The 113,133-nt window shown below is 62.3% G+C and carries 112 protein-coding genes, 3 tRNA genes and 1 pseudogene (2 of these 116 only partly in view); 52 read left to right on the plus strand and 64 right to left on the minus strand.

The genetic code is table 11. From position 1 onward, the window contains the following. Positions 1–263: the 3' end of an IclR family transcriptional regulator gene (locus AWB80_RS16295; RefSeq protein ID WP_061175706.1), read on the plus strand. It extends 556 nt beyond the left edge of the window; the window shows 263 of its 819 coding nt (coding positions 557–819); its start codon lies beyond the left edge, outside the window; its stop codon occupies positions 261–263. Between the two features lie 14 nt (positions 264–277). Further along, a complete protein-coding gene (locus AWB80_RS16300) occupies positions 278–1,201 on the plus strand; it encodes a LysR family transcriptional regulator (RefSeq protein WP_061175820.1) in 924 nt (307 codons plus the stop codon). A gap of 3 nt (positions 1,202–1,204) precedes the next feature. Here the strand turns inward: AWB80_RS16300 and AWB80_RS16305 are convergent, their stop codons facing one another. Then, positions 1,205–1,603, minus strand: coding sequence for a DoxX family protein (locus AWB80_RS16305; RefSeq protein WP_061175707.1), 399 nt, complete (start codon positions 1,601–1,603; stop codon positions 1,205–1,207). A gap of 103 nt (positions 1,604–1,706) precedes the next feature. Between AWB80_RS16305 and AWB80_RS16310 the strand changes: the two genes are divergently transcribed. The 4 genes from AWB80_RS16310 to AWB80_RS16325 all read left to right on the plus strand — a co-directional run bounded on the left by AWB80_RS16310 (position 1,707) and on the right by AWB80_RS16325 (position 3,843). Further along, positions 1,707–2,597 carry a LysR family transcriptional regulator gene (locus AWB80_RS16310; protein WP_061175708.1) on the plus strand — a complete coding sequence of 297 codons (891 nt, stop codon included), beginning with the start codon at positions 1,707–1,709 and terminating at the stop codon, positions 2,595–2,597. Positions 2,598–2,741: 144 nt separating this feature from the next. Beyond that, a complete protein-coding gene (locus AWB80_RS16315) occupies positions 2,742–3,152 on the plus strand; it encodes a hypothetical protein (RefSeq protein WP_061175821.1) in 411 nt (136 codons plus the stop codon). Between the two features lie 89 nt (positions 3,153–3,241). Beyond that, positions 3,242–3,318, plus strand: a tRNA-Pro gene (locus AWB80_RS16320). A gap of 339 nt (positions 3,319–3,657) precedes the next feature. Further along, positions 3,658–3,843 carry a hypothetical protein gene (locus tag AWB80_RS16325; protein ID WP_143328059.1) on the plus strand — a complete coding sequence of 62 codons (186 nt, stop codon included), beginning with the start codon at positions 3,658–3,660 and terminating at the stop codon, positions 3,841–3,843. On the opposite strand, the gene AWB80_RS16330 is transcribed toward AWB80_RS16325, so the two are convergent. The 15 genes from AWB80_RS16330 to AWB80_RS16400 form a co-directional block, all read right to left on the minus strand. Continuing rightward, positions 3,833–4,432, minus strand: coding sequence for a short chain dehydrogenase (locus AWB80_RS16330; RefSeq protein ID WP_061175710.1), 600 nt, complete (start codon positions 4,430–4,432; stop codon positions 3,833–3,835). The genes AWB80_RS16325 and AWB80_RS16330 overlap by 11 nt on opposite strands. 159 nt (positions 4,433–4,591) lie before the next feature. Continuing rightward, a complete protein-coding gene (locus tag AWB80_RS16335; RefSeq protein ID WP_061175711.1) occupies positions 4,592–4,975 on the minus strand; it encodes a MerR family transcriptional regulator in 384 nt (127 codons plus the stop codon). 87 nt (positions 4,976–5,062) lie between these two features. Further along, a complete protein-coding gene (locus AWB80_RS16340) occupies positions 5,063–5,467 on the minus strand; it encodes an integration host factor subunit alpha (RefSeq protein ID WP_087131332.1) in 405 nt (134 codons plus the stop codon). 60 nt (positions 5,468–5,527) lie between these two features. Continuing rightward, on the minus strand, positions 5,528–7,960 hold the full coding sequence (gene pheT / locus AWB80_RS16345) for a phenylalanine--tRNA ligase subunit beta (protein ID WP_061175713.1): 2,433 nt from the start codon (positions 7,958–7,960) through the stop codon (positions 5,528–5,530). A gap of 68 nt (positions 7,961–8,028) precedes the next feature. Then, the gene (pheS, locus tag AWB80_RS16350) at positions 8,029–9,042 is read right to left on the minus strand and encodes a phenylalanine--tRNA ligase subunit alpha (RefSeq protein WP_061175714.1); all 1,014 of its coding nucleotides are present in this window, start codon (positions 9,040–9,042) and stop codon (positions 8,029–8,031) included. A gap of 193 nt (positions 9,043–9,235) precedes the next feature. Then, entirely contained in the window at positions 9,236–9,595 is a 360-nt protein-coding gene (rplT, locus tag AWB80_RS16355; protein ID WP_008350196.1) for a 50S ribosomal protein L20, read from the minus strand. Between the two features lie 28 nt (positions 9,596–9,623). Continuing rightward, a complete protein-coding gene (gene rpmI / locus AWB80_RS16360) occupies positions 9,624–9,821 on the minus strand; it encodes a 50S ribosomal protein L35 (protein WP_061175715.1) in 198 nt (65 codons plus the stop codon). 233 nt (positions 9,822–10,054) lie between these two features. Beyond that, the gene (infC, locus tag AWB80_RS16365; RefSeq protein ID WP_075644636.1) at positions 10,055–10,582 is read right to left on the minus strand and encodes a translation initiation factor IF-3; all 528 of its coding nucleotides are present in this window, start codon (positions 10,580–10,582) and stop codon (positions 10,055–10,057) included. 47 nt (positions 10,583–10,629) lie between these two features. Continuing rightward, positions 10,630–12,537 carry a threonine--tRNA ligase gene (gene thrS / locus AWB80_RS16370; protein ID WP_061175716.1) on the minus strand — a complete coding sequence of 636 codons (1,908 nt, stop codon included), beginning with the start codon at positions 12,535–12,537 and terminating at the stop codon, positions 10,630–10,632. A gap of 286 nt (positions 12,538–12,823) precedes the next feature. After that, a tRNA-Val gene (locus AWB80_RS16375) sits at positions 12,824–12,900 on the minus strand. 97 nt (positions 12,901–12,997) lie between these two features. Next, a complete protein-coding gene (locus tag AWB80_RS16380; RefSeq protein WP_061175717.1) occupies positions 12,998–15,220 on the minus strand; it encodes a RelA/SpoT family protein in 2,223 nt (740 codons plus the stop codon). A gap of 35 nt (positions 15,221–15,255) precedes the next feature. Continuing rightward, complete coding sequence (locus tag AWB80_RS16385) at positions 15,256–15,609, minus strand: RidA family protein (protein ID WP_061175718.1); 354 nt, start codon at positions 15,607–15,609, stop codon at positions 15,256–15,258. Positions 15,610–15,672: 63 nt separating this feature from the next. After that, positions 15,673–16,593: an alpha/beta fold hydrolase gene (locus AWB80_RS16390; protein ID WP_061175719.1), complete on the minus strand. Its 921-nt coding sequence runs from the start codon at positions 16,591–16,593 to the stop codon at positions 15,673–15,675. A 203-nt stretch (positions 16,594–16,796) separates the two neighbouring features. Next, on the minus strand, positions 16,797–17,438 hold the full coding sequence (locus tag AWB80_RS16395) for a CoA transferase subunit B (RefSeq protein ID WP_061175720.1): 642 nt from the start codon (positions 17,436–17,438) through the stop codon (positions 16,797–16,799). Between the two features lie 2 nt (positions 17,439–17,440). Continuing rightward, positions 17,441–18,145: a CoA transferase subunit A gene (locus AWB80_RS16400; RefSeq protein ID WP_061175721.1), complete on the minus strand. Its 705-nt coding sequence runs from the start codon at positions 18,143–18,145 to the stop codon at positions 17,441–17,443. A 221-nt stretch (positions 18,146–18,366) separates the two neighbouring features. Here AWB80_RS16400 and AWB80_RS16405 point away from each other — a divergent pair, with 221 nt between their 5' ends. After that, the gene (locus tag AWB80_RS16405; RefSeq protein WP_061175722.1) at positions 18,367–18,912 is read left to right on the plus strand and encodes a LuxR C-terminal-related transcriptional regulator; all 546 of its coding nucleotides are present in this window, start codon (positions 18,367–18,369) and stop codon (positions 18,910–18,912) included. Positions 18,913–18,921: 9 nt separating this feature from the next. Here the strand turns inward: AWB80_RS16405 and AWB80_RS16410 are convergent, their stop codons facing one another. Further along, on the minus strand, positions 18,922–19,359 hold the full coding sequence (locus tag AWB80_RS16410; protein ID WP_061175723.1) for an acyl-CoA thioesterase: 438 nt from the start codon (positions 19,357–19,359) through the stop codon (positions 18,922–18,924). Positions 19,360–19,386: 27 nt separating this feature from the next. Then, positions 19,387–20,160, minus strand: coding sequence for an SDR family oxidoreductase (locus AWB80_RS16415; RefSeq protein WP_061175724.1), 774 nt, complete (start codon positions 20,158–20,160; stop codon positions 19,387–19,389). A gap of 202 nt (positions 20,161–20,362) precedes the next feature. Here AWB80_RS16415 and AWB80_RS16420 point away from each other — a divergent pair, with 202 nt between their 5' ends. Next, the gene (locus tag AWB80_RS16420; RefSeq protein WP_061175725.1) at positions 20,363–22,036 is read left to right on the plus strand and encodes an electron transfer flavoprotein-ubiquinone oxidoreductase; all 1,674 of its coding nucleotides are present in this window, start codon (positions 20,363–20,365) and stop codon (positions 22,034–22,036) included. 43 nt (positions 22,037–22,079) lie between these two features. Here the strand turns inward: AWB80_RS16420 and aroC are convergent, their stop codons facing one another. The 3 genes from aroC to AWB80_RS16435 all read right to left on the minus strand — a co-directional run bounded on the left by aroC (position 22,080) and on the right by AWB80_RS16435 (position 25,848). Further along, a complete protein-coding gene (gene aroC, locus AWB80_RS16425; RefSeq protein WP_061175726.1) occupies positions 22,080–23,186 on the minus strand; it encodes a chorismate synthase in 1,107 nt (368 codons plus the stop codon). A 58-nt stretch (positions 23,187–23,244) separates the two neighbouring features. Continuing rightward, positions 23,245–25,185 (minus strand): MFS transporter, encoded by a 1,941-nt coding sequence (locus tag AWB80_RS16430; protein ID WP_061175727.1) that lies wholly within the window; start codon positions 25,183–25,185, stop codon positions 23,245–23,247. A gap of 210 nt (positions 25,186–25,395) precedes the next feature. Then, the gene (locus tag AWB80_RS16435; RefSeq protein WP_061175728.1) at positions 25,396–25,848 is read right to left on the minus strand and encodes a CBS domain-containing protein; all 453 of its coding nucleotides are present in this window, start codon (positions 25,846–25,848) and stop codon (positions 25,396–25,398) included. Positions 25,849–26,087: 239 nt separating this feature from the next. Here AWB80_RS16435 and AWB80_RS16440 point away from each other — a divergent pair, with 239 nt between their 5' ends. The 3 genes from AWB80_RS16440 (at position 26,088) to AWB80_RS16450 (ending at position 28,690) form a co-directional block, all read left to right on the plus strand. Next, the gene (locus AWB80_RS16440) at positions 26,088–27,425 is read left to right on the plus strand and encodes an O-acetylhomoserine aminocarboxypropyltransferase (protein ID WP_061175822.1); all 1,338 of its coding nucleotides are present in this window, start codon (positions 26,088–26,090) and stop codon (positions 27,423–27,425) included. Then, a complete protein-coding gene (locus tag AWB80_RS16445) occupies positions 27,422–28,252 on the plus strand; it encodes an alpha/beta fold hydrolase (RefSeq protein WP_061175729.1) in 831 nt (276 codons plus the stop codon). Before AWB80_RS16440 ends, AWB80_RS16445 begins: the two co-directional genes overlap by 4 nt. 117 nt (positions 28,253–28,369) lie before the next feature. Further along, positions 28,370–28,690, plus strand: a complete 321-nt coding sequence (locus AWB80_RS16450; protein WP_061175730.1) for an Mpo1-like protein — start codon at positions 28,370–28,372, stop codon at positions 28,688–28,690. 16 nt (positions 28,691–28,706) lie between these two features. Here AWB80_RS16450 and AWB80_RS16455 read toward each other — a convergent pair whose 3' ends face one another. After that, a complete protein-coding gene (locus AWB80_RS16455; protein WP_208635656.1) occupies positions 28,707–30,020 on the minus strand; it encodes a YihY family inner membrane protein in 1,314 nt (437 codons plus the stop codon). 91 nt (positions 30,021–30,111) lie between these two features. Here AWB80_RS16455 and wrbA point away from each other — a divergent pair, with 91 nt between their 5' ends. From wrbA to AWB80_RS16480, 5 genes are all read left to right on the plus strand, one after another. After that, complete coding sequence (gene wrbA, locus AWB80_RS16460; protein WP_061175731.1) at positions 30,112–30,732, plus strand: NAD(P)H:quinone oxidoreductase; 621 nt, start codon at positions 30,112–30,114, stop codon at positions 30,730–30,732. Beyond that, positions 30,729–31,124, plus strand: coding sequence for a DUF2069 domain-containing protein (locus AWB80_RS16465; protein ID WP_061175732.1), 396 nt, complete (start codon positions 30,729–30,731; stop codon positions 31,122–31,124). The genes wrbA and AWB80_RS16465 overlap by 4 nt, the downstream gene beginning before the upstream one ends. Positions 31,125–31,284: 160 nt before the next feature. Continuing rightward, positions 31,285–32,739, plus strand: a complete 1,455-nt coding sequence (locus AWB80_RS16470; RefSeq protein WP_061175733.1) for an FAD-binding oxidoreductase — start codon at positions 31,285–31,287, stop codon at positions 32,737–32,739. Beyond that, positions 32,736–33,539 carry a metallophosphoesterase gene (locus AWB80_RS16475; protein ID WP_061175734.1) on the plus strand — a complete coding sequence of 268 codons (804 nt, stop codon included), beginning with the start codon at positions 32,736–32,738 and terminating at the stop codon, positions 33,537–33,539. The genes AWB80_RS16470 and AWB80_RS16475 overlap by 4 nt, the downstream gene beginning before the upstream one ends. Positions 33,540–33,572: 33 nt before the next feature. Beyond that, positions 33,573–34,283, plus strand: coding sequence for an SOS response-associated peptidase (locus tag AWB80_RS16480; RefSeq protein ID WP_061175735.1), 711 nt, complete (start codon positions 33,573–33,575; stop codon positions 34,281–34,283). Positions 34,284–34,286: 3 nt separating this feature from the next. Here the strand turns inward: AWB80_RS16480 and AWB80_RS16485 are convergent, their stop codons facing one another. Together AWB80_RS16485 and AWB80_RS16490 are read right to left on the minus strand one after the other, a co-directional pair. After that, positions 34,287–34,475, minus strand: coding sequence for a hypothetical protein (locus AWB80_RS16485; RefSeq protein WP_061175736.1), 189 nt, complete (start codon positions 34,473–34,475; stop codon positions 34,287–34,289). Between the two features lie 123 nt (positions 34,476–34,598). Beyond that, a complete protein-coding gene (locus AWB80_RS16490; protein WP_061175737.1) occupies positions 34,599–35,537 on the minus strand; it encodes a LysR family transcriptional regulator in 939 nt (312 codons plus the stop codon). Positions 35,538–35,705: 168 nt separating this feature from the next. Between AWB80_RS16490 and AWB80_RS16495 the strand changes: the two genes are divergently transcribed. From AWB80_RS16495 to AWB80_RS16515, 6 genes are all read left to right on the plus strand, one after another. Continuing rightward, a complete protein-coding gene (locus tag AWB80_RS16495) occupies positions 35,706–37,217 on the plus strand; it encodes an efflux transporter outer membrane subunit (protein ID WP_061175738.1) in 1,512 nt (503 codons plus the stop codon). A 2-nt stretch (positions 37,218–37,219) separates the two neighbouring features. After that, positions 37,220–39,406: an FUSC family protein gene (locus AWB80_RS16500; RefSeq protein WP_061175739.1), complete on the plus strand. Its 2,187-nt coding sequence runs from the start codon at positions 37,220–37,222 to the stop codon at positions 39,404–39,406. Then, positions 39,393–39,596 carry a DUF1656 domain-containing protein gene (locus AWB80_RS16505; RefSeq protein ID WP_061175740.1) on the plus strand — a complete coding sequence of 68 codons (204 nt, stop codon included), beginning with the start codon at positions 39,393–39,395 and terminating at the stop codon, positions 39,594–39,596. Before AWB80_RS16500 ends, AWB80_RS16505 begins: the two co-directional genes overlap by 14 nt. Before the next feature lie 38 nt (positions 39,597–39,634). Beyond that, positions 39,635–40,498 carry an efflux RND transporter periplasmic adaptor subunit gene (locus tag AWB80_RS16510; RefSeq protein WP_061175824.1) on the plus strand — a complete coding sequence of 288 codons (864 nt, stop codon included), beginning with the start codon at positions 39,635–39,637 and terminating at the stop codon, positions 40,496–40,498. 64 nt (positions 40,499–40,562) lie between these two features. Beyond that, on the plus strand, positions 40,563–40,745 hold the full coding sequence (locus AWB80_RS43300) for a hypothetical protein (RefSeq protein WP_143328060.1): 183 nt from the start codon (positions 40,563–40,565) through the stop codon (positions 40,743–40,745). Continuing rightward, positions 40,745–41,137 (plus strand): type II toxin-antitoxin system death-on-curing family toxin, encoded by a 393-nt coding sequence (locus AWB80_RS16515; RefSeq protein WP_061175741.1) that lies wholly within the window; start codon positions 40,745–40,747, stop codon positions 41,135–41,137. The genes AWB80_RS43300 and AWB80_RS16515 overlap by 1 nt, the downstream gene beginning before the upstream one ends. 71 nt (positions 41,138–41,208) lie before the next feature. Here the strand turns inward: AWB80_RS16515 and AWB80_RS16520 are convergent, their stop codons facing one another. The 13 genes from AWB80_RS16520 to AWB80_RS16580 form a co-directional block, all read right to left on the minus strand. Continuing rightward, positions 41,209–42,024, minus strand: coding sequence for an ABC transporter substrate-binding protein (locus AWB80_RS16520; RefSeq protein ID WP_061175742.1), 816 nt, complete (start codon positions 42,022–42,024; stop codon positions 41,209–41,211). A gap of 106 nt (positions 42,025–42,130) precedes the next feature. Further along, entirely contained in the window at positions 42,131–43,147 is a 1,017-nt protein-coding gene (gene astE / locus AWB80_RS16525) for a succinylglutamate desuccinylase (RefSeq protein ID WP_061175743.1), read from the minus strand. Beyond that, a complete protein-coding gene (gene astB, locus AWB80_RS16530; protein ID WP_061175744.1) occupies positions 43,131–44,471 on the minus strand; it encodes an N-succinylarginine dihydrolase in 1,341 nt (446 codons plus the stop codon). The genes astE and astB overlap by 17 nt, the downstream gene beginning before the upstream one ends. Before the next feature lie 29 nt (positions 44,472–44,500). Continuing rightward, positions 44,501–45,973 (minus strand): succinylglutamate-semialdehyde dehydrogenase, encoded by a 1,473-nt coding sequence (gene astD, locus AWB80_RS16535; RefSeq protein ID WP_061175745.1) that lies wholly within the window; start codon positions 45,971–45,973, stop codon positions 44,501–44,503. 12 nt (positions 45,974–45,985) lie between these two features. Further along, positions 45,986–47,014 carry an arginine N-succinyltransferase gene (astA, locus tag AWB80_RS16540; protein WP_061175746.1) on the minus strand — a complete coding sequence of 343 codons (1,029 nt, stop codon included), beginning with the start codon at positions 47,012–47,014 and terminating at the stop codon, positions 45,986–45,988. Beyond that, on the minus strand, positions 47,011–48,057 hold the full coding sequence (gene aruF, locus AWB80_RS16545) for an arginine/ornithine succinyltransferase subunit alpha (protein WP_061175825.1): 1,047 nt from the start codon (positions 48,055–48,057) through the stop codon (positions 47,011–47,013). Before aruF ends, astA begins: the two co-directional genes overlap by 4 nt. A gap of 16 nt (positions 48,058–48,073) precedes the next feature. Beyond that, on the minus strand, positions 48,074–49,300 hold the full coding sequence (locus tag AWB80_RS16550; protein ID WP_061175747.1) for an aspartate aminotransferase family protein: 1,227 nt from the start codon (positions 49,298–49,300) through the stop codon (positions 48,074–48,076). A gap of 105 nt (positions 49,301–49,405) precedes the next feature. Beyond that, positions 49,406–50,374, minus strand: a complete 969-nt coding sequence (locus tag AWB80_RS16555) for a GlxA family transcriptional regulator (RefSeq protein ID WP_244206543.1) — start codon at positions 50,372–50,374, stop codon at positions 49,406–49,408. A gap of 43 nt (positions 50,375–50,417) precedes the next feature. Then, positions 50,418–51,245: an ABC transporter ATP-binding protein gene (locus tag AWB80_RS16560; protein ID WP_061175749.1), complete on the minus strand. Its 828-nt coding sequence runs from the start codon at positions 51,243–51,245 to the stop codon at positions 50,418–50,420. Between the two features lie 18 nt (positions 51,246–51,263). Beyond that, positions 51,264–51,998, minus strand: a complete 735-nt coding sequence (locus AWB80_RS16565) for an ABC transporter permease (RefSeq protein ID WP_061175750.1) — start codon at positions 51,996–51,998, stop codon at positions 51,264–51,266. A gap of 21 nt (positions 51,999–52,019) precedes the next feature. After that, complete coding sequence (locus AWB80_RS16570) at positions 52,020–52,709, minus strand: ABC transporter permease (protein ID WP_061175751.1); 690 nt, start codon at positions 52,707–52,709, stop codon at positions 52,020–52,022. A gap of 282 nt (positions 52,710–52,991) precedes the next feature. Further along, on the minus strand, positions 52,992–53,390 hold the full coding sequence (locus AWB80_RS16575; protein ID WP_061175752.1) for a hypothetical protein: 399 nt from the start codon (positions 53,388–53,390) through the stop codon (positions 52,992–52,994). A gap of 49 nt (positions 53,391–53,439) precedes the next feature. Next, positions 53,440–55,029 (minus strand): EAL domain-containing protein, encoded by a 1,590-nt coding sequence (locus AWB80_RS16580; RefSeq protein WP_061175753.1) that lies wholly within the window; start codon positions 55,027–55,029, stop codon positions 53,440–53,442. 264 nt (positions 55,030–55,293) lie between these two features. Here AWB80_RS16580 and AWB80_RS16585 point away from each other — a divergent pair, with 264 nt between their 5' ends. The 4 genes from AWB80_RS16585 (at position 55,294) to rpsU (ending at position 57,188) form a co-directional block, all read left to right on the plus strand. Then, positions 55,294–55,842: a GNAT family N-acetyltransferase gene (locus AWB80_RS16585; protein WP_087131335.1), complete on the plus strand. Its 549-nt coding sequence runs from the start codon at positions 55,294–55,296 to the stop codon at positions 55,840–55,842. Positions 55,843–55,895: 53 nt separating this feature from the next. Then, positions 55,896–56,489: an IMPACT family protein gene (locus AWB80_RS16590; protein ID WP_061175755.1), complete on the plus strand. Its 594-nt coding sequence runs from the start codon at positions 55,896–55,898 to the stop codon at positions 56,487–56,489. Next, positions 56,486–56,812, plus strand: a complete 327-nt coding sequence (locus AWB80_RS16595) for a 2Fe-2S iron-sulfur cluster-binding protein (protein WP_087131336.1) — start codon at positions 56,486–56,488, stop codon at positions 56,810–56,812. The genes AWB80_RS16590 and AWB80_RS16595 overlap by 4 nt, the downstream gene beginning before the upstream one ends. A gap of 163 nt (positions 56,813–56,975) precedes the next feature. After that, on the plus strand, positions 56,976–57,188 hold the full coding sequence (gene rpsU / locus AWB80_RS16600) for a 30S ribosomal protein S21 (protein ID WP_006999077.1): 213 nt from the start codon (positions 56,976–56,978) through the stop codon (positions 57,186–57,188). Positions 57,189–57,489: 301 nt separating this feature from the next. On the opposite strand, the gene AWB80_RS16605 is transcribed toward rpsU, so the two are convergent. From AWB80_RS16605 to AWB80_RS16620, 4 genes are all read right to left on the minus strand, one after another. After that, positions 57,490–57,566: transfer RNA gene (locus AWB80_RS16605), tRNA-Met, on the minus strand. A gap of 39 nt (positions 57,567–57,605) precedes the next feature. Then, complete coding sequence (locus tag AWB80_RS16610) at positions 57,606–59,159, minus strand: peptide MFS transporter (RefSeq protein WP_061175827.1); 1,554 nt, start codon at positions 59,157–59,159, stop codon at positions 57,606–57,608. Positions 59,160–59,299: 140 nt separating this feature from the next. Then, positions 59,300–59,932 carry a LysE family translocator gene (locus tag AWB80_RS16615; protein WP_061175756.1) on the minus strand — a complete coding sequence of 211 codons (633 nt, stop codon included), beginning with the start codon at positions 59,930–59,932 and terminating at the stop codon, positions 59,300–59,302. A 66-nt stretch (positions 59,933–59,998) separates the two neighbouring features. Continuing rightward, on the minus strand, positions 59,999–61,165 hold the full coding sequence (locus tag AWB80_RS16620) for a porin (RefSeq protein ID WP_425266855.1): 1,167 nt from the start codon (positions 61,163–61,165) through the stop codon (positions 59,999–60,001). Positions 61,166–61,383: 218 nt separating this feature from the next. On the opposite strand from AWB80_RS16620, the gene AWB80_RS16625 reads away from it, so the two are divergent. Beyond that, the gene (locus tag AWB80_RS16625) at positions 61,384–62,127 is read left to right on the plus strand and encodes an SDR family oxidoreductase (protein ID WP_061175757.1); all 744 of its coding nucleotides are present in this window, start codon (positions 61,384–61,386) and stop codon (positions 62,125–62,127) included. 51 nt (positions 62,128–62,178) lie between these two features. On the opposite strand, the gene AWB80_RS16630 is transcribed toward AWB80_RS16625, so the two are convergent. Continuing rightward, a complete protein-coding gene (locus AWB80_RS16630; protein WP_341866815.1) occupies positions 62,179–62,811 on the minus strand; it encodes a ribonuclease HI family protein in 633 nt (210 codons plus the stop codon). A 161-nt stretch (positions 62,812–62,972) separates the two neighbouring features. On the opposite strand from AWB80_RS16630, the gene AWB80_RS16635 reads away from it, so the two are divergent. Continuing rightward, positions 62,973–63,479, plus strand: a complete 507-nt coding sequence (locus AWB80_RS16635) for a PRC-barrel domain-containing protein (RefSeq protein WP_061175829.1) — start codon at positions 62,973–62,975, stop codon at positions 63,477–63,479. Positions 63,480–63,501: 22 nt separating this feature from the next. Here the strand turns inward: AWB80_RS16635 and AWB80_RS16640 are convergent, their stop codons facing one another. Then, the gene (locus AWB80_RS16640; RefSeq protein WP_061175759.1) at positions 63,502–63,744 is read right to left on the minus strand and encodes a hypothetical protein; all 243 of its coding nucleotides are present in this window, start codon (positions 63,742–63,744) and stop codon (positions 63,502–63,504) included. Between the two features lie 84 nt (positions 63,745–63,828). Here AWB80_RS16640 and AWB80_RS16645 point away from each other — a divergent pair, with 84 nt between their 5' ends. Further along, on the plus strand, positions 63,829–64,053 hold the full coding sequence (locus AWB80_RS16645) for a response regulator (protein ID WP_061175760.1): 225 nt from the start codon (positions 63,829–63,831) through the stop codon (positions 64,051–64,053). Positions 64,054–64,116: 63 nt separating this feature from the next. Here the strand turns inward: AWB80_RS16645 and AWB80_RS16650 are convergent, their stop codons facing one another. Next, positions 64,117–64,827 (minus strand): DUF2968 domain-containing protein, encoded by a 711-nt coding sequence (locus tag AWB80_RS16650; RefSeq protein WP_087131338.1) that lies wholly within the window; start codon positions 64,825–64,827, stop codon positions 64,117–64,119. A 312-nt stretch (positions 64,828–65,139) separates the two neighbouring features. Beyond that, positions 65,140–65,580, minus strand: coding sequence for a hypothetical protein (locus AWB80_RS16655; protein ID WP_244206534.1), 441 nt, complete (start codon positions 65,578–65,580; stop codon positions 65,140–65,142). Between the two features lie 365 nt (positions 65,581–65,945). Between AWB80_RS16655 and AWB80_RS16660 the strand changes: the two genes are divergently transcribed. The 3 genes from AWB80_RS16660 to AWB80_RS16670 all read left to right on the plus strand — a co-directional run bounded on the left by AWB80_RS16660 (position 65,946) and on the right by AWB80_RS16670 (position 68,899). Continuing rightward, positions 65,946–66,221, plus strand: coding sequence for a hypothetical protein (locus AWB80_RS16660; RefSeq protein WP_061175763.1), 276 nt, complete (start codon positions 65,946–65,948; stop codon positions 66,219–66,221). Between the two features lie 129 nt (positions 66,222–66,350). Continuing rightward, complete coding sequence (locus AWB80_RS44005) at positions 66,351–66,491, plus strand: hypothetical protein (RefSeq protein ID WP_160147449.1); 141 nt, start codon at positions 66,351–66,353, stop codon at positions 66,489–66,491. Positions 66,492–67,750: 1,259 nt separating this feature from the next. Beyond that, entirely contained in the window at positions 67,751–68,899 is a 1,149-nt protein-coding gene (locus tag AWB80_RS16670; RefSeq protein ID WP_061175830.1) for an alkene reductase, read from the plus strand. 45 nt (positions 68,900–68,944) lie between these two features. Here AWB80_RS16670 and AWB80_RS16675 read toward each other — a convergent pair whose 3' ends face one another. Continuing rightward, positions 68,945–69,880 carry a LysR family transcriptional regulator gene (locus AWB80_RS16675; RefSeq protein ID WP_061175765.1) on the minus strand — a complete coding sequence of 312 codons (936 nt, stop codon included), beginning with the start codon at positions 69,878–69,880 and terminating at the stop codon, positions 68,945–68,947. Between the two features lie 16 nt (positions 69,881–69,896). Next, on the minus strand, positions 69,897–70,781 hold the full coding sequence (locus AWB80_RS16680; RefSeq protein WP_061175766.1) for a LysR family transcriptional regulator: 885 nt from the start codon (positions 70,779–70,781) through the stop codon (positions 69,897–69,899). A 217-nt stretch (positions 70,782–70,998) separates the two neighbouring features. Between AWB80_RS16680 and AWB80_RS16685 the strand changes: the two genes are divergently transcribed. From AWB80_RS16685 to AWB80_RS16720, 8 genes are all read left to right on the plus strand, one after another. Further along, positions 70,999–71,745: an SDR family NAD(P)-dependent oxidoreductase gene (locus tag AWB80_RS16685; RefSeq protein WP_061175767.1), complete on the plus strand. Its 747-nt coding sequence runs from the start codon at positions 70,999–71,001 to the stop codon at positions 71,743–71,745. Positions 71,746–71,785: 40 nt separating this feature from the next. Beyond that, a complete protein-coding gene (locus AWB80_RS16690; protein WP_061175768.1) occupies positions 71,786–72,907 on the plus strand; it encodes an alkene reductase in 1,122 nt (373 codons plus the stop codon). Between the two features lie 15 nt (positions 72,908–72,922). Then, on the plus strand, positions 72,923–73,318 hold the full coding sequence (locus tag AWB80_RS16695) for a DUF427 domain-containing protein (protein WP_061175769.1): 396 nt from the start codon (positions 72,923–72,925) through the stop codon (positions 73,316–73,318). Positions 73,319–73,327: 9 nt separating this feature from the next. Then, entirely contained in the window at positions 73,328–74,071 is a 744-nt protein-coding gene (locus AWB80_RS16700) for an SDR family NAD(P)-dependent oxidoreductase (RefSeq protein ID WP_061175770.1), read from the plus strand. Positions 74,072–74,253: 182 nt separating this feature from the next. After that, positions 74,254–75,120, plus strand: coding sequence for an alpha/beta fold hydrolase (locus AWB80_RS16705; RefSeq protein WP_061175771.1), 867 nt, complete (start codon positions 74,254–74,256; stop codon positions 75,118–75,120). A 34-nt stretch (positions 75,121–75,154) separates the two neighbouring features. After that, positions 75,155–75,901, plus strand: a complete 747-nt coding sequence (locus AWB80_RS16710; RefSeq protein WP_061175772.1) for an SDR family NAD(P)-dependent oxidoreductase — start codon at positions 75,155–75,157, stop codon at positions 75,899–75,901. A 402-nt stretch (positions 75,902–76,303) separates the two neighbouring features. Then, a complete protein-coding gene (locus AWB80_RS16715) occupies positions 76,304–77,050 on the plus strand; it encodes an SDR family NAD(P)-dependent oxidoreductase (protein ID WP_061175773.1) in 747 nt (248 codons plus the stop codon). Between the two features lie 76 nt (positions 77,051–77,126). Beyond that, positions 77,127–77,774: a glutathione S-transferase family protein gene (locus AWB80_RS16720; RefSeq protein ID WP_061175831.1), complete on the plus strand. Its 648-nt coding sequence runs from the start codon at positions 77,127–77,129 to the stop codon at positions 77,772–77,774. An 881-nt stretch (positions 77,775–78,655) separates the two neighbouring features. On the opposite strand, the gene AWB80_RS16730 is transcribed toward AWB80_RS16720, so the two are convergent. After that, a complete protein-coding gene (locus AWB80_RS16730) occupies positions 78,656–79,729 on the minus strand; it encodes a MerR family transcriptional regulator (protein ID WP_425266856.1) in 1,074 nt (357 codons plus the stop codon). Positions 79,730–80,601: 872 nt separating this feature from the next. Next, positions 80,602–82,032, minus strand: coding sequence for an aminotransferase-like domain-containing protein (locus AWB80_RS16735; RefSeq protein ID WP_061175776.1), 1,431 nt, complete (start codon positions 82,030–82,032; stop codon positions 80,602–80,604). 294 nt (positions 82,033–82,326) lie between these two features. On the opposite strand from AWB80_RS16735, the gene AWB80_RS16740 reads away from it, so the two are divergent. The 6 genes from AWB80_RS16740 to AWB80_RS16765 all read left to right on the plus strand — a co-directional run bounded on the left by AWB80_RS16740 (position 82,327) and on the right by AWB80_RS16765 (position 89,871). Next, on the plus strand, positions 82,327–83,226 hold the full coding sequence (locus AWB80_RS16740; protein WP_061175832.1) for a LysR family transcriptional regulator: 900 nt from the start codon (positions 82,327–82,329) through the stop codon (positions 83,224–83,226). A gap of 327 nt (positions 83,227–83,553) precedes the next feature. Next, positions 83,554–85,833, plus strand: coding sequence for an FdhF/YdeP family oxidoreductase (locus AWB80_RS16745; RefSeq protein WP_061175777.1), 2,280 nt, complete (start codon positions 83,554–83,556; stop codon positions 85,831–85,833). A gap of 157 nt (positions 85,834–85,990) precedes the next feature. Beyond that, a complete protein-coding gene (locus AWB80_RS16750) occupies positions 85,991–87,382 on the plus strand; it encodes a cytochrome ubiquinol oxidase subunit I (protein WP_061175778.1) in 1,392 nt (463 codons plus the stop codon). Beyond that, positions 87,383–88,390, plus strand: coding sequence for a cytochrome d ubiquinol oxidase subunit II (gene cydB, locus AWB80_RS16755; protein WP_061175779.1), 1,008 nt, complete (start codon positions 87,383–87,385; stop codon positions 88,388–88,390). Positions 88,391–88,488: 98 nt separating this feature from the next. Continuing rightward, positions 88,489–89,400, plus strand: a complete 912-nt coding sequence (locus AWB80_RS16760) for a bestrophin family protein (protein ID WP_061175780.1) — start codon at positions 88,489–88,491, stop codon at positions 89,398–89,400. A 21-nt stretch (positions 89,401–89,421) separates the two neighbouring features. Then, positions 89,422–89,871, plus strand: coding sequence for a DUF1269 domain-containing protein (locus tag AWB80_RS16765; protein ID WP_061175781.1), 450 nt, complete (start codon positions 89,422–89,424; stop codon positions 89,869–89,871). Between the two features lie 70 nt (positions 89,872–89,941). On the opposite strand, the gene AWB80_RS16770 is transcribed toward AWB80_RS16765, so the two are convergent. The 3 genes from AWB80_RS16770 to AWB80_RS16775 all read right to left on the minus strand — a co-directional run bounded on the left by AWB80_RS16770 (position 89,942) and on the right by AWB80_RS16775 (position 91,336). Further along, on the minus strand, positions 89,942–90,598 hold the full coding sequence (locus AWB80_RS16770; protein WP_061175782.1) for a DUF1345 domain-containing protein: 657 nt from the start codon (positions 90,596–90,598) through the stop codon (positions 89,942–89,944). Positions 90,599–90,751: 153 nt separating this feature from the next. Beyond that, complete coding sequence (locus AWB80_RS44010) at positions 90,752–90,898, minus strand: hypothetical protein (protein WP_160147450.1); 147 nt, start codon at positions 90,896–90,898, stop codon at positions 90,752–90,754. A 120-nt stretch (positions 90,899–91,018) separates the two neighbouring features. Beyond that, the gene (locus AWB80_RS16775) at positions 91,019–91,336 is read right to left on the minus strand and encodes a DUF6566 family protein (RefSeq protein WP_087131339.1); all 318 of its coding nucleotides are present in this window, start codon (positions 91,334–91,336) and stop codon (positions 91,019–91,021) included. A 271-nt stretch (positions 91,337–91,607) separates the two neighbouring features. On the opposite strand from AWB80_RS16775, the gene AWB80_RS16780 reads away from it, so the two are divergent. Beyond that, positions 91,608–91,823 (plus strand): hypothetical protein, encoded by a 216-nt coding sequence (locus AWB80_RS16780; RefSeq protein WP_061175783.1) that lies wholly within the window; start codon positions 91,608–91,610, stop codon positions 91,821–91,823. Between the two features lie 39 nt (positions 91,824–91,862). Here AWB80_RS16780 and AWB80_RS16785 read toward each other — a convergent pair whose 3' ends face one another. From AWB80_RS16785 to AWB80_RS16815, 7 genes are all read right to left on the minus strand, one after another. After that, positions 91,863–94,640 carry an ATP-dependent Clp protease ATP-binding subunit gene (locus tag AWB80_RS16785; protein ID WP_061175784.1) on the minus strand — a complete coding sequence of 926 codons (2,778 nt, stop codon included), beginning with the start codon at positions 94,638–94,640 and terminating at the stop codon, positions 91,863–91,865. 146 nt (positions 94,641–94,786) lie between these two features. Continuing rightward, on the minus strand, positions 94,787–95,590 hold the full coding sequence (locus tag AWB80_RS16790; protein WP_061175785.1) for a family 1 encapsulin nanocompartment shell protein: 804 nt from the start codon (positions 95,588–95,590) through the stop codon (positions 94,787–94,789). After that, the gene (locus AWB80_RS16795) at positions 95,583–96,635 is read right to left on the minus strand and encodes a Dyp-type peroxidase (protein ID WP_061175786.1); all 1,053 of its coding nucleotides are present in this window, start codon (positions 96,633–96,635) and stop codon (positions 95,583–95,585) included. Before AWB80_RS16795 ends, AWB80_RS16790 begins: the two co-directional genes overlap by 8 nt. Positions 96,636–97,235: 600 nt before the next feature. Continuing rightward, positions 97,236–97,634 (minus strand): host attachment protein, encoded by a 399-nt coding sequence (locus AWB80_RS16800; protein ID WP_244206538.1) that lies wholly within the window; start codon positions 97,632–97,634, stop codon positions 97,236–97,238. A 1,197-nt stretch (positions 97,635–98,831) separates the two neighbouring features. Next, on the minus strand, positions 98,832–99,038 hold the full coding sequence (locus AWB80_RS16805) for a hypothetical protein (RefSeq protein WP_061175787.1): 207 nt from the start codon (positions 99,036–99,038) through the stop codon (positions 98,832–98,834). A gap of 3 nt (positions 99,039–99,041) precedes the next feature. After that, positions 99,042–99,428 (minus strand): hypothetical protein, encoded by a 387-nt coding sequence (locus AWB80_RS16810; RefSeq protein ID WP_061175788.1) that lies wholly within the window; start codon positions 99,426–99,428, stop codon positions 99,042–99,044. A 728-nt stretch (positions 99,429–100,156) separates the two neighbouring features. Continuing rightward, a complete protein-coding gene (locus tag AWB80_RS16815; RefSeq protein WP_244206540.1) occupies positions 100,157–100,618 on the minus strand; it encodes a cache domain-containing protein in 462 nt (153 codons plus the stop codon). A gap of 501 nt (positions 100,619–101,119) precedes the next feature. Between AWB80_RS16815 and AWB80_RS16820 the strand changes: the two genes are divergently transcribed. After that, a complete protein-coding gene (locus AWB80_RS16820) occupies positions 101,120–101,626 on the plus strand; it encodes a lipocalin-like domain-containing protein (protein WP_061175789.1) in 507 nt (168 codons plus the stop codon). 301 nt (positions 101,627–101,927) lie between these two features. Here the strand turns inward: AWB80_RS16820 and AWB80_RS16825 are convergent, their stop codons facing one another. Next, positions 101,928–102,479, minus strand: a complete 552-nt coding sequence (locus tag AWB80_RS16825; RefSeq protein WP_061175790.1) for a hypothetical protein — start codon at positions 102,477–102,479, stop codon at positions 101,928–101,930. Between the two features lie 306 nt (positions 102,480–102,785). After that, the gene (locus tag AWB80_RS16830) at positions 102,786–104,021 is read right to left on the minus strand and encodes a helix-turn-helix transcriptional regulator (protein ID WP_061175791.1); all 1,236 of its coding nucleotides are present in this window, start codon (positions 104,019–104,021) and stop codon (positions 102,786–102,788) included. Between the two features lie 205 nt (positions 104,022–104,226). Here AWB80_RS16830 and AWB80_RS16835 point away from each other — a divergent pair, with 205 nt between their 5' ends. Then, positions 104,227–106,434, plus strand: a complete 2,208-nt coding sequence (locus AWB80_RS16835; RefSeq protein WP_087131341.1) for a multicopper oxidase family protein — start codon at positions 104,227–104,229, stop codon at positions 106,432–106,434. A 1,256-nt stretch (positions 106,435–107,690) separates the two neighbouring features. On the opposite strand, the gene AWB80_RS16845 is transcribed toward AWB80_RS16835, so the two are convergent. Continuing rightward, positions 107,691–108,038: a hypothetical protein gene (locus AWB80_RS16845; RefSeq protein WP_061175794.1), complete on the minus strand. Its 348-nt coding sequence runs from the start codon at positions 108,036–108,038 to the stop codon at positions 107,691–107,693. A gap of 179 nt (positions 108,039–108,217) precedes the next feature. Between AWB80_RS16845 and AWB80_RS16850 the strand changes: the two genes are divergently transcribed. Genes AWB80_RS16850 through AWB80_RS16860 form a run of 3 tightly spaced genes read left to right on the plus strand, consistent with a single transcriptional unit; the run spans position 108,218 to position 111,520 of the window. After that, positions 108,218–109,714, plus strand: coding sequence for a recombinase family protein (locus tag AWB80_RS16850; protein WP_087131360.1), 1,497 nt, complete (start codon positions 108,218–108,220; stop codon positions 109,712–109,714). After that, entirely contained in the window at positions 109,707–110,624 is a 918-nt protein-coding gene (locus AWB80_RS16855) for a ParB/RepB/Spo0J family partition protein (protein ID WP_061175796.1), read from the plus strand. The genes AWB80_RS16850 and AWB80_RS16855 overlap by 8 nt, the downstream gene beginning before the upstream one ends. Beyond that, positions 110,621–111,520, plus strand: a complete 900-nt coding sequence (locus AWB80_RS16860) for a plasmid partitioning protein RepB C-terminal domain-containing protein (protein ID WP_061175797.1) — start codon at positions 110,621–110,623, stop codon at positions 111,518–111,520. Before AWB80_RS16855 ends, AWB80_RS16860 begins: the two co-directional genes overlap by 4 nt. A 49-nt stretch (positions 111,521–111,569) precedes the next feature. Here the strand turns inward: AWB80_RS16860 and AWB80_RS45565 are convergent. After that, positions 111,570–111,974 (minus strand): annotated as a pseudogene (locus AWB80_RS45565) (FCD domain-containing protein); the annotation flags it as partial. Between the two features lie 643 nt (positions 111,975–112,617). Further along, positions 112,618–113,133, minus strand: the end of a protein-coding gene (locus AWB80_RS16870) for a DUF927 domain-containing protein (RefSeq protein ID WP_061175798.1). The gene runs 2,271 nt beyond the window's last position; the window shows 516 of its 2,787 coding nt (coding positions 2,272–2,787); its start codon lies off the right edge, out of view — the gene reads right to left on this strand; its stop codon occupies positions 112,618–112,620.

Below are 113,133 nucleotides of genomic sequence, written 5' to 3' on the forward strand. Positions count from 1 at the left end.
GCACCATCGTCGACAAAGACGCGCTCAAGGACGCGATCGCCGCCGTGCGACGTCAGGGCTGGGCGATCGTCGATCAGGAACTGGAGGAAGGACTGATTTCGATGTCCGCGCCGATCCGCGACCGGCAAGGCCGCGTGATCGCGGCGCTGAACATCAGCGGCAACGCGCAGCGCAAGAACGCGAAGCAGATGGTGAAGGCGTTTCTGGAGCCGCTTCAGGACGCGGCGCAGCGCGTGTCCGACATGGTCGCGCGGCGCGGATGACGGCGCATCACGCCATGAACGACCTCGATCTGAATCTGATTCCGTACCTCGTCGCGATCGAGGAGACACGTAATGTCAGCCGCGCCGCCGAACGGCTCGGCGTGAGCCAGCCGCGCGTGTCGACCGCGCTTGCGCGCCTGCGCGAGTACTTCAACGATCCGCTGTTCGTGCGCACCTCGCGCGGCATGGAGCCGACGCCGCGCACCATCGCGCTCGTGCCCGCGGCGCGCGAGGCGTTGGCGCGCATCGAGCGCGGCCTGCTCGACCGGCAGCATTTCGATCCGTCGGTGAGCACGGAGACGTTCTCGATCGCGCTATCCGATGTCGGCGAAATCGTGTTCCTGCCGAGGCTTCTGCAAGCGTTCGCGAGAGAGGCGCCGAATGTGAACCTGCGCTCGGTGTCGGCGTCGCATGGAGATGTCGAGCGTGGGCTCGAAGCCGGCGAAATCGATCTCGCCGTCGGCTATTTTCCGGACTTGCGCGGCAACAATTTTTTTCAGCAGCGGCTTTTCTCGCATCGCTTCATCTGCCTGATGCGGCGCAATCATCCGTTTGCGAACGAGCCGCTGACGCTGGAACGCTTCATGGAATGCGGCCACGCGGTTGTGCGCGCCGAGGGGCGCAGCCAGGAAATCCTGGAGAACTTTCTCGACAAGGAGCGCGTGCGGCGTCGCGCAGTGCTGGAGACGCCGCACTTCATGAGCCTGCCGTTCATCCTCTCGCGCACCGACCTGATCGCGACCGTGCCGCATGCGATCGGCTTCGCGTATGTCGCCGAGCACGCGTCGATCACGCTGGCCGAACCGCCGCTCGCGTTGCCGCGCTTCGATCTGAAGCAGCATTGGCATCGCAAGTTTCACAACGACGCGCGTACGGTGTGGCTGCGCGGCATCGTCGCGTCGCTCTTCAACGACGAGCTCGACGAGTGGCCCAAGTGAAGGTCAACGTCGATTGTCGATGCTCCACGCGCCCGGCCCCGCCGCCGCGATGAACAGATAGATGAACGAGAGCAGCACGGCCGGCTCGCCCTGATTCAGGAGTGGCAGGAAGACATGCCCGTTCGGCGCGTGTCCGATGAAATACGCAAACGCCAGTTCGCCCGACAGCACGAACGCGGCCGCGCGCGTGAAGAAACCGATCAGCACGAGCACGCCGCCGACCAGTTCGATGATTCCCGCCGCGCCGAGCAGCGAGAACAGCGGCAGGCCGTCGAACATCGCGATGTGGGGAACGTGAAAGAGCTTCGCGCTCGCGTGCGTGAGCAGCAGATATGACGCGACGATGCGCAACAGCGCGTGGGCGTAGCCGGCGAGCGAAGCGAAGCGGTCTTGATCGGACATGGCAAGACTCCCGTATAGATGAATTGCGGCCAGTCTATGCAGACATCGCCCGTCGATAAATCCGGATAACATTGGCGTTTTGTTTCCAGCCAGGAAATGATCGATGGACGCACTGACCAGCTTGCGCGTATTTCGCGAAGTCGTCGAGGCAGGCAGCTTCGTGAAAGCCGCCGAGCGGCTCGACATCTCCACCGCGATGACAAGCAAGCATGTCGCCAATCTGGAACGCCAGCTGGGTGTGCGCCTGCTCAATCGCACGACGCGGCACCTCAGCCTCACGGAAGCCGGCAGCGTCTATTACGAGCAATGCAGCGAGGCACTCGACATCCTGCAGGCCGCGGAAGCCGCCGTCGGCGTGCAGACCGCGCAGCCGCAAGGCGTGCTCAAGGTGACCGCGCCGGGCTGGTTCGCCAATCGCACGTTCGCGGATCTGCTCGTCGCGTATCAGGCACGCTATCCCGGCGTGCTCGTCGATCTGCGGCTGGAGAACCGCTTCGTCGATCTCGTCGAGGAAGGCTACGACATGGCGATCCGCGCGACCTCCGAGCCCTCGCCCTCGCTGATCGTGCGGCCCCTGTGCAAGATGCCGTTCGTGCTCGCGGGCTCGCGAGCGTATCTGGAGCAGCACGGCAAGCTGCGCCATCCCGACGATGTCGCGCGGCATCGCTTCGTGTTGCCGACCTACACGAACATCGACTCGGTGACGCTGACTGGCCCGGACGGCGCGTTCATCGTGAAAAATCAGGCCGTGCTCAAGACCAACGATACGTCGATGGCGCTGCAGCTCGTGCGCGCCGGACTCGGGCTCGCGTACTTTCCCGCGTGGATCGTCGAGCCCGAACTGGCGTCGGGCGCGCTCGTGCGTGTGCTGCCGAACTACACGGCATTCGCGCCGTCCGTGTACGCCGTGTACACGAGCCGAAAATACATGACGACGAAGGTGCGGACCTTCATCGACTTCCTGTCCGAGTCGCTGGCAGACCGGCCGATGTGATTAGGATTACTCTTATTCTAGAGTCGTGTTCTGCGTGTGATGATCGCGTCCGTTTCCGGATCGGGCGCTCGATACGCGACAAAAAATTTCATCTTGCGCCCCGCCGGGATCTTCCCCGATACCCGCACGCGAGGCTCGCGCGATATGGATTTTCCCTGGCTTCCCCTGGCATTCAATCTGACTTTGCTGGGGCTGGCGCTGTTCATTTGCCGCGCGTTGAACGCGAGTCAAGGCGCCTTGACGTGGAACGGCGCGCTGCTGTTTCTGGCCCTGTGTCTCTCGGCGATGCTGCTCGACTTCACCTTGACGATGATCTTCGCGTCCGCGGGCTTCAATGCGCGCACGCCGTACGACAGCTTTGGATCGCGGACTGCGTGGAGCGAGCGCATCCTGACGTATCTGATTCCATGCGCGATATCGCTGCTGCTGGCGCTGCGGTTCCGCAGACGTCAGCGCTTCGCGCGCGCGCTCGCGGGTCGTGGGAACAAGACGGATCGCGAAGGTTCAGTGCAGATTCAGACGTCGCCTTACTCGCACTCGGAGCTGACGCTTTGACGCATCGCGAGTGAATTTGCCGTGGGCAACGGCAAAATTGTTCGAAGCAGTTCTACTATTCGTTTCGGTCTGGTATACTTTTGCTCTTTCGGGGCGTAGCGCAGCCTGGTAGCGTACCTGCATGGGGTGCAGGTGGTCGGAGGTTCAAATCCTCTCGCCCCGACCAGAATTGAAAGGCTCTCCGGCTTTTGGCCGGAGAGCCTTTTTCTTTTGTCGCTCGGCCGGAGCATCCAGCGCGATTCTTTGTTGAAGCCCTTTATTCAGACGTTAGAACACGAAAAAACACTTGTGCGTCAGTCAGTTAAGCTCTAATCTTAACGTGACATATAAGGAACGGCGTCCAATGCCTTCGTCTGTCTCAGCGCCCACGCAAGCGCGGCGCATCCGAACCGACCGAACTTCCTCCGCTTTGCGCAAGGAAGTCTCGAGATGGTTCGTTCCGGCGAGCCGCGCGCGCGTCACCCGCTTCGGTCGCATCTACCCGGGCGGAAGCCGCTATGTATGCGTGAGCGCGCCCAAATCCGGCGGCTTCTTCGCGCTGTACTTTTTCCATCACGGCGCCGGCGACTGGCGCATCTATCCACCTTGGGGCGTCGGGCCGAGCATCGTCTACTGGTCGGTCAAGGCGAAGCTGCCGGCATCGCAGGCAGCGGGTCCGAAGAAGCGCTTCCGCGTCGGGATCAAGTCTTAGCCGCGAGCAGCGTCTGACCGGTCATCGATTCATCGACGGCACGCTTGTACACCGTCGCCACATCGGCGGCCGCGATGCCTTGCGATGCATCCTTGCCCATCGAAGCCAGCGTCTCCGCGACCCAGCCCGGACTCACCACGTTCACGCGCAGCTTGCCCTGCAACTCGAGCGCGGCCGCGCGCACGAAACCTTCCACGCCCGCATTGACGATACTCACGGCCGCGCTGCCGACCATCGGTTGCTGCGCGAGCGTGCCGCTCGTCAGCGTGACAGACCCGCCTTCGTTCACGTGACCGATCGCGCAGCGCACGAGATTCACCTGTCCCATTAGCTTGTTCGTGATGCTGAACGCGTAGTCGTCGTCGCCGAGCGCGTCGAGCGGCGCGAACTTCGCCGCGCCGCCGACACTCACGACCGCGCCGACCTTCCCGACCTTGTCGTACATCGCGACGATGCTCGCCTTGTCCGACAGATCGACGGCGACGTCCGAGCCTTTGCGGCTCGCGGTGATGACATCATGCTCGGGATCGAGGATCCGTTTGATCTCCGTGCCCAACATGCCGGTTGCGCCAATGAGCAGCACTCGCATAAGCCCTCCTGAATCGACGTGAAAAGGCCGCGGCGAACGCGCCCGGCGCGGCAACGAGGAAATATGCTACTGCCGTCTCGGAACGCGTGCAGCGCGTCGCCTGGACGAAAAAAATGCCGCGACGAATCGCGGCATGACTTGTATGGGTCGACGAGACGCTCATCCACCGAGGAGGTCGATCACCTGAAGAATATCCTTGCGTAGCTGATCGACATCGACGCCCGGCTGCGCGTGTCCTGACGCTTGCGCTTCGGCATCGATCTCGGCTTCATCGCTGATGGCGCGCCCCTGTGAATCGAGCCGGTTGCGCGCGCCGTTGATGGTGAAGCCCTGCTCGTACAGCAACTCGCGGATCCGCCGGATCAGCAGGACTTCGTGATGCTGATAATAGCGGCGATTGCCGCGCCGCTTGACCGGCCTCAGTTGCGTGAACTCCTGTTCCCAATAGCGCAGCACGTGCGGCTTGACGCCGCACAACTCACTGACTTCCCCAATCGTGAAGTAACGCTTGGCGGGGATCGGAGGCAAGACGACTTTTTCCATCGTCGATCAACCATCTTATAAGTGATGTCGATTGAAGCGCGGTGGCAAGCGATGCGGCACACCGGTCTTTAGCGTGCCGCCGGGACTTCAGCGAGCGAGATCGGACTCCGCTCCCGTTTCGACCAGCGCCTTCAGCTTCTGACTTGCATGAAACGTGACGACCCGCCGCGCGGCGATAGGAATGGCCTCGCCCGTCTTCGGATTGCGGCCCGGACGTTGCGGCTTGTCGCGCAACTGGAAATTGCCGAAGCCGGACAGCTTGACGCTCTCCCCGCTCTCCAGCGCATCGCGGATGACTTCGAAGAAAGCTTCGACCATGTCCTTGGCTTCGCGCTTGTTCAGACCGACGTGGTCGAACAGCATCTCCGCGAGTTCGGCTTTGGTGAGCGTCGGCGTATCGCCGTTTGCGCTCGAGGTCTGGGTATCTCGGGTCATGGCGCTACGCTGCGCCGAAAGAAGGGCTTCGAAATCACTCGAGTTCATTTGGTTCATATCGGTAAAACGGCGCTTGCCATGTTGAGACCTGGCGGCTGAAACGGACGGGCCATCAGGCTATCCGCGCAACCGCGCGCCGTGTACTCGAGCCAGGCGATCCACCAGTGTTTTGATGGCCGTATCGACCGTTTCGTCCTGAAGCGTGCCGCCAGTATCTTGCAACGTTACACGGAAGGCAAGACTTTTCTCATGTGCTCCCAAGCCGCCGGAAGTATTTGATTTTGGACGAAATTCATCGAAAAGCGCAACCCTCGTGACGTGCCTGCAAGCGGTCTCCGAGCGGGCATTTTCGAGCTCGTCGAGAAGCGCCTGAACCGGCACGTGTTGATCCACGACAATCGCGATATCGCGCCGCACGGGCGGAAATTTCGACACTTCGGACGGCACCGGCAGCGCGCGATCCATCAGCGCGTCGGCCTCGATTTCGAACAGGATCGGCGCGTTCGGCAGATCGTACTTTTGCAGCCAGCGCGGATGCAGTTCGCCGATCCAGCCGACCGCGCGCCCCGCGACTTCGATGCGCGCGCTGCGTCCCGGATGCAGCGCCGGATGTTCGGCCTTCACGAAGCGCGGCGCGACGGGCGCGAAGAGCGCTTCGACATCGCCCTTCACGTCGAAGAAGTCGACGTTGCGCGAGGCCGCGCCCCACTGCTCCTCGATCACCGGACCATAGGCGAGGCCGCCGATCATCTTCGGTTGCGCGAAGCCTTCGACCGCCAGCTCGCCCGCCTTCACGGCTGCATCGCGATGGAACACGCGACCCGCCTCGAACACGCGAATGCGGTCCGCGCGACGGTTCAGGTTGTAGCGCAGCACTTCGATCAGGCTGCCGAAGGTCGTCGTGCGCATCACCGAGAGCTGGCTCGCGATAGGGTTCAGAAGCCTGATCGGGTTATCGTTGCCGGCGAAGTCGCTCTCCCACTCGGCGTCGACGAAACTGAAGTTCACCGTCTCCGAGTAATCGCGCGCGGCCACTTCATGGCGCAGCGTGTGGATCGAGCGCTTCGTTTCGTCCGTGATGCGCATCTCGCTGCGCGCGACCGGCGGATGCGCCGGAATCTTCTCGAAACCGTAGATGCGCGCGACTTCCTCGATCAGGTCTTCCTCGATCTCGATATCGAAGCGATACGGCGGCGGCGTGACCTTGAAGGTGTCGCCGTCGCGCTCGAACGCGAGGTTCAGGCGCGTGAAAATCTGCGCGATCTCTTCCGCGCCGATCTCGATGCCGATGATGCGATGCGCGCGCGACACGCGCATCGACACCGGATTGCGCTCCGGCACGTTGACGATCTGATCGTCGACGGGACCGGCCTCGCCGCCGCAGATATCGAGGATCAGGCGCGAGATGCGCTCGATATGCTCGACGGTCGTCGAGTAATCGACGCCACGCTCGAAGCGATGCGCCGCATCGGTCGAGAAGTTGTACTTGCGCGCGCGGCCGCGAATCGAGTCGGGCCACCAGAACGCGGCCTCGAGATAGATGTTGGTCGTGTCGAGCGTCACGGCGGTGCTGTCGCCGCCCATGATGCCGGCAAGGCTTTCGAGATGGTGATCGTCCGCGATCACGCCGACGGTTTCATCGACCTCGATGGTGTTGCCGTTCAGCAGCTTGAGCGACTCGCCCTTCTTGCCCCAGCGCACTTCCATCGCGCCGTGGATCTTGTCGAGATCGAACACGTGCGACGGGCGGCCGAGTTCGAGCATCACGTAATTCGAGATGTCGACGAGCGCGGAAATGCTGCGCTGGCCCGCGCGTTCGAGACGCTCGATCATCCATTGCGGCGACTTCGCGTGCGCGTTCACGCCGCGGATCACGCGGCCGGAAAAGCGGCCGCACAAGTCGGGCGCCATGATCTTCACGGGCAGCTTTTCGTCGAGCTTCGTTTCGACCGCGGGGATATCGAGCGCCTTGAGCGGCGCGCCGGTGATCGCAGCGGTCTCGCGCGCGACGCCGAACACCGACAGGCAATCCGCCTTGTTCGGCGTGAGCTTGATCTCGAATACGGTGTCGTCGAGATTGAGCGTCTCGCGGATGTCCTGACCGACCTTCGCATCGGCGGACAGAATCAGCAGACCGCTGTGATCTTCCGACAGCTTCAGTTCGCGCGCCGAGCACAGCATGCCCTCGCTATCGACGCCGCGCAGCTTCGTGGGCTTGATCGCGAACGGCTCGCCGCCTGCTTCGGCCGGCGGCAAGACCGCGCCGATCAGCGCGACCGGCACCTTGATGCCCGGCGACACATTCGGCGCGCCGCACACGATGTTCAGTTGCGTGCCCGTGCCGGCATCGACCTGACAGACATTGAGCTTGTCGGCGTTCGGATGCTTCGCCACTTCGAGCACCTGCCCGACGACGATCTTCGTGGTCGGCGGCGCGACCGGACGCAGGTCTTCGACTTCGAGACCGGCCATCGTCAGCGCGTGCGCGAGTTCGTCCGTGGAGAGCTTGGGATCGACGAAACTGCGGAGCCAGGATTCTGGGAATTGCATGTGTGTCTACGTTCGAAATGTTTGGAGTCTCTCGATCGCCGCTTCTTGAGCAGCGATCGCCGCGGGCGTCAAGCGAACTGGCGCAGGAAACGCAGATCGTTCTCGAAGAACAGACGCAGGTCCTGCACGCCGTAGCGCAGCATCGTCAGGCGCTCGAGGCCGCTGCCGAACGCGAAGCCGATGTAGCGCTCCGGGTCGAGGCCCATGTTGCGGATGACGGTCGGATGCACCTGACCCGAGCCGGAGATTTCCAGCCATTTACCCGCGTTCTTGCCATGCTCGAACATCATGTCGATCTCGGCGGACGGCTCCGTGAACGGGAAATACGACGGACGGAAGCGCACGAGAATGTCGTCGCGCTCGAAAAATTTCTTGAGGAAATCGGTGTACACGCCCTTCAGGTCCGCGAAGCTGATGTTCTCTTCGATCCACAGGCCTTCGACCTGGTTGAACATCGGCGAGTGCGTGGCGTCGCTGTCGACGCGGTACGTGCGGCCCGGCACGATCACCTTGATCGGCGGCTTGTTCATGCGCGCGTAGCGCACCTGCATCGGGCTCGTGTGCGTGCGAAGCAGGAGCGGCCGGCCATCGGCATCCTTGCCGTCGACGTAGAACGTGTCCTGCATCGAGCGCGCCGGGTGGTTCTCCGGGCTGTTCAGCGCGGTGAAGTTGTACCAGTCGGTTTCGATCTCGGGGCCGTCGGCCACGTCGAAGCCGATGGTGCGAAACACCTGTTCGACGCGCTCCCATGTGCGCATCACCGGATGCAGCGTGCCCGCGTCCGCGCCGCGTCCCGGCAGCGTGACGTCGATGGCTTCGGCCGCGAGACGCTGGTTCAGCAGCGCGTCGGCGAGCGCCTGGCGGCGCGTGTTCAGCGCGGCTTCGACCTGCTGCTTCGCCTGATTGATGCGCGCGCCTGCGGTCTTCTTCGCTTCCGGATCGAGCTTGCCCAGCCCCTTCAGCAATTCGGTCAGCGCGCCGGACTTGCCGAGAAACCGGGCCTTCTCGTTTTCGAGCGTGGTGGTATCGGTGGCGTGTTCAAAGGCGCTTTTCGCGTCGGCGACAATCTGGTCCAGATCCATTGATCCCATCTTTTAACGTCGAAATTCAAACTTAGGTTCGGTTTTGCTCATCCACGCTAGACGATACGCATGTGATGTGCAAAACCGTCCGACCAACAAAAACGGGGCTCGGTGAGAGCCCCGTTTTCTGCCTTTGCGCCGCCGTCAACAACCCGGCGACGAAGAGGCGAACCACGCAGTACTAATTTCGCAATTAGGCTGCAACGGCGGCTTTCACCTGCTTCACGATCGCAGCAAAAGCAGCCTTGTCGAACACAGCCATGTCAGCCAAAACCTTGCGGTCGAGTTCGATCGAAGCCTTCTTCAGGCCGTTGATGAACACGCTGTAGGTCATGTCGTGCTGACGCACCGCCGCGTTGATACGCGTGATCCACAGTGCGCGGAACACACGCTTCTTGTTGCGGCGATCGCGGTAGGCGTACTGCCCTGCGCGCATGACCGCCTGCTTGGCGATGCGATAGACGTTATTGCGACGGCCGCGGTAACCCTTGGCCAGACGGATGATCTTCTTGTGACGGGCCCGTGCGGTAACCCCACGTTTTACTCGAGGCATGTTGCTCTCCTATGAGTGTAAGTTGAGGTTACGCGAACGGCAGCATTGCGCGCACGGAGTTCATATCAGACTCATGAACTCCGGTGATGCCACGCAGATGGCGTTTGTTCTTGGTGGTTTTCTTGGTAAGAATGTGGCGCTTGAACGCTTGACCGCGCTTGACGGTACCGCCCGGACGCACCACGAAGCGCTTTGCAGCACTCTTCTTGGTCTTCATCTTCGGCATGAAACAACTCCAGTTTATTAGATGGTCATGGGTGTGCGGCTGATCCGCCGATGCTGCCAACGAACCCCTTCCCGCCCTTCGAAACCCACGCTCCACTTATGCGCGAACGGTTCGGTGAAGAACCGCCGCCTTTCATGAGCGCCGCCGCCGAAGCGGCCACGCCCTGAAACTTCCGACAATGCCGCGCCAGCCGCCTTGCGACGGCGCGCGATCCACTGTCTTGCTACCTGTGCTTACTTACCCTTTTTCTTCGGGGCAAGCACCATGATCATCTGACGCCCTTCCATCTTCGGCATCTGCTCGACCTGGCCGAATTCATCCAGATCCGTCTTCAGACGTTCGAGCATACGCATGCCAATTTCCTGGTGCGCCATTTCACGGCCGCGGAAACGCAACGTGATTTTCGTCTTGTCGCCGTCTTCGAGGAAGCGCGTGAGGTTGCGCAGCTTGACGTTGTAGTCACCGTCATCCGTGCCGGGGCGGAATTTGACTTCCTTCACCTGCACGATCTTCTGCTTCAACTTCGCTTCGTGCTGCTTCTTCGCTTCCGAATACTTGAACTTGCCGTAATCCATCAAACGGCAGACAGGCGGCGACGCCTGCGGCGCGATTTCGACGAGATCCACGTCGAGCTGTTCCGATTGACGGAACGCTTCGGCCAGCTTCACGATTCCGAGCGGCTCGTTGTCCACTCCGACCAAGCGCACTTCCGGCGCGGTAATTTCACCGTTGATGCGATGTGACGACTTATCAGTAGCGATGTTACGTTTCCTCTAAAAATGAAAAAACAAGCCGCGCTGCGAGTGACTTACTTGAACGCCCGCACTTCCTGCTGCAGACGTTCGAGGAATGCGTCGACCGGCATCACGCCCAGATCGACACCGCCACGAGCACGCACGGCCACGGTTTGCGCATCACGCTCCTTGTCCCCGACGACCAGCAAATACGGAACCTTTTGCAGCGTGTGCTCGCGTATTTTATAGCTAATCTTCTCGTTGCGCAAATCGGACTCCACTCTAAGCCCTTGTTTTTGCAACGATTGGGTCAGATTTCCGGCATATTCAGCCTGACTTTCAGCAATATTCAGCACAACAGCCTGGGTCGGCGCGAGCCACGGCGGCATTGCACCGGCATGGTGCTCGATCAGAATGCCGAGAAAACGCTCCATCGACCCGACGATTGCGCGGTGAAGCATCACCGGACGGCGGCGGCTGTTGTCTTCCCCGACATACTCCGCGCCGAGCCGCTCCGGCAGCACCATATCGAGCTGCAGCGTGCCGCATTGCCACGAACGGCCGAGCGCATCCTTGATGTGGTACTCAATCTTCGGACCGTAGAACGCGCCTTCGCCGGCGAGCTCCTCCCACTGCAGACCGCACGCGGTCAGCGCCTCGCGCAAGCCCTCTTCCGCGCGATCCCAGGTTTCATCGGTGCCGGCGCGCTGTTCCGGGCGCAGCGACAGCTTGATGTCGATGTGATCGAAGCCGAAATCCTTGTACACGCTCATCGCGAGGGTGTTGAAGGCGATCGATTCCGCGATGAACTGGTCCTCGGTACAGAAGATGTGCGCATCGTCCTGAACGAAGCCGCGCACGCGCATCAGGCCGTGCAGCGCGCCCGACGGCTCGTTGCGATGGCACGAACCGAATTCCGCGTAACGCAGCGGCAGATCGCGGTACGAACGCAGGCCGTGGTTGAACACCTGAACGTGACCGGGGCAGTTCATCGGCTTGATGGCGTAGTCGCGCTTTTCGGACTCGGTCGTGAACATGTTTTCACGATAGTTCTGCCAGTGGCCCGACGCTTCCCAGAGCGAGCGGTCCATCACCATCGGAGTCTTGATCTCGAGATAGCCGGCGTCGTTCACGCGACGGCGCATGTACTGCTCGACCTGCTGCCACAGCGACCAGCCCTTCGGATGCCAGAACACCATGCCCGGCGCTTCGTCCTGCAGATGGAACAGGTCGAGCTGCTTGCCGAGCTTGCGATGATCGCGCTTTTCGGCTTCTTCGAGCATGTGCAGGTACGCGTCCTGGTCTTCCTTCTTGGTCCAGGCGGTGCCGTAAATGCGCTGCAATTGCTCGTTCTTCGAATCGCCGCGCCAGTACGCGCCCGCGACCTTCATCAGCTTGAAGACCTTCAGCTTGCCGGTGGACGGCACATGCGGGCCGCGGCACAGATCGATGAAATTGCCGTGGCCATAAAGCCTGATCTCATCGCTTTCCGGGATCGATTCGATGATCTGCGCCTTGTACTGCTCGCCGATGCTCTTGAAGTACTCGACCGCCTCGTTGCGCGACACGACGCGGCGCGACACCGGCTCGTCTTTCTTCGCGAGTTCCTGCATGCGCTTTTCGATCTTCTCGAGATCTTCGGGCGTAAAGGGGCGGCTGTACGAGAAGTCGTAATAGAACCCGTTGTCGATGACCGGCCCGATGGTCACCTGCGCTTCGGGAAACAGATCCTTCACCGCATACGCCAGCAAGTGCGCGGTCGAGTGACGCACGACATCGACGCCTTCCGGGTCTTTGTCCGTGACGATGGCAAGCGACGAATCCTTGTCGATCAGAAACGAGGTGTCGACGAGTTCGCCATTGAGCTTGCCGGCGAGCGCCGCCTTGGCGAGGCCCGCGCCGATCGATGCCGCGACTTCCGCGACGGTCACCGGGTGGTCGTATTGTCGGACCGACCCATCAGGCAAACGTACCGAAACCATATCGTTCTCCAAGACGCTCCGCGCATGCCGAGCGATTCGATTAAGCATTGCCGCGCGACTTCATTTCAGAAATCGCAAGGCAAAAAAAATGCGGCCCCGCTATCGAGGGGCCGCATTCACTTTTCACACATACCGCGAAACAATTTGGCAGAAGGCGAAATAGGTCCTCGACTAGCGTCGCTCCGAATGTGTTTCGGTCAACGTTCGACGTGCCATTTCTTTTCGCCTTTTGCGCTGAGCGCTTCTTGCGGTTCGAAACTCCGGTGAACCGCAGTTTCTGTTTCGTTGGTAGGCTCGATTGGACTCGAACCAACGACCCCCACCATGTCAAGGTGGTGCTCTAACCAGCTGAGCTACGAGCCTGAAAGAAGTGAGATTATATGGAGCGTTTCGGATCTTGGCAAGTGCTTATCTTCAGAAAAATCGAAAATATTCGCCGATCCGTTCAACATCCCGCCGATCACGCACGCCGCGACGCGCGAATCACACCTTGTATCTCACCGAGCAGCGTGCACGCACGCTGAATCTGCGCTGCGTTCGATACTTCCACGGTGAACTGCATATACGCGATATTCCTGCGGCTCTGGCTTTTCACGCCGATCACGTTGATTTTCTCGCGCGCGAACACTTCGGAGATATCGCGCAGCAAGCCCTGCCGGTCCGCTGACTCGACCGACAGATCCACCGGATACACCGATGATCCGCGCCCGTTCATCACTTCGGCGGACCATGTCGTGTGCAGCACGCGCTCGGGCGAGCGCTGGGCCATGCGCTCGAAGGTCGCGCAATCGGTGCGGTGAATCGACATGCCCTTGCCACGCGTGACGAAGCCCGCGATCGGATCGGGCGGCGCCGGACGGCAGCAGCGCGCAAGCTGCGTAAGCAACGCATCGACGCCGACGACCAGCACGCCCGTCGACGCGCCATGCGCGACGCTCTGCCCGCTGCTGCGCTTTTCGAACTGCTCGGGCGCTTCGGGCTCGGGCTCGGGCGGCGGCGCATCGGAGAGCGCCTGTTCGATGTGGCGCAGACTGAACTCTTCCTTCGCGACGACCGCGTAGAGATCCTCGGGCGTCTTGAAGCCGAGCTTCGCCGCCAGTTGTTCGAGGCTGACCGAGGTCTTCCCTTCGCGCTGCAAGGTCTTTTCGACGATCGTCCGGCCCGCCGCGATGTTCTCCGCCGCGTCCGCCGCGAGGAACCACGAACGCACCTTCTGCCGCGCGCGCCCGCTTTGCAGATAGCCGAGTTGCGGATTGAGCCAGTCGCGCGACGGCCCGCCCTCCTTCACCGCGACGATCTCGACCGTCTGGCCGTTCTGCAGCGGTGTATTGAGTGGCACCATTGCGCCGTCGACGCGCGCGCCGCGGCAACGATGTCCCAGCTCACTGTGCAGGTGATACGCAAAATCGACGGCAGTCGCGCCCTGCGGCAACGCGATGACGCGCGCCTGCGGCGTCAGCACGTAGATATGGTCGTCGTCGAGCGTGGCGTCGCGCAGATGTTGCCAGCCCGGCGGCTCGCCTTCGACATCGTCCTTCCACGCGAGCAACTGGCGCAGCCACGCGATCTTCTCGTCGTATTTCTCGTTCGCCGTCACCTGGCCCGCATAGCCGCGCGTGCCGGCCTCCTTGTAGCGCCAGTGCGCAGCCACGCCGTATTCGGCGAACTGATGCATCTCCTGCGTGCGGATCTGCACTTCGAACGCGCGCCCGTCGTCGCCGATCACGACCGTGTGCAACGACATATATCCGTTCGGCTTGGGTCGCGAGATGTAGTCGTCGAACTCGCGCGGGACCGGCTGCCACAGGTTGTGCACGATGCCGAGCACGGTATAGCAGTCCTTGATATCGCCGACAATCACGCGGAACGCGCGCACGTCGTTCAGCTCGGCGAAGTCGAGATGCTTGCCGCGCATCTTCTTCCAGATGCTGTAGATGTGCTTCGGCCGCCCGCTCACGTCGGCCTTGATGTGCGCGGTGTCGAGTTCCTTCTGCAGACGCGCGATCGCCTCGGTCACATAAGTTTCGCGCTCGACGCGCTTTTCATCGAGCAGCTTGGCGATGCGCTTGTAGGTGACCGGATCCTGGAAGCGGAACGAGAGATCCTCGAGTTCCCACTTCAGTTGCCAGATGCCGAGCCGGTTGGCGAGCGGCGCGTAGATTTCTAGCGTCTCGCGCGGCACGTCCGGCGACGGCTCGGTCTTGTGCGCGGCGTGATAACGCAGCGTCTGCACGCGCGACGCAAGCCTGATGAGCACGACGCGGATGTCCTGCGCGAACGCGAGCAACATCTTGCGCAGCGCCTCGACTTGCGCGCGGCGCGCGGCCTGCGCATCGCGCGTGTTCTCGGGCAGTTCCGCGAGCGTCGCGCGCGAGCTCACGGAGCCCAGCCGCAGGAGCTTGCGCACATCGCCGACGAGCCGCTGCACTTCCGGACCGAAACGCTCGGCGATGACCTTGTCCGGATCGTCGAGATGCGGCGCGAGCACGAACAGCGCCGCGGCGGCGACGGCATGCGAATCGACGTTGAGCGTCTGCATGATGCGCGCGGTGCCGACCGCGTGATCGGCGAGCGACTCGCCCGTCGAGACGCGCGCGTCCCCGGCGCGCTCGCGCACGAACGCGAGCGCGTCGTCGATGGACGGCTCGGGCAGCATTTCGGCGCGGACGGCGGTCTCGGTCATGCGGGCAATGCGACGACTTCAGGCGAAGCAGTCGATCAGCTGCGTTGAGCTGCGATCACGACGATTTCGACGAGGCACGCGGGATTGGCCAGCTTCGACTCGACCGTGGCGCGCGGCGGCGTGTTGCCAGCAGCGACCCACGAATCCCACACCGCGTTCATGCCGGGGAAGTGAATCATGTCCGAGATGTAGATCTGCACCGACAGCAGATGCGACTTGTCGCTGTTCGCCTCTTCGAGCAAGCGGTCGATGTGGCCGAGCACTTCACGCGTCTGACCGGTGATGTCCTGCTCCGTGTCTTCCGCGATCTGGCCGGCGAGATACACCGTGCCGTTGTGGATCGCGATCTCGGAAAGGCGCGGGCCGACGTGATGACGAATGACTGCCATTGTGTGTTCCTGATCAATGAATGATGAAAAAACGGGCACCAGCGACGCACGCCCAGCCCAATATTATGCCCCGCTGCCGCCATGTTCGAGAAAGAACCCCCTGGCGACGGCGATTTGATCCTCGACAAGAAAGGCCGGCGCATGCCCCGCGCCCGGAATCTCGGCGCTCGTCACGGCCTGGCCTTTTTCGACCATCTGCGCGACCGTCTCACGCGACAGCAAATCCGAAGTCTCGCCGCGCACGACGAGCACCGGCGTCCTGATCGACGCGAGCGAGTGCCACAGGAACGCTTCGCCGGCGGCGTTCTGTTCGTCGGTCGCCGACGTGAAAGGCGTCGCGATGCCCGGGTCGTAGCGAAAGCCCCACGCGCCATCGCGTTCGTGCAGCAGCGGCGTGTTGATGCTGGCCCACTCCGCGTCCGTCAGCGGCCCGAACGACGACGCGAGCGCCGCCGCGTGACGCACGCCCTCATCGAGCGAAGCGAAGCGCGCCGGCTTGCCGAGATAATCGCCGATGCGCTGAAGCGCGATCGGCTCGATATGCGGCCCGACGTCGTTGAGCAGCATCCTCCTGATCGGCGTGTTCGGCAGCCCGCCGAGCGCCATGCCGATGAGCCCGCCCATCGACGTGCCGAACCAGTCCACCGTCTCCACGTTCAGGCGCGCGACCAGCGTGACCATATCGGCGACATATTGCGCCACGCCGTAGTAGCGCGGATCGGCCAGCCAGTCGGACAGGCCACGCCCGACCACATCCGGACACACCACGCGATAGTCGTGCGAGAACGCCTGCGCGAGCTTGTCGAAGTCGCGGCCCGAGCGCGTCAAACCATGCACGCAGAGCAGCACGCGCGGATTCGCCGGATCGCCCCATTCCGTATAGGCCATGCGATGCAGACCCGCCGGGCTCGCACATTGCACGAAGCGCTGGCGCGGCTCGCTCAGATCGGAATGCACTGCTTCGACGACGATGGATGCGGTCATGGAGAGATCCTCATGGGAAGTGTCCAAACGATTGTAAAGCCCATCAGCCCTGATCGAGCGGAGCCTGGCCGAATGGACGACCCCACTCGCGCGCAACGCAGATGCGGCCACGCGTGCAAAAACAAAGCGGGCGAAGCTTCAACAGCTTCGCCCGCCCCGGTCCGCGCTCACGCCGCACGAGCGGCGTTCAGGTCACATCGCGCTCACTTCACGCTCGTAACATCGAGCGGCGCGCCCGTCTTCTTCTGAATTTCCTCGACGCTCACGCCGTCGGCCAGTTCGACGAGCTTCAGGCCGTTGTCGGTGACGTCGATCACGCCGAGGTCGGTGATGATGCGATCCACGACGCCCACGCCCGTCAGCGGCAGCGTGCATTCGTCGAGAATCTTGTGCTGGTCGCCCTTCGCGACGTGTTCCATCAGCACGACGACCTTCTTGACGCCAGCGACGAGGTCCATCGCGCCGCCCATGCCCTTGATCATCTTGCCGGGAATCATCCAGTTCGCGAGATCGCCCTTCTTGCTGATCTGCATCGCGCCGAGGATCGCCAGGTTGATGTGGCCGCCGCGGATCATCGCGAACGAATCCGCCGACGAAAAGATCGACGAGCCCGGCAACGTGGTCACGGTCTGCTTGCCGGCGTTGATGAGGTCGGCGTCGACTTCGTCTTCATACGGCGACGGGCCGATGCCCAGCAGGCCGTTTTCCGATTGCAGCCACACTTCCATGCCGTCCGGCACGTGATTGGCGACGAGCGTCGGCAAGCCGATGCCGAGGTTCACGTAGAAGCCGTCCTGCAGTTCCTTCGCCGCGCGCGCGGCCATCTGGTCACGAGTCCAAGCCATGATTACGCTCCTTTCGCGCGGACGATACGTTGTTCGATGCGCTTTTCCGGATGCGCATTCAGGACGAGGCGCTGCACGAAGATGCCGGGCGTATGAATCATGTCCGGATCGAGTTCGCCCGTCTCGACGATCTCTTCCACTTCGGCGACGGTGATCTTGCCGGCCATCGCGCACATCGGGTTGAAGTTGCGCGCCGTGCGGCGGTAGATCAGATTGCCGGACTTGTCGGCTTTCCATGCCTTCACGATACCGACGTCCGCCGTCAGCGAATGTTCGAGCACGTAGTGGTTCTCGCCGAACTGGCGCGTTTCCTTGCCGTCGGCGATCACGGTGCCGAAGCCGGTGTTCGTGAAGAACGCCGGAATGCCCGAGCCGCCCGCGCGCAGTTTCTCGGCGAGCGTGCCTTGCGGCGTGAATTCGAGTTCGAGTTCGCCGGCGAGATATTGCCGCTCGAACTCCTTGTTTTCGCCGACGTACGACGAAATCATCTTCTTGATCTGGCGCGTTTCGAGCAGCAGACCGAGGCCGAAGCCATCGACGCCCGCGTTATTGCTGATGCAGGTGATGTCCTTCACGCCGGTGTCGCGCAGCGCGGCGATGAGCGCTTCGGGAATGCCGCACAGCCCGAAACCGCCGACGGCGAACGTCTGCCCGTCCTTGACGATGTCCTCGAGCGCGGCTTTCGCGCTGGGATAGACCTTGTTCATCTGAGTGTCCCTTCCATGTTGAAACCAACTGAAAATCGGCTTTTTGATGCCGCTGATTCGCTGTTACGCGCGCTTCACGCGGCCTTTTGGCGTGACAAGAGAGTACTTTGCCCACTCGATCCGGCACAATACGCAAAAATACATAAGTCATTGCCCGCGCATGTTTGGTTCCCGGCGTCTTTTGGCCGCGAAACGCCAGGCGAGCGCGCGCCCGATCTCTCATGCAAGCACTGGATTATCAAACCGCGTTCCATCTCGCGCCCGTCGGGCTCGTGCTTTCGCGCGAGCGCACCATCGAGGACTGCAACGAACAGCTATGCGCGATCTTCGGGAACGCGCGCGAGGCGCTCATCGGCAAATCGTTCGAGGTGCTGTATCCGTCGCCGGACGAGTTCGCGCGCATCGGCGAGCGCATTGCCGCGCACATCAGCAAGGAAGGCACGTACAGCGACGACCGCATCATGAAGCGCAAGAACGGTGAACTGTTCTGGTGCCACGTGACCGGACGCGCGCTCGATCAGGGCGCGCCGCATGCGGCGGGCGTGTGGACGTTCGAGGATCTGAGCGCGACGCGGCGGGTTGCGATCGAACTGACGCCGCGCGAGCGGGAAATCGCCGCGCAGCTCGTGATGGGCAAGACGAGCAAGCAGATCGGCCGCGTGCTCGAAATCAGCCCGCGCACGGTGGATATCTACCGCGCGCGGCTCATGAGGAAGTACGACACGGGCAACGCCACCGAACTGCTACAGCGGTTGCTCGGCAGCTGACATGCACGCTCAGAGCGCGACCGGCGATCTCGTTTCGATGACCTGCCGCAGATAATCCGGAATCGGCACGGACTTGCCGGCGGCGTAGTCGATCCACACGACTTTCGCCGCGCCGCGCGCGTAGAGCACGCCGGGTGCATCGGCGCGATAGAGCTCGAAGCGCGTGTCGAAACTGCTGCGTCCGGGCTTGCCCACCGCCATCCGCCCGATCACGTCGCCGGGATAATGAAGCTGCTTCAGAAACTCCATCGACGCGTTCACGATCACCGGACCCTGCCCCTCGCCATTGCCGCCCGCAATGCCGATCTCCTCGAACCACGAGATGCGCGCCTGCTCCATGTAGCGGAAATACACGGTGTTGTTGACGTGGCCGAACGCGTCCATGTCGCCCCAGCGGATCGGCATGGACAGGTTGAAGACGGTGTGAAAGTCGTTATGCGTGGTCATTGCTTGCGGTTGGAAGAAAAGCGATGTTCAAAGCGAAAAACCATCGTCCGCCGAGATCACCGAGCCATTCATGAACTGCGATTCGTCGGCGGCGAGCAGCAGAAGCAGGCCGTCGAGATCGTTCGGCGAGCCTACACGGCGGCGCGGCAGCATCGAAACGAGCTTCTGCCCCTGCTCGGTTTTCCAGTGATGGTGATTGATCTCGGTGTCGATGTAACCCGGGCAGATCGCGTTGACGTTGATGCCGTGGCGGCCCCATTCGAGCGCCATCGCCTTCGTCATCTGCACGACGGCGGCCTTGCTCATCGCATAGAGGCCGATTTGCGGAAACACGCGCAAGCCCGCCACGGACGCCACGTTGATGATGCGGTAAGCGGGCTTGGGCGCGCCGTTACCGCGCATGATCATGCGCTTGGCGACCTCCTGCGCGACGAAAAACGCGCCGCGCACGTTCGTGCCGAACACGAACTCGAAGTCCGCGGGCGTGACGTCCGTCAGCTTCTGCGTGGTCGACACGCCCGAGTTATTCACGAGGATGTCGATGGTACCCGCTTCCGTTTCCGCGTGCGCGACCGCCGCCTTGATGCTCTGATAGTCGGTCACGTCGAGCGACACGACATGCGCGGCGCCGCCCGACGACTCGATTTCGGCGCGCAACTCCTTGAGCCGCTCCGTGCGGCGGCTCGCGAGCACCACCTTGGCGCCCGCCTGCGACAGCACCTGCGCGAAACGCTTGCCCAAACCGCTGGACGCGCCGGTGATCAGCGCGACCTTGCCTTCCAGGTTGATCGAACGGCCCATTGTGCTTCCTTGTTCTGTGGTTAACTCAGCCCTGGCTGGCGCGGGGCGCGATGCGGGGCTGTAAGCGTCGACACCGATGGCGCGGGTGCCGTGAATATTAGTACGATCGTGCTAAATTGGCGAGCTTCGGTTGCAGCCTGCTTAACCTTCGCTGAAAATACGCGATCCCGAAAGGGCATTCTAACGGTACATAGGAGCATTGATGACCCCGGCGAGCCTCATCGAGCAATACGGTCCCCGCGAATCGATGGAATACGACGTCGTCATCGTCGGCGGCGGACCAGCCGGTTTGTCGGCGGCCATCCGGTTGAAGCAACTGGCGGAGGAAAAAGGCGTCGAGATCGGCGTATGCGTGCTGGAGAAAGGCTCCGAGATCGGCGCGCACATCCTGTCCGGCGCGGTGATGGACCCGCGCGGGCTGTCCGAACTCATTCCCGACTGGAAGGAAAAAGGCGCGCCGCTCGACGTCGAAGTGACCGAGGACCGGTTCCTGTTCCTCTCGCAGAACGACGCGAAGCAGGTGCCGAACTGGCTGCTGCCCGACAACTTCAAGAATCACGGCAATTACGTCATTTCGCTTGCGAATGTCACGCGCTGGCTCGGCCAGCAGGCGGAGGCGGCGGGCGTCGAAATCTTCCCGGGCTTTCCGGCCGCCGAAGTCCTCTACGCCGAGGACGGTTCCGTGCGCGGCGTCGTCACGGGCAACATGGGCGTTGGCAAGGACGGCGAGCCGACCGAGAATTTCCAGCTCGGCATGGAACTGCACGCGAAGTACACGCTCTTTTGCGAAGGCGCGCGCGGGCATCTGGGCCGCCAGCTCATCGACAAATTCAAGCTCAACCAGAATTCCGATCCGCAGGTGTACGGCATCGGCATCAAGGAGCTGTGGGAAATCGATCCGGTCAAGCACAAGCCCGGCCTCGTGATCCACACCGCCGGCTGGCCGCTCGAACCCGATACCTACGGCGGCTCGTTCCTCTACCACATGGACAACAATCAGGTGGTGGTGGGCTTCGTCGTCGGGCTGGGGTATTCGAATCCGTATCTGTCGCCGTTCGAGGAATTCCAGCGTTACAAGACGCATCCGTCGATCCGGCCGTTCCTCGAAGGCGGCAAGCGCATTTCGTACGGCGCGCGCGCGATCACGGCGGGCGGCCTGATGTCGCTGCCGAAGCTCGCATTCCCGGGCGGCGCGCTCGCCGGCGACGACGCGGGTTTCCTCAACGCATCGCGCATCAAGGGCAGTCACGCGGCGATCAAGTCCGGCAAGATGGCCGCCGAAGCCGCCTTCGAAGCCGTGCAGGCAGGCCGTCAGAACGACGAGTTGACGGCCTATCCGGAAGCCTTCGACACATCGTGGCTCAAGACCGAACTGCATCGCGCGCGCAACTTCAAGCAGTGGATGAGCAAGGGCCTCTACCTCGGCACCTTCATGGTCGGTCTCGAACAGAAGGTGATGGGCGGCAACGTGCCGTGGACGCTGCATCATCAGCATTGGGATCACGAGATGCTGAGGCCGGCGTCGCAGTGCAAGCCGATCGTCTATCCGAAGCCGGATGGCAGGCTCACGTTCGATCGACTCTCGTCGGTGTTCATCTCGAACACGAATCACGAAGAGAATCAGCCCGCGCATCTGACGCTGAAAGACCCGAGCGTGCCGGTCAACGTGAATCTGCGCACCTATGCCGGGCCGGAAAGCCGCTATTGCCCGGCGGCGGTGTACGAGTTCGTGAAGTCCGACGACGGCAACGAACGCCTGCAGATCAACGCCCAGAACTGCGTGCACTGCAAGACCTGCGACATCAAGGACCCGACGCAGAACATCGTGTGGGTCACGCCGGAGGGCGGCGGTGGGCCGAACTATCCGAACATGTAAGGTCTGAATACGCGAAGGGCGCCGAGATTGGCGCCCTTTTCGTTTATTTCGTCGGTGCTTGCGCCGCGATCCTCGGCGTGTCGACGACCACGTCGCCGCATTGCGCACGATGTCGCAGCGCGTGATCCATCAGCACGAGCGCGAGCAGCGCTTCGGCGATCGGCGTGGCGCGAATGCCGACACACGGATCATGACGCCCGAACGTCTCGACGGTCGCGCTCTCGCCGGACCGGTCGATCGACTGGCGCGGCGTGCGGATGCTCGACGTCGGCTTGATCGCGATCGACACCGTGATGTCCTGGCCGCTCGAAATGCCGCCGAGAATCCCGCCCGCGTTGTTGTTCAGGAAGCCTTCGGGCGTCATCTCGTCGCCGTGTTGCGAGCCGCGTTGCGCGACGCTCGCAAAGCCCGCGCCGATCTCGACGGCCTTCACCGCGTTGAGGCCCATCATCGCGTGGGCGATGTCGGCGTCGAGCCGGTCGTACAGCGGCTCGCCCAGCCCGACCGGCACGCCGCTCGCGACGATTTCGATACGCGCGCCGACCGAATCGCCGTCACGGCGCAGGTTGTCCATGTACTCCTCGAGCTGCGGCACGATCTGCGCATTCGGCGAGAAGAACGGGTTCTCGCGCACGTGCTGCCAGTCTTCGAACGGAATCTCGATCTCGCCGAGCGCGCTCATGCAACCGCGCGTTTCGAGACCGAATTTCTCGCGCAGCCACTTCTTCGCGACCGCGCCCGCCGCGACGGTCGGCGCAGTCAGCCGCGCCGACGACCGCCCGCCGCCGCGATAGTCGCGCACGCCATACTTCTGCCAGTACGTGTAGTCGGCATGACCGGGCCGAAAAGTCTGCGCGATGTTGCCGTAGTCCTTGCTGCGCTGATCGGTGTTGCGGATCAAGAGCGCGATGGGCGTGCCCGTCGTGACGCCTTCGAACACGCCGGAAAGGATCTCGACCTGATCCGCTTCCTGACGCTGCGTGACGTGACGCGACGTGCCGGGGCGGCGCCGATCGAGTTCGATCTGGATATCGGCTTCCGTGAGCGCCATGCCCGGCGGGCAACCGTCGATCACGCAGCCGATCGCCGGACCGTGCGACTCGCCGAAATTCGTGACGGTGAAGAGCGTGCCAAGGGTATTGCCGGACATGAGCGTCGACCTGAAAAAAAGTGTCGGGGAAACCGCTATTATGCCAGCGCCATCGCTTTCAGCGCCTTGCGCCCCGCAGCGCCGACACGACTTCCTGCAGATGCTGGGGCGTCGCATCGGCGGGCGCGATCGGCTCGCCGACCGCGAGCGTGAGGCGTGTCATCGCACCGCGCTGGATCGGGCGCGGCCACTGCGCGTCCTCGTGGCGCGAGAACACGCTACCCCACAGACCGCGCAGCGCCATCGGCACGACGGGCGCCGGATGACGTCGCAGAATCTCCGAGATGCCGCCGCGAAACGGATTGAGTTCGCCGGTGCGCGTGAGCTTGCCCTCGGGAAAGATGCAGACGAGATCGCCTTCGTCCAGCGCCCGCGCGCATGCCGCGTAGGCGCGTTCGAGCATGTCGGGGTCCTCGTGCGCGGGCGCGATCGGAATCGCCTTCACATGCCTGAACATCCAGCCGACGAACCGCGTGCGGAAGATGCGGTGATCCATCACGAAGCGAATCGGCCGCGGGCTTTCCGCCATGATGACGACCGCATCGACGAAACTCACGTGATTGCACACGAGCACCGCCGCGCCATGCGACGGAATGCGCTCCGCATCGACGAGACGAATGCGATAGAACGTGTGCACCAGAATCCACGCGATGAAACGCAGCAGAAACTCCGGCACGAGCGAATAGATATACACGGCGACCACGACATTGAGCAGCGCCGTCGTCAGAAAGAGCCCCGGAATGCCGACGCCGAACGACGTGAGCGCAAGCGCCATCAGCGCCGAGACGATCATGAAGAACGAGTTGAGAATGTTGTTCGCCGCGATGATGCGCGCGCGGTGCGTCGGCTGGCTGCGCGCCTGAATCAGCGCGTAGAGCGGCACACTGTAGAAACCGCCGAACATCGCGAGCAGGAACAGATCCGCGAGAATCCGCCAGTGCGGCAGCGCGAGCAGGAATTCGCCGACGTTGAGCAGATGCCCGGCGGGCGCGATGCGATGACTCGCGAAAAACAGATCGATCGCGAACACGCTGATGCCGATCGAGCCCAGCGGCACGAGCCCGATTTCGACGCGGCGCTTCGAGAGCCGCTCGCACAACAGCGAGCCGGTGCCGATGCCGATGGAAAACGTCGCGAGCAGAATCGTCACGACGTCGGGATCGGCGGACAGCACGTCTTTCGCGAAATTGAAGAACGAGGTGAGAAAGGTCGCGCCGACGAACCACAGCCACGAAATCCCGAGCAGACTCAGAAACACGGTGCGGTCGGACTTCGCAAGCCGGAGATTGCGCCAGGTCTCCGAAAACGGATTCCAGTTGATGCGCAGATCCGGCTGCGACGCGTCCGACTTCGGCACGAACGTCGATGCCACGCGCCCGATGATCGCGAACGCGATGCACGCGACGGCGAGCATCATCGCGCCATGCTCGGTCGCCCCCGCCGCCGCCCCGCCGATGATCGTGCCGATCAGGATCGCGACGAACGTGCCCATCTCGACGAGCCCGTTGCCGCCGACGAGTTCGTGCGAATCGAGATGCTGCGGCAGATAGGCGTATTTCACCGGCCCGAATACGGTGGAGTGCACGCCCATCAGGAACGTGCACGCGTACAGCAGCGGCGCGCTGTGCAGCACGAAACCCGCGCCGCCGATCAGCATCACGACGATCTCGAAGCTCTTCACGAGGCGCGCGAGCACCGCCTTGTCGTACTTGTCGGCGATCTGGCCGGAGGTCGCCGAGAACAGCACGAACGGCACGATGAAAATCGCGGAAATGAGAAACGCGGCGGTCTTCGGATCGACGCCGGAAAAGCGCGCAGCCTGAAACGTCACGAGCGACGTGAAGCCGACCTTGAAGACGTTGTCGTTCATCGCGCCGAGGAACTGGGTCCAGAAAAACGGCGCGAAGCGGCGCTCGCGCAACAGGCTGAACTGGCTTTCGCCTTCGGCGTGCGAACGTCCGGAAGTGCGCGACGAGGCGCGCAGCGGTTTGTCACTCATGTCTTGCGGAGTATTGAAGTTCGGCGTTGATCGCGCGTGAGCCGCGATCGAATCCGAATGAAACGGAAACCGGGCCGCAGGTTGCTTTCGCCCTTAGGCCGGATGAAAAAAAGCGCGCCATCGAGGCGCGCTGCGGATGATGAATTCGGCGCAAGGCTTCGGCTCGCCGGTCGCCGCGAAGGTCGACGCCTCGCGGCACGACGCGAGGGCTCAGCGTGCTTCTTCCTGCTGCTCGGGCCAGTCGCGGATATACGCCTTCAGCATGCGATTTTCGAAGCCCTGCTCTTCCACGACGGCCTTGGCCACGTCGTAGAACGAGATCACGCCCATCAACTGGCGTTTTTCCATGACCGGCAGATAGCGCACGTGATGCTCCAGCATCATGCGGCGCACTTCGTTGACGTCCGTTTCCGGCGTGCAGGTGAGCGGATGGTCGTCCATGACCTTGCGGATGGTGGTCGCGCCGACCGAGCCGCTGTTGTTGTGCAAGGTCAGGATGATCTCGCGAAAGGTCAGCATGCCGACCAGATCGCCGTATTCCATGATGACGAGCGAGCCGATGTCGTGCGCCGCCATGGTATCGATTGCGTCGGAGAGCGGCGTATCGGGTGTCACGGTGAACAGCGTGTTGCCCTTCACCTTAAGAATGTCGCTGACTCGCATGGCTGTCTCCTCGCGAAATGCCTGGTTCTGGTCATCAAAAGTGATGAAACGATGGATCGATGCTATCGGAAAGGCCCGCAAAAGGAAAGCGAGCGAAGCCCGCATCAGCCGAATGGACAAGGCTTTGCGCGATTCACGGCCGCGCGTTCGCCCTAGGTTTGGACGCCCGAATCCGATGTTAGGATGATTGACCCTCATTTTCGCCGCACGCCGCGCCGCTCGCGCGCCGGCCGCCCATGATGCCAGCCAACCGTTTCGACACGCTCGCACTGCACGCGGGCGCCGCGCCCGACCCCGCCACCGGCGCCCGCGCGACGCCGATTTATCAGACCACCTCGTTCACCTTCCGCGACAGCGATCACGCCGCCGCGCTTTTCAACATGGAGCGCTCGGGGCACGTATATTCGCGCATCTCGAACCCGACCGTCGCGGTGTTCGAGGAACGCGTCGCGGCGCTCGAAGGCGGCGTCGGCGCGATCGGCACGGCAAGCGGCCAGGCCGCGCTGCATCTCGCGATCGCCACGCTGATGGGCGCGGGCTCGCATGTCGTCGCATCGAGCGCGCTCTACGGCGGCTCGCATAATCTGCTGCATTACACGCTGCGGCGCTTCGGCATCGAGACGACCTTCGTGCCGCCCCATGATCTCGACGCGTGGCGCGCGGCCGCGCGGCCAGACACGCGGCTTTTCTTCGGCGAAACGCTCGGCAATCCCGGGCTCGACGTGCTCGATATCGCCGGCGTCGCGGAGATCGCGCACGAGCATGGCGCGCCGCTGCTCGTGGATTCCACCTTCACGACGCCCTATCTGCTGCGCCCGTTCGAGCATGGCGCCGACCTCGTCTATCACTCCGCGACCAAGTTTCTCGGCGGACATGGGACGACGATCGGCGGCGTGCTCGTCGACGGCGGCACGTTCGATTTCGCCGCGAGCGGGCGCTTCCCCGAATTCACCGAGCCTTACGACGGTTTTCACGGCATGGTCTTCGCCGAGGAAAGCACCGTCGCGCCGTTCCTGTTGCGCGCCCGGCGCGAAGGCTTGCGCGATTTCGGCGCGTGTCTGCATCCGCAAGCCGCGTGGCAGTTGCTACAAGGCATCGAAACCTTGCCGCTGCGCATGGATCGCCATGTCGCGAATACGCGCAAGGTGATCGAATTCCTGCTGAGCTCGCCCGCGGTCGAGGGCGTGGCCTATCCCGAACTGCCGACGCATCGCGATCGCGCGCTCGCCGAACGTCTGCTGCCGCGCGGCGCGGGCGCGGTGTTCAGCTTCGATCTGAAGGGCGGCGTGCCGGCGGCGCGCAAATTCATCGAAACGCTCACGCTGTTCTCGCATCTCGCGAACGTCGGCGATGCGCGCTCGCTCGTGATCCATCCCGCATCGACGACGCATTTCCGCATGGATGCCGCCGCGCTCGCGGCTGCTGGCATCGGGCCCGGGCGCATCCGTCTTTCGATCGGACTGGAAGATCCGGACGATCTCATCGACGATCTGAAGCGCGGACTGAAAGCCGCGCAGAAAGCCGGCGAAAGCGCACAGGACGCCAGCGCGGCCGCGCCGCTCGGGAGCCGCGCATGATCCTCGATCTCCAGGGGCGCGACACTTACGCCTACACCGGCGGCAAGCCTTTCGACGCCGCGCGGCCGGCCGTCGTGTTCATTCACGGCGCGGAACACGATCACAGCGTCTGGGCCCTGCAAACGCGTTACTTCGCGCATCACGGCTTCGGCGTGCTGGCGCTCGATCTTCCGGGTCATGGACGAAGCATCGGGCCCGCGCTCTCCACCATCGGCGCGCTCGCGGACTGGGTGATCGGCGTGCTCGATGCGGCGGGCGTACAGCGGGCGCTCTTCATCGGTCACAGCATGGGCTCGCTGATCGCGCTCGATACCGCCGGCCGCTATCCCGCGCGCACGATGGGCCTCGCGCTGCTCGCGAGCGCCGCGCCGATGACCGTCTCCGACACGCTGCTCGACGCCGCCCGCGAGCACGAGCCGGAAGCCATCGCGATGGTGAACCAGTGGTCGCATTCGACGATCGCCGCGAAACCGTCGAGCCCCGCGCCGGGCTTCTGGCTGCAAGGCGTGAATCAGCGGCTGATGGAGCGCGTGAGCCTGCGCGGCGAAGCGCAGCTTTTCCATACCGATTTCAGCGCCTGCAACACCTACGCGGACGCACTCGACCGCGCATCCGCCGTGCGCTGCCCGGTGTGCGTCGTGAGCGGCAAACGCGACATGATGACGCCGCCGCGCGCCGCCCGCCCGCTCGTCGACGCGCTGAAGAAAGCCGGCGCTCCGGTGCAGACGGTGGAACTCGATGCGGGCCACGCGCTGATGTCAGAGCAGCCGGACGCGACGCTCGACGCGCTGTTCGCGTTCGCGCTCGGTTGCGCCAAAGCAGGCTGAAACTTACCGTGCGGCACACCGCCGTTCCCGCTTGCACGGCGCGCATGACGGCCGCAGAATGAATCTTGCTGACGCGATCGATGTAATCGTCAGGCACGCATCATCAGGGAGGCCGTCATGTCGCACACCGCTCACGGAGAACATTTCGCGAACTTCGCCGAGTTCTATCCGTACTACCTCGATGAACACCGCAACGCGGTCTCGCGCAGGCTGCATTTCATCGGCTCACTGGGCGTGATCGGCTGCCTTGCAATGGCGATCGCGACCGGCGACTGGCTCTGGCTGCCCGCAGCCGTCGTCTGCGGCTACGGCTTCGCATGGATCGGCCACTTCTTCTTCGAAAAGAACCGCCCCGCGACCTTCCGTCATCCGCTCTACAGCCTGATGGGCGACTGGGTGATGTTCAAGGACATCTGCATCGGCAAGATTTCGCTTTGATGAGCGCGCCCGCGATTCAAGCGGGCTGTTGCGGCATCGACGGGCGCGGTGTTTCGCGCATCCGCGCGCTCGTCAGCGCCGATGCCCGCGCGGCGATCAGCGAGCCGAGCGTGATGTCCAGCTTCTCGTTGTCCAGCGCAGTCATGAGCGCGGCGCAATCCACCTGCGCCGCGTCCAGCTTCAACTGATACTCCAGCTCGCCGCGGTCGATCACGAACTGGTCGGAGAGCATCGTCACCGTGATCTGATTCGGATTGGCGATCAGCACGTAGCGCGGCGCGGCGGAATCCTCCAGCCGGCCGATCCAGCCGAGCGCATCGAGCCGCGCGATCAGCCGCGTCGAGGTATCCAGATCGCAGCGCGCCATGCTCGATAGTTGCAGCGCCGTGTAGCCGGGCTTGCCCTCGTCGCGCGCCTCGACGAGCCGGGCCAGGATTTCGAGCGCATCGAGCAGATCGCTGCCGGGAAAATCGCGCCGATGATACTGGCCGGTGCGAATCGCGGGCAGCGCGGACGTGACCATCGCGCCGACGAGCGCGATCATCCAGCACAGATAGACCCACAACAGGAACACCGGCAGCGCGGCGAACGCGCCGTACACGGCGGTGTAGGTGGGAATGCGCCGCACGTAAGATCCGAAGCCGCGCTTGCCCAGCTCGAACGCGACGGCCGCGATCAGCCCGCCGACGATCGCATCGCGCCACTCCACCTTGCAGTTCGGCATGTAGACGTAAATGAACGTGAACGCGAGCGCGGTGAGCGGCAGCGACACGCCCGTGAGCGCCCATTCGACGATCGGCGGCATCAGGTTGTGCGAGCCCGCGAACGCGATCGAATGCGCGAACACATACGAGGAGATTGAGAGACTGCAGCCGAACAGGATCGGCCCGAGCGTGATGATCGACCAGTAGACGAGCACGCGCTGCGCGATCGGGCGCGCCTTTCTCACGCGCCAGATCACGTTGAACGCGGACTCGACGGTCATCATCGTCATGACGGAGGTCACGAAGAGGATGATCATGCCGACGGTGGTGAGCCCCTTCGCCTTCGACGCGAACTGGTTCAGATACTTGAAAATCTGGTCGTTGATCTGCGGCGGCATCAGGTGCACCGCGAGAAAATCCTGCAGCGACGCCTGAAAGGAGCCGAAGATCGGGAACGCGGTGAAGAGCGCAAAGGCGACCGTTGCAAGCGGCACGAGCGACAGCACGCTCGTGAACGTGAGGCTGCCCGCCACTTGCGCGACGCGGTCCTCGCCGATGCGCCGCGCGACGAAGCCGGCGAGACGCTTGACCGCCGCAAAATCGATGGAAAGGTGCTGCAAACGCATTCTCCCGTCGTGGCGATGCGCTGCACGCGAAGGCGTGCCACGCCACGAATATCGCTCAATACCTATAATAGCCGTTCACTAAAAAAGCCTTATGAACGACATTCTCGTGCTCTACTACAGCCGCCATGGCGCGACCCGCGAGCTTGCGCTCGCGATCGCCCAGGGCGTCGACAGCGTGCCCGGCATGCAGGCGCGCGTGCGCACGGTGCCGCCGGTTTCGACCGTCTGCGAAGCCACCCAGCCCGACATTCCCGCCGACGGCCCGCCCTACGCCGAGCTGCGCGATCTCGAAGAATGCGCCGGTCTCGCGCTCGGCTCGCCCACGCGCTTCGGCAACATGGCGGCGCCGCTCAAATACTTTCTCGACGGCACCACGCCGCAGTGGCTCTCCGGCGCGCTGGCGGGCAAACCCGCCAGCGTCTTCACCTCGACCGGCAGCCTGCACGGCGGCCAGGAAAGCACCCTGCTTTCGATGATGCTGCCGCTGCTGCATCACGGCATGATGATCGTCGGCATCCCGTACACCGAATCGCGGCTCACCTCGACGCAAAGCGGCGGCACGCCCTACGGCGCGTCGCATCATGCGCGCGCGGGCGGCGACGAAAACGGCCGCCACGGCATTTCCGCGGACGAAAAAGCGCTCGCCATCGCCCTCGGCGCGCGGCTCGCGCGCACCGCGCTCAATCTCGTGCGCGGCGCGCGCTCCGCATGACCACGCCGATCTCGACTACGCGTCCCAACGCCGTGCTGGCAGTCGGCGCGCTGGCAAGCCTCGCCGCGCTCATCGTCCTTTCGCTCGCCTGGGAACTCTGGCTCGCGCCGCTGCGCCCCGGCGCGTGGGCGCTCGCGTTGAAGGCGCTGCCGCTCGCGTGCGCGCTGCCCGGCGTCGCACGCAAGAACCTCTATACGCTGCAATGGGCGTCGATGCTCGTGCTGCTCTATCTGGCCGAAGGCGTCGTGCGCGGCATGACCGACGCGGGGCTTTCCGCGTCGCTCGCCTGGCTGGAGGCGCTGCTCGCCCTCGCGTTCTTCGTCTGCGCGCTCGCTTACGTCGCGCCGTTCAAGCGTACGGCCCGGTTGAACGCCCGTGCGAAAAAAAGCTAATCCATTCGCTTTTCTGACGGCTGCGCCGCCAGGTCTTGATGCTTTGTAGCACGGATTGGCGCTCGCCGCGCGTGCCTATGCCATTCGGACGAGGGTCGCGCGCCCCACGCCTGCGCGATACTGTCGGCTACGCCCTACCGGAATCTCCGCTTTTCAGCCCATGACCGCATCCCAAGCCTTCATCGCCGCCTGCACCGAGGCCCTCGGCGCGCCGCACGTCCTGACCGACGCCCACGATACAGAGCCCTTTCTCGTCGACTGGCGCAAGCGCTATCGCGGCAACGCGTGCGCCGTGCTGCTGCCCGCCGATACGGCGCAGGTCGCGGCCGTCGTGCGTCTCGCGCGTGAATATCGCGTGGCGATCGTGCCGCAGGGCGGCAACACCGGACTCGCCGGCGGCGCGACGCCCGATTCGAGCGGCGCACAGGCTGTCATCAGCCTCAGACGGCTCAACCGGATTCGCGGCATCGATCCGCACAACAACACGATCACCGTCGAAGCCGGCGTCATCCTCGCCGAAATTCAGACGCGCGCCGAGAGCGCGCAGCGCCTCTTTCCGCTCAGTCTCGCGGCGGAAGGCAGTTGCACGATCGGCGGCAATCTGTCGACGAACGCGGGCGGCACCGGCGTGCTGCGCTACGGCAACACGCGTGAGCTCTGCCTCGGGCTCGAAGTGGTGACGCCGCAAGGTGAAATCTGGGACGGGCTGCGCGGTCTGCGTAAGGACAACACCGGCTACGATCTGCGCGATCTTTTCATCGGCGCGGAAGGCACGCTCGGCATCATCACGGCGGCCGTCATGAAGCTGCACCCCGCGCCGGTCGCGAAGGTCACGGCGCTCGCCGGGCTCGCGTCGCCGCACGCCGCGCTCGATTTCCTCTCGATGGCGCAGCATCACGCGGGCGCGCTCCTGACCGGCTTCGAACTGATGTCCGATTTCTCGATGCGCCTCGTCGGCCGGCACTTTCCGCAACTGCGCTATCCGTTCGGCGAGCCGCACGCGCAGACCGTGCTGCTCGAACTCTCGGACAGCGAAAGCGAAGCGCACGCCCGCACGCTGTTTGAGCGGCTGATGGAAGAAGCGCTCGAAAAAGGCGTCGTGGAAGACGCCGTCGTCGCGGAAAATCTCGCGCAATCGCAGGCATTCTGGGATTTGCGCGAACATATTCCGCTCGCCCAGGCGGAAGAAGGCCTGAACATCAAGCATGATATTGCCGTGCCCATTTCGAGCATCGGCCGCTTCATCGACGAAACCGATGCGATCATCGCGAAGGCCGTTCCCGGCGCGCGCATGGTGACGTTCGGCCATCTCGGCGACGGCAATCTGCACTACAACGTGCAGGCGCCCGAAGACGTCGATCAGAAACGGTTTCTGGACGAGCATCAGGCGCCGATCAATGCGCTCGTGTATGAGCAGGTGCACACGCATCGCGGCAGCATCAGCGCCGAGCACGGCCTCGGCCAACTCAAGGTGGATGAAGCCATGCACTACAAGTCGCCGGTCGAAGTGCGCCTCATGCAGACCATCAAGACCGCGCTCGATCCGGACAATCTGATGAATCCCGGCAAGGTCGTGCACTGGGGCGCGGCTTCGCCCACGGAGGGCATCGCATGAAGATTCGCGTGCTGTCGGACCTGCATCTCGAATGCGACGAACCGCTGGCGATTCCCTACGCCGAGGCCGATCTCGTCGTGCTGGCGGGTGACATCCACAATCACGCCGAGGGCCTGCGCTGGGCGGCGGAAAACTTCGGCTCCGAGGTGCCGGTCATCTACGTGCCCGGCAATCACGAGTATTACGACGCCGAGTTCGGCGCGATGGAAGCGGCGATGCAGGATGCCGCGCGCAGCGTCGACAACGTGCACTATCTGAACAACGCATCACTGGTCGATCGACGCGGCGCGTGGCGCGTGCTCGGCACGACACTGTGGACCGATTTCGCGCTGTTCGGCGCGGGCGACGACGAAATCGAGAACGCCAAAGAGGCGTGCACGAAAGTCATGCTCGACTACAAGGGCCTCATTCAACTGTCGTGGCCGGAACCGGACGGCGAGCACCGCGAATTCGCCCCCGACGATTCGCTCGCCTTGCACGAACAGGCGCGCGCGTGGCTCGAAGCCGAGCTCGCAAAGCCGTTCGCGGGCCAGACGATCGTCGTCACACATCATGCGCCGATGCGGCAGAGCCTCGCGCCGCGCTACGCGGAAGATCTCGTATCGGCAGGCTTCGTCAATCATCTGCCGACACTCGCGCGCGCGCCTGCGTCGCTATGGATACACGGACATACGCATACGTCGTTCGATTACGTCGTCGAGGGCACGCGCGTCGTGTGCAATCCGCGCGGTTATTTCGACCGGCGCAGGCAACAGTGGGAGAATCCCGATTTCGCGTGGGACAAGGTCGTCGAGATATGAAGCGAACCGTGTTGGACTTTGCGGAGGAACGCCATGTGTGGCCGAATCAGCCAGTACCGACTGCCGATGCATTACGCGCAACGCCTGCATCTGAAGAATCCGTTCGTGCTCGTGGATGCCGCCGACCGGCGTCCCGGCTATAACCTGTCGCCGGGCACGCATCCGCTCGCCGTCTATCCGGACGAGACCATCCGCGCGGTGCATTGGGGCTATTGCCCGCCGTGGGCCATCCAGAAGAAGCTGCCGCAGACGATCAACGCGCGCGTCGAGACCGCGGCGACCAGCGCGTATTTCAAGCATTTGTGGAAGAAGGCGCGCATTCTCGTGCCGGCCGACGGCTGGTTCGAATGGCGCATCGAGCCGCGCCCCGGCGCGCCGGCCGCGAAGCCCTTCAAGCAGCCGTACTTCATTCAGCGCGCGGACGGCGAGCCAATGTATCTCGCCGCGCTCACCAGCATTCTGCGCGATGAAGACGCCGCCGCGCCCGGCGCGGGCTTCGTCATCGTGACGGCCGCCGCCGACGAAGGCCTGGTCGACGTGCACGACCGCCGCCCGCTCGTCTTCTCACCCGCCGTCGCGCGGCGCTGGCTCGATCCGGACGCGTCGCCCGAAGACCTCGCGGCGCTCGTCAAAGCGGACGGCGTGCCGGCGTCTCACTTCGTCTGGCATCGCGTCTCGACCGATGTGAACCGCGCGACCAACGACGAGCCGCGCCTTATCGAACCGCTGGCGACGGCGCTCTAAAAATCAGCGATCGTACCGATCGCGCGGACGGCGCACGCGCGGGTCGCGCTCGTCGTCGATGCGTATCGGCACGAGACGCCGCTTCGCGTCGCGCTCCGGCTGGCCGCGCATCGCGTTGAAAAAATCGCGCGACGCCGGCACGGCGATCAGCACCAGAAGCGCGGCAAGGGCGATCAGAAGTGGCGTACTCATGTGACTTATCCCGGTAAAAGATGCATTCGAACCAGTCCAGACGGTATCAAGCTGCGGCCGAACCGTGAGTAAGCAAGTGTTGCACCGCGCTTTATTTCGTAACCGGACCCGCACCCGCCCGCTTCAGGCGACGACGAATTCCTTCAGCGATTCGGCATCCGCGGCGAGCGTGTCGGGCAGCGCCTCGCGCAGAAACTCGACCCACGTGCGGATTTTCGCATCGAGATACTGGCGCGACGGATAGAGCGCGTAGACGTGCAGCTCCTGCATGGTGTACTGCGGCAGCACGCGCACCAGCGTGCCCGCGCGCAGGCCCGGCAGCGCGGACGAAGTCGGCAGCACGCCGATACCCATGCTCTCGCGGATCGCGACCACCATCGCCTCCGCGACGTTCACCGTGAACGTCGACGGCCCGAGGCTCACCGTCTCCTGACCGTTCGGGCCGTCGAACACCCAGCGGTCGGGCGGAAACACCGGCGTCATCAGATGCAGGCAGGTGTGGCGCACGAGATCGGACAGCACGTGCGGCGCGCCGTGCTTCTCGATATACGCCGGCGACGCGCACGCGATGCTGAACACCGTGCCGAGACGCGCCGACACGAGCCCGGAATCGGGCAGCTCGGACGCGAGCACGACAGACACGTCGTAGCCTTCGTCGAGCAGATCCGGCACGCGCTGCGCGAGCGTCAGATCGACCTGCACCGACGAATGGCGCTGCTGATAGCGCGAGATCATCGGCACGATGTAGTGCTGGCCGAAGCTGGTCATCGAATGCACCTTGAGCTTGCCGGACGGGCGCGCGTGCGCGTCGCCGGCCTCGGCCTCCGCCTGATCGACATAGGCGAGGATCTGCTCGCAGCGTTGCAGATACCGCTCGCCCGCTTCGGTGAGCGCGATGCGCCGGGTCGTGCGATTGAGCAAGCGCGCGCGCAGATGCGCTTCGAGATCCGACACGGCCCGCGATGCATAAGCCGTCGTCGTATTGAGATGCTGCGCGGCCGCGGTGAAACTGCCCGCTTCGACGACCCGCACAAATACGCGCATGTTCTGGAGCGTGTCCATGGCGCTTTTCCGTCTTCAAGAGCTGTTCGTGGACCGAATTGTTGCACATTCGGCAACAACGATTATCACATCCTCCGTAAAAATGCTTTGCATCCTTACGGGTTATTCGACAATCCCTGCAAAAATATAATGACTTCCTGACATCTAATTCAATTTCGGGAGTGAATCGTGCGAGGGCGAGTGTCCAGAAGCGCTGCGTGTGCCGCGGTTCTTACAGCGATATTAACAATTGCCGGGTGCGCCAGCACGGGCAAGATCGCGCCGCAGGATTCGCTCAACGATGCATCGACGCTCGATGTCGGCAGCGCCATCCGCGCAGCCAACGCCGACGCCCAGTGGCCCGCGCAGGAATGGTGGCGCGACTATCGCGACCCGCAGCTCGACGCCTGGATCGCACGCGCGACCCACGGCAGCCCAACGCTGGCGATGGCGGCGGCGCGCGTGCGTGAAGCGCAGCAACAGGCGGGCGTCGCCCGTTCCGAACTCCTGCCGCACGTCGACGGCGCGATGAGCATCTCGCGCAAGAACTGGCCCAACAACGATTTCTACGGTCCCGGCCCCTACGCCGACACGACCACCTGGGACAACACCGCCGGCCTCACCCTGTCCTACAACCTCGACCTCTGGCATCGCGACGACAACACCGCCGAGCGCGCGCTCGATGTCGCCCACGTGCGCGCCGCCGATGCACGCGCCGCGCAGCTCGAACTCGAGACGAACATCGTGCGGGCGTACATCGGTTTCTCGCAGTCGTTCGCGCTGCTCGATATCGCGCAGGACACGCTCGCGCAGCAGGAACGCATCGCGGACCTCGCGCGGCGGCGTCTGCGCGGCGGCCTCGGCACGCAGCTCGAAGTCAGCCAGGCTGAAACGCCGCTGCCCGAGTACGAGCGTCAGGTCGATGTCTACAAGGAAGAAATCCAGCTCGCGCGCCATCGGCTCGCCGCGCTCGCGGGCGACGGTCCGGGCGCGGGCGAGGCGCTCACGCGCCCGGCGCTGTCGCTCGCGACGCCGCTGCCCCTGCCCTCCGCGCTGCCGGCCGAACTGGTCGGTCATCGGCCCGATATCGTCGCGGCGCGCTGGATGGTCGCGGCGCAGGCGCGCGGCATCGATGTGGCGAAAGCCGGTTTCTATCCGAACATCAATCTGGCGGCATCGCTCACGCAGGCGTTCGCGGGCGGCGCGCTGCTCAGTTTCCTCACGCGCGACGCATCCGGCTACAGCTTCGGCCCGGCGATCTCGCTGCCGATCTTCGAAGGCGGACGCCTGCGCGCGCAACTCGGCGCGGCATCGGCGCAATACGATCAGGCCGTCGATCACTACAACGCGACGCTCGTCGCGGCGCTCAAGGACATCGCCGATCAGGTCGTGCGCGTGCATTCGCTCGATACGCAGCTCGAAGCGTCCGGCCGCTCCGTCGCGGCGGCGCGCAAGAACTACGATCTCGCGAACCAAGGTTACAAGCGCGGTCTCACCGACTATCTGAATGTGCTCGTCGCGCAGACGCAGTTGCTGAAGGCGCAGGACGGACAGGCGCGCGTGCGCGCGCAACGGCTCGCGTCGTATGCGACGCTCACGTCGGCGCTCGGCGGCGGCATCGACGATCCGGCCAACGGCCCGGAACAGAACGCGCTCGCGCCGTCGCAGCACATCGGCCCGTTCAGCAAGACGCGGAACTGAGCATGTCGACGCCCGCCACGCTCATCGAACGTCCGTCGCTCAAGCTGGCCTTGCTCGACTGGGCGCGCACCGACGGCCTCGCCTGGATCTACATCTTCAAGGCCGTGCTGGCGGCGCTGCTGGCGCTGTGGATCGCAATGCGCCTCGATATGCAGCAGCCGCGCACCGCGATGACCACCGTATTCGTCGTGATGCAGCCGCAAAGCGGCATGGTGCTCGCGAAGAGCTTCTATCGCTTCTGCGGGACGATGGTCGGCCTCGTCGTGATGATGGTCTTCATCAGCCTGTTTTCGCAGCAGCCGGTGCTGTTTCTTTCGGCGACGGCGCTATGGGTCGGCGTCTGCACGGCGGGCGCGGCGCGCAACCGCAACTTCCGCTCGTACGGCTTCGTGCTCGCGGGTTACACGGCCGCGCTGATCGGCATTCCGGCGGCGCAGCATCCGGAGGCCGCGTATCTGTCGGCGCTCACGCGGGTCGGCGAAGTGACGCTCGGCATCGTGTGTTCCGGCGCGGTGAGCGCGCTCGTCTTTCCGCAGCATGCGGGCGAGCAGGTCAGGACGACAGTGCGCCGCCGCTTCACGCAGTTCGTCGACTATGTATGCCGCGCGCTGTCGGGCAAGATGGAGCGCGCGCAGATCGAGCGAACCAATCTCGCGTTCGTGTCGGATATCGTCGGCTTCGAGGCCGCGCGCAGCGTCGCCGTGTTCGAGAATCCGGAGTCGCGCATGCGCGGCGGGCGCCTCGCGCGTCTGAACAGCGAATTCATGAGCGCGTCGACGCGCTTTCACGCGCTGCATCAGTTGATGAACCGCCTGCGCGAAAACGCATCGGCGACGACCATCGCGGCGCTCGAACCGTTCTTTCGCGAAGTGCCGCCGCTCTTTTCCGTATCGGGCGAGCCGGTGCGCAACGCCGCCGACGCCGCGCACGCCGCCGCGCAATTGCACGACTACAAGGCCGCCTTGCCGAAGCGCGTGCGCGCGGCGCGTGCCGCACTCGAAGCGAATCCGGACTTCGCGCAACTGGAGTTCGATACCGCGGCGGAACTGCTCTACCGTTTCGTCGACGACATGCTCGCGTATGCGCAAACGTACGCGTCGCTGACATCGCCGTCGCATGAACGCGAGCACTGGATCGCGCGTTACGTGCCGAAGACCAACATGTTCGCGGCGGCCATCTCGGGCTTGCGCGGCGCGGTCGTGATGTTCATCCTCTCCGCGTTCTGGATCGAGACCGCGTGGCCGAGCGGCGGCACGATGGTGCTCAACGCGGCGGCCGTGTGCGCGCTCGCGTCGTCATCGCCGCGCCCGACCCTCATGTCCGCGCAAATGGCGCTCGGCACGATGCTCGCGAGCGTGGTCGGCATGATCGTCGTGTTCGGCGTGTTTCCGCACATCGACGGCTTCACGATGATGTGCGCCGCGCTCGCACCCGCGCTTTTGCTCGGCGCGTATCTCAGCACGCGGCGCGCGCTCGCGGGCGTGGGGATCGGCTATTGCATCTTCTTCTGCTTTCTCGCGGGCCCGGACAATCTCGTCCATTACGATCCGACCGGCTTCATGAACGATGCGCTCGCGCTCGTGCTGTCGATGATCGTCGCGGCGATCGCCTTCGCCGTGCTGCTGCCGACCGATGCGCCGTGGCTGCGCAATCTGCTGCTCGGCGACCTGCGGCGCGAAGTGGTGAGCGCGCGCCGCGGACGTCTGGCCACGCTCGCGACGCACTTCGAAAGCCGCACGCGCGATCTGCTCGCGCAGATCAACGCGCTTCCGGCCAGCCGTCCCGGTTCGCAACGCGATGCGCTGCAATGGCTTTTCGCGGTGCTCGAATTCGGCAACGCGGTGATCGATTTGCGGCGCGAGATCGCGGCGGCGTCGAACGCGTCGATGCCATGGCGCCGCTCGGTCGACGCGACGCTCGATGCGGTCGCGCGGCTCTTCGACCGGCCGAAACAAATGCGCTTCGACGCTGCCCTGGCCGCGACCGAACGCGCGATTGCCGATACGCAAGACGTGCTCGCCACGTTCGATGAGTCGCGCGAGGAAAGACATCGGCTGCAGCGCATCGCGAGTCATCTGCACTTCATCCGTACCGCGCTGCTCGATCCCGAATCGCCGTTTGCGCAGTTCGCTGCGTCGGCGTCTGCGCAACAACACCCGCCAGAAGGAGCGCCCCATGCTGCCGCGTAACGTCGCGATCCTCGAAGCCTATGTGCCGACGATTCTCCTGCTCTTCATCGCCGGCGCGATGATCACGTGGGTCGTCGACCGCGTGCTTTCGCTGACGGGGATCTATCGCGTGGTCTGGCATCCGGCGCTCTTTCGCGCGAGCCTGCTGGTGTGCATCTGCGGCACGCTCGGGCTCATCGCGTATCGATGAGCGCATCACATTCATACAAGCTGAAAAAGAGTTCCAACATGATTCTCAGGAAAATCATCGGCCTGGTTTTGACGATCGCCATCTTCGCCGCTGCCCTCGTCATCGGGCGCGTGCTGTGGGTCCATTACATGGACGAGCCGTGGACGCGCGATGGCCGCGTGCGCGCGGATGTCGTCAACGTCGCGCCGGACGTGTCGGGCGCGGTCGTGCAACTGCCGGTTCGCGACAACCAGTTCGTGAAGAAAGGCGATCTGCTGATGGAAATCGATCCGTCGCACTACCGGATCGCGGTCGAGCAGGCGCAGGCGAACGTCGCGGCGCGCGCGGCCGAGTTGCGCATGCGCCGCGCCGATGCCGTGCGTCGCGCCGACATGGACAGTCAGGTCGTCTCGAAGGAAGCGCGCGAGAACGCGATGCAGACCGCATCGACCGCCGAGGCGCAGTTGCAGCAGGCGCAGGCCGCGCTCGATGCCGCCAGGCTCAATCTCGAGCGCACCAAGGTGTTTTCGCCGGTGGATGGCTACGTGACGAACCTGAACGTGTTCCGCGGCGACTACGCGACGACGGGCGCGGCGAAGCTCGCGATCGTCGACAGTCATTCGTTCTGGGTGTATGGATACTTCGAGGAGACGAAGCTGCCGCATGTGCGTATCGGCGACAAGGCGTCGATTCGACTGATGAGCGGCGGCGACTTGAAGGGGCATGTGGAGAGCATTTCGCGCGGCATTTACGATCGCGACAATCCGCAAAGCCGTGAACTGCTCGCCGATGTGAACCCGACCTTCAACTGGGTGCGGCTCGCGCAGCGTGTGCCGGTGCGGGTGCAGATCGATCAGGTGCCGGAGGGGGTGCTGCTGAGTGCGGGGACGACGTGTACGGTGGTGATTGCGCCGTCGAGTTGAGTGATGTCCAGCGTCGGTCCCGATGCGGCTAAAATGCATCCAGACGCATTGGAAGGAGCTTCGAATGGAACCTAGAAAAATTGGCCGGTTGGCGGTATCGGATATCCCGCCGCGCGCGAAGATCGCCCCGAAACCCGATCGTGACATCGACATGTCCACGCCTGAATCGCGCGAGCGCGTCTCGGTTGCGGTACGCAAGGTCATTCAGACGCATAACATCGCAATCAAGGCACTCGCCAAGCGCTGATGCTACTCAACGCGCGATATGTCATTGCCGTACACGATGACATTCTGGACCTCGAAGGCGGGCTGCCCGGATTTGCGCAGGCGGGGCCCGGCGGCGTCGATGCCGTTCTGGCGCGCGTGGAGAATCATGCTCACTACGCTGGACTGGACGACGTGTTCGGCATCGCGGCGATGTATGCGGTTGCCATCGCTCGTGGTCATGTTTTCAATGACGGAAACAAACGCACGGCTCTGGTCTGCACTCTGACATATCTGAGCATGCAGGGCTACGATCTGACCTCTACGCTTGAAATCGAAGACGATCTCGTCGAAGTGATGGTCGAAGTCGCCGAGGGCAAGATCGAGCGCGAAGAACTGGCTGATTATCTGTCGCTGATCTGCATGTGCTCGTAAAGGCATAGCCGCAAAAAAAGCCCGCCCCGGATCACTCCCGAGCGGGCTTTCACATTCAGCGCAGACAACCGTTACTTCAACACCACCTTCACATCGAAATACTTCGCTGCGAAGCGATCGATAGTCCCATCGTCCTTCAGCTCCTTCAGCGCTCGATTGAGCGCCTCCTTCAGCGCCTTGTCGTTCTTGCGCACGCCGAACCCCACACCCGCGCCGAGCAGCTTGTCATCCGTCACCGCCGGACCGGCGAACGCAAAGCCCGCGCCCTGCGGCTGCTTCAGAAAACCCTTCGACGCTGCCTCGGCATCCTGGAACGCCGCATCCAGACGGCCCGCCGCCAGATCCGCATAGATCTGATCCTGTGCCTGATACGACGCCACATCGATACCCGCCGGCGCCCACTTCGCCTTCGCGTACGTCTCCTGAATCGAGCCCTGCAACACGCCGACGCGCTTGCCCTTAAGACCATCGACGGTCGGCTGGATGCTGCTGCCCTTCTTCGCGACCAGTTGATTGGGGATCGTGTAGATCGGATCGGTGAAATCGATCGCGAGCTTGCGCTTGTCGGTGATCGTCATGTCCGAGTTGATGCCGTCGAACTTGCGCGCCTGCAGCGCGGGAATCAGCCCGTCGAACGAATTCTCGACCCACACGCACTTCATCTTCAGCTTCGCGCACACCGCGTTGCCGATGTCGATATCGAAGCCCATCAGCTCGCCGCCCGGCGACTTCGACTCGAACGGCGCATACGACGCTTCGACGCCGAAGCGCAATGCCTTCATGTCATCGGCCGCCTGCGCGTTGAACGTGGCGACGCTCGTGGCGACGGCTACACCCAGCAACGCGAACGCGGCAAGCTTGCGGCTGATCAATTGCGATTTCTTCAACTTCCATCTCCTTCCATTGCAGTTCGAACCCGGTGTGATGATGCGGCCTGACGCGGCCGCCGAAACACCGGGGCGCGATTGTAGCGCGCGAGCGCGCAATACCGGTTCAATCGAGGGAGGCGAGCGTGGCGTCGGTGGTGTCGATGACCATCAGGCCGGCGCGCAAGCCCGGCTTCACCTTCGCGTTCGGAAACACGATCCGCTCTTCATCGTGCGACACGCGATAGCAATATTCGCCATCGCGCGCGAGCTCGGTTCCCGCAGCGAATGGCGTGAAGTTCGGCACATCGCTCGCGACGTTCAGCACGAAGCGATCGCTCTGCTTGTCGATCTGCGCGACGACGGTGAACACGCGCAACGGCGCGCGCTCCGCCGCCGCTTCGCCCGCGATCAGACGACGCAATGCCGCATCCGATGCGGCAAAACGCGTCAGGTCGTTCTGCCCGAACGGCTGCACCTTGCCGAGTTCCAGCGTGCACGCGAGCGCGCCCGCTTGCTGCGCCGTGAAATGCGTGAACGTGTTGGCCTTCTCGCGATGCAGCAGCACGGCCTGCAGCCGCGCGTCGCGCAGCCAGTCGAACATCGCGCGGGCGAGCGGTGCGCCCGTGTGCGGCAACAGCGCGAACTGCTCGAACACGGACGCGCGGATCGCCGTGTGCATGTCGATATGCCATCTGGGAAGCGGAGCGCGCTCGAAGAACTTCAGCGCGGCGTCCTCCAGCTCGGCCGCGCGCCGTGCCTCGCGGCTCTCGGGCAGGCTCGCATGACGGCCGCTGAACAGGCGATTGAGGTCGTCGTCGATATAACGGTCGCCCGCGCGCATCGCGCCGATGTTGCCGACTATCACGAGCATGTTCGCCGCCAGCGGCGCCTTTCCACTGGCGATATCCGCGATGAGCAGCGACAGCATTTCGATGGGCGCGGTTTCATCGCCATGAATACCCGCCGATACGAGCACGCTATGTGTCGGCGCTTTCGCGGGCTCGAGCAACAGCACGCCTTCACCTTGCCACGTCCAGCGCACGCCCGAAGGCGCGGTTCCGGCGCTTGCCTCGGGGCGCTGCCCTTGGAGCGTGAACGCGAGAAAGTCGTCGAGCACGGACGAATCAGCGCTGGAAGTCATAGACGGCACCGAGTCCGAGAATGGTCGTCAGTTCGTCGAGCGCGGCGCGCGACTCGGCGAGCAGCTTCGGGTCCGCGAGATCGGCGGGCGCGAGACGGTCGCGATAGTGCGTGTCGATCCACGCATCGAGTTGCGTGAAGAGCGCGTCGTTCATCCACACGCGCGCATTCACGGCGGCGCGCTCGGCGTCGTTCAGCACGACGCGCAGGCGCAGACAGGCGGGCCCGCCGCCGTTCTTCATGCTCTCGCGCAGATCGAAGACGAGTACTTCGTCGATGGGCGTGTCGCGGCCGCCAAGCGAATCGAGATACGCCGCGACGCGCGCGTTCTCGCGACATTCCTGCGGCACGACGAGCAGTTGCCGCCCGTCCGCGCTCGACAGCAACTGGCTGTTGAAGAGATACGACGAGACCGCGTCCTCCACGCTCACTTCGTTCGCCGGCACTTCGAGCGCGCTGAATGGCGTGCCTTGCGCGTCGAGCTTCGCGCGCAGTTCCTCGTAGACCTTGTGCTGATCGACGAAAGCGCGCTCGTGGCAGAACAGCGTCGTGCGATTGCCGACCGCGATCACATCGTTGTGGAACACGCCCGCATCGATCACGTCGGGCGACTGTTGCGCGAACACAGTGGCATCGTCGGAAAGACCATGCAGGCGTGCGACCGCGCGGCTCGCTTCGAGCGTCTGGCGCGCCGGATAACGCTGCGGCTGCGGACCCTGGCCGTACTCGCTCTTGCCATACACGAAGAACTCGACGCCCTTCTCGCCGTACTCGCGCGCGAAGCGCGTATGATTCGCCGCGCCTTCATCGCCGAGCGCGGGCGTGCCGGGCAGCGCGTGATGAATGCGAAAGCGCGCTTCGTCGGCGAAAATCGCGCCAAGCGAGCGGCGCGTCTCGCCATGCTCGATCGCGCGATGCAGCTTGGCCGCGAGATTCGCCGGCGTGAAATGCACGCGGCCGTCTTCCGTATCCGCCGATGGACTCACGGTCGCGGCATTCGCCGTCCACATCGCGGACGCGGAACTCGCCGCCGCGAGCAACTCCGGCGCTTCACGCGCGGCGCGGGCGATCACGGTGGCGTCGTCGCCGGAAAAGCCGACATCGCGCAACAGCCGGATCGACGGCCGTTCGAGCGGCGGCAGCACGCCCTGCTGAAAACCGAGGTCGGCGAGCCGCTTCATCTTGCGCAAGCCCTGCTTCGCGGCGGCCTTCGGATTCGCCACCGACTTCTCGTTGCTGCGCGACGCGACATTGCCGAACGACAGTCCCGCGTAGTTGTGCGTGGGGCCGACCAGCCCGTCGAAGTTCGCCTCGTATGCTTGCATGTTCGATTCCGGTGCTTAAAACGTGAGTCTTAAAACGTGAGCCCCGGCGATACGCTCGCGGGCATCTGCAATTGCTCGCTCTCCACCGACGCCATCGGGTACGAGCAGTAGTCCGCCGCGTAATACGCACTCGGCCGCTGATTGCCCGAGCGCCCGACGCCGCCGAACGGCGCCGCCGACGATGCGCCGTTGGTCGGCCGGTTCCAGTTGACGATGCCGGCGCGGATGGTGCGCTGGAAGTGCTTCCACACGGTTTCGTCGTCGGCGAGAAGACCGGCGGACAGGCCGTAGGCGGTGTCGTTCGCGCGCTCGATGGCTTCATCGAAAGTCTTGTAGCGCGTGACCTGCACCATCGGGCCGAAGTGCTCTTCGTCGGGGATGTCGCGGGCGCGCGTGACATCGAGAATCGCCGGCGAGACGAAGCCGAGGTTCGCCGCGCGCTGCTTCATTTCGAGCACGGGCGCCGCGCCCGCTTCGATGAGACGCGCCTGCGCATCGACGAGACGCGCCGCCGCGCGCGCGGAAATCACGGCGCCCATGTACGGCTGCGGTTCGTCGTCGAACTTGCCGACGCGGATGTTCGCGCTCACTTCGGCGAAGCGCTGCATGAAGCGCTCGCCGAAGGCATCATCGGGAACGAGCAGACGGCGCGCGCACGTGCAGCGCTGTCCCGCCGACAGAAATGCCGACTGGATCGTGTGATGCACGGCGGCGTCGATATCGTCGACCGGTGCGACGACGAGCGGATTGTTGCCGCCCATCTCCAGCGCGAGCACGATCTCCGGACGCCCGCCGAACTGTTTGTGCAGCAGCGTGCCCGTGTCCGAACTGCCGGTGAAGAACAGCCCGTCGATCTGCCGATGATTCGCGAGCGCGACGCCCGTGTCCTTTTCGCCCTGCACGAGATTGAGCACGCCCGCGGGCAAGCCGGCCTGAATCCACAGCGCGAGCGTCGCCGCCGCGACGCCCGGCGCGAGTTCGGATGGCTTGAACACGACCGTGTTGCCCGCGATCAGCGCCGGCACGATATGCCCGTTCGGCAGATGCCCCGGAAAGTTGTACGGCCCGAATACGGCCACGACGCCATGCGGCCGATGCCGCAGCACCGCGACGCCATCGGCCATCGGCGCGCGTTTCTCGCCGGTGCGCTCGTGATACGCCTGCACGGAGATATCGACCTTCGCGGCCATCGACGCCACTTCGGTGCGCGCTTCCCACAGCGGCTTGCCGGTTTCGCGGCCGATCGCGCTCGCGAGCGCTTCCTTGTTCTCGTTGAGCAGCGCGGCGAAGCGCTTCGCGATGGCGACCCGCTCATCGAACGCGAGCGCCGACCACGACGCGAACGCGCGCCGCGCCGACGACACCGCGCGGTCCACGTCTTGCGCCGATGCGCTGTTGCCTTGCCACACGGTTTCATCGGTGCCGGGATTGCGCGATGCGAACGCCGCGCCCGAGCCTGCCTGCCAGTCACCGCCGATATACAACTGGTTCGAGATATCCATGTCGTGTCTCAATTATTTGGCGCGCGGCCAGGAGGTCAGTACGCGCACGTTGTCGCCTTCCTTCACGCGCAATGCAGCGGCTTCTTCCGCCGTCAGCAGGAACATGCCGTTCTCGACCGCGCCGACCGTTGCGCCGCAGCGGAAGTCTTCGAGCAGCGTGTTCGAGACGAGACTTTTCGCTTCGCCCGGCGCGCGCTGTTCCGCGATCTTCACGCGCGCCAGCACGCTTTCGCGCACCGTGCGCAAATCCGCGACATGGCATTCGAGCACCGGACCGGCATCGAAGATATCGACGTGATTTTCGTAACGCAGACCTTCCGCTTCGAGCATCTTGCGCGCGGGCGCGGTGTCCTTGTGCGTGACGCCGACCGCGTGCTGCGCCGAATCGGGCAGCAGATCGAGATACACCGGATAACGCGGCATCAGCTCGGCGACGAACGACTTCTTGCCATGCGAGCTCAGATAATCGGCTTCGTTGAAATCGATCTGATAGAAATGCGAGCCGACCGCGTTCCAGAACGGCGATTCGCCGTTCTCATCGAAATGGCCGCGCAATTCCGCGCACAGGCGCTGCGGAAAGCGATCCGTGAACTGCGCGATGAACATGAAGCGCGAGCGCGACAGCAAGCCGCCCACGCCCGCCGTGCGATAACGCGGGCTCAGAAAGAGCGAACACACTTCGGCGTAGCCGGTCAGGTCGTGCGAGATATTGAGCAGCGACATGCGCGTCCACACGCCCATGTCCTTGCTCGCATGCACGACCGTCGACACGCGATAGTTGTAGAACGGCTGCTCCAGCCCGACTTGCGTTTCGATGCCGCACACGCCCGCGACATCGCCGGTCGCGGTGTCTTCCATCACGAAGAGATAGCCTGCTTCGAACGCTTGCGCATCGCCGGTGAGCGTGCGGCGCGCGCGTTCGACGCGGGCCGTCAGCGCGCCGTGATCCGGCTTGAAGGTGGTCAGACCCGGACCCGTTTCCTGGGCGAGCGCGACGAGCGCGTCGACGTCGCCCGGCTGCGTGCAACGCACGACGATCATTGCAATTCTCCCGATGCCTGATGCAACGGCACGCAACGCACCGTGTCCTTGTCCGATACGCCGAGCGCAGCGCGCGTGGCCGCGTTCAGCGCGGCGCCGTCGGCGCGCGTTCCCGCCAGTCCGGCCACCGCGCAGCGGAATTCATGCGCGCCGCCCGCCGCGACCAGATACGGCGCACCGCTCTCGGACGCGACCTCGCGCACCACGCGCAATTCGCTCGAACTCGCCGACGCGCTCTTGTCGACGGCGATCGTGAGCACGGGGCCCGCATCGAAGATATCGACGAAGCGGTCCGGCTCGAAACCTTCTTCGAGATGGATGTCGTAGGCGAGCAGCGTGGTTTCGTTCGGCTCGCCGAGCACGCGTTGCGCGTCGCCCGGAAGCAAGGGCACGTAGAGCGGATAACTCGGCATCACTTCCGCGATGAAGGTGCGGCTGCGTCCGCCCGACTCCGCTTCCACCTGCTCGAAGTCGCGGCCGAAGAACTTTCGCCCGACCGCATCCCAGAACGGCGAGGCGCCGGCATCGTCGGTGACACCGAGCATCAGCGAAAACACTTCACTGGAAAACCGCTTGCGGTTCGCGGCGATGTAGATCATGCGCGCACGCGACAGCAGATGCGCGGCCGCTTCGTTGGCTTCATCGCGCAGCGACGGGTCGATATAGAAACCCGTCAGACGGCTCTTGCCCGTCAGCTCGTGCGACATCGTGAGCGCGTGAATCTTGCGGTTCACCTTGAGCTCGCGCGACGCGTGGATCAGCGCATCGTTGCGAAATGCGTAGAACGGCTCGGAATAGCCCGCCGACGCGACGATGCTCGACGTGCCGAGCAGCCGGCCCGTCTGCGCATCTTCCAGCACGAAGAGATAGAACTCCTCGCCGGGAAATTCCACTTCGGCGCGAAACGAGTCTTCCGACAGCGCGACGCGCGTTTCGAGTGCGCGACGGTCGCGCGGCAGCGAGTGCAGCACGGGAAGCGCTGCGCGCGCCATCCGTTCGAGCTCGTCGAGATCGGAGAGTGCTGCGGGGCGGACGAATAGCATCATCGGGTCCTGTTCGTCACTTGACGGCCGCGGCGCCGACGACCTGCTCGATCGCCCGGCCGATGCGCGCGAAGCCTTCGTCGAGATCGGCCATCGGCATGATGAGCGACGGCGCGAAACGCAGCACGTTCGGCCCCGCGATCAGCATGATGACGCCGTTCGCCGCCGCCGCATTGAGCACGTCCTTCGCGCGGTCCTTGTAGGCGTCGTTCAGTTCCGCGCCGATCAGGAGGCCGCGTCCGCGAATTTCCTTGAACATGCCGAAGCGCTCGTTGATGCGTTCGAGATGCGCCTTGATCGCCTTGCTGCGTTCGTTCACGCCTTCGAGCAGTTTCGGATCGCTGATCAGTTCGACGACCTTCTCCGCAATCGACGCGCCCAGCGGATTGCCGCCGTAAGTCGTGCCGTGCACGCCGACGGTGAAGTGCGCGGCGATCTCGTTGGTCGTCAGCATCACGCCGATCGGGAAGCCGTTGCCCAGCGCCTTCGCGCTCGTGAGGATGTCGGGCGTCACGCCGTATTGCATGTACGCGTAGAACGTGCCCGTGCGGCCGACGCCGGTCTGCACTTCGTCGAAAATGAGCAGTGCGTCGTGCTGGTCGCACGCTTCACGCAGGCCCTTCAGGAACGCCGGATCGGCGGGCAGCACGCCGCCTTCGCCCTGCACCGGCTCGACGATCACCGCGCACGTCTTCGGGCCGATGGCTTCGAGCGCCTTCGGCAGATCGTTGTACGGCAGATGACGGATGCCCTGCGGCTGCGGGCCGAAGCCTTCGGCGTACTTCGGCTGGCCGCCGACGCTCACCGTGAAGAACGTGCGGCCATGGAACGACTGCGTGAACGAGATGATCTCGATCTTCTCGTTGCCGTGTTTGTCGATGGCATAGCGGCGCGCGAGCTTCAGCGCCGCTTCGTTCGCTTCCGCGCCCGAGTTCGCGAAGAACGCGCGGTCGGCGAAAGTGAGATCCGTCAGGCGTTTCGCGAGGCGCAGCACCGGCGCGTTCGTGTAGCCGTTGCCGATGTGCCAGAGCTTCTCGCCCTGCTCGTGCAGCACCTTCAGCAGTTCGGGATGGCCGTGGCCTAGCGCCGTCACTGCGATGCCGCCGGCGAAATCGACATAATCGCGGCCTTCGGTGTCCCATACGCGCGAGCCGCGGCCCCGGTCGGGCACGAAACTGGCCGGCGCGAATACCGGAACCATTACTTCGTCGAACGTACCGCGATTCACATTGATGTCGGTCATGAGCCACTCCTCGTAAGGTTCGTGCAGTCAGGTTCGATATTAGGCAATCCCGCGCGTTCCGTCTTGCGCGTTCGCGACATGCTTCGATGGGCTTTTTCGCAGTTTTCAGGCGGGCTCGGGCGGCTCGATCAGCGCCCCGCCGCGCGGCTCGTCGATCGCGCCGCGCTGCTTTTCGATCCAGTTGCGGCGTTCCTCGCGCGGCGTCACGCCGAAGCGGTCGCGATACGCATTGGAAAAATGCGCCGCCGATGAAAACCCGCACGCGAGGCTGATCTGCACCACCGATTTGCTCGTGCGCTGCAACTGCGTGCGCGCCTTCGTCAGACGCAGATTGAGGTAGTACTTCGACGGCATCGCGCCGAGATACTGGCGAAACAGCCGCTCCAGCTGCCGGCGCGAAATGCCGACGAGACCCGCGATTTCATCGGTCGCGAGCGGATCTTCGATATTCGCTTCCATCAGTTGCAGCGCATCGTTCAGGCGCGGATGACGCTCGCCCGGCGCGGTGACGAACGGAATGCGCTGGCGCTCCGTGCCTGCGCGCAGCACGCCCGCGCCGAGCGAATCCGCGATGCGTTCCGCGAGATCCTGGCCGTTGTCGCGTGCGATCATCGCGAGCATGAAGTCGATGCTGGCCTGTCCGCCAGAACAGGTGGCGCGGTCGCGGTCGATCTCGAAGATCTGCTGGCTGACGATCGCGCGCTCGAATTGCTCGGTGAACTGCTGATACGTTTCCCAGTTCACCGCGACGCGATATTGCGAGAGTTGTCCGGCCATCGCAAGCCACCACACGCCGTGATGGATGCCGCTGACGAGCGGCGTGCGCGGCGCCACGCGCGCGAGGCTCGCGAGAAAGAGCCGGTAGTCCGCGAACTGCTGATAGCGCTCGGAAACCACGATGAGCCAGTCGCAGCGCACGGCGTCGTTGAACGCGCAATCGGCAGGCAGTTGCGCGCCGCCCGAAAGGGGCACGGGCCGGCCGTCCCAGGAACAGATGCGCCATTCGTAGAGACGATGCCCGTCGATGTCGTTCGCGAGCGCGAGGCTGTCGATGATCGGCGCGATGCCGCTCATCGACACCGGCGGCAGCGCGACGATCGCAACTTGCAGCGTCACGTTATTTCAGACTTCCCGACAGGAACTGGCGCAGGCGCTCGCTCTTCGGCGCCGTGAGCACGTCGGCGGGCGCGCCCTCTTCTTCCGTGCGTCCCTGATGCAGGAACATCACATGATTCGACACGTTGCGCGCGAAGCCCATCTCGTGCGTGACGACGATCATCGTGCGGCCTTCCTCGGCGAGCTTCTGCATCACCTTCAGCACTTCGCCGACGAGTTCGGGGTCGAGCGCAGACGTGGGTTCGTCGAACAGCATGACATCGGGATGCATCGCGAGCGCGCGCGCGATCGCCACGCGCTGCTGCTGGCCGCCCGACAAATGCGACGGATACTGTTTCTCGACGCGCGGCGGCAAGCCCACTTTCTCCAGATACGTGCGCGCGCGATCTTCCGCTTCCTTTTTGGACACGCCGAGCACGTGCATCGGCGCTTCCATCACATTCTCGATGGCCGTCATGTGCGACCAGAGATTGAAATGCTGGAACACCATCGCGAGCTTGGTGCGCACGCGCTGTAACTGCTTGTGATCCGCGACTTCGAGATTGCCCGCACGGTCGGCCTTCGTGCGCACGGCTTCACCGTCGACGATGATCTGCCCCGCGTTCGGCCGCTCGAGAAAGTTGATGCAGCGCAGAAACGTGCTCTTGCCCGAGCCGCTCGCGCCGATGATGCTGATCACGTCGCCCGCTTTGGCCGAGAGCGACACGCCCTTCAGCACTTCGTTGTCGCCGTAGCGCTTGTGAATGTCCTCGGCGACGAGCTTGGTCGCGACGTCTTTGGCGGTTGGCTCCAACGCTTTCTCCTCGGGTGATGACAGGGACTGCTGCATGGGTTCGAATTCTACCGCTCAGGCGCGCCGCACCGCGCGCGCCGTGCCTGCCGGGCGCAGATAAGCGAGCCAGTGACGCTCCGCGCGCCGGAACGCGGCGACGAGCGCGAACGAGATGGCGACATACAGAAGCGCGGCGATGCCGAACGATTCGAACGACTGATAAGTCGCCGAATTCGCGTCGCGCGCGACCTTCAGGATGTCCGGCACCGTGGCCGTGAAGGCGACGGTCGTCGCGTGCAGCATCAGGATCACTTCGTTGCTGTACAAAGGCAAGGCGCGGCGCAACGCCGAAGGCAGGATCACGCGGCGATACATCGTGAAGGTGCTCATGCCGTAGGCGCGTGCGGCTTCCACTTCGCCGTGCGAAATCCCGCGAATCGCGCCGGCGAAGATTTCCGTCGTGTAGGCGCAGGTGTTCAGCGCGAAGGCGAGAATCGCGCAGTTGAAGCCGCTCTTGAAGAACGCTTCGAGCAAGGATTGCGTGCGCACGAATTCGAGGCTGTACATGCCGGTATAGAGCAGCAGCAACTGCACGTAGAGCGGCGTGCCGCGGAACACGTACGTGTAGAGGCGCACGGGCGTCGAGAGCCAGCGGTTTCGCGACACCCGCGCGCAGGCGAGCGGCACCGCCGCGCAGAAGCCGATCACAATCGAAGCCGCGAGCAGCCACAAGGTGACGACGAGACCCGACGCGCGCATGCCGTCGGAGTACAGAAACGGGCGCCAGTATTCGGCGAAGATCTGGATCATGGCTTGTCTCGCTGGCAGGGATCAAAGTTCGGCGTGCCGCACGCCGGTCGAATAGCGGCGCTCGAGCGCCATCAGCACGACGTTCGATGCGCTCGTGATCACGAGATAGATCAACGCCGCGATCAGGATGAAGAAGAACATGTTGAAGGTGCTCTTGCCCGCGTCCTGCGCGGCCTTCACGACATCGGCGAGACCGATGATCGACACGAGCGCCGTCGCCTTCACGAGCACCTGCCAGTTATTGCCGATGCCCGGCAGCGCGAAACGCATCATCTGCGGAAAGAGAATGCGCGCGAACACGCGCATGCCGCTCATGCCGTAGGCGCTGCCCGCCTCCAGCTGACCGCGCGGCACGGCGAGAAACGCGCCGCGAAACGTTTCGGTGAAATACGCGCCGTAGATGAAGCCGAGCGTCAGCACGCCGGCCGTGAACGGATCGATGTCGAACTGATCCCAGCCAAAGGCATCGGTGAGATTGTTCACGGCGATCTGGATGCTGTAGAACAGCAGCAGCATCAGCACGAGATCAGGCACCGAGCGGATCAGCGTCGTGTAGGCAGTCGCGATGCCGCGCAAGGCGGCGTGACGCGAGAGCTTCGCGGATGCGCCCATCAGACCGAGCAGCACCGATACCGCGAGAGACAGCACCGCGAGCGCGATGGTCGCTTTGGCGCCCGCCCAGAGGAGCGGGCCGTAGCCGTACAGGATCAAGAGGTGCCTCCATCGTCTTTCGAGTTGACCGGAAAGAGACGGAGCGCGTCGTCAGGCGCACTCCGGCGATTGGGGGCGATACTCGCAGGCGAAAATCAATCGCTCAAATGGGATGAAGGCGGTTTGCTGCGACGCAGCATAGGGATGAAGCGCGCGGCGGCGCCGTCATGCGCCCGCCGCGCAACGCTGCCCGCGTGCGACAGACAGGAAAACCCGCACACGCGCGGCCGACGAAATCTGCATTTTTCAGGTCGCATTTTCGATAGACCGCGCGCAGGCCTTTTACGCGCGCGCGACGCCGCGCACGAGTTGCGCGACCTGCCCGTTCGCCACGGCGACGTCCGGGCTGTCCTGCAGCAAGGGCAGAAACTGCTCCGCAAAGACGGGATCGCGCGTGCCGGCGCTGAACATGTCGACGACCGCCCTCGCGTGCGCGATGCGCGCGTCGGCGGTGGCTTCGTCGTCGTCGAGGACGTCGTCGAGGGCGGCGATCAGTGTCGAAAGCGGCGTCAGCCAGCGATACGCCGAGCCGTTGATCACGATCTGCAGGAATTCGCCCGGCGATACCGGCCCGAACTCGGCTTCGTGCCGCGTGCGCAGATGCGCGAGCACGCTGCGATGAAGCGCGAGCAGCGGATGCCGCACGTCGCGCAGAAAAGCGGTGGCTGTCTGGTCGTTCATGGTCGTGCCTCGTCTGGAAACTCACTAAGTGAGGACGATTCCTTGACGATCAAGCACCGCGCATCCTGCCCGCATAGCGGATGAACTCCGCAGCGGAAAGCGGCGCCGAAAACAGCCACCCCTGCCCGAAACGCGCGCCGCGCGCATGCAGATACGCGGCCTGCTCCTCGCGCTCGATGCCCTCGGCGATCACCTGCACATCGAGTGTCGCCGCCATGTCGATGATGTGCGACGCGACACTGCTCGACGCTGCGTCCTGCCCGATCGTATCGACGAAGGACTTGTCGATCTTCAGGCCGTCGATGCGGAAGGTCTGCAGATGCGAGAGGCTCGAATAGCCGGTGCCGAAATCGTCGAGATAGACGGCGTGGCCGGCTTCCCGAAACGCGCTGATGACTTCCTTGGCGGCATCGGCGTCGAGAAAGCTGCGCTCGGTCGCCTCGATGCGGATCTGCGCGGGCCGCACGCCCTGACGCGCGAGCGCCGGACCGAGCACTTCGAGAAAACGGTGCGTGGTTAGATCCGGCGCGGACAGGTTCACCGAGACGTAGTACTCCGGGTAGCGCTTAAGAAAATCGCCGAGTTCGAGCAGAATCGTGTCGAGCACCTGGTCGGTGATCGCCTGGATCAACCCGCGATGCTCCGCGAGCGGGATGAAATGATCGGGCCGCACGATGCGGTCGTGATACTTCCAGCGCACGAGCGCTTCGGCGCCGACGCAGCGTCGCGTGGCGAGATCGACGATCGGCTGATACGCAACGATGAACTGATGCCGACGCACGGCGTCACTCAACTGACCTCGCGGCGACAACCGGCGCACGATGAAGAACGCCGCCCATCCCGCGCACGCGAGCCCCGCCGCGACGCCGCCGAGCAGCCAGCCCCACGGCAGCGTGCGCACGCGCTGGCGCAGCGACTGATGCGGCGCGCTCACGACGACCGCGAGCGGCATCGACGCAGAGCGCCGCACGATGTAGGGCGAGTCGTCGTCGCGCGCGGGCGGTGGGGCGCGATACACGGCGAGGACCGCGGCGGCGTCGGTGGCGGGCGTGGTCGCGATCACGCGGCTCACATCGGTATTGATGATCCCGACGCCGCCGGCGGGATCGCCGTCCGGATCGAGACTGTCGACGTAGAGCGAAGGATCGGCGGCGATATAGAAACCGTCGCGGCCCATGACGAGCGAGACCTTGCCGCCCGGCAGACGCGCCAGCCCGTACCAGGCCATCACGCCATCGCGCGAGCGCCAGTCGGGCGGCGGCAGCGTGAGGCCGTCGAGCACGCCGGCCGACACCGCGCCCAGGAGCGACGAGCATTGCCAGCGGCCGTCGCGATCGTACGCGCCGGCGTCGCGCACCTGCTCGTGCGTGAGCGCGATGCGCCGCAGTTCCTTCAGATACGGCGGCGAGCACGGCGCCGCCGCTACCTTGCCGATCTCGCCGAGCGCGCCCGACAGACGCCGCGTCAGGTCTTCGGCGCGATAGAGCGCGGCATTGGCGACCGTGTTCAGGCGCTCGGACTGCTCCTGCTGCTGACTGCGCTGAGCGAACAAAAAGCCGATCCCCGCCGGCGCCAACGCCGCAATCACCACGATGACGATCAGAAGCGCCGCCAGCGCCCCACGTTGAATGTTGTTCATTGCATGTTATGGACCGCGGCGCGAAAGATTCGCGCGCGCGTTTTTTTGTTTTCTGCTCGACGACATCGGCTGGTCTTGCGCCGCTCTTGCGCGAGTCTCGGACAAACGACTTAGTGTAGGGGCCGCGCATCGCGCGATTCAACGTTTTCTTTGCCCAAACCTTGGCTGTTTGGTGGGCTTCCGCACGGCCTGTGGAAGCTTTTTTTGCCGGTCGCGCGCCGTGCGAAAATGGCCAGACCAGAAACAGTGCTTTCCTTGCGTGAAATGACAGTCATGCCTTCACACGACATCGCGCGTCCGCTCGTGCGCGCCGCCGCGCCCGGCGACTTCGACGCCATCGCGCGCATCTATGCGCATTACGTGGAGCACGCGCTCGCGACGTTCGAGGAGATCGCGCCTTCCGTCGACGAAATACGCGCGCGCCATGCGGCGATCACCTCGCTGAAGCTGCCCTATCTCGTCGCCGAACTCGATGGCCAGCTTGCCGGCTACGCGTATGCGTCGACATACCGGCCACGTTCGGCTTACCGCCATACGATCGAGGACTCGGTCTATGTCGCCGATGGTTTCAGCGGGCGCGGCATCGGCCTCGCGCTACTCACCGCGCTCATCGAGCGATGCGAACGCGGGCCGTGGCGGCAGATGATCGCGGTGATCGGCAACAGCGGCAACGCGGGATCGATCGCGTTGCATGCGCGGCTCGGCTTCGAGCACGTGGGCGTGCTGCGCGACGTCGGCCTCAAGCACGGACGATGGGTCGATACCGTGCTGATGCAGCGCGCGCTGAATACTGCTCTGAGCGTCACGGCATGACCGGTCGCGCCGAGCGGCTATGATTCGGCATTTGCCTCCCGCGCGTTTTAGCCTTGCCGACCTACACTCTCGCCGCGCCCGTCAGCGCCGAAATCGACATCCGCAAGAGCCGTTTCATCGCGCTCGCGATTCCCGTCGCGGATCGCAATGAAGCCATGCGCGAACTCGAACGCCTGCGCGCGGCGCATCCCGCCGCGACGCATGTCTGCTGGGCGCTGCTCGCGGGCGGGCAGTCGGGCATGTCGGATGACGGCGAGCCGTCCGGCACCGCCGGGCGGCCGATTCTCGAAGTGCTGCGGCATCACGAAGTCGATGGCGTGCTGGCCGCGGTCGTGCGTTACTACGGCGGCATCAAGCTGGGCGCGGGCGGCCTCGTGCGCGCCTACACCGATGCGATCGCCAGCGCGATGCAACTGGCCGAGCGCGTGGAGCGCATCGAGCGCGCTTCGATCACGATCGAAGTCGACTATGCCGACGAAGCGCGCGTGCGCCGCTGGATCGAGCAGAACGACGCCGAACTCGTGCAGAGCGAATACGGGATGACCGTGCGTCTCGTCGTGCGCATGGCCGCCGTCGCGCGTGAACCGGCGGCCGTCGAATTGCGCGATCTCACCAACGGCCGCGCGGTTGTCGAGGTAGAAGCGTGACGCACGCCCTGGCGCTGGTCATCGAGCCGGCGGGATATCTGGTCGCGGTGAGAGACGGCGAAACGCTGCTCGAAGCAGCGCTGCGCGCGGGGCTATCGCTGCCGCGCTCGTGTCGCAATGGAACCTGCCGCGCGTGCCTGTGCCGGATCGTCGGCGGCGAGATCGCGTATCGCGTCGAATGGCCGGGACTGACTGCCGAGGAAAAAGACGAGGGCTGGATTCTGCCGTGCGTCGCGTTGGCGCAAACCGACGTGACGATCGATCAACCCGACGCGCGCGAGGCCGCACCCGATCCCCGGCCGGTCCGCTCGCGCGGCTTCTGAGCGCGGGTATTTCGGGATTGTCGTCTCGATTCAACGACCTACGATGTGATTCCCGAGTCCGCATGTGCGCGTTTCGTACAAAGTGCGTGCAGGGTATAGCTCAAAAAGTGTACAATTGCGTTTTGCCCTAAATTCTGGCAGGGCCAGATCAACCGAGATTTCAATGACTAAAGTACTGTTGAAAGAGAACGAGCCTTTCGACGTCGCCATGCGTCGTTTTCGCCGTACCGTCGAACGCACGGGCCTGATTCAAGAGCTCAAGTCGCGCATGGCCTATGAAAAGCCGACCACCGAGCGCAAGCGCAAGAAAGCTGCTGCTGTTGCTCGTCTGCGCAAGCAGATCCGTCGCGCGCAACTGCCGAAGAAGTTCTATTGATCGATGCGGGGCGCACTGCCCTCGTCTGTCTGAACAGGATCGGCACTGCAACCTGAGATCGATCGGGTCGCGGATTCGCGCGCAGGTCGCGTGAAAGCTCGCGGAGTAGCGCACTTCTTGTTGCGCCCGTTTCGATAAGGTTGGCAAGATCGCACAGAAGCCTGCATGAGTGAATGCTCATGCAGGCTTTTCGTGCTTTTGGGGAGGTTCGATCAGGCAACCGATCTGGATTCGGCTTTGAATGAAAACGCGCGCGCGAAAGCAAAGAGCCCGGTAGAACCGGGCTCTTTGCTTGACGATTTGGTTGCGGGGGTAGGATTTGAACCTACGACCTTCGGGTTATGAGCCCGACGAGCTGCCAGACTGCTCCACCCCGCGTCTGAAGAATTAAATTATAGACGAGATCATTCTACGAAGTCAAATGTTCTTTGCGCCCAAAGGATTCGCCGCCGGTTGTGTGTGCGCCTTCCCGGCGGCATCGGCATTGACCGCCGCCGCCACCGCAAGCTGATGCGCCCGCGACAGCTTGCCGAGCAGCGGCAACAGCACGATGGCGACGACCGCCCCGCCCGTCGCCAGCCAGCCGAGCCCGAAGAACAGTTTGGTGTACAACGGCAGCGATTGAATCGCTTCGAGGTTGCCGGACGGCATGCGCGCAAAATTGGCCACGACGCTGCCGAGATACTGCGACACGCCCGTCGCGACGAAATACGCGCCCATCATGAAGCCGCTCATGCGGGCCGGGACATAACGCGCGATCATCGCGAGGCCGAGGCCCGATACGAGCAGTTCGCCCAACGAATAGAGCCCGTAGCCCGCCACCATGAACCACGACGACACACGCCCGTCCACCGCATAGCGTCCGCTCAGACCGAACACGAAGAAGCCGACCGCCACGACGACGAAACCCAGCGCGTATTTCACCGCCACCGGAATATCGCGGCCGCGCCGCGCCTGCCGCGTGTAGACGAACGCGAGAATCGGGCTCAGCAGCATGATCCAGATCGGATTGAGCGCCTGAAACTGCGCCGCGCTCCAAGTGAACAGCCCGGCGCCAGCGACCGAGAACATCGGATCGACGTTGCGCAGCGCAAACAGCGTCAGCGATGTCGACATCTGCTGATAGAACACGAAGAACAGAATGACCTGAAGCGTGAGGATCAGCGCGGCGACGAGACCCGCGCGCTCGTTGCGATCGCACTTCGTGAGCATGTAACCGAAAATCGCCAGGATCGCGACGCCTGCCGTATAGACACACGCGACGGCCACCTCTTTGTGCTCCAGGATGAACACCGTCGATGCCGCCAGCGCCACGCCGCCCGCCGCGACCACGAACGCGTGCTTCCAGCGGATCGGCTCGTCATCCGGCGCGGAGCCGACGCGCGCGAGCGTCTCGCGCATCATCGCGAAATTGAGCAGGCCGAGCACCATGCCGCCGCAACATACGGCGAACGCCGCGTGCCAGCCCCAGTGATCCTTGATCCACGGCGTCGCCAGCATCGAGAAGGTCGAGCCGATATTCACCGCCATGTAATAGATGGTGAACGCGCTGTCGATGCGCGAATCATCGCCCTCGTAGATGCGCCGCACGAGATTCGCCGCGTTGGACTTGAAAAGCCCGTTGCCGACGACGATCACGCCCAGCGACGCGTACATGAACCCGAGCGTGTCGATCGGCAGCGCGAGCATCAGGTAACCCAGCGCGAGCACGATCGCGCCCGCGGTCATGGTGCGGCGCGCGCCGAGCACCTTGTCGCCGATCCAGCCGCCGATCGACGGCGCGGAAAACACCAGCGCGGTGAAGGCGCCCCAGGTCAGATTGGCGTGCTCGTCGGTGAAGCCGATTTTGTCGACCATGAACAGCACGAGCAGCGCAGCCATGCCGTAATAACCGAAACGCTCCCACATTTCGATCAGAAAGACGGTCGTGAACGAGCGCGTCTGCGAGGGGCCGGACGGGTGAGTAAGCATCGAAGAAGATCCTTCAAACAGCGATAAGCGGACCGGCGCCATCGAAGCGCCGATCACCTGCGATAAAACCGGCGGGATTATCGCAAATTACGGCCAGTCGTCTGTTTTATGGCAGCAAATGATGCCAATAGTCATGTTCCCTAGGTCGCCGGCCGGCGTACGAAAGCCAGCATGACGCCGAAGCCGATCATGAGCGCACCACTCACGCGATTGAACCAGGTGAACCCGCGCGCACCGCGCGAGAGCGTGCCCAGACGCGCGCCCAGTGCCGCATAGATGACGATCGCCACGAGTTCGAGCAGCAGGAACGTCACGCCGAGAATCGCGAAGCTCGTCGCGTATGCGCCTCGATCGACGAATTGCGGGAAAAACGCCGTGAAGACGAGTATCGCCTTCGGATTGCCCGCGGCGACCCAGAATTCCTGCTTGGTGAGCCGCGCGAGACTCACCGGGCCGCGCGCCACGCCCTCTTCTCTCTCGACGAGCGACGGCCCCGAGCGGATCAGCTTCACGCCGATCCAGACGAGATAGGCGGCGCCAGCGAGCTTGATCGCCGTGAAGAGCGTCTGCGACGCGAGCAGCAACGCACCGAGCCCGAGGCCCGCGATGGCGATCATGATCGCGAACGCGACGATCCGTCCGGACGACGCCAGCACCGATGCGCGCACGCCATCACGCGCGCCGTTCGACAGCGACAGCACGTTGTTCGGCCCAAAGGCCATGTTGATGGCGAAACACGCGGGGAGAAAAAGCGCGAAGGTCTGAAGCGACATGGCACACCTGCGAACCAGCGGAAGCGAGACCGCTAAGTTAGCACGCGTGCCGCGTCCTCAAAAGCGTTAGAAGCGATGACGGATGCCCGTGCTCAGCATCAGCTGATTGCGGCCGCTCGACGGATCGTTGGTGTTGATTACCGCCGGCGCGCCCGACGACGCGCGTTGATAGATCGACTCCAGATAGACATCCGTGCGCTTGGAGAGCAGATAGTCCACTTGCAGCGCGCCTTCGTGCCAGTGCGCGCCGCCACCGTTGGTGTACACGTACATGCCCGCGAGCTGGATGGCCGGTGTCAGCTTGTAGATGCCGTTGATCTCGTAGTTGTTGAGCCCGAGCGAGGGCTGCAGGTCGCCGGTGTCGGCATCGGTGACGCCGGAGTTGATCGCGCGGGAGAACGCGCCGCTCAAGGTGAAGTCGCCGATCTCGTAGCTCATGCCGACGCCGAAGGTGTTCTGCTGCTGCACGTTCGCGTTGAAGACGGTGTTCGACGAGCCGGGCAGCGTGAGCGAGTCGTACGCGCCGCTCGTCGTGTTGCCGCGCCCGTTGTTGTGCAGGTACGCCGCACCCGCATTGAAGGAGCCCGCCGAGTAGTTCGCCCCGACGCTATATGCGCGGTTGTTCGAGAACGCGCCCGCCTGGTTGGAAAACGCGTATAGGCCGCCAAAGCTGAAGCCGCCATAGGTTGCGCTCGTGTACTTGATGGAGTTCGAGGCGAGGAACGAATTGTTGGCGTTGTCGTTGTCGAACACGTGCGCGAACGCGGTGCCGCCCGTGTTGCCGGTCAGCGTGAAGGTCTGGAAATAATCGTGGATCGAATCGTACTGGTGACCGAAGGTGACCGTGCCGAGCGTCTCGGTGCCGATGCCGACGTATGCCGGATGATCGTTGAAGCCTTCGCCTGTGGCGACTGAGAAGCCGCGCTCGAGCCGGAAGATCGCGCGCGCGCCGCCGCCCAGATCTTCGGTGCCTTGCAAGCCCCAGTAGCTGCCGTCGATCGTGCCCGACGTCAGCCGATATTGCGAATGGCCGCCCACGTTGTTGACATACGCGATGCCGGCGTCGAGTTCGCCGTAAAGCTGCACGGAACTCTGCGCCCAGGCCGCCGCCGGGATACCGCCGAGCGCCGCGCATACCATCGAAAGCGCCAGCCGGCGCGCGTCGGGCGCGGCGACTTGGCCGCTCGCGGAGCTCATCGACGCAGCGCGGCGCGTTTTCGGGCGAATCGGCATGGCAGTCTCCAGTGATTCAGGACTTAAAGGATTGTCAGTTTTGTGAAGGAGCTTGTCAGTCAAAAAAACGCGCCCGCGTGCATCTGTGTCCTGGAACCAACGAACGACCGTTTGCCACACGCTTTCATCTTGCCGGGATGGCGCAATTCAGCGTAGCCGGCGTGCCGCCGGAGTTGCCGATAGAATCGACTCGACTTCAGCCAACCCGACCACGCACCATGTCCCATAAGACTCGCGCCATTCTCACCGGCCACACGCGCGGACTCGGCGCCGCACTCGCCGAGCTTCTGCTCGCTCAGGGCGTCGACGTGCTCGCGATCTCGCGACAGCGCAACGACGAACTCGCCGCGCGCCATCCCGGCAAACTGCAGGAGATCGAACTGGATCTCGCCGATCTGCACAAACTCACCGAATGGCTGTCGGGCGACGCCCTGCCGCGCTTCGTCGCCGGCGCGGAGCGCGTGCTCCTGATCAACAACGCGGGAATGCTCGCGCCGGTCGGCAGTCTCGCGACTCAGGAGGCCGCCACCGTCGTGCGCGCAGTCAGCCTGAACGTAGCTGCTCCGATGACGCTCGCGGCCGCGGTCGTCCAGGCAAGCGAACAGGCGGCCGACACGCGCATCGTTCATATTTCCAGCGGCGCGGCACGCAGCGCCTACCCCGGATGGAGCGTTTACTGCGCGACCAAGGCGGCGCTCGATCATCACGCGCGCGCGGTCGCGCTCGACGGCCATCGCGCGCTGCGCATCGCGAGCGTCGCGCCGGGCGTCGTGGACACCGACATGCAGGCGGAAATCCGCGGCACGGACCCCGAACGCTTCCCGATGCGCGAACGCTTCGAGGCGCTCAAGCGCGACGGCCAGCTCTCGACGCCGGAAGCGTCGGCGCGCAAGGTGATCGACCATTTGTTGAGCGACGCGTTCGGTGACACGCCGACCGTGGATGTGCGCGATTTGAAGTAATTATGGAATTCGGCGGCTTATGACTTGCTTATGGCTCGCCCGAGCCGCCGCTCACGCGGCTGCGGCCGTCGCGCGCGCCGAGCCGAGCGCATCGCGCGAAAGCGCGTCCGCACGGAGGTTGCGCGCACGCGGAATCCACTGGAGCCGTACATCGCCGATCTGCGCGATGAGCGCGCGGACGCGCGCCGCGTGATGCGTGAGCGACGCGATGGTCGCGCCATCCGGCGAATTCACGTCGTCGATGACGACGCGGCTGTCGCCATGGATCACGAGGTCGACGGCGCCTTCGCGCGACGCTGCTTCGAGCACCGCGATAAGCGCGAGATATTCCGCCGCGCTGCTGTCGCCCACGCCTGATGCGTTGCTGATCTCGAACGTCTCGCCGGCCGGCCCGATCAGCACGCCGCCGATGCCCAGCCGTCCGGGATTCGGCAGCGCGGAGCCGTCGAACCAGCCGCGCCATCCGCCTGTTTCGACCTGAACCTTGCGCTGCTTCGCCTGATTCGCCCGCTCGGCGCGGCGCGTCTCGCGCGAGCGCATCGACTCGGCGTTGCGGGTTTGCGCGGCGCGGCGCGCATCGACGAGATCACGCAAGCTTTGCTCGCCCGCCGCCTTTTCGAGTGTCCTGACGAGCGCCGCGTGCTCGGAGATCGCAGCGCCTCTGGCAAGCCGGCGGCTTTGCATGCGTTCTTTTCTGTACGCAACGGCAAGCAATTCCTCGAAAGCGATCATGGGCAGCGAACGGATTGGACGATGCCCGAGCTTAGCAGACGCGCATGACGCTTCATGGGTACGCCCGTTGCTGATAAACACGCGTGCACGGCAACGACTTCAAGGAGCGGATCATGAGTCAATCGATGGAGCAGTCTTCGGACGGCGCGAAAATCGTCGGCAAGGGTGCGGCGACGGCGGCGGGCCCTGGTCCCGACGTGATGGCCGCGAGCACGCTCGACGGCAATTCGGTGATCAGCAGCGACGGTCACGACGTCGGCTCGCTCAAGGAAATCATGCTTGACGTGACGAGCGGACGCATTGCGTATGCGGTGTTGTCGAGCGGCGGTTTTCTCGGCATCGGCGACAAGTTGCTCGCGGTGCCGTGGAGCGCGCTCACGCTCGATACCGACAATCGCTGCTTCCGGCTCGACGCGACCGCAGAACAGGTGCGCAACTCGCCGGGATTCGACAAGGACGCGTGGCCGTCGATGGCGGATCGTGTCTGGGCCAGCACGGTGCATCAGCACTACGGACGCGAGCCGTATTGGTCGAACGACCGCGCGAGCGATATCGGCCGGACCGGCGCGATTCCGCCGGGAGGTGTGGACGCGCCCGAAGCGGGTGGCGTAAAGCTATAACAAAAATTTGCGGCGCGTCCGCTCAGTCGCGCGGACGCTCTCCGACCTGAACGTCGACGCCTTCGGTCTCGCCCATCAGCGCGCGCAGGACGTCGCCCGCGAAGTCCTCGATGGCAAAGTGCCATTCGAGCGAGCCGACCGGGAAGTCGTTGGGATTGCACTTGCCCTGCGCACGGCGAATCGCACCGACCGAGAGACTCAGCGCGCGTGCGTGCTGAAAGTGCGGATCGTCCGAGTCGAGGGACGGGAATTGATCGTTATCCATGACATCCTTAACGGTCCCGGCCGACGAAACTTTAGGCCTGCTTCGAACGCGCAATCGTTTGCGCGCATTCGCGCTTTTTAGCCCATGCAACCCTATCGAAATCTCGCCGGCAATTCGGGCGTCGAAGCATTCGACATCCTGCGCGACGGCATCAAGGTGCGCTTCGTCAATGGCGGGACATACTTGTATGACTATCGCGTGCCCGGTCGCACGCGCGTCGAGGAAATGAAGCAGCTTGCCCGCGCCGGACGCGGGCTTAGTACCTATATCGCGAAGTTCGGAGCGGAGTATGCCGAAAAAATCGACTAGCTGCCCGAAGCGGGATTTTACGCGAGATCGCGACGATTTCTTCGGACGAATGGATACGCCGTCTCAGCGCGCTGACGGCAGGTGCGGAACGCTTTCGTTGACCGTGGTGTTCAGTTGATGAAGCTGGCGCTGCAATTTGTTGAGTTGCGCCTGTGCCGCGACGCGCCGTCCTTCGAGTTGCGCCAGTTCCTTGCGGACTTCCTGCTGTTTCAATGCAACTTCCTGATCCTGCGTTCCGCCGCGCTGAAGATCGACGCGCACGCGGTCGATCTGTGCTTCGGATTCCGCAATGAGACGTGAAAATTGTTCGTTTTGCGCTTCGAGATGCGCACGCCGCATTTCGGCGTCGGCAAGACGCATGGCCTGTTCGACGAAATGGCGAAATGCCGGCTCCGCCGCGTCGATATCGCCGGCCTTGAGCACGCGCCAGACGGCGTCGTCGTGATACAGCACGGCGTAATAGACCAGTTCGCGCGGATAGAACAGCAGACTCGCCGAGTAGGCAAAACTCTGAAACGTGCGGAAGGTCGAGAGCGCACCCTGCTGAACGAGCCATTCGACTTCGGCGAGTTGCGCCGCCTTCAGCGCTTGCTTGGCCGATTGCGGTGACGAAACCGCAGCGGGGCGCAGTGGCGTTACGCGCGTCGAAGGCGATGGGATTGCCGGGACATCATCGTCCGTGGGCACGTCTTCGGCTTGAATATCGGGCGCGGGAAAACGGACTGGACCGTTCGACTTTTGACGCACGAGAAACGATGGCGCATTGTCGAGCAAGCTCCCTCTTCTGCTCAGCAGGCTTTTCACGATGGCTCCCTGGCCGGTCTATTTTTCAGGACCCGCCGTCTTGCAGTATGTTGGCGGAAAAACGGGACCGCAACGCGCGCTATTCGAACTTCCTGAATGCAGAGCCCGATTAATCTGCATGACGAACGACATCGTGTCGTTCTCAATCGAATAAGCTGTTGAATCCAAGTATAGGCGAGACGTCCAGCGATTCAAACGAAGTGCGCCGCGCCGATAACACGGGAAATTGATACAAAAAATCACGCGGCGCGAATCAAACTCCGCCGCTTGAAACGATGAATGTCACGAATGGTGATAAAACGCCTGAGTGCCGCTGATTCGCATTTTCGCCATCTGGGCCGAGCGTGCTTTCGACATCAACGCGATCATTCGCATGATCCTGATGCCCTGAATGCCGCAGGTGACGCCCGGCGTGTTCGCCACGCGTGATTCCAGCGAGCCCATTACACCGTGCAGATCGGCGATCGGCGCGAGCGGGCCGGCATTGACGATCATGGTGGCGAGCGCCGACGCCGGGCGCGGCACGTCGGCTTCCGGGTGCTCGACGGGAAAAAAATCCACAAAATGAGCCGGCGTTTCAACAGACTGCCGCCCTTCGCTGCGATCCCGAAAATATTCGCAAGCCGCTTCGAGATGCGCGACCGGTGTCTGTTCTGCACGCCGAGCAACCGCGGCGCAACGTTGCAGTTTCCAGTTTTCGCGCTGGCTCGCGAGCGCGATCAAATCCGCGACGCGCGTGCGCAATTCCGTTTCGCGGCGCGCAATCAATGCGCGCACCATATGCGCTTCTTCGCCCGATTGATCGGGCAAACGATCGCGCCATTCCAGTAAATCGTTGAGTGTGATCGACATGAGAGACTCCGTGGCGTACTGCCTATCGAGCCGGATTCAGGTAGTTCGAGATTGTTTGGATCGCGAATTGTAATGGACTGCGTTCCTGATCGCCTGCTCAATATCCTATCTGTTTATCGGTCGTTTAGCCGCATTTCAGACATAAATAAGGACAGTCTTAAGCCGGTCGCGCGCGGCACGTTCGATGCTGACAAAGGTGTAAGCGGCGCAACGGCGCCGGACTCAAGGAGACGGACATGAGAACCACCACCGTAATCGCTGGCGCGCTCCTCGCGCTTGCCAGCACGGCCGCGCTTTCGCAGGAAATGTCGCGCGATCAACTGATGCAGCGCCAGCAGCAAATGCAGCCCGGCAAGGGCGAACCCATGCCGGCGCCGCGCGCGGGGGATTCGTCGCAAGGCGGTGTGCAGTCCGGCACATCGGGCAGCGGTACCCTGATGCAGCAGCGCGAACAAGGCATGTCGCCGAATCAGGCGCCGACTTCGCCATCGACGGGGACGATCAAGCAATAGCGCGCGGCCCGGGCGAAACGCCGGTGTAAAGCTTCGTCACGCACGAAAGTAATCGGATTTCTCCGAGCGTTTTTTACCGCCAAAGCCGCTTAAATTCGGTCCTTCCCTTCTTACAAGAGGCTTAAAACCGTGAAGGACCTGCAAATTTCCGTCGATCCGCACGGCCACGCGACGCTCTCGCCATCCGTTCAAATCAGCGGGCATGCCGCCAACTCCGCACTGCACTATCACGGCGAGAGTCAGCCCGCTGAATTGTTGATCACGCATTGAGCGTTCGAACATCAAGCGTTCTATCGATGGCCTTCGCTGCTGTGTTCCTTTCGAGCGGCGCGCCCGCCATGGCGAGATACACCGAACACTGGATGTCGCGTGCGGAACTTTCGCGCACCCAGTCGCACGGTGTTGCATCGCGAGAAAGCAACAAGGAACAGACTAAGGCGCGGACCCCGGCGGTCGCCACGGCAACCGAGGATGACCCCATCGCCGCATTCGCACGCGGGCCGCGTTCGCAAGGCAAAGCGAATCGCCGCTGACCTTATGCCGCCGCGGTCGAAAAGGTATTGGCAGCGTTTTACGCGACTATTCCGATTCCATTTCCGGCTGCATCGACTATCCTTTTGAATGTCGTAAGAGGTGGGTTGCATGGGCCGCTGCGCCCTGCCATGTGCGAGAGTCCATCGAGCATTATTAGAGGCGCAGTCATACCGTGGCGCCCACTACTCTTACGACATCCCTCCTGCTTGATCTCCCTCCCCTCCCGTACGCGCGCCCGTCGCCATCGGCTCCATCTCGATTCAGTAGTTATCCGAACTTTCGACGAGTCATGCAAGGTCATGCAAGCCGTATCGCGCCTGCTTCCAACGCGCTAGGAAAACGATGAAAATTGGCGCGGGTTTGAACTGATCCCAGCGGAGCTTCAAGACAGCGCCGTGCGGAACTCAACGACGCGCCGCTCACGAGACCCGCCTCGATTTGTCGACGCAGAAAAAAGAAAAGCCCTTGAAGATCAAGGGCTTGGGATTCTGGCGGAGAGAGGGTCCGCCATAAAACCTTTATTTATAAGGCTTCTGGTAGATTATAACTTTCTACCCGCCTACCAACCCGCCTACGGACTGAGTGTCTTACTGCAGTTGCGGCGCGGCCACCGATAGCGCTGGCCTTGAGCGTACCTTGCGGTGCAAAACACGCCGGTGCCCAAAAAGCAGTAGCACCAATGGCAGCTAGCGCCCTCGCGTGCCTGCCCTAACCGATGCCTTAATGAATTCGGAGGGCCTGGAAACGACCCTTTATCGACATTCCCCATCCTGAAGTTAAATGACCGGTTTCCATTTTGGACCAGCCGATTCCGTCGTCGCCGCTGCAACACTTAACGGCCAAACCCGCGCACGCCTTCCCGCATCCATCCCGAACTGGAATGAGCCTTATCCCTTTCCGCCAGTTCCCGCAGCGATGGCGAATCGCTACATTGCACGTCAACGCAATCGCGAGAGCACAACTCCCTGGCGCTCTGGCTTATTCAAGGAATGATCATGGCGAAGCTGTTCACCCCCGTTCGAATCGGTGCTTACCCTCTTTCACATCGCGTCGCGCTCGCGCCGATGACCCGTTTGCGCACCACCCAGCCTGGCGATGTCCCCAGCGCGATGATGGCCGACTTTTACGGACAGCGGGCGTCGGAAGGCGGTCTGGAAATCGTCGAAGCGGCCAGCGTCTCGGTGCAGGCACGTTCCTACCTCGGCGCCGCGAGCATCTATCACGACGGTCAGCTGGAAGGCTGGAAAGCCATTACTAAGGCCGTGCACTCGAAAGGCGGCCGCGTCTTCCTGCAACTGATCCACGGCGGCCGTCAGAGCCACGTAGAAATGACGGGCGGCGTCGATCCTGTCGCCCCGTCTGTCGTGCCGTTCGACGGCGTCGCGGTCACGAAGGACGGCTTCGTCCCCGCGTCGCAGCATCGTTCGCTCGCTATCGACGAGATTCCCGGCATCGTCGAAGACTTTCGCGCCGCTGCGCAACGTGCAAAGGACGCGGGCTTCGATGGCGTCGAGCTGCACGCGGCAAACGGCTATCTCGTCGACCAGTTCATCCAGGACGGCACCAACAAACGCACCGACGCCTACGGCGGTCCGATCGAGAACCGCGTGCGCTTCCTGCGCGAAACCCTCGAAGCGCTGATCTCCGTGTGGAGCGCGGACCGCGTCGGCGTGCGAATCTCGCCGTCGGGCGAATGGGGCGGCATCTCGGACAGCGATCCCGAAGCCACGTTCAGCTACGTCGCGCGCATGCTGGACTCGTATGAGATCGCGTATCTGCATGTGATCGAGCCGCGCGTCAAAGGCGACGAAACGCTGCATCACAATCATGCGCCTGTCGCCACGAAGTATCTACGCGAGCACTTCTCCGGGCCGATCATCGCTGCGGGCGGATTCGATCGCGCGAGCGCCATCGCGATCGTCGAATCGGGCGATGCCGATCTCGTTGCATTCGGCCGCCACTTTTCTTCAAATCCGGATCTGCCGTATCGCCTGAAGCACGATCTGCCCCTCACGCCGTATGTGCGCGCTGCTTTCTGGGGCGGCTCGGCGGAAGACTATTCGGACTTCCTCACGTATGAAGAGTCGCGCGTGCTGGAAGGTGCGCAAGCGCGTGCAACCGCGGACGCGGCCGAAGACGCCTGAACCTGCTCGCTGCCGCGGATGCGTTCGTTCATCTCGATGCGCGCATCATGCGGCTTGCGGCCTGCCATGCCCCGTCATCCGTTCGGGCGCGAACTCGGGCGCAAGGCACGCTTCGACGAACGCCGTGAACTGACGGGCCTTGCTGCTCGCAAGGCGTCCCGTCGGATACACGGCGGACAGGGGAATGGGCGGCAGCATCCAGTCGTCCATCACCGACACGACCACGCCCGATTTCAGCTCCGGCCAGAATGCCCATTCCGATGCGACGACCAGCCCCATATCCGCGAAGACGGCCGCGCGAAGGCCTTCCGTCGCGGAGATTCTCACGCGGCCTTGCAGCCGGACGAGCAGCTCGGTCGCTTCCTTGCGGAACCTCCAGTCTTCGCCGCCGCCGAGATCACACGTGTAGACGACGGCGCGATGCGCGGACAGATCGTCGGGCGTCTGCGGCATGCCGTGCCGTTCGAAATAGGCGGGTGTCGCGAGCACGCGCCGCCGCGCGATGCCGATGCGGCGCGCCGTCATGTTCGAATCCGCCAGTTCGCCCATGCGCAGTGCGAGGTCGATGCCCTCTTCGACGAGATCGATGTTGCGATCGTCGAGCACGAGTTCGAGATCGAGGTCGGGATGCAGTTCGAGAAACGCCGGCAATCGAGGCACGATGTGCAGCCGTGCAAAGCACACCGCCGCCGACACTCGCAGCTTGCCGGTCAAACCCGCCGCGGTGCCGCGCGCTGCGAGCACGGCCTCGTCGGCCTCTTCGACGGCACGTCTCGCGCGCTGGTAGAAGTTCTGGCCCGCTTCCGTCGGCGTGAGCGCGCGCGTCGAGCGCAGCAGGAGTTTCACGCCGAGCCATTCTTCGAGTTGCGCCACGGCTTTCGATACGGCCGGCTGGCCGATGTCGAAGTGTCGCGCCGCCGCCGAAAACGAACCGGTATCGACGACGCGGATAAATATTTCGATCGCCGCAAGGCGGTCCATCGCGATTCTCCCTCACTCAGTTGGCGGCAATCAGCTCATCCGCTCTCGACAGAAACAGCTTCAGCACAGGCGATGCATTCGAACGACTGTAGCCGATGGCGAGATCGACCGTCGGCGCCTCGCCTTCGAGCGGCCGGCTCACGACCGACCACGGCAGCAGATTGTTCGCGTACTCGGGCATCAGCGACAGACCGCGCGTCGAAGCGACGAGCGACATGGCCATCGCAAGATTGTCGACGCCATGCTCGGGCTTCGGATCGAGCCCATTCTCTTGCAGATATCGCGCAACCACATCATGCAGCACGCGCGCCTTGTTCGACGCCATCACGAACGTCTCGCCCCGCAGGTCCGACGGGTGGATCGCCGTCTTTGCCGTCAGCCGGTGATCGCTCGGCATCAGCACGATGAGCTTCTCGCGATAGACGACGCGATAGTCGAGATCCAGCCCCGGCTCCGTGCGCACGAACGCAAGATCGAGCTTGCCGCGCGCCACGGCGTCCGCGAGATCGGGCGAATAGCCGCTCGACACCGTGACGTCGATGTTCGGCAACTCGTCGCGCAACACCTTCATCGCGCGCGGCAGCCAAATCATTTCCTGCCCCGTCAGAAAGCCGAGCGCGAAGACCTGCTTCGCGGGACGCGCCGCACGGCGCGCGGCTTCGATCGCGGCATCGACCTGCGCGAGCGCCAGCCGCGCATGGTCGAGAAAGGCCTTGCCCGACGCCGTCAGCTCGACGCCGCGCGCGCTGCGGCTGAACAGTGCCGCGCGCACCTCGTCTTCGAGATCACGAATCTGCCGGCTCAGCGACGGTTGCGAGGTGAACAGCCGCTGTTCGGCGGCGACTGTGAGGCTGCCCGTTTCCGCTACGGCAACGAAATAGCGCAGATGGCGTAGCTCCATGCTTTCTCCCGTTTTCGCCTCGCTGTGCCGCGCCGTTCGTGGCCATGCTTCCAAGGCATGCCAGCAAGCCTACAAAGTCTTTTTCGGTTGCGCAAGCGACGGCTAGATTACCTACCAGGAGCACATCGAACAGTGGGAAAGCCGGCAGCGCGGTTTCACAGCCATACCTGCGCGCTATTGCTGAACGACACGCTCGTCAACCTAACGGAGCTTCGTCATGAACGACCTCGCAGGAAAAACCGCGCTCGTCACGGGCGCATCGCGCGGCATCGGCCGGGCCATCGCTCTCGCACTCGGCCGAGCCGGCGCGCAGGTGCTGGTGCACTACAGCAGCAACGAAGCGGCCGCCGATTCCGTCGTCGCCGAGATCGTGGCGAGCGGCGCCCAGGCGCAGAAAGTCGCCGCCGATCTTCGCACCGCCGACGGTCCCCATACGCTCGCCCGCCGCGTCAGTGCGGTCGTCGGCGGACGGCTTGACGTGCTGGTCGCCAACGCAGGCATCGCCACTGCCGCGAGCATCGAAGAGACGACCGTCGAGGATTTCGATGACCTCTTCGCCGTCAACGTGCGCGCGCCCTACTTCCTCGTCCAGCAGCTTCTGCCGATGCTGTGCAAAGGCAGCAGCGTCGTGCTGCTTTCGTCGCTGGCTTCGCGCGCAGCCGTGGGCGAGCTGGCCGCGTACGCCGCGACCAAAGGCGCCATCGATACGCTCGTGCGCCACTTCGCGTCCGCGCTCGGCGAGCGTGGCGTGCGCGTGAATGCCGTCGCGCCCGGCGTCGTCGCGACCGACATGTCCAGCTTCGTGACCACCGACGCCGGCCGCGACTATGCGCTGAGCCTGCAAGCGCTGAAGCGCGTCGCGCAGCCCGACGATATCGCCGGTGCAGTGACTTTCCTTGCTTCCGACAGCGCGAACTGGATCACGGGCGACACCCTGCGCGTCGACGGCGGATCGAAGCTCTGACCGCGACGTGATTATCGCATCAATCAATAAGGTATCCAGAATGACAACCAAGAACTTAAAACTGTTTTCATCGACGAAGGTAGGACGACTGCAACTGTCACATCGTGTGGTCCTCGCACCGATGACGCGCCTGCGTTCCGACTCCGACGACAGTCCGAGCGCAATGATGATCGAGTACTACAGGCAGCGCGCGTCGCAAGGCGGTCTGCTGATTACAGAGAGTGCGCATCCTTCGTATGACAGCCGCGGCTATCTCGGCGCACCGGGGATCTACACCGACGAACACATTGAAGCGTGGAAGAAGATCACCGACGCCGTTCACGCGAAAGGCGCGCACATCTTCATGCAGATCGCGCACGACGGCCGTCAGTCGCACGTCGATCTGAGCTGGGGCAACCCGCCCGTCGCGCCCTCAGTCGTTCCGTACGAAACCACCGTATTCACGCAAAACGGCTGGGTTCCAAATTCGCCGCATCGCGCGCTGGAAACGAATGAGATTCCGGCCATCGTCGAATCGCTCCGTCACGCGGCGGAGCGCGCAAAAGCCGCGGGCTTCGACGGCGTCGAGTTGCACAACGCGAACGGCTATCTCGCCGACACGTTCCTGCAGGACGGCACGAACAAACGCACGGACGCGTATGGCGGCACGATCGAGAAGCGCGCGCGCTTTTCGCTGGAACTGGTCGACGCCTTCGCGTCCGTGTGGGGTGCGGATCGTGTAGGCGTGCGCGTGTCGCCGAGCGGTCGCTGGGGCGCGATCTCCGACAGCAATCCCGAAGCAACCTTCGGTCATTTCGCCGCGCGTCTGAACGGCTATGGCCTCGCTTATCTGCATGTCATCGAACCGCGCGTGATGGGCACGGAAACGCTCGACGCGGGTCAGGCACCCGTTGCGTCATCGTTCCTGCGCAAGTTATTCGACGGACCGATCATCGCCGCCGGCGGCTTCGATCGTGCCGGGGCCGAGCAGATCGTTCAGCGCGGCGATGCCGATCTCGTTGCATTCGGCCGCTGGTTCTCGTCGAACCCGGATTTGCCCGAGCGCCTGCGCCGCAATCTACCGCTCACGCCCTATCAGCGCGACGCCTTTTGGGGCGGAGACGAACGCGCCTACACCGACTTTCCCGCCCATGACGAGACGGGCAGCCATGCAACCATCTGATTTGAGGAGCAAGCCGTGTCTACCAGCAACTCGACGAATACAAAAGCCGTGAAAATTCCCGGTCCCGATCATCCGATCACGATCGAGCGCAATCCGTCGCGCGTCGTGGTCACCCTGGCCGGCCACACTGTCGCCGACACGCGCAACGCGCTGACGCTGCGTGAAGCGCACTATCCGGCCGTGTTCTACATCCCGAGAAAGGACGTCGACATGACTCTGCTCGAACGCTCCGGTCATGCGACGTACTGCCCGTACAAGGGCGATGCCGCGTACTTCTCGATTCTGTCGGGCGGCGAGCGCGCCGTCAACGCAATCTGGACTTACGAGTCGCCCTACCCCTTCGTCGAAGCGATCCGCGATCACCTCGCGTTCTACCCCGACCGCGTCGATTCGATCGACGAACACGCCTGAGGAGCCGACATGAACGAACCGAAAGTGGTGCTCGTCACGGGCGCATTGAGCGGCATCGGTCGCGCAACCGCGCTCGCCTTCGCGCGTTCGAAATCCCGCGTCGCGATTTCAGGCCGGCGCACAGACGAAGGTCTTGCGCTCGTCGACGCGCTGCGTTCGCTCGGCGCGCAAGCCGAGTTCATCGAGGCGGACATCCGTGACGAAAACGACGTGCAGGCGCTCGTCGAGCGCACGGTCGCGCGCTTCGGAAGACTCGATATCGCCGTGAACGCGGCTGGCACGGAAGGCGAAGCCGGGCTCGTCGTCGAACAGACGGCCGCGCGCTATACGGCCGTGTTCGACGCCAACGTGCTCGGCAACTTGCTCGCAATGAAGCACGAACTCCGCGCGATGTCGGCGCAAGGCAGCGGCAGCATCGTCAACGTGTCGTCGACGATGGGCGCGCGTGGCGCCGCGGGCGCGTCGCTGTACGTCGCCAGCAAGCATGCCGTCGAAGGACTGACAAAATCGGCGGCGCTCGAAGCTGCCACGTTCGGCGTGCGCGTCAACGCCGTCGCGCCCGGACCTGTGCAAACGCCAATGCTCGACAGACTCACGCAGACGTCCGAACGCAAGGCTGCATTTCTCGACACCGTGCCGCTCAAACGCGCCGGCACGCCCGACGAGATCGCCGAAGCCGTTGTATACGTGGCGTCAGCCAGCTTTATGACGGGCGAAGTGCTGCGCGTGAACGGGGGCAGGACCGCGTCTTGAGACTAGACGCCCGTCATGCCTTCGAGGCATGACGCACAGCTTATTAAGTCTTTTTCCCCGTAGTCCGACGCGCCTACATTAACCGTCAGGACGGTGCTACGTGAAGCGAAAGTCCGATGCGCCCCGGACGCTTCAGCGATATCGCACCGCATAACGATCAACCGCTTCAAAGGACAACTGCCATGACCCGCCATACCCACCAGACCGCGCCGACCCAGTTCGCCGAAGCCAACGGCATCCGCTTCGCGTATCGCCGCTTCGGGAATCCGGGCGGCGTGCCGCTTGTGATGAACATCCACTTCACCGGCACAATGGATCACTGGGATCCCGCCATCACCGATGGGCTCGCGCAAAGCCGCGAAGTGATCCTGTTCAACAACGCCGGTATTTCGAGCAGTTCCGGCACGGTCCCCGAGTCGATCGAGGAGATGGCCGCCAATGCCGGCGCGTTTATCGAAGCACTCGGACTGAAGCAGATCGACGTGCTCGGCTTTTCGATGGGCGGACTGATCGCGCAGGAACTTGCCATCACGAAGCCGCAACTCGTGCGCCGCGTGATTCTCGTCGGCACGGGCCCGCGCAGCGGCGAAGGCATGGCGACGCTCACACCCGAAGCGCAGGAGATCTTTGGAGCGTCATACGCGCACCCCGACGATCTGTGGCTGCGCGTGCACTTCGCGCCTTCGGCGGCAAGCCAGGCGGCGGGCCGCGGCTTTACCGGACGGTTCCGTCTGCGCACCGACAATCGCGATCCCGAAGCCAATGACAAGGTCGCGCCCGCGCAGCTCGCCGCACTCGCTAAGTGGGGCGAGCCGCGTGAGAACCCGTACGACTATCTGCACGCGCTCATGCAGCCGACGCTCGTCGTCAACGGCGACAACGACGTGATCATCTATTCGATCAATTCGTGGCACTTGCAGCAGCACATCCCGAACGCGCAGCTGATCCTCTATCCCGACGCCAATCACGGCTCGCTGTACCAGTACCCGGAGCGCTTCGTCGCGCACGTCGATCAGTTTCTGTCGGAACCGCACCGGTCTCACGCGTAACGCACCCTTACACGACTCTCAACGGAATCTCGCCATGACCAACCTGACAGGCAAAACCGCCCTGGTGACGGGCGCATCCCGCGGCATCGGCCGCGCCACGGCCATTGCACTCGCCAATGCAGGCGCGCGCGTGCTGGTCCACTACAGCAACGGCGAGCAGGCGGCCGACTCAGTCGTTGCCGCCATCCGCGCGGCAGGCGGACAAGCCGACAAAATTGCCGCCGATCTGCGCGATGCGCGCGGACCGCACGAACTTGCGAGACGCGTGCGCTCGCTGACGGGCCAGCGGCTCGATATTCTCGTTGCGAACGCGGGCATCTCGAAGGCCGCGCCGATCGAAGAAACGACGGTCGAGGATTTCGATGACCTCTTCGCCGTCAATGTACGCGCGCCGTTCTTCCTCGTGCAGCAATTGCTTCCCGTGCTGGGCGACGGAAGCAGCATCGTGTTGCTATCGTCGCTTGCGGCACGCGCATCCGTGAACAATCTGTCGGCATACGCCGCGACCAAGGGCGCGGTCGATACGCTCGTGCGCCACTTCGCGTCGGCGCTCGGCGGGCGCGGCATTCGCGTCAACGCGATTGCGCCGGGCGTCGTCGAAACAGACATGTCGAACTTCGCGAAGACGGACGCGGGCCGCGATTTCACGCTAGGCATGCAGGCGCTCAAGCGCGTCGCGCAGCCCCACGATATCGCCGGCGCCGCCGTGTTCCTCGCCTCCGACGATGCGCGCTGGGTCACGGGCGACACGTTGCGCGTGGACGGCGGATCGAAGCTTTGATGCGCTCACGCTCGCGCGCCGTCTTCTAGATGGCGGCGTGCGCGCGATGAGCTATGCGTGGTGTGCACACGCCTGGCACGCGAGTGACGTGTCCGACGCCATCGGCGACGCGCGACCGTGCTGCGCGGCCTCGCGACTTCGGCGGCAGTGCTCGATTCCATGCCCCATTGACGACCGCGTATTTGCAAACGCAATCAACAGGCCTTGCGGCTGCCGCGATCGTCGGCGGCGCGCTGATCGCATACGCGCGCGATTCGGCGCATCGCATGCTTCGCAGGCATGCCCTCCAGCCTTAAAAGTCTTTTTCACGGCCGCAAGAGACGCCTAAAGTTAGCTCCGTCATGCTCACCGAGCAGCGCGACGCGAGCAACGTGTCGTGAACCTTATTGACAGGAGCCTCAAATGTCCCAACCCGTCGTTCTTATCACAGGCGCCCTCACGGGCATTGGCCGCGCAACCGCTTTGGCGTTCGCCCGTTCGGGCGCGCGGCTCGTCGTATCGGGTCGACGCCCGGCGGAAGGCGCCGCTCTCGAAGCCGAACTTCGCGAAGCAGGCGCCGAAGCACACTTCGTCCAGGCCGACGTGCGCCGCGACGACGAAGTCCGCAACCTGGTGGATCAGACCCTCGCCCGTTTCGGTCGTCTGGACGTAGCCGTCAACAACGCCGGTACGGAAGGCCGGCCCGGACCTGTCGTCAAGCAGACCGCCGAAAGTTATGCCGACACGTTCGACACCAACGTGCTCGGAACGCTGCTGAGCCTCAAGCACGAGCTCCGCGTAATGACCGCGCAGAAGGCCGGCAGCATCGTCAACATTTCGTCTACTTACGGTCATGAAGGCGCCGCATTCGCATCGGTTTATGCGGGCAGCAAGCACGCCGTCGAAGGCATCACGAAATCGGCCGCACTCGAAGTTGCGTCGACGGGCGTTCGCGTCAACGCCGTCGCACCCGGGCCGACCGATACGGGCATGCTGGACCGCTTTACCAGCACCGCTGAGAACAAGGCAGCGCTCGCAGCCACGGTGCCGCTCGCGCGTATCGGCAAGCCTGACGATATTGCCGCGGCGGTGCTCTATCTCGCCGCCGACGGCGCATCGTTCGTCACCGGTCAGATTCTGACCGTCGACGGCGGCAAGACGGCAGGCTAAGGCAACTTCACATGCTCGCCTGCGCGCTCACGGCCAGTCGGGCAGTTCAAATCGTTTTATCGGAATGGACGCGTACATGAAAACCGACCTCACGCTTTACGAATCCAAGGCCTCTCCAAACTCTCGCCGGGTTCGAATCTTCCTGGCCGAGAAAGGCATCGAAGTGTCGATCAAGGCCGTAGACCTCGGAGCAAAAGAGCAATTCTCCGACGCCTATGTCGCAATCAACCCTAGCCGGCAGGTCCCGACGCTGGTGCTGGAAAACGGCACAGCGATCGGAGAAGTCCCCGCAATCTGGCGCTACATCGAGGAAACGTATCCCGGCCAGCGTGCATTGCTGGGGACCACGCCGCAAGAAAAGGCGCTCGTCACGATGTGGGAGCGACGCGCGGAACTCGACGGCTTTGCGGCCGTGATGGAAGGCGTGCGGAACGCGGTCGCCGGGCTAAAGGGGCGCGCGTTGTCGGGTCCGCATTCTTATGAGCAGATTCCGGAGATCGTCGAACGCAGCAAGCTCCGCGTATCCAACTTCTACGCCGATTTCAACGACCGCCTGAGGGTAGTCCCTTTCGTGGCAGGCGAGGCGTTCTCGGCGGCCGACATCACGACGCTGGCGACCGTCGACTTCGCAGCGGGCGGGATGAAGATGAGCATTCCCGAGGATTTCGATGCATTGCAGGCATGGTACGACAGGATATCGGACCGCCCTTCTTCCAAGGCGTAGTGAATGCCCACTGTACGCGATGCCTGATGTTCAAGCATCCATGTGACGGCTGGCTCGCTTTTACCTTAGATAACCGCGACGCGCAGCCATCCCCATCGCTCTCCGAGCCCAAGGCACGTTAGCACGCTTTGACTACCTACACTTTGAGTGCCGGTCTACGACGCAAACGCAGCGCTCGATCGAGCCTCCTGCGGAAATGCAATGCTCTCGAAGTCTTGGCGGCCGAGGTCAACGCAGCCGTCTAGCAGGAGGTATCTGCTCGAGTTCACACGCTCGGGCTACACTGGCGCGGCAGGCATCCATTCATCAATTCCGGCTTCTAAATACGGAATCGCGCCATACACCTCTAACTACTCGCCAAGTCGAGCCGCAGCCCCTACCGCCCGAGTGGTTTCGTTCTATGCCCCACGACGGCCTGTCGGCTCACAGCGACATCTATGGATGCTTGCAGTAGCCAATGCGACGTTCACGCGACCGAGTCATCGGCGTGGTCAATGTCCCAGAATGGCCGAAACTTGCAACCTCACTGCAGGGTTAGAAGCCAACGGATTCGAGGCGCTTCATGCCGGAACGGCTTATCCCGGCGACTTTCAACCATTTCGCATGCGAGCCACCAGCGTGAGCGACTACTCTCGGATTTCCGCAGTCGATCCCTACGGACGGTCGCGCTGTCCGGGCTTTGAAGGCGGCTAATCGAGTGTTTTGGTCATCCAGGCTGCCGGTCTCGGGCACAGCGGCTCGCTTGGAGGACGTTCGCGCGATACCCCCAATGACCAAACCCGTCGTTTCGAGGTTGCGCTTTCGGAACGCTGGCTGGATCGGTGTGCCCTTCGTAGCCACAACCTGGTTGTCGCCCGTTCGCGGCAGCTTAGCGTCATCGATCAACGCACTACCGCTTGACGCCATTCCTCGACAGCTTCATCGATCGAGGTCAACCCCGGCACGTGAAGCACGCCGTCGTGAACCTTGCGGCGCAGCGCTGGGCTGCTTCCGCCGACCCAGATTCGTATATGCGGCGGCAACAGCTCGCGCAGATCGGTCAGGCCGCTCGCGACGGATAGCGCGGGCAGCGACGCGGTGAATGACAGCGCGACGATATCGATCTCATGCGCGGCCACCGCATCGGCGATATCGTGTAGCGGCGTCTGCAAGCCTATTGGAACGCATTCGCATTCGGAGAGCGTGAACATCGCTTCGGCCATCAGAATGCCGAGACCGTGACCTTCGCCGGAGAGCGTCGTCAGCAACACGCGTGGATGGCCGCGGCGTCCGCGCAGCGCGTCCTGGAGCGGGCGCATCAGGTTGCGCATCGTCGACTGGAGTGTCTCGCTGAACAGATGCTCGTGGTAGACCTGCAAGGTGCCAGCGGTCCACGCATTGCCGACACGCGCCGACAACGGCGCCGCGACGTCCAGCACGAAACGCTGGAGTCCGTCGCGCGTCGCCCGCTTCAGCAGCGCGATGCGGAAGTCGTCGTGGGCGCCCGCGCGCAGCAGCGAGATCAGACGATCGAGTTCGGCGTCCGGCGCGTCCCGCCCCACGCCAGAACTCTGCGCCAGGTGCTGAAGCACATTCATCGGTTGCCCGAGCACCTTGCTAGGCCGATGCCCCGCGTCAAGAAGGCGCTTGACGAGCCGCAGTTTCGTGACCTGGTCCGGGGAGTACAGGCGTTCGCCGCCGGGCGTGCGCACCGGGCGCGGAAAGCCGTAACGGCGCTCCCAAACACGAAGCGTGTCCTTCGTCACCCCAATTTCTAAAGCGATCGCCGCGATGCCAATTCCCGTCACGGCCGCCGTCGAAGCCACGTGCGATGGCGCCCGCTCCGGAGTCGCGGCCTCATCCGAGGCCGGCTCCGAAGCGGACTCCTGTAACGATGAGTCTGCCGTTGGCGGATCACCCGACATGTTTGTTGATGCAGAGAGGACCGAGAGCGACTGACCATCCATCTTGCTCATCAAAGCCGATCCGCCATGTCCGGCCGCAAACGTTCTTCTTCGCAGATCCGTGGGTTGTGCACACTTTTTGCATCCAACGATATCGCGTGTACCGTATAACATTGCTGCGGGCGAAGCCTGAAAGACGTCGCCGCAAAGGCGGCATTTCATAGCGTGACGCGCGCTCCAGCCGGCGTATGGGTCGAGCAGTTCCATACCTCTGGAAATCAGGCGGGCGGACACTTCCTCTACGTTGACGGCCATAGCGGTCCTTTGTCTTGGAACGTTCCGCTAAGTAGTCTATGCCGTTCAATGTTCTCCAACCGCTCGTGCGGAAAAAAATGGCTCTAGTTTCGGGAAACGATGTAATTTTTTCGTGGCAGCTCAAGCGCTGCACGTCGTATTCCTGTGCCGCATGGCGTCGTATTCCTGTGCCCTATAGACCGGGCCGTATGAAGTCGAACTCCAGGATCTCGATAGTCGTTAACCTATTCTTGCCGGCCCGGCGTTCAACCTACGCTAAATTTTGTCGGCGAAGTTCGGTCATATAAAAGGCGGCTTCGCTGCCGCAAGAATTACGGGGCATGCGTTCGGCGCTTTTGCACATCCGCGGAGGAGCGCGAAGTTGATATGCCCAGAAAGCATAAGCCAATTCCGGCCGGCACAGAGTAGGTGCCGAAGGGTAGCCATACACGCAATCGACGAAGGCCCCATGGGTTTTCGGATGCTATCGGCACGCCTATTCCAGAGGCCCGCCTCGAAGTGATGTCCGGGCCATCTTCACGGTTGCGGAACAGGAGAAGCGCGAGGCCTAGCGATAGCTGTCGACGCGGCGACACAGCCTTAAGCAATTTGATGTTCGCTTGACCACAGGGGCGGCTCGCCTCACGCGTCTAACGAGCGAGATAAGCGACGATTTTACCCACCGTAATCAGCGCCACTTCCATTTTCGAAGACCACGGACTGCTGCAGTTGATGCGGATAAAGTTCCGATAGGTTTCCTCGAAGACAGAAAACATGTGGCCCGGTCCCACAGTAATGCCGCGCTCGAGCGCCTTTCGATAGACTTCCATCGCGTCCACTTTGGCAGGCATCTCCACCCACAGAACATAGCCCCCGCGCGGTTCGGAGATCCGAGTCCCTGAGGGGAAAAATCGATGAATCAACGCTCTCGCTAACTTGGTTTGGTGCGCATAGGTCTTCCTTAGACGGCGAAGATGACGCTCATACCCTCCCGATTCCAGAAATTCCGCGATCGCCATTTGCGGAATGGGTGGCGAAGTCAATGTGTTCAGAAATTTCAGATTTTCAATCTTGTCCCGATAGACTCCCGGGAGTACCCATCCGATGCGGTACGCCGCCGTCAAACTCTTTGAAAAGGACGCGCATGTTACGACCAGTCCTTTCTTATCGAACTTCTTTAACGTAGAGGGTGCGGTTTTCCCGAAATACAGCTCGTTATAGACCGCATTTTCCACGACGGGTATTTCATGCTCGCCGAGCAATGCCATCAATTCTTTTTTTTGCTCGTCGGGCATTTCAAACCCGAGCGGATTCTGGAAATTCGGCATCAGCATGCACGCCTTCACATTTTCCCGTTTGATCACACCGGAGAGCGCAGTCGTATCGATTCCGAGCGTCGGATGGGTTGGAACCTCGATAGCCCGCATTCCCAACCGTTCGATGGCGTGCAACATGGCGTAAAAAGTGGGCGATTCAACGGCAACTGTATCCCCAGGACTCGCGACAGCCTGCAAGGCAAGATTAATCGCTTCGGTTGCGCCGACCGTGATGATGATCTGATTCGGGTCCACGAGCAGTCCGCCTTCCAGATGACGCTTCGCTATTTGCCGGATCAGTTCGCAATTTCCCGGCGGCAGAGCGTCACCCACGCCCCACCTCTTCTGAGAGCGGCCAATCTTTGCCGCTATGCGGTTCAGTTTGGCGAAAGGGAACGCCGTGGCATCCGGATACGGCGATCCCAACGGCACAGCATGGTCCACTTGAATCCTGCGTAGCGTCGACAGCACCAGTCTGCTTACGTCCACGGGACTGGACACAGAGACCGGTGTGGAAGGAAGGATCGGCAAAAACGGCCGGTCGTCGGCGCTCGCTGAACTCTCACGCACGTAGAAGCCGGATTGAGGCCGCGAGGAAATCAAGCCCTTGCTCTCCAGGCGAAGATAGGCGCGAATGACCGTGGATATGGACCGGCCATGTTGCTGGCTCAACTCGCGAACGGATGGCAGGCGGTCACCCGGTTTATAGACCCCGCTGCGGATCAGCCCCTCGACGTCGTTCGCAAGCTTTTCATACAGCGCCATATAAACCTCAGACAAAATTACAGGCTGCCGTTCGCCGATTGGAACGCGCAAGGAACAGCGGAGCATTTTTACGGTAAGTCTAAACTGTACTCTATCCAAACTGCCTGATCTGTAATGCATGTGATTGCGGTAACGCGCCTATCGTGGAAGCAATTCAAATAGCTGATAGGTATTGAACATGCACAACAGACGCTCCGCTGTCCGACTGCAAAAAGACGACCTTGCCGCGCTTCAAAGCAATCAGGCGTGCGCCCGCCCCGTTCCCGCGCAAGGCAGTACGGGAGGGCCTTGTCGATGAACCTCATCGAGAGCATGCGTATTTACGTACGGGTGGTTGAACGCGCGAGCATCTCCGATGCAGCGCGCGATCTCGAGATCGGCCAGTCGACCGTGAGCGAACGAATCGAGCGGCTTGAGAAGTTTGTCGGCTGCCGCTTGCTCCTCCGGAGCGCGAGAGCCTTCAGTTGCACGCCCGAAGGTCAGACGTTCTACGAGCGAAGCAAGACGATCCTTCAGGCCGCTTCTGAGGCGATAAGCGAGATTTCCGGAGATCAGCAGCTTGCAAATGGCATTACGCGCATCGCGGCACCACATTGCTTCGGAGAGACGATACTGCCCCACCTCATCGAATACTTTCGAAGCAATTTCCCGCCGACGCCATTGAGCCTGACGCTGAATGACCGGGTGGTCGATCTGGTCACCGAGGGAGTGGACATATCGTTTCGCACCGGGCCTCTTGGAGAAGGCGCGTTCATCGCTTACCCGCTCGGAAAGGTGAACCGGCTTCTCGTGGCTTCGCCCGCCTACGTCGAAAAGTACGGTCCTATCGAATCGCCGGGTGATCTCGCCTCGCATACCCTGATCAGTTTCAACAACCCAGCGGATCAGCTTGCGATGATCAGCGACTCGGGCGTGGTGGAGAACATCCCTTTTCCAAGCGACATCAAGACAAGCCACTGGCGCCCGGCGTTTGAAATGGTCCGCATGGGCATGGGTATCGGCGCGTTCGAGGAATATGCCTGCACGGAAGCACTTGAAAAAGGCGATATCGTGAAATTGCTGCCCGGCTTCAAGATCGTCCCGCTGGATATGAATCTATTGATCCAGGCCCAACGTCCCGTGCCGCAGCGAGTGCGAACCATCGTCTCCATTCTGAGGAATGTCGTTCCTAACTTTCTGCCACGGACCTTATAGCAGCATTCAGGATAGGGAGCATTCAGCGGTGATTTCCAGCACGCGTGAACAAGCACTAGCATGCCTTTACTACCCCGCTCCCTTCATCGTTATATTCGATAAAACATTACGACTTAGTCGTTGACGATACTTAGCATCGTTTAGCATATCGCACCAGTCATTGTGACAACACCTACAATGACTCATCCCTTGTCACACTGAATTCGATTCGAATAACTTCGCCATAAGCACACATAGGAAACCTGCACGCGTTCCTGATTGCGCGGCGCCGGATCGCTTTATCAGCAACGACCCGCAATTCTTATCCGCATCCCTTCGGAGGCCGGCATGGCAAAAAGAGAGGTTCCTGGTGTTCGTCCGTATGATTCGCCGGCGGGTGGCTGGGGCGCGCTGAAAGCCACGGCACAAGCGGTGAGAACGCAGATGGAGACGGTCGAGGCACCTATCATCCTGATGCGCACCAACCAGCCCGATGGCTTCGATTGCCCCGGCTGCGCATGGCCCGACAAGGAGCATCGGTCTACGTTCCAGTTCTGCGAGAACGGAGCGAAGGCCGTCACCTGGGAGGCCACCACCAAGCGCGTCGGCCCTGATTTCTTTGCCGCGAATACGGTCACCTCCTTGCGCGGCATGACCGATTTCGAACTGGAAGGAATGGGGCGACTGACCCACCCGCTCGTGTTCGATCGGGCAAGCGATAAATTTCTGCCGGTTGCCTGGGACGATGCGTTCCGCCGCATCGGCGAAGTGCTTCGCAATCTGCCTCCCGATGAGGCCGAGTTCTACACGTCGGGCCGGGCGTCGAACGAAGCAGCCTACCTGTTTCAATTGTTTGCGCGCGAGCATGGCACGAACAACTTCCCCGACTGCTCGAACATGTGCCACGAGCCGACAAGCGTCGGCCTCCCGCAATCCATCGGCATTGGTAAGGGGACGGTCTCGCTGGAGGATTTCGACGTCGCAGAGCTCATCATATCCATTGGGCACAATCCCGGCACGAATCATCCGCGCATGATGGGCACCCTGCACGAGGCCTCGCGGCGCAACGTGCCGATCATCGTCTTCAATCCGTTGCGGGAACGCGCGCTCGAACGCTTCGCCGATCCCCAGGACGCCATCGAAATGGCAACCTTCAGCTCGACGAGAATCGCATCGACCTATTATCAGCTCGACGCCGGAGGCGACGCGGCCGCGATCAAGGGCGTCATCAAGGCATTGCTGGCGATGGACGAGGAAGAAGGAAACGTGCTCGATCACGAGTTCATCGCCCAGCACACCAACAACTTCGAGGCATTCAAGCAGGATATCGAAGCGACGGAATGGGCCGACATCGAGAAAGCGAGCGGACTCAACCGGCCGGGACTCGAGCAGGTCGCGCTCGCCTATGCAAAGTCGAAAGCGACGATCGTTACCTATGGCATGGGAATCACCCAGCATAACCGCGGAACGGCGAACGTCAGGCTGATAGCTGACCTGCTGTTACTGAAGGGAAACTTCGGCAAGCCTGGCGCCGGCATTTGCCCGCTCAGAGGGCATTCCAACGTGCAGGGAAATCGAACCGTCGGGATCACGGAAAAGCCTTCGACTGCGTTTCTCAGCAGCATAGAATCGGTTTTTGGCTTTTCTCCGCCACAAGCGCACGGTCACGATGCCGTGCAGGCGATGCAGGCCATGATCGAGGGGAAATCCAAAGCGCTCATCTGCCTGGGCGGCAACTTCGCTGTCGCCCTGCCTGACTCCGACCTGGCCTTCCCCGCCATGAGAGAGCTCGATCTCAGCGTTCACATCGGCACCAAGCTCAATCGAACCCATCTCCTGGTCGGGAAAGAGACCTACGTGCTGCCGTGCCTGGGCCGGACAGAGCTCGATATGCAGGCCACCGGCCGGCAGTCGATCACCGTCGAGGACTCGATGTCGATGGTCCATGCGTCCTCGGGCAAGTTGACGCCCGCATCCGAATTCCTGCGCTCCGAGCCCGCGATCGTTGCCGGCATGGCAAAAGCGACCCTGCCGGCGAGCAAGGTCAAGTGGGACGAACTCATCGCGGATTACGACAAGATCCGCGATGCCATCGAGCGAACCATTCCCGGATTCGAAGCGTTCAATGAGCGCATTCGCGTCCCCGGTGGATTCAGGCTTCCCCTCCCGCCTACCGAACGTGTCTGGCATACCCCTTCCGGCAAAGCCGAGTTTTCGATCTACCAGGGCGTGAAGGAGGATGCCGACGTTCTGGGCGCCGAAGGCGTGCTGCGCCTGATTACCATCCGTAGCCACGATCAATACAACACGACGATCTACGCAATGGATGATCGCTATCGCGGCGTGTTCGGGAGACGCGATATCCTCTTCATGAACGAAGCCGATTTGACTGCGCTTGGCCTCGAACATGGCGATGTCGTGGACATCGAGACGATCTGCACCGACCGAACACTGACGCTGAAGGGGATAACGGCAATCGAATACAAGATCGCTCCGGGCTCGGTCGCCGCGTATTACCCGGAGGCGAATGTGCTCGTTCCGCTGGATTACATCGATAAGGAAAGTGGAACGCCATCGTACAAGTCCGTGCCGGTGCGCGTGCGCCGCTCGGAGGCGACCGCGCCCTGACATGCCGGAGCGGCAGCGTCTAAAGGCAATCGCCTGAACAACACATCAGAATAGCCGCGTCTCGGCACGCTCCAGGGCATCATCACTTTGAACACGATGTCCCTGGAGTTCTTTGCCTGAGTAGTGACCTCGCATCATGCCAATGGAGCCGCGCCAAATGGATATCTTCGACGCCTTTCATCTTGCGAGATTGCAATTCGCATTCACCGTATCGTTTCATATCGTTTTTCCGGCAATCAGCATCGGGATGGCCAGTTTCCTCGCGGTACTGGAATGGCGATGGCTTGCAACCGGCAACGTCGCTTATCGGGAGATGTTCCACTTCTGGTCGCGCATTTTCGCGGTCGGCTTTGGCATGGGCGTGGTGTCGGGCGTCGTGATGGCCTACGAATTCGGGACCAATTGGAGCGGCTTCTCCGAGGTCGCAGGCAACATCACCGGACCGCTACTCACCTACGAGGTCCTGACCGCCTTCTTTCTCGAAGCCGGATTTCTGGGCGTCATGCTTTTCGGATGGAACCGTGTCGGGCCGCGCGCGCATTTCTTTGCGACGCTCATGGTGGCCGTCGGTACGCTGATTTCGACCTTCTGGATTCTTGCTTCCAATAGCTTCATGCACACCCCGCAAGGGTTTGCCATGGTCAACGGCCGCATCGTGCCCACCGACTGGCTCAAGGTCATTTTCAATCCTTCGTTTCCGTATCGGCTTGCGCACATGACGATCGCGGCTTTCATCGTTGCCGCGTTCATCATCGCCGCGTGTGGCGCCTGGCATCTGCGCAACGGCCGTGCCGACGAGCCCGTCAAGCGCAGCTTCTCGATGGCCCTCTGGATCTTGCTGTTCCTCGCGCCGCTTCAAATCATGGTCGGTGACGCACACGGGCTGAATACGCGCGAGCATCAACCGGCGAAGATCGCAGCCATCGAAGGCCTGTGGGATACGGAAAAAGGCGGGACTGCCCTGAACCTCGTGGGGCTTCCCGATATGGAAGCGGAGGTCACGCGCTACGCAATCTCGATACCGCATCTGGGCAGTCTTATTCTCACCCATAGCTGGACCGGCGAGATCCGCGGACTGAAGGAGTTCAAGAAGGAAGATCGGCCTTATTCGCCGATCATATTCTGGACCTTCCGGCTGATGGCGGGCCTGGGCATGCTCATGCTGCTGACCGCGCTAATCGCCTTGTTTCTCCGCTTCCAGGGACGGCTGTATGAAGCGCGCTGGTTTCACGGCTTCGTATTCTGCATGGGGCCTTCAGGCATCGTCGCCTTGCTCGCGGGGTGGATTACCACCGAGGTCGGGAGACAGCCGTGGACGGTCTATGGCGTCCTTCGAACGATCGATTCGGTGTCTCCGATCGGCGCGCAGCAGGCAGGCGTCTCCCTGCTGATCTTCGTGATGGTCTACTTCCTGGTGTTCGGTGTCGGCATCTACTACATGCTCAAGATGATGAAGCGTGGACCGAATGCCGTGGTCGATCAGTGGGCGCATCTGCGTCACCCTGTGCTTCGCAACCGTCCGCTCGACGCGCTGGAAGGAGAAAAATAAATGCAACTCGATCTTCCGATTGTCTGGGCACTCATCATCGGGCTCGCCGTTTTTATCTATGTCATCCTCGACGGATTCGATCTCGGGATCGGTCTGCTATTCCCGTTCTTCGAAAGCAAGGGGGAGCGGGAAGTCATGCTCAATACCGTTGCTCCAGTCTGGGACGGCAACGAGACCTTCCTCGTATTAGGAGGGGCGGGTCTGTATGGCGCGTTCCCGATCGTGTATTCGACGCTGCTGCCCGCGAACTACATGCCGCTCATTCTGATGGTGATCGGTCTGATCTTCAGAGGCGCGGCGTTCGAGCTCCGGGCCAAGGCCCGGCGAACCCAACATGCCTGGGATCTCGCCTTCATTGGCGGATCGGCTCTTGCATCGTTCTGTCAGGGCGTGGTTCTCGGTTCGCTCCTGCAAGGCATCAGGATCGTCGACGGCCGCTTCGCGGGCGCGCCTTTCGACTGGCTCTCGCCATTCAGCCTGTTCTGCGGTTTCGGCCTGATGACCACCTACGCGACCCTGGGGTGCGGATGGCTCATCATGAAAACCGACGGCGACATGCAAGACAAGATGCGCGCGGTGATGAAACCGTTGGTTGCGGTCTTGTTCGGCACGATCGTGGTGGTCAGCATCTGGACCGTGCTGGGACTTCCGAGGGTGGAGGCGCGCTGGTTCGGGAGCGGCAACACGAAGTACTTTGCACCGGTGCCGATCCTGGTTGTCGCATGCACCTGGGGCATTTACCACGCCCTCAAACAACGTCACGAGGCGACACCCTTCCTTCTAACGCTGGCGATATGCTTCCTCGGTTTCAGCGGTCTGATAATCAGCATCTGGCCGTACATCGTTCCGCCCTCTCTCACCATCTGGGAGGCGTCGTCTTCCCGATCGAGCCAGATTTTTGCACTGGTCGGAACCGCCATCGTCCTGCCGGTAATTCTGGTCTACAACGCGATGCAATACCGGGTGTTTCGCGGAAAAGTCCGTGAGGGCGACGCCGGATATCACTAGCCCATTCTCCAGGAGCTCACGCGGCATTGGGCCGGACGAACGCGATCAGTCCGGCCGAAGCGATCGACTCCCGACCTATCCGCCTATTGAGAGCATCCATGATCGTCCGACCGAATCAAAACTGGTTCACGTTGCTTTTCGTATGGAATGGCTCGGTGCTCCAATCGATTATCCCCCAGCTTGTTTTCATGCTGATCATCAGTAGCCTTGCAGTTCTGACCCAGGGAAAAATCTTTGGCGAGAAAATCCCGCTGAACACGACTCCGTTCACGCTCTTAGGCATTGCGCTGGCGATATTTCTGGCGTTTCGGAACAATGAAAGTTACGCGAGATTCAATGAAGCTCGCCACCTGTGGGGCAACATCCTGATTGCCAGTCGCAATCTTGCCTCGCAAACGCTCTCTTACTTTCCGACGCAAATGGATCATGTCCGGTTCTGCAATTTGATCGTCGCTGTTCCCTACGCGCTCAAGCATCAGTTACGTCGAACCGACTCCATGCACGACCTTGACCGATTGCTCGACGGCGGTGAGAAGACAACGTTTCGCATGAAAGCCTATCTGCCGGCCGCCATATTGAGCGCAATGCGTGAACGCCTCGCTCAACTCGAAGACCTGAACGGAAGCGCGATGACCAGGCTCATTATTCTGGACAATCAGATTTCAGACCTCGAAAGATCAGTTGGCGGATGCGAGCGTATCGCATCAACGCCCATTCCGTTCGCCTATAGCGTGCTACTGCACCGCACCGTCTACGCGTATTGTGTCTTGCTTCCTTTTGGGCTTGTGGATTCCACGGAGTTCTTCACTCCATTGCTCTGTGTCTTCATTTCATACACCTTGATCGCATTGGAGGCAATCGCGAGCGAGGTGGCGGACCCGTTCAGCGAGGCACCCAATGCACTCGCGCTCGACTCCATATCACGGAACATCGAACGGTCGGTCCTCGAGATCTATGGTCGCGCGTTGCCCGATGAATTGCGGCCCAGGCGCCCCTATCAATTCACGTGACGTTCAAGCGAGGAGGTCAGCATGTCGAGCCATCTGATAATCGCCACGTTTTCGAACGTGGCAACTGCCGAACAGGCTAGCCGGGAGATCCATCGTTTCGCATCCGAAGATGAAGGACTGACGATTCATAGCGGCGTACTCGTGCAGAAAGGTTCCGACGGCAACACCCACGTCCTCTTCACGCAGTCAAGAGCAATCTGGGGCCCGGTCATCGGCGCCATTACCGGCACGCTTCTTGGCTTGCTCGGCGGCCCCGCGGGGGCGCTATTGGGTTTCACCGTGGGTACTTCCGCGGGCATTGCCGAGCAGCTCATATCCGATGTTCTGGACGATGAATCAGTGAAATCGATCCTTACGCGCCTTCCGGCCGGTCAGGTGGCCCTGATCCTGGAAGCCGACGAGGACTCACCCGCGCAGGTCGATACGTTGATCGCCGCAACCGGAGGCAGCGTTTTCCGTCGCAATCTCTGAGGAGACGGGGTGCGCGTGCTCGATTCGAAACGGATGATGATCGCGGCGTCGATGCCTTCGCGATTTCCCGTCAGCCTCCAACCATGCTTGCCGCAATATTCACGCAGAGACCTAACACCGTGACATTGAAATAGAACGCTAGGATGGATTGCGCCAGCGCGGTTCGCCGCGCGCTGCGCCCGCGCAAGCCGATATCGGCGGTCTGAGATGCGAGGGCGATCGTGAAAGAAAAATAAAGCAGATCGAGATAATCCGGCTCCAATCCCTGATCGGGGAAGTCCAGCGCAGGCGCCTGCGGATCGGACGCGTAAAAGATTCGAGCGTAATGCTGTGCGAAGATCGTCGGAATCAGAAACCACGCACCGAACAGCGTAAGGCCGGTGAGCGCGGCTCGCATGAGCTTGGATTCAAGGGCGAGCCCTTTCGTCGAGCCTAATTCGAGAACGATCGCCATGATGCTTGCTACCGTGGCGATGGAAATCACGGTCAGGACCGTCACGGCATTCTCGTCGTTGATCGTGGCGCGCGCGCGAACGTCCTCGGGATTCGCCTTCAGCATCTGATACCAGATCGCCGCGAGGAATGCCCATACGCCGGTGTCCCAGCCAATGAGGGCGCGAGTAACCGCGCCCAAAGACGCCGGCGATGACAATGCCATCACCAATCCAAGGCAGAACGCCGCGGTCATATGCGGGCGATTTCGGAGGACCTGCGGATAGAGGCTCATGGGTCTATTAAGCTCAGGGCAGATGATTCCCGGTGGTTCGAATGACCCGCGGCCGCCTCCCGCGCTCGCGGATAATCTGACATCCGCTCTGAAGAGGCGGCCTCATCGGCATGCCGGATATCTCTCCATCCGTTTCAAAAGCCCCCGGACACCTCAACCGCCTTGTGAAGCAAGCTTGATAAGCAGCTTGAGCGGATAAACCGCGATCATGGTGGCTGCCACGCCGAATACCCAAAGTGCGATAAACCAGCATATTTGCATGACCAGCGTTTTGCGTTTGCTTCGGGAGTCTGCTTTCATGGTCTCGACCTCGCAAGATTGCCCTTCCCGCCACGCCGCTGACCGCTCTCGCCGTCATCACACGATTCGTACCGACAGCCTGCACGGCGAGCGCGGTAACCTCGGTCGAAGGCGGTCATGTCAACCGTAGAACGTGGTTCCGTCCCGACGCCGATCGACTTCCGAGCGCGCCCAAGCCGACGCGCGCTCGCGGGTGGCTACCCACGAATGGGGCGCCTGCCCATACTGTTGCATCAAGACGCGGCGCGCCCATTCGATCCCGTCGCGCGTGGCCTCCTCGGGAGTCAGCCATTCGGGCTGAGTCGTCCGGGGCCATACGTCGACGAGAGGCTGGCCGTCCTTGCTGAACTCGATCTCGGCAACCCACGCACCTCTATGATTCTGACGGACTTCGACCGCGATGTTGAAGCCCATAAACGCATCAAGTCCAGAACGCATAGTCCCCTCCGTTCGAAACTCACCCACTAATGTAGCCGTTTGGCCGTCGTCGTGCGTCCGCGTGCTCCGATAATTATGATCGGTCGGAATTTGTATAAATTTTCTGCATTGGCGTCAACCGCCTCGCACCTTAAAACTAAGCATCCCAAATCGTCTGGGAAGGCCCTTCGTCCTTTCGAGCATATACACGCTTCGCTAAAAAATCGCCCCTTTGCCGTGGCGTGGCCTATGCTGAGTGAACCGTCCTTTTCAAGCCATCCGGAGGTGCACCATGCAACAGCAACAGTCGGAGTTCGACTTCTACATCAACCTCACCAAACCGTCGCTCGGGCTATACGTTCGCAAGGGAGCGGGCCTGCCGGATTTCGCGGCGGCCGAAGCGAAACAGTGGCAATTCTCCGGGCACGTCTGGCAAAGCGAACTCTCGCCCGAGATTCTCAAGGAACTGGATGCGAACGGCCATGCGTTTCAGGAACTGGGCGGCTGACATCGCCGCCCGGTTCCCTGCGAACGCCCGCTCACCCGCTCAGGATTCGCTCTTGGCGGACTCCTTTGCGCCTTCCACCGGCTTCGCCGTGCTCTTCTTGCTTCCCGACCTGGCCTTCTTCTCCTTTGGCTTCGCTTCCGCTTCGACCTTGGTAAACGCGACCTTGTCGGTGTCCTTGTCGTAGCTCACGTCGACCGTGTCGCCGGACTTGAGCTTGTCGCCGAGGATTTCCTTCGCGAGCCGCGTTTCCAGTTCCTGACGAATCTGGCGCTTCAATTCGCGCGCGCCGAACTCCGGCCGGTATCCCAAATCGGCTAGATGATCGATGACCGAGTCCTGCACCTTGAGCGTGATGTCTTGCGCGCCGGCCGTGCGCGTCACGCGCTCGATCTGGATCTGCACGATCGAGCGGATGTTCTCGCGCGAAAGCCCATGGAACACGATGATCTCGTCGATGCGATTCAGGAACTCGGGGCGGAAGTGTCCTTTCAGAACGTCCATGAGCTTCGCGCGCATTTCCTTCTCGGTGTCGCGATCCTTCTCGCTCTTCTCGAGGTTGTCCATGATGATGGACGCGCCGAGATTGCTCGTCGAGATGATGATCGTATTGCTGAAGTCGACCACGCGGCCTTTGCCGTCGGTCAGGCGGCCATCGTCGAACACTTGCAGCAGCACGTTGTTCACGTCGGGATGCGCCTTCTCGATCTCGTCGAGCAGGATCACGCAGTACGGACGGCGGCGCACGCGCTCGGTCAGCTGTCCGCCCTCGTCATAGCCGACATATCCCGGCGGCGCGCCGATCAGTCGCGCCACCGCGTGCCGCTCCATGTATTCCGACATATCGATGCGGATCACCGCCTGCTCGTCGCCGAACACGGTCTCCGCGAGCGCCTTCGCAAGCTCGGTCTTGCCGACGCCCGTCGGTCCGAGGAACAGGAAGGTCGCGATCGGCCGGTTCGCCTGGCCCATACCCGCGCGCGACAGGCGCACCGCATCGCTCACGGCGACCACCGCCTCGTCCTGACCGACGACGCGCTCGCGCAGCTTGTTTTCCATCTCCAGCAGCTTCTGGCGCTCTTCCTGCGTGAGTTCGGTGACCGGAATGCCGGTGAGGCGCGACACCACTTCCGCGACCGACGCCACCGTCACTTCGAGCGTCTCCGATCCGGTCTTGCGCTGCCATGCTTCGGTCAGCTCGTCGAGCTTCGCCTGCTTTTCCTTGATACGTTCCTCGAAGCCCTTTGCTTCGTCGAAGCGCTTGCGCGACGATGCATAGTCCTGCTCGCGCTTCAGCTGCGCCATCTCCGCTTCCAGTTCCTGAATCTCCGGTGGCCGCGAAGTCGAGCCGATGCGCACCCGCGCCGCGGCCTGATCGATGAGATCGATGGCCTTGTCCGGCAGATAGCGCGACGTGATATAGCGATCCGACAACTCGGCAGCGGCGACGAACGCATCGTCCGCGAAGGTCACCTGATGGTGCGCTTCGAGCTTGTCGCGCAGCCCGCGCAGGATCACGATGGTCTGCTCGACGGTCGGCTCAGGCACGAGCACGGGCTGGAAGCGCCGCTCGAGCGCCGCGTCCTTCTCGATGTACTTCTGATATTCGTTGAGCGTCGTTGCGCCGATGAGACTCAGTTCGCCGCGTGCGAGCGCAGGCTTCAGGACGTTGGCGATATCGAGGCCGCCCTCACCGCCGCCCTGGCCCGCTCCGACGATCGTATGAAGTTCGTCGATGAAGACGATCAGCTCGTCCTGCTTGGCCGTGACTTCGTCGATGAGTTGCTTCGCGCGCTCCTCGAACTCGCCGCGATATTTCGCGCCCGCGACCATCGAATTGATGTTGATCTCGATGAGCCGCTTGTTGCGCAAATCTTCCGGCACGTCGTCATTGACGATCCGCTGCGCCAGCCCTTCGACGATCGCCGTCTTTCCGACGCCCGGCTCGCCGATCAGCACCGGATTGTTCTTCTTGCGCCGTGCGAGCACCTCGATCGTATTTTCGATTTCCAGCGCGCGTCCGAGCACCGGATCGAGCTTGCCCTCACGCGCCATCGCGGTGAGATCGCGGCCGAACTTGTCGAGCGTGGGCGTGCCGCTCGGCGTATCGACGCGTCCATCTTCCGCGCCCTTGCCGACGACTTTCACCACCTTCTGACGCAACGCTTCCGGCGTCACGCCATACTTCTTGAGCAGCGCGCCCGCGATGGAGTCGGGCACCGACGCCAGCCCGATCAACACATGCTCCGGACCGACATACGAATGCCCCAGTTCGCGCGATGCCTGGAACGCGTATTGAAACGCTTTCTTGAGGCGCGGCGAGATGGTCATTTTCTCGACGGGCGCATCGGGCTCGGCCTTGCCCTTTTGCGCGTGCTCGTCGATGTAGCGCCTGATGTCGTCAGGGGCGAGCTTCAGTTCCTTGAATAGCGCCTGCACGACGTCCGTGTCGGCGAGCACGTAGAGCACCTGTTCGGTGTCGAGTTCGGTCTTCTGCAACTCGTGCGCCTTTTCGGCTGCGCGCTGCAGCAGTTCCATCGTCTGTTCGCTGAAGGCATCGGTGACGTCGACGGACTCGCGCGGCACGGAGGCAACCATGTCCTCCTCGTCTTCATCGTCGGCGCCGGACATGCCGCCCATCAGACGCGACAATCCTCCACCGCCCAGCAGTGAATCGAGGGGATTCAGCATGCTTTGATGCCGCATCAACTGACGGTAGTCGTACTCGCAAATTGACATCGACTTGCGCTGGCCGTTCTGCACGACGGTCACTTGCGCGACAGCCGGACGGGCATGACAAATTTCGCAAAGGGCAGCCATGATCAATCGTCTCCATGTTCGGGGCGGTTCGCCATCGGGCCCACCGATATGCGACTGTCGGTGCGGCTCGACCCGAACCACCGCGTGGTAACCAGGTCACTCCCCAAGGTCTTTTATGGCGTCGTGTTTTCCGGTGCGGCCAGGCGTCATTCCCCTGCCGCGATGGATACCGAAGCCTCGCTCGTCAACATCAGGAACGTCAGCGTCTCGCACAGATACAACTGCACGGTCGTATCGGTATGACTCGTATAGCCAATGGACAGGTCCTGTCCGATATGCAATTCGTAATCGCCTCCGCGCGTGGACAGCACACAACCGCCCTGCAACGCGGGCGCCCACACCACCTCTCCACTCACGATACGCTTGATGTGCTGGATCACGGGATAGCCCTGATCGCTCGCCTCGGCAAGCGCCGTATAGGCATCCGCGCCCAGCAGCACCGAGTACGGACCGTCGACGCCCGCGAGCCGCAGTTTTTCCAGCGCCTGGCTGACCGCCGCGGGATAGTCGGCCACGTCGGCCGGCAAAAGCGTGGGTGCGTTCGAGCTGCCCTGACGTATCCCGACGATGCCCGCGGCCGCGAAGCCATCGAAAATCGCGCTGTCCTCGGCGAGCGCCAGATCGCTTGCGGCGATCTTGGCGGGCTGCCAGTCGCCGTCATTCGAACCGCGCTCCACGCTGTCCACCGCCTCGCGCTGCAACGTGAACGGCACGCTTAGCCGCACGAGTTGCCGGACGTCGTAGAGCCTGGCCGACACGCCCTTCCTGGGTGCGGCGACGTTCGTCTGGTGCCCCGTGCCGATGGCCGCGAGCGCGACTCCGCCCGGGCTCTTCACGTCGATCACCCGCCGCCCCGCAACGGAGCGCTTGAAGGTGCGCGCCACTTCGGCTTCGATCTGGTCCCATGCGTCGTCGGAAATCGGTGCAAGCTCGCGATGCAGGTTATTCATGTTGTAGCGTTCCTTTGAGTGAGCCGATATTCAGTGTTCCACTGCGGCTCGCTTCGAGCCGAGGCGCGCCGGCGGGCGAGGCTGTCGCCGCCGCCGCGGGCGTTCTGTCGGGAAGCGCGTCGAGCAGATCGGCGGACGGCACGAAGAAGAGCCCGCCCGTCACCGCGCGACTGTAGTCGAGCAGACGGTCGTAATTGCCCGGCGGCCGGCCGACGAACATGTTCTCCATCATCTGCTCGATCGGTCCGGGCGCGCGCGCATAACCGATGAAATAGGTGCCAAACTCCTTGGCGCCGGGACGGCCGAAGGCCATGTTGTGCCGCAGGATCTTCACCTCCTGACCATTCTCGTCGATGGTCGTGAGCGAACTGTGCGAGCACGAGGGTTTCACGTCCGCGTCCAGTTCGACATCGGATAGCTTCTTGCGCCCGATGATCTTTTCCTGTTGCTCGACCGTCAGACCATTCCATGCCTCCAGGTTATGAAAGTACTTCTGCGCGATCACATAGCTGCCGCCCGCGAATTCCTCATTCTCCTCAGCGATGATCGTGAAATTCGCGGCGCTTCTTCCCGATGGATTCTCCGTGCCGTCGACGAAGCCCACCATGTCGCGTAGGTCGAAATAGCGAAACCCATGTACCTCGTCGACGACCGTGACGGCCTCGCCCAATTTGTCGAGCAACTGTGACGCGAGCTCGAAGCACAGGTCCATGTGATCCGCGCGGATATGGAGCAGGACGTCTCCCGGCGTAGCAATGGCGCGGCGCTGGCCCGATCCAACCTCGATGAATGGATGCAGCGACGCGGGACGGGGCGCACCGAAGAGAAAGTCCCACGCTTCAGAGCCGAAACCGCAAACGCAGGAAAGATTGGCGATAGGCGCGCGCGTGCCGACCGCACGGACGAGCGCGGCGATGTCACCGCACCATTCGCGCACGGCAGCAGCGTGGTCTTCGCCGCGCGCCACCGTCAGTGTGAGAAAGATCGCGCTTCGGGAAATCGGATCGCAGACGGCCTGTGGTTCTGGTGTGTTGTCGTTGGGCATCTGAAATTTATTCAATTACGTCAGAGAGCTCGCTCGACCGGGAAATCACGCCGGCAGTCACGCGAGAGCAGATCGCGAATGATCGGAAGGCCTGCTGATTTGCGTCACCGAACCAAGAACATCGGAACGTCGCAACGTCGTGTTCATCGCGACAAACGATACGGCCGATACCGCCAACCCCGCCCACCTGCTTCCGGCAGATCCTATTGCGTTCACAATAACCGCGCCTCGCCTAATGCAGAGTTAGCGTGTACCACAACCGTTAGGACACGACGACAAACTTTCGTTCAACGATGATTAGTATCGGACAGCCTGTACGTACGACACGCCGCTAGATTTGACGGCCTGACAGTCAGCCGCGTCTTATCCGCAACGCGTGGAGCAGAAACCCGGCGCAGTATTAGGTCGCGCGTCGCTTAAGCATTGCCGTAGGATCCTTAATGGCGAACCTAACGCGGAGATGCGCCGGTCTGATGCCATCGCCCGCTTCCGAGGTGGAGCCCCGGTCAACGATCGGAGCGCTGCGGGTACGCGATTCGAATGGCCATCGAAAGCTCATCCAATGCGCATATCGAAGCCGTCTTCAATACGATGCAGGTGTCAGCCCTGTTGCAGATGCTCCTGTATCTCTTTGATACTCAACCCCGAATAGTCCTTGCTGACCTTTTCGAAGACGAGCTCACGGGACTGTGCGCTCAGACTGGACAAGATCATGCCAAGGAACTTAGATTCCGCGATCAATCTCAGGCGCCCAAAGCGTTGATGGAGACGTGCCTGTTCGAGGTACTCAGCCATCTGAACCGCAAATTTCTCCCTTTCTTCTTCCTTCCGCTCGTTTCGGGAAAGTTCGACCGCATGCTTTTCGGTTAGCGTCGTGGCGCTATGCGCGATATTGACGAAATCGTCGATTTCTTCCAAGCCAAGTGTGAGCCCTTGAGCCTGGAACACCCGCGCCCGACCTTCATCCGCCACCACAGTCCACGTCATGTCGTTCATCATGTTCCTCCGGTGCAACGCGATCAAAACAAAAGCGCTCTCAAACGCCGGCATGCTGATTTCAGAGGCAATCTTCCCGCGCGTAGTAGCCGAATGCCAAGCGACGGCGATTGATACCCGGGTTACATTTGCGCGCTAAAACGTGTATGTCCCCGTTGTCTGCAAGCTTAAGCTACCGGTGGCGTCGCCATCTATCCGTACGAGCCGATACTTATTATCGAATCACTAAAGCCGACCCGATCACGTCGGAATGCCGCAACGGTTTCGCGTATCGGCGGCAGTCTGCTTTGCAAGCCTGCATATCAATGCCTGCAGACCTGCTCGAGCGTAACGGGTCGGTCTAGATGCGCGACATCAACAGCGGCGAGGACTGGACATTCGCAGGGACTCCGTCGAACAGTCCATCAAACTGCAGAGTAGCGTGAAGATATCCGCGACGGAGGAACTGCGCGCCGCCGTCTTCTCAGACTTCGGGCTTGCCGTCGGGTCCGATGGCCGTTTTCTCCCGAACTAAAATCGGGGGCGGTCATCGCGGTCATGAATGACTGGAAGGGTGCCGGGTAAGGCTCTCTCCGCACTGTGTCCGACGGGGCGTATGGCGAGCAGAAAAACGCGTCAGTTCGCTGCTTTCGTTGAGGAATGTCTATCGGCCGAATTTGCGCCCACACTCCTTTCGGGGTGACAAATCCAAGGTGGTCTGAAGGGCGGCAATAACGACCGCCGCGCACATTTTTGCGTAGCGAATCGCTTGAGATTCGAACCTGGATGGCTGGTTAAGTCGCGCGGTCACTTGCGACTGAACTACGAGCGCGACCGCTCCTGGCCGGGTTGAGGCAGTACTCCGACAATTTGCTCGCTGGAAACCGGCCATAGAGGGAGCGATCAACTATTTGGGCACCTCCAACTGGTTTCAGGCAGCATCGCTGCCCAGTCACCAGCGCGGCGAACAGCCTCTCGCTGCATGCGACGCCGCCACGAACGGATGTTGAGGCGACGTCCCACCTGGTTGCTAACGAAAAACCGCGCCAGCTCCTGAATTTTTAATTTTGCGGGTGTAAAAAACTTGACGGAACGGTCCGTTCTGAGTCGGATCTTCGCAGATTTCCGCATTCCCTTCCCCTTAGGCGCTACCCAGTCATCGCGGGCATTGGGGGCACAACGCAGCTAAGGTCAACACGCTGAGAGAGCGTGTGGAATGCATTAATTCAGCGTCATGGCGTCGCCGAGGGCTTCTTGAAGCTTCTTTCCACTTGTCTCCAAAACCTCGACTACCGCATCAGACATCTCGCGCAAAGGCGCCTGTCTGATGTCCTCGGCGGCCGCGAGCATCACGCTCGCGCCCTCCATTGAGACAATCGCGTAATTGACGAGTGCGCGCAGCCGTGCAATCTCTTGTTCTTGATTCATGGTCTATCCAAGCAATTGAGCAAACGGGTTGTCATCGTTCTTTTTGCCGCCACCCACAACCTTCGATCGATCGGCGGGTGACATGCCGAACTTTCCGAGCATGGCCTCGAGGCGGGCCAGCTTAGCGGCCGTGAAGTCTGCCCAGTTCACGCGCGAATCGGCTAGCAGCCGCGCGGCGAGCTCAACCGTAATGCGGTCGGAACCGGTAAGAACGTCACGCGGCGCACCGCTCACGATGTCGTTCCATGCGGCAAGCTCGGCGCCAGAAAAATATGCGGGAGGATCTCCGAGCGGACCGGACCCGTCGGGTTCTTCGCGCCGCCGGTTCGGATTTCGTTTGTACGAGCCGCGCATCTCCAAGACTTTGGCTGGCGTGCGGGGACGTGCCATGACTACCTCTCCCTCCAAATGCGCGCGATGTCGCGCTGTATTAACCTACTGACCTGACGCTCGCGCGAGCAAGTTTTTTCAATTCTTTCTGCCTAATTTTTGAGCAAATTCGTCGAAAACTAAAAGCACTTCTTATTCTAATCAAAGATTTACGAGTAACGAGTCAAACTAGAATTTTGTGGACGTAAAAATTCGACGGAACGGTCGGTCCCAAGCCAATCCGCTCCAAACATTTGCCCCCCCTCCCCCGCGGGCGTCCTTGGAATCCTTCGCGCGAGTGCTTGCAAATAAGCACGAAAGGCTTAATCCGCGGCTCGCCACAAGTCCAGCTAACTTCCGCAGTCGTTAGGTTTATTCGATGCCTGCCCCCAAGCACGGGCTCGTCATCGAACGACAACGCGTGCGGGCAGGCGTTGAATAAATCTAACCGGGAGTGCGGACGGTGGACTGTCCGCTCCCGGGCTACGAAATTCCACTGGCCGCATTCCGGCGTCGAATGCGAGCAGCCGACTGATCGAGCCCGACCCGGAACGGAATCTCCAGCTGTGAGATTCGAGCACCGAAAGCAGCCGTTCAACTGCCGGTGTGACGCGCGTTATGAAGAGACAACCTCGCATGAGGATGATTATGCGGTAACGCTGTTAATCCGCTGCTTGCGAGAAAGGCGCGCGGGATGACAACGTGAACGCCGCCTGCCCGGACCTACTGCGAATAGAAGCCCGACCCCACTAAGCCTGTATTCCGTCATTCTTGACTGCCTTCACGTACGTCCATTTATGCGATAGCTCAGTCTGTCCCGGTCTAAGGAACATGTAGTCGACCCAGCCCGATCCCGTTGTTTCAGCCGTCCGGATCATCGCGTCATGAAAGAGCTTGCCGTTGGTATCTTTTTGGCCGTGGACGTTGGTCCCTTCCCGTGCAGGGAAGGCTGGATTCAACAAGACATTTGCGTTCAGATCGTAAGCAAACAGATAGGTGTCGCCATGGAACCACTCACTGCCTTTGATCCTGAACTCGGAAAACGCTGCTCTGCCTTTGCTGTCTATCAACGCCGCAGCCTTCTCGACTAACGCTTTGGTTTGTGTCGCCGTGTCGGACGTCGGAGGAGACGACTGAGAAAATGCAGGTGACACGGGGTGGAAGAATCCGGCCAGTAAAAAGATGCCGGCGAAGAGCGCTTTGCCGTTCATTGTACGATCTCCAACGCATTGACTTCAGCGTTGCCCTGAAGAACAGAGTGTGGAAGAGAAGCACCTACTCGCATGGAAAAGACTAGCCGATGAAGCGTAGTTCGCTCAGAATAGTTTTGCCGCATGTATAGCCGAACCGATAATGGACGTTCGCGAATGTCCGTAACTGGCGCATTTCTTCATTCAGAGCCGTCGCGCCGCGGGTAGCAACTCACTCGCCAGCCACTTGCGCACGAAACCATCTAATCTAACACTCGGTGGTTGTAAACGCGGTTTTGACACAGAGTGTCGCGGGGAATACCCTCAGAAGGCAACTTGAGTGAAGGCGTGCGCCTCACGAAACTAAACAGTTCGCTGCCGTCAAACCGTTCCGTAAAGGGCCTGCTGCCTTAATACAAGATCGAATCTCTGCTCTACCATTGGCGGCGATAGATGTTCGTGCTTATGTAACCGTTTCGAGAATAAGGGCTGCTAGAGGCGATTATTTCGAAGGAGCGCTACATGTATAAACGCATCATTGTATTTTCACTGACACTGGGCATGCTGTGCCTATCCACATTCGCGTGGTCCGACCCAGATCCGTTGCTTGGGACATGGCGCCTGAGGTCGTTCGTGCGCCAAGTCGCCGCGACAGGCGAGCGATACAACCAGCTTGGCGATCATCCGGACGGTTATCTCACTTATTCACCGGATGGCAGGATGCTTGCTCTATTCGTTTCCAATGAACAGCCGCGGCCGCGGAATGACCCTTCCGACGAAGAGCGAATCAAGCTACACAAGTCGATGCTTGCATACGGCGGAACATATAGCGTGTCGCCCGGAAAGATCGTGCACCACATCGATATCGAATGGGACGGTAGGCGCGTCGGATCCGACCAGGTGCGTTTCTACACCATTGATGGCGACACTCTGTCTATCAAAACGGAACCAAACAAGAGTCCCGTCGATGAGCGCGAAGGAATCGGCATCTTGACTTTCGAGCGAGTAAAAGGATCGCGACCTCAGTGATGCCGCCTTTTCCCCGCGGTCAACATCGTTCCTTCTCTCCATGCAAGTCGGGTCGAGGCAAACCGAGCTAGCTTGGCCGAGCAAACTCTCCGAAGACCATGACCACACTGACCCCTGTGTAACACACGGGCAACATGCGACCCATTCCGCCGGTGGTGCCGTCAAACTTTCAACGGCAGGTAAATGAGTAATCCGGTCATCCAAACCGGCTTCTTGGAGAGAGCGCTTCGACCACAGGCGACGCTTGTGTTGCAGCGGCCGTACGACCGCTGCGGCCATCCTGCGACGGCGTAGACCGTGATTAAGCTCGAGGCATTTCTCGTTGCTTTTGAGGAAACCACTCAGTGAACTTAATCGCCGCGTAAAGCGCAACGACCGTGATGGCAACACCTATCATGTGCGGCACCGACGGCACATAGGTCATCAGCAGATCAGCCCCAACCATCACAGCAAACGCGAGCGCCCATGCGGAGGTGATCGCGTAATTCACGCGGACGAACCCAGGGGAGGTCCAGAGCTCAGGCGAAACTTTCTCACGTGCATACTGCATCGTGAACGGTTGACGCAGCGCAATTGACGCAAGCACGATCAGCAAAAGCCCCGCATCGACTCGTAGCCGCACCGCCGCGACCGACCAGGACGGCCCATACATAAGCGCGTAGAGCGTCAGCGCGCCGAAAAGCAGAAATGTACCGATCTCGAGTATCTTCACGTGGCGTGTGCTCGACAAAAGGTCACGCGCTAACATCGCGGCGGACACCAGCGCGCCCGCCGCCAGCCCCGCTGTTACACCGACCGTCCGCTCAATCACGACGAACGCAATAAAAGGCGCAAATGCCAGCAGCATGTCCATTGCAGACTCCTGTCGGATGAAAGTTAAAGCCTGATGCGTTACACACGGAGTACGGTGTCTGCATCAGTCCAATTCCAGGCCATCGATACATCGCGGGCGATTGAGATTGACGGCTGGTTGGGCGTACGTCCACGGGCTTGCAACGCTGTTGATCGATGGTCGCCTCAACGGCGTTGCACAGATAGCAGACGACATCGAGGATGCGGCAGCCCTGGGTCAGCTGCTATCGACCGAATGCGCTTGTCATTATCGGGCAGAGTAACCAGGACAACCATCAGTAAGAAGCCGATGCGACCGGATGGAGACTCAGTCCGGTGTGATTTGGCGAAGTTTCCCTTCGGTCAGGATATGATTCTCGGCCCTGTCCGTATGCATCGTGGAAATCAACGCGATGATCCGCTCGAAGTCGCGCAACCCCGACGCGCCCGTCTTTTGCAGAATGGCGCGAATCTGACTGCGTACCGTATCGAGTGAGACATGTCGTCCACGCGCGGCCTCCTCGGCGGTGACACCGCCGGCAAGCGCCACCGCAACTTCGGCTTCCGAGCGCGTCAGACCAAACAGGTCGATGAGCAGCCCGACGGGCGGCGTCGAAGGTGCGAGCAGACGGCGCACGAGCACGGTTGCTGCGCCGTGAAAGACGCTCGTACCGATGTTCGGCCGCCCTGGTGAAGACAAATGGCGCAACGCAGGGCATATCAACGCAGAGAGCGTGGTGGATGCGCCGGCCAGCGCGCCCGGGCGTGCGCGAATCTGCATGCCGCCGCCCGCGCCGCCTTGCGAAGACGCGCTGACGAGGCGGCAAAGCCGTGCGTCGTCCTCCGGATGTCGCGCCACGAGCCTGGAGACGCCCGCGCCGACTCCACGCGCATGACGGGCGACGAACAGTCCGGACTGCCGGTCGCCGAACAAGGCCGCCGCTTCCGCGTTGCAGTAAAGAAGGCGCCGTTCCTGATCGACGATGATGACTCCAAGCGGCAACACGTCGAGCGCGCAGGCACCGAAATTCGATGCCGTCGGCGTGAGCCGTGCGCGCATCTGAAGCGCGCGTTGCAGATGCGGAAGAAGCAGGGACAACGTGCGCTTGTCGTCATCGGCAAATGGCCGAGACGCGGCATCCCGATGCAGCCCAAGCGGGATGACCTTCGACGCACCGATCAGACCGCCGATCATGTAGCGCCGCGCGCTCTTACGGCCGAAGTCCGTGTAGAACTCGCTCTTCACATAGCTCGCGTCGGGAATGATCTCGTGGCCAAGCCGGATGTCTCCCTTCTGGCGCGCAGTCTCTTCCAGCCCGACCTTGGCCGCCGCCGCGCGATAGGGGTCGAGCGCCACGTATCGGGATGCGTATCCCTCGTCATAGGCATCGGCGCGCATCAACAAATTGCCGGTCGCGCCAAATTCGTCGGTCAGCCATAACGTGGCGCGCTGGGCTCCCATGAGCGTCATCAATCGGTCACCGAGGTCCTGCCAGCTCGCGCCTTCGCCGAGCGCGGCGGCATAGATCAGATCGACAACGTCTGTGAGCTCGAAGCGGTGCAAGGATGGATCCGCGTGAGAGAAAAATTCGGCGCGAAAATCCCCAGTTCTGGGGATGGCTGATTGCGATACATATTACACACTTCATTCGATCCTCACGTAGCCCAAGCCTTTGGCCATGCGCCTGTGCGTAAGCTTCGACGCGCGTCATCAGGGCGATCGTGCGGCGACACTCAACGCGGCCAGCGGCGCATAAAGGAGAGACGTCATGTCCCGCGATCTGAAAGAACACCGCACGCATGCAACACGTCGCATGCGGCGTTTGATCGCCTTGGCCGCCGCCACATTGTCATTGGCGCTGCTCGTTCACGGCTGCCATGGCGACGACAGTGGCGACGCGCCCACGACCGTAACGAGGACCAAACTGGACGGGAACTGCTTCGCAAAATTCGCTATCCCGATGCCGGTGTTCGGGCCGGCCAGCCCCCTGCCGCGCGTGGATGCTCGGGCGCATCCCAACCTGACGGTCACCATGGCCGAGACCGAACAGCAAGTGCTGCCGCCCGGTTCCTATGCGCGCTGCGGCTCGGGCGTGACGCTGGGTCCAACACGCGTGTGGACATACCAGATCGCCGATTCCAACACGGGCGCGCTGCTCGGTCCCGCGCACTGGCCAGCCGTCACCATCGCGGCTCAGCGCGGCGTGCCGACTCGCGTGAGTTACATCAACAAGCTGCCGAGCTTCAATCCGAACAATCCGACGGGGCCGGGAATGGTGCAAGGCGAGTTGCCAGTCGATCAGACCGTACACTGGGCCGATCCGTTGAAAAGCGGCTGCGGCATGCCGAAGCAAGGCGCGACCTTAAGTTCCGCGTGCCGATCGAACTACATTGGTCCCGTTCCGGCCGTCGCGCATTTGCACGGCGCGGAACTGCCCGCTGCCTACGACGGCGATCCGGAGTCATGGTTCACACCAAACGGTGTGAAAGGCACCGACTATCACACGACGGGAAATCCGGGGCCGGGCACGGCGATCTATGAATATCCCAATTCGCAAGAACCCGGCACGCTCTGGTTCCACGACCATGCTTTGGGAACGACGCGGCTTAACGTCTACGCTGGGCTCGCCGGATTCTATTTCCTGAAAGACGCCAATACGGAGCCAAGAGGCTATCCGGACGGCCCGCACGAGATAGAAATGGCGGTGCAGGACCACATGTTCGACACCACCGGCCAGTCCTATTTGCCCATACAGCAGCCATCCCTCAACCATCCGTTCTGGAGCCCGATCTTCGAAGGCGATGTGGCGGTCGTGAATGGCGCGGCTTTCCCCTATCTGAACGTGGAGCCGCGGCGCTATCGGCTGCACATCCTGAACGGCAGCCTGAATCGAGGCTACACGTTCGTCTTTGGCAACGCGCCCGTTTATCTTGTCGGAAGCGATGACAACTATTTCGACACACCCGTTCCGCTTCCCGTCTCTTCTGTCGGCGGGTCCGGTGGATTACCGGTTTCGCCGGGTGAACGCGCCGACATCATCGTCGACTTCTCCAAATTCGCGGGGCAGACGATTGAACTCACGAACTCGCAAGGGGGCCAGGATGTTCAGTTACCCGACATCATGGAATTCAGAGTGGCGTCATCGACCGCCACGCCCGACACAAGTTGCGATCCCGCGAGTCCGGATACATCCACTGGTGTCTGCGCCAGGCCGCATCCGATGGTTCATCTAACCGACGGTAAAGGCACCGTATTGCCCGGCGTAAAGATCGACCGGGTCAGACAGATGGTCCTCTATGATCAGGTCGACCGGTCTGGCGGCCCGGTTCCCGCCGACATCAAGGAATATGTGAACAACACCACGTGGAATGGCCTGGAATCGCCGAGCATCGCTCATGATTTTCCGATCGATGGTATCAGCGAATTGCCGCGCGTGGGATCGACCGAAATGTGGGAGATCGTCTATCTGTCAGCAATGCCTGGAGCAAGCCATCCGGTGCACATCCATCTCTCGCAATTTCAGGTGCTCAATCGTCAGGCCATCGACGTGAATCGATATCTCACAGACTGGAGCAAGGCATTCGGTGCGGCAGGCGGCAGTCCGGTGGCTCTGCCGGCGGGATGCACGGCGGGCGCGTATTGCACCGATTACGGGCCGCCGCTGGACTATGCAACGCCCAACAAGGACGGAGCGCTGGGCGGCAATCTTCCCTTTAGCGGCTATCTGCAAGGCGCTGCCATCGCGCCGGCAGCGGCAGAATCCGGCTGGAAAGACACCGCCGACGCCCACTCCGGACAGGTTCTGAGAATCCTCGTGCGATGGACGCCGTCGAGCGTTCCCGTGTTATCCGGCCAATCCTATGCGGGCGAGAACCTTTACGCGTTCGATCCGACGCAGGGCTATTACGTCTGGCACTGTCACGTCCTCACTCATGAAGACAATGAAATGATGCGGCCGTATCGCGTGACGAATTGAATCGAGACCATGCATCGGCTCATGGCGTGCGTGCTGATCGGCGTGAGTGCTTCGTTGTTCCCTGTCGCATCCACGTCTCTGACGCGATTCGAAAACGAAACGACGGTCTACATGTTGTCCTGCGATGGAGAACGGATCAACGACGTATGCAGCGGAAACGAAAGAACCGGCGTGCCTTTCACATACAAGGTGTCGGTCGATCAGAATTCCGTTCTCTACTGGACGATGAACGATCCAAACCTGGCACGCAGACTTCCGTTCTGCGCGATCCAGAACTCGCGGAGCTGGTTGTGTCAATGGACGAACGACGACATCCCCAAGACCAGATTCGGAATGGTGGGAGGACGTTACGTGGAAATCGCAGTCTGCTCGACCGGCGCGCCAGTCCCGATGTTTTATCAGGTTTATAAGTGGCGTTGGTGGCTCGTTAGATTACGTGAAGCATTCGGAAGCTCTCTTGCATCCACGCGTCACCCGCTTTCCACGATGCGGACAGCGCATTAAGTCTTAATTCAGCGGCGAGCTCTAACTTCTCCACGCGCGCAAAGCGTTTTAGGCCGAACGCTAGCCGCTGACAGGCGCAGAAACACAAATTCGTTTGACCTCTGCTGATCGCCTGCGCGCTCGCGTCTAAGACGCCGTTGCTGTACACCTGACCGAGCTCCCCGAAAGAGCGATAGCCAAGATAAGTGCAGATGCAGAGCCGACATCTGAATGTCTTATTGAAGATTCAGCCGAGCGACCGTTCATGGCCGCTTGGTGAGGTCGCCAACGTCCGCTTTATGTTTCTCCAATCCGCAAAACGCTGATTCGGCTGGTTGACCTATTTGAGGAGGGGCGTCTGACTGAAGTGGGTCGGTTTCGATCGACCGCGTCGGGCGGTGACCGGCCAATGCGCGTTGTTCGACGCTCCGCCAGTCTGGTTCCGGCCGCATCCTTTAGCGGTCACTCACAGATCGGCGTCGCTAAATCAAAGCAGATGCTCTCCGCGCTTCCGTGGGCGGTTCACCGCAAGCTGATCTGACAAATTTACTCACTCGGCACGAGGAAAACGTCGCCCACGCGACAGGCGTCGCTTACCGTTGCTATGCGTCAGAACATTCGTAGATAAGGAAGGGATTGAGTGGACGAGTGTGGCTCGGCGAGTTCGCCCCTTCCTGTCCCCGATCTATTAGGCTCTCAAGCTGCAACGCGCAACCTATTGAGTTTTCCCCTGGCGGTCTCTTTTTGCGGCGCGGCTACGAAAATGCAAGCGGCTATGCGCCCGCGTTTCTCGAGAGAAGGTCAATCGCTTTAAGAAGCAGTTCAACGCAGGCGTCCAAGTCGCGCTGCGTTTGACCGGCTCGGCCCGTCATGACCAAACAAGCGGCGTGCACGGCGTTTGAGTGCCGCGCAAGGGCGAGCAGATGCTCGCCCTTCGGCCCCCGCGTCGCGTTTAGCCAGTTTTGCACGGTCCGCTCGCTGGCTCCCGTCCAGCGCGCCGCGACTTTAACCGCGTTTGCGGAGTCTCTAAGATCTGACTTCAAAGCCATTGCGATCGCGAGGGGATATTCAGCGCCGACGGGCAGATCATCGCGCAAATTTTTGCGGTTTCTCGGCAACATGTTTCTCGCCTCCAAACGTATAGTTTCCGAACGGAAGAATCGAGGAATCGCTTGGCGCGTCGCCTGTCGGGACGCCGCCGGTCTTCGAGCGAAGGAGGCAAAGCGTGATTTGGCCCGCGCGCAATCGAAAGACAAATGACGAAGCCGCCGGGCGGGCGCGCGCGGCCGCATATGTGCGCATGTCGACAGAGCACCAGAAATACTCCACCGAGAACCAACGCGAGGTCATCGGCGCGTTCGCCGAACTGCGCAAACTCGACATCGTGCAAGTTTACGCCGACGAGGGCAAAAGCGGGCTGCGACTCGACGGCCGAGAGGGTCTGAAAGCTCTCCTGCGAGACGTGGAATCTGGCCGGGCCGACTACGATTTCGTGTTGGTCTATGACGTGAGCCGGTGGGGACGCTTCCAAGATCCGGACGAAAGCGCGAGCTACGAAATTCGATGCAAGCAAGGGGGCGTTCGCATCCTCTATTGCGCGGAGCAATTCGAAAACGACGGCTCTCCGGTGAGCAGCATCATCAAAAGCCTCAAACGCTCCATGGCTGGAGAATATAGCCGCGAGCTAAGCGTCAAGGTTCACGCGGGGCAAACGCGCCTGATCAAAATCGGCTACCGCCAAGGGGGCCCGGCGGGCTACGGGCTTCGCCGTGCCGTTGTCGACCCGGCCGGAGAGGTAACGGAACTCACCGCCGGCAAGCACAAATTCGCCCAAACTGACCGAGTCATTTTGCGGCCCGGCCCTGCACAAGAGGTGGCCACGGTACGAGAGATCTACCGCGCGTTCGTCGAGGAAGGCCGCGCCGAGAGCGAGATCGCTCATGCCCTCAACGCACCGGGGACTCGCACCGACAGAGGCGCCATGTGGACGCGCGGGACGGTGCATCAGATCCTGATAAACGAAAAATACGCAGGGCACAACGTTTGGAATCGCGTCTCCTACAAGCTCAAGCAAGAGCGGGTGAGAAACCCGCCCGCAGAATGGGTGAGAAAGGACAACGCGTTCGAGCCGATCGTCGACCAGATCATGTTCGACGCGGCCCGCCAGATGATCCTCGCGCGGTCTTATCGCCTTAGCGATGCCGACATGCTCGACGCCCTGCGGCAAGCGTTTCGGGAGCACGGTTATCTCTCTGGGATAGTCATCGACGAGACGCCGGACTGCCCGTCAAGTAGCGCGTTCCGCAGCCGGTTCGGAAGCCTCCTGCGCACGTATTCGCTTATCGGCTATCGCCCGGACCGCGACTACCGATACGTTGAACTCAACAGGCGCTTGCGGGAGCTACATCCCGAGATTGTTCGAAAGGCGAAAGAGGCGATGGTGGCTGCGGGGGCGGCCGTCGAGGGCGACGAGGAAACGGGCCTGTTGTACATCAATGCTGAGTTCAAGGCCTCTTTGGTCCTCTGCCGATGCCGCGCGACGCCTGGCGGTGGCCTGCGTTGGATTGTTCGGCTCGACAACGCCCTGCGGCCGGACTTGACTGTGGCCATCCGGATGGAGCCGGACGCTCAGGCCATCCGTGACTACTACCTCTTGCCCGCATGGGGGATGGGTGAAACGATGCTGCGCATCGGAGAGCAAAACGAACGCGGCCTGGAGGCGTTTCGCTTTGAGGACTTGGAGATGTTGGCCTTCATGGGCCGCAGAGCACCATTGCGAGGAGCGTCTTATGGATGACGAAGCCAAGGGGTCGGGAGCCACGCTGCCCCGCGAGGAGCAGATCACCTTGCTGCCGGCGGGGCGCCTTCGAGTCCTCAATCCGCGCACGCGCAATAGCCTTTTTTTCGCCCAGCTTGTGGAGAACATCGCAACGGTCGGCCTGAAGCGCCCGATCACCGTGGCTTTCGGAGGCAACGACGAGGGCGGCCCTTGGCACGAGGTGCTGTGCGGTCAAGGACGGTTTGAGGCCCTGAAATCGCTGGGCGAAACCATGATCCCGTGCTGCGTGGTCGAGGCGGATCGGGTGGAGCGCTTTCTCATCAGCTTGACGGAAAACATCGCAAGGCGGAGGCACACGACGGAGGAGCTTCTCAGCGGCTTGCAGATCCTCAAGGATCGCGGATACACGAGCGAGCAAATCGCCAAGAAGACCAACTTGGACTCGAGCTACATCAATAACATTCTGCACTTGTTAGCCAAGGGCGAGCAAAGGCTGCTTCGCGCCGTCGAAAAGAAACAAATCCCGATGTGGGTGGCGCTTGACATCTCGCGCTCTTCAAGCGACGAGATTCAAGCCGCGATGGTCGCCGCTTACGAGAGCGGAACGCTGAAGGGCGATCAACTGATCAAGGTGCGAAAGCTGATCAGCAAGCGGGAGGCGATCGGGAAGGCCTACCACTCCAAAAAGCCGATGCCCAAGGACGCGCCCACCCCTCAAAAGCTGCTTCGGACCTATCAAACCGAGGCTCGGCGGCAACGACGCATCGTCCAAAACGCTGCGTTTCAGGAGCAGCGGCTTCTTATGATCACTTCGACGTTTCGAAGGCTGCTTGCGGACGAGCATTTCCGCACATTGCTTAGAGCGGAAGGAATCAAAGACATTCCGCAAGCGCTCGCGAGCCGCATCCCCGAGGAGCTATTGCCATGAGCGGCATTAAGCACGGATTTGAGCGGCAAATCATTGAAGTTCCCATCGCCCTCATTCGCCCCAGCGCGCCGATGGCGCGGCGTGTTTTGTCCACGCCGAAGTTTCGAACCATTCTCAGCTCAGTGCGAGAGCTGGGCGTGATTGAACCGTTGGCTGTCTTTCGGTCGGCCGATACCGAAGGCGAGTATCACTTGCTCGACGGGCGCCTCCGGCTTGAGGCGCTCAAAGAACTGCAAAGGCAAACAGCGCCGTGCATGGTGTCGTCCGACGACGAGAGCTACACATTTAACCGCCACATCAATCGAAGCACCGCCGTCCACGATCATCGAATGATCCGGGCAGCGCTTGCCAAGGGGGCATCGGAGGAGCGCATCGCAGCGACCTTAGAAATGGACGTGAAACGTGTCCGAGAGAAAATTCATCTACTTGACGGCATCGCCCCGGAGGCCGTCTCTTTGCTCAAAGACCGCATGGTGATCCCGAGGGTTTTCTCGACCTTGAAAAAGATGAAACCCATGCGGCAAATCGAAGCCTGCGAAATGATGATCGCGGCAAATCGCTTCACGGCGAGCTATACGGAGATGCTTTTGGCGACCACGCGCCCTGACGCTTTGGCGGAGCCGGCGAAAGCGAAGAAGGGCGAACAGATCTCGCAAGAGGACCTCGCGCGCATGGAGAAGGAGATGGAGCGGCTAAATCTCGACAGCCAGGCGGCCGAGGAAAGCATTGGGGACACGATGCTGACGCTTGTTGTTGCCAAGGGCTTCACAACGCGGCTGCTTCGAAATGAGACGATACACGAGCATCTGCGACGCCACCACCCCGACCTCTTGGCGACATTGGTCGCGACGATGGAGGCCATTGCCGCCGACAGTCGCAGCCCAGAGCGAGAGTAGGCTCGCGGCGCAAACACACTCCGCCGCTATTTGCGTGGTGGTGCTCGCGCGAGCGACGTTCGGCGAGCTCAGCGTTGTTTCGACGAATCGCCACGGCCAGACGACGGTGCTCGTCCACCATCTGCTGTAGACGATAATCCGCGTAGCCCAAAGCCTTGCGCATGGTGGTGAAGATTAGGGCGTGCCGGGACATCAGCGCGAGCGTTTCACGATTCGGACAGATTTCGTGGATCCCGTCGTGCAGGGCCGCGTCCATTCCGATCAGACGCGCGAGCCTCCTAGTTCCGCGCCGTAACGACAGGCTTCGTAACTGTCCTCGATCGCTTCTAGCTTCGCTACCTGCCCGGGTGTCGCCGCCGCTGCGGCCAACCCAACAAGGTAGGACGTAAGCGCAATCCGAATCTCGTTGAGTTCGCGTAGGAATTGCGTGCCTGCGACTGCAGCAAGGAATCAAAGCTCAGAATGGCTGATCCTCTCCACTATGAGACGGTGACAAAGACAAGCCCCGAGTGTGCGAGTTGGGTCCGCTTGCTGCCTTTGGCAGGTGCCGCGGATGCGGGCAGCTGCAGTTGATCAGTTGGCGCTTCAGCGGATACCAATGCATCTCACATCCTCTTGACGAGGTGTTCGCTTCGCCCATCTTAAAAACCAACTCCTCGTTGGCTGTGCCGGGCCTTATGCGAGGCTGATCTGGGCGTGTGGAGGGTCCCAGTAGCCCCGGACTGGATTTCTCGCCGAAACGCCCACGCTGTTGGAGTGCCAGCCTTGAGTACCTCTCTCCTGGTTTTGCCGCAAATCCCCCAAACTCTATATATGCAGATTTTTGCCTGCAACACCTGCAAACCTGCAACTCGCGCCGCAGACCCAATACGGGCGGGGGTTTCAGTGTTGCAGGCGCTGTTGCAGGCCGCTGTTTTACCCTGCAACAGCGCCCTTTCATCTTCGATAACCTGCAACACCTGCAACTTGCCTGCAACACCAAACCTTTATAAATCAAAGCTCAGGAAAAGAATTGCAGGTTTGCAGGTGTTGCAGGCAGTGGTTCTCACACGGAAGCGTGATCGTAGACGAGCGCGACGAAGGACGAGCTTGCTTGATCACTTCTCGTCGGCAACTGGACGTCTATTCAACCGATAGACCCGCCCTAGCAACCTGCCCGCGTAGGTTGTCCAGCCGTCGTGCCCCTTCGGCTTTGTCAGCATCCCCTCTTTATGCAATGCGTGACATGCTTGCCTCTCATTAAATCCGGCGATCACCTCATTCTTGAATGCGGACGGCAAGACATCAAACGTAGGTCGCTTGCCTTCGTCATAGCGCACATATCCAAGGATCGGCCCGGTGCATGTGCTGCGACCGCCATCTTGGTAGATCTCCTGAAATCGGCTGAGCTCATTCGCGGCGAGCACGCCATCCACCTGCTCCAGCAATCGCTCTTGATCGCGGTCTTTGGTGCCGAACGCCTCCAGCCAACGCGCCCACGCACCCATGACCCACGTGCGGGCCTCATCCCGGGTCCACCCGGTCAACTCGGCTTCTGACGCCATCTCTGCGGCTGAAACCAACACAGCCCATTTGCGCGTGGCCCGCTTGACGGTCGGTGCCGCATCAGGGTA

The organism is Caballeronia pedi, from assembly GCF_001544915.2.
Lineage (GTDB): Bacteria > Pseudomonadota > Gammaproteobacteria > Burkholderiales > Burkholderiaceae > Caballeronia > Caballeronia pedi.

Bases quoted from the DNA above. Each gene is read 5' to 3' on its own strand.
- AWB80_RS16300 (WP_061175820.1), top strand. From the start codon at position 278: ATGAACGACCTCGATCTGAATCTGATTCCGTACCTCGTCGCGATCGAG.
- AWB80_RS16305 (WP_061175707.1), bottom strand. From the start codon at position 1,603: ATGTCCGATCAAGACCGCTTCGCTTCGCTCGCCGGCTACGCCCACGCG.
- AWB80_RS16310 (WP_061175708.1), top strand. From the start codon at position 1,707: ATGGACGCACTGACCAGCTTGCGCGTATTTCGCGAAGTCGTCGAGGCA.
- AWB80_RS16315 (WP_061175821.1), top strand. From the start codon at position 2,742: ATGGATTTTCCCTGGCTTCCCCTGGCATTCAATCTGACTTTGCTGGGG.
- AWB80_RS16330 (WP_061175710.1), bottom strand. From the start codon at position 4,432: ATGCGAGTGCTGCTCATTGGCGCAACCGGCATGTTGGGCACGGAGATC.
- AWB80_RS16335 (WP_061175711.1), bottom strand. From the start codon at position 4,975: ATGGAAAAAGTCGTCTTGCCTCCGATCCCCGCCAAGCGTTACTTCACG.
- AWB80_RS16340 (WP_087131332.1), bottom strand. From the start codon at position 5,467: ATGAACCAAATGAACTCGAGTGATTTCGAAGCCCTTCTTTCGGCGCAG.
- pheT (WP_061175713.1), bottom strand. From the start codon at position 7,960: ATGCAATTCCCAGAATCCTGGCTCCGCAGTTTCGTCGATCCCAAGCTC.
- pheS (WP_061175714.1), bottom strand. From the start codon at position 9,042: ATGGATCTGGACCAGATTGTCGCCGACGCGAAAAGCGCCTTTGAACAC.
- rplT (WP_008350196.1), bottom strand. From the start codon at position 9,595: ATGCCTCGAGTAAAACGTGGGGTTACCGCACGGGCCCGTCACAAGAAG.
- rpmI (WP_061175715.1), bottom strand. From the start codon at position 9,821: ATGCCGAAGATGAAGACCAAGAAGAGTGCTGCAAAGCGCTTCGTGGTG.
- thrS (WP_061175716.1), bottom strand. From the start codon at position 12,537: ATGGTTTCGGTACGTTTGCCTGATGGGTCGGTCCGACAATACGACCAC.
- AWB80_RS16380 (WP_061175717.1), bottom strand. From the start codon at position 15,220: ATGACCGAGACCGCCGTCCGCGCCGAAATGCTGCCCGAGCCGTCCATC.
- AWB80_RS16385 (WP_061175718.1), bottom strand. From the start codon at position 15,609: ATGGCAGTCATTCGTCATCACGTCGGCCCGCGCCTTTCCGAGATCGCG.
- AWB80_RS16390 (WP_061175719.1), bottom strand. From the start codon at position 16,593: ATGACCGCATCCATCGTCGTCGAAGCAGTGCATTCCGATCTGAGCGAG.
- AWB80_RS16395 (WP_061175720.1), bottom strand. From the start codon at position 17,438: ATGGCTTGGACTCGTGACCAGATGGCCGCGCGCGCGGCGAAGGAACTG.
- AWB80_RS16400 (WP_061175721.1), bottom strand. From the start codon at position 18,145: ATGAACAAGGTCTATCCCAGCGCGAAAGCCGCGCTCGAGGACATCGTC.
- AWB80_RS16405 (WP_061175722.1), top strand. From the start codon at position 18,367: ATGCAAGCACTGGATTATCAAACCGCGTTCCATCTCGCGCCCGTCGGG.
- AWB80_RS16410 (WP_061175723.1), bottom strand. From the start codon at position 19,359: ATGACCACGCATAACGACTTTCACACCGTCTTCAACCTGTCCATGCCG.
- AWB80_RS16415 (WP_061175724.1), bottom strand. From the start codon at position 20,160: ATGGGCCGTTCGATCAACCTGGAAGGCAAGGTCGCGCTGATCACCGGC.
- AWB80_RS16420 (WP_061175725.1), top strand. From the start codon at position 20,363: ATGACCCCGGCGAGCCTCATCGAGCAATACGGTCCCCGCGAATCGATG.
- aroC (WP_061175726.1), bottom strand. From the start codon at position 23,186: ATGTCCGGCAATACCCTTGGCACGCTCTTCACCGTCACGAATTTCGGC.
- AWB80_RS16430 (WP_061175727.1), bottom strand. From the start codon at position 25,185: ATGAGTGACAAACCGCTGCGCGCCTCGTCGCGCACTTCCGGACGTTCG.
- AWB80_RS16435 (WP_061175728.1), bottom strand. From the start codon at position 25,848: ATGCGAGTCAGCGACATTCTTAAGGTGAAGGGCAACACGCTGTTCACC.
- AWB80_RS16440 (WP_061175822.1), top strand. From the start codon at position 26,088: ATGCCAGCCAACCGTTTCGACACGCTCGCACTGCACGCGGGCGCCGCG.
- AWB80_RS16445 (WP_061175729.1), top strand. From the start codon at position 27,422: ATGATCCTCGATCTCCAGGGGCGCGACACTTACGCCTACACCGGCGGC.
- AWB80_RS16450 (WP_061175730.1), top strand. From the start codon at position 28,370: ATGTCGCACACCGCTCACGGAGAACATTTCGCGAACTTCGCCGAGTTC.
- AWB80_RS16455 (WP_208635656.1), bottom strand. From the start codon at position 30,020: ATGCGTTTGCAGCACCTTTCCATCGATTTTGCGGCGGTCAAGCGTCTC.
- wrbA (WP_061175731.1), top strand. From the start codon at position 30,112: ATGAACGACATTCTCGTGCTCTACTACAGCCGCCATGGCGCGACCCGC.
- AWB80_RS16465 (WP_061175732.1), top strand. From the start codon at position 30,729: ATGACCACGCCGATCTCGACTACGCGTCCCAACGCCGTGCTGGCAGTC.
- AWB80_RS16470 (WP_061175733.1), top strand. From the start codon at position 31,285: ATGACCGCATCCCAAGCCTTCATCGCCGCCTGCACCGAGGCCCTCGGC.
- AWB80_RS16475 (WP_061175734.1), top strand. From the start codon at position 32,736: ATGAAGATTCGCGTGCTGTCGGACCTGCATCTCGAATGCGACGAACCG.
- AWB80_RS16480 (WP_061175735.1), top strand. From the start codon at position 33,573: ATGTGTGGCCGAATCAGCCAGTACCGACTGCCGATGCATTACGCGCAA.
- AWB80_RS16485 (WP_061175736.1), bottom strand. From the start codon at position 34,475: ATGAGTACGCCACTTCTGATCGCCCTTGCCGCGCTTCTGGTGCTGATC.
- AWB80_RS16490 (WP_061175737.1), bottom strand. From the start codon at position 35,537: ATGGACACGCTCCAGAACATGCGCGTATTTGTGCGGGTCGTCGAAGCG.
- AWB80_RS16500 (WP_061175739.1), top strand. From the start codon at position 37,220: ATGTCGACGCCCGCCACGCTCATCGAACGTCCGTCGCTCAAGCTGGCC.
- AWB80_RS16505 (WP_061175740.1), top strand. From the start codon at position 39,393: ATGCTGCCGCGTAACGTCGCGATCCTCGAAGCCTATGTGCCGACGATT.
- AWB80_RS16510 (WP_061175824.1), top strand. From the start codon at position 39,635: ATGATTCTCAGGAAAATCATCGGCCTGGTTTTGACGATCGCCATCTTC.
- AWB80_RS43300 (WP_143328060.1), top strand. From the start codon at position 40,563: ATGGAACCTAGAAAAATTGGCCGGTTGGCGGTATCGGATATCCCGCCG.
- AWB80_RS16515 (WP_061175741.1), top strand. From the start codon at position 40,745: ATGCTACTCAACGCGCGATATGTCATTGCCGTACACGATGACATTCTG.
- astE (WP_061175743.1), bottom strand. From the start codon at position 43,147: ATGACTTCCAGCGCTGATTCGTCCGTGCTCGACGACTTTCTCGCGTTC.
- astB (WP_061175744.1), bottom strand. From the start codon at position 44,471: ATGCAAGCATACGAGGCGAACTTCGACGGGCTGGTCGGCCCCACGCAC.
- astD (WP_061175745.1), bottom strand. From the start codon at position 45,973: ATGGATATCTCGAACCAGTTGTATATCGGCGGTGACTGGCAGGCAGGC.
- astA (WP_061175746.1), bottom strand. From the start codon at position 47,014: ATGATCGTCGTGCGTTGCACGCAGCCGGGCGACGTCGACGCGCTCGTC.
- aruF (WP_061175825.1), bottom strand. From the start codon at position 48,057: ATGCTATTCGTCCGCCCCGCAGCACTCTCCGATCTCGACGAGCTCGAA.
- AWB80_RS16550 (WP_061175747.1), bottom strand. From the start codon at position 49,300: ATGACCGACATCAATGTGAATCGCGGTACGTTCGACGAAGTAATGGTT.
- AWB80_RS16555 (WP_244206543.1), bottom strand. From the start codon at position 50,374: ATGAGCGGCATCGCGCCGATCATCGACAGCCTCGCGCTCGCGAACGAC.
- AWB80_RS16560 (WP_061175749.1), bottom strand. From the start codon at position 51,245: ATGCAGCAGTCCCTGTCATCACCCGAGGAGAAAGCGTTGGAGCCAACC.
- AWB80_RS16565 (WP_061175750.1), bottom strand. From the start codon at position 51,998: ATGATCCAGATCTTCGCCGAATACTGGCGCCCGTTTCTGTACTCCGAC.
- AWB80_RS16575 (WP_061175752.1), bottom strand. From the start codon at position 53,390: ATGAACGACCAGACAGCCACCGCTTTTCTGCGCGACGTGCGGCATCCG.
- AWB80_RS16580 (WP_061175753.1), bottom strand. From the start codon at position 55,029: ATGAACAACATTCAACGTGGGGCGCTGGCGGCGCTTCTGATCGTCATC.
- AWB80_RS16585 (WP_087131335.1), top strand. From the start codon at position 55,294: ATGACAGTCATGCCTTCACACGACATCGCGCGTCCGCTCGTGCGCGCC.
- rpsU (WP_006999077.1), top strand. From the start codon at position 56,976: ATGACTAAAGTACTGTTGAAAGAGAACGAGCCTTTCGACGTCGCCATG.
- AWB80_RS16610 (WP_061175827.1), bottom strand. From the start codon at position 59,159: ATGCTTACTCACCCGTCCGGCCCCTCGCAGACGCGCTCGTTCACGACC.
- AWB80_RS16615 (WP_061175756.1), bottom strand. From the start codon at position 59,932: ATGTCGCTTCAGACCTTCGCGCTTTTTCTCCCCGCGTGTTTCGCCATC.
- AWB80_RS16620 (WP_425266855.1), bottom strand. From the start codon at position 61,165: ATGCCGATTCGCCCGAAAACGCGCCGCGCTGCGTCGATGAGCTCCGCG.
- AWB80_RS16625 (WP_061175757.1), top strand. From the start codon at position 61,384: ATGTCCCATAAGACTCGCGCCATTCTCACCGGCCACACGCGCGGACTC.
- AWB80_RS16630 (WP_341866815.1), bottom strand. From the start codon at position 62,811: ATGCAAAGCCGCCGGCTTGCCAGAGGCGCTGCGATCTCCGAGCACGCG.
- AWB80_RS16635 (WP_061175829.1), top strand. From the start codon at position 62,973: ATGAGTCAATCGATGGAGCAGTCTTCGGACGGCGCGAAAATCGTCGGC.
- AWB80_RS16640 (WP_061175759.1), bottom strand. From the start codon at position 63,744: ATGGATAACGATCAATTCCCGTCCCTCGACTCGGACGATCCGCACTTT.
- AWB80_RS16645 (WP_061175760.1), top strand. From the start codon at position 63,829: ATGCAACCCTATCGAAATCTCGCCGGCAATTCGGGCGTCGAAGCATTC.
- AWB80_RS16660 (WP_061175763.1), top strand. From the start codon at position 65,946: ATGAGAACCACCACCGTAATCGCTGGCGCGCTCCTCGCGCTTGCCAGC.
- AWB80_RS16670 (WP_061175830.1), top strand. From the start codon at position 67,751: ATGGCGAAGCTGTTCACCCCCGTTCGAATCGGTGCTTACCCTCTTTCA.
- AWB80_RS16675 (WP_061175765.1), bottom strand. From the start codon at position 69,880: ATGGACCGCCTTGCGGCGATCGAAATATTTATCCGCGTCGTCGATACC.
- AWB80_RS16680 (WP_061175766.1), bottom strand. From the start codon at position 70,781: ATGGAGCTACGCCATCTGCGCTATTTCGTTGCCGTAGCGGAAACGGGC.
- AWB80_RS16685 (WP_061175767.1), top strand. From the start codon at position 70,999: ATGAACGACCTCGCAGGAAAAACCGCGCTCGTCACGGGCGCATCGCGC.
- AWB80_RS16690 (WP_061175768.1), top strand. From the start codon at position 71,786: ATGACAACCAAGAACTTAAAACTGTTTTCATCGACGAAGGTAGGACGA.
- AWB80_RS16700 (WP_061175770.1), top strand. From the start codon at position 73,328: ATGAACGAACCGAAAGTGGTGCTCGTCACGGGCGCATTGAGCGGCATC.
- AWB80_RS16705 (WP_061175771.1), top strand. From the start codon at position 74,254: ATGACCCGCCATACCCACCAGACCGCGCCGACCCAGTTCGCCGAAGCC.
- AWB80_RS16710 (WP_061175772.1), top strand. From the start codon at position 75,155: ATGACCAACCTGACAGGCAAAACCGCCCTGGTGACGGGCGCATCCCGC.
- AWB80_RS16715 (WP_061175773.1), top strand. From the start codon at position 76,304: ATGTCCCAACCCGTCGTTCTTATCACAGGCGCCCTCACGGGCATTGGC.
- AWB80_RS16720 (WP_061175831.1), top strand. From the start codon at position 77,127: ATGAAAACCGACCTCACGCTTTACGAATCCAAGGCCTCTCCAAACTCT.
- AWB80_RS16730 (WP_425266856.1), bottom strand. From the start codon at position 79,729: ATGAGCAAGATGGATGGTCAGTCGCTCTCGGTCCTCTCTGCATCAACA.
- AWB80_RS16735 (WP_061175776.1), bottom strand. From the start codon at position 82,032: ATGGCGCTGTATGAAAAGCTTGCGAACGACGTCGAGGGGCTGATCCGC.
- AWB80_RS16740 (WP_061175832.1), top strand. From the start codon at position 82,327: ATGAACCTCATCGAGAGCATGCGTATTTACGTACGGGTGGTTGAACGC.
- AWB80_RS16745 (WP_061175777.1), top strand. From the start codon at position 83,554: ATGGCAAAAAGAGAGGTTCCTGGTGTTCGTCCGTATGATTCGCCGGCG.
- AWB80_RS16750 (WP_061175778.1), top strand. From the start codon at position 85,991: ATGGATATCTTCGACGCCTTTCATCTTGCGAGATTGCAATTCGCATTC.
- cydB (WP_061175779.1), top strand. From the start codon at position 87,383: ATGCAACTCGATCTTCCGATTGTCTGGGCACTCATCATCGGGCTCGCC.
- AWB80_RS16760 (WP_061175780.1), top strand. From the start codon at position 88,489: ATGATCGTCCGACCGAATCAAAACTGGTTCACGTTGCTTTTCGTATGG.
- AWB80_RS16765 (WP_061175781.1), top strand. From the start codon at position 89,422: ATGTCGAGCCATCTGATAATCGCCACGTTTTCGAACGTGGCAACTGCC.
- AWB80_RS16770 (WP_061175782.1), bottom strand. From the start codon at position 90,598: ATGAGCCTCTATCCGCAGGTCCTCCGAAATCGCCCGCATATGACCGCG.
- AWB80_RS44010 (WP_160147450.1), bottom strand. From the start codon at position 90,898: ATGAAAGCAGACTCCCGAAGCAAACGCAAAACGCTGGTCATGCAAATA.
- AWB80_RS16775 (WP_087131339.1), bottom strand. From the start codon at position 91,336: ATGCGTTCTGGACTTGATGCGTTTATGGGCTTCAACATCGCGGTCGAA.
- AWB80_RS16780 (WP_061175783.1), top strand. From the start codon at position 91,608: ATGCAACAGCAACAGTCGGAGTTCGACTTCTACATCAACCTCACCAAA.
- AWB80_RS16785 (WP_061175784.1), bottom strand. From the start codon at position 94,640: ATGGCTGCCCTTTGCGAAATTTGTCATGCCCGTCCGGCTGTCGCGCAA.
- AWB80_RS16790 (WP_061175785.1), bottom strand. From the start codon at position 95,590: ATGAATAACCTGCATCGCGAGCTTGCACCGATTTCCGACGACGCATGG.
- AWB80_RS16795 (WP_061175786.1), bottom strand. From the start codon at position 96,635: ATGCCCAACGACAACACACCAGAACCACAGGCCGTCTGCGATCCGATT.
- AWB80_RS16800 (WP_244206538.1), bottom strand. From the start codon at position 97,634: ATGATGAACGACATGACGTGGACTGTGGTGGCGGATGAAGGTCGGGCG.
- AWB80_RS16805 (WP_061175787.1), bottom strand. From the start codon at position 99,038: ATGAATCAAGAACAAGAGATTGCACGGCTGCGCGCACTCGTCAATTAC.
- AWB80_RS16810 (WP_061175788.1), bottom strand. From the start codon at position 99,428: ATGGCACGTCCCCGCACGCCAGCCAAAGTCTTGGAGATGCGCGGCTCG.
- AWB80_RS16815 (WP_244206540.1), bottom strand. From the start codon at position 100,618: ATGAACGGCAAAGCGCTCTTCGCCGGCATCTTTTTACTGGCCGGATTC.
- AWB80_RS16820 (WP_061175789.1), top strand. From the start codon at position 101,120: ATGTATAAACGCATCATTGTATTTTCACTGACACTGGGCATGCTGTGC.
- AWB80_RS16825 (WP_061175790.1), bottom strand. From the start codon at position 102,479: ATGGACATGCTGCTGGCATTTGCGCCTTTTATTGCGTTCGTCGTGATT.
- AWB80_RS16835 (WP_087131341.1), top strand. From the start codon at position 104,227: ATGTCCCGCGATCTGAAAGAACACCGCACGCATGCAACACGTCGCATG.
- AWB80_RS16845 (WP_061175794.1), bottom strand. From the start codon at position 108,038: ATGTTGCCGAGAAACCGCAAAAATTTGCGCGATGATCTGCCCGTCGGC.
- AWB80_RS16850 (WP_087131360.1), top strand. From the start codon at position 108,218: ATGTCGACAGAGCACCAGAAATACTCCACCGAGAACCAACGCGAGGTC.
- AWB80_RS16855 (WP_061175796.1), top strand. From the start codon at position 109,707: ATGGATGACGAAGCCAAGGGGTCGGGAGCCACGCTGCCCCGCGAGGAG.
- AWB80_RS16860 (WP_061175797.1), top strand. From the start codon at position 110,621: ATGAGCGGCATTAAGCACGGATTTGAGCGGCAAATCATTGAAGTTCCC.